This is a genomic window from Streptomyces sp. NPDC052109 (genome assembly GCF_040680195.1).
Classification (GTDB): Bacteria; Actinomycetota; Actinomycetes; order Streptomycetales; family Streptomycetaceae; genus Streptomyces.
In genome coordinates this window covers 505,968-620,397 of record NZ_JBFAWF010000001.1, presented here as the reverse complement: position 1 = coordinate 620,397, position 114,430 = coordinate 505,968, and the positions used below count along the sequence as shown (strand labels likewise).

Annotated in this window: 102 protein-coding genes, 2 tRNA genes and 1 pseudogene (1 of these 105 running past the window's edge); 24 read left to right on the top strand and 81 right to left on the bottom strand. The window is 71.7% G+C overall.

Translation table 11 applies throughout. The annotated features are described in order from the left end of the window. The 5 genes from AB0L59_RS02815 to leuA form a co-directional block, all read right to left on the bottom strand. On the bottom strand, window positions 1–382 hold the 5' portion of the coding sequence (locus AB0L59_RS02815; RefSeq protein ID WP_365578475.1) for a response regulator transcription factor. Its footprint begins 284 nt before the window's first position; 382 of the gene's 666 nt are visible here — the first part of the coding sequence; its start codon is at window positions 380–382; its stop codon lies off the left edge, out of view. Continuing rightward, window positions 379–1,614, bottom strand: coding sequence for a histidine kinase (locus tag AB0L59_RS02810; protein ID WP_365578473.1), 1,236 nt, complete (start codon window positions 1,612–1,614; stop codon window positions 379–381). Before AB0L59_RS02810 ends, AB0L59_RS02815 begins: the two co-directional genes overlap by 4 nt. A gap of 6 nt (window positions 1,615–1,620) precedes the next feature. After that, on the bottom strand, window positions 1,621–3,690 hold the full coding sequence (locus AB0L59_RS02805) for an MMPL family transporter (RefSeq protein ID WP_365578471.1): 2,070 nt from the start codon (window positions 3,688–3,690) through the stop codon (window positions 1,621–1,623). Window positions 3,691–4,081: 391 nt separating this feature from the next. Continuing rightward, window positions 4,082–4,768, bottom strand: a complete 687-nt coding sequence (locus AB0L59_RS02800) for a TerB family tellurite resistance protein (protein ID WP_365578469.1) — start codon at window positions 4,766–4,768, stop codon at window positions 4,082–4,084. A 184-nt stretch (window positions 4,769–4,952) separates the two neighbouring features. After that, complete coding sequence (gene leuA / locus AB0L59_RS02795; RefSeq protein WP_365578467.1) at window positions 4,953–6,674, bottom strand: 2-isopropylmalate synthase; 1,722 nt, start codon at window positions 6,672–6,674, stop codon at window positions 4,953–4,955. A 338-nt stretch (window positions 6,675–7,012) separates the two neighbouring features. Between leuA and AB0L59_RS02790 the strand changes: the two genes are divergently transcribed. Together AB0L59_RS02790 and AB0L59_RS02785 are read left to right on the top strand one after the other, a co-directional pair. Then, window positions 7,013–8,083, top strand: a complete 1,071-nt coding sequence (locus tag AB0L59_RS02790) for a M4 family metallopeptidase (RefSeq protein WP_365578465.1) — start codon at window positions 7,013–7,015, stop codon at window positions 8,081–8,083. A gap of 20 nt (window positions 8,084–8,103) precedes the next feature. Further along, complete coding sequence (locus AB0L59_RS02785; protein ID WP_365578463.1) at window positions 8,104–8,370, top strand: protealysin inhibitor emfourin; 267 nt, start codon at window positions 8,104–8,106, stop codon at window positions 8,368–8,370. Here AB0L59_RS02785 and AB0L59_RS02780 read toward each other — a convergent pair. From AB0L59_RS02780 to AB0L59_RS02765, 4 genes are all read right to left on the bottom strand, one after another. Continuing rightward, window positions 8,367–9,206, bottom strand: coding sequence for a hypothetical protein (locus AB0L59_RS02780; protein ID WP_365578461.1), 840 nt, complete (start codon window positions 9,204–9,206; stop codon window positions 8,367–8,369). The two genes, AB0L59_RS02785 and AB0L59_RS02780, sit on opposite strands and share 4 nt — an antisense overlap. Continuing rightward, on the bottom strand, window positions 9,203–11,320 hold the full coding sequence (locus AB0L59_RS02775; protein ID WP_365578459.1) for a polysaccharide deacetylase family protein: 2,118 nt from the start codon (window positions 11,318–11,320) through the stop codon (window positions 9,203–9,205). Before AB0L59_RS02775 ends, AB0L59_RS02780 begins: the two co-directional genes overlap by 4 nt. Window positions 11,321–11,423: 103 nt before the next feature. After that, the gene (locus AB0L59_RS02770; RefSeq protein ID WP_365578457.1) at window positions 11,424–13,262 is read right to left on the bottom strand and encodes a glycosyltransferase; all 1,839 of its coding nucleotides are present in this window, start codon (window positions 13,260–13,262) and stop codon (window positions 11,424–11,426) included. Then, on the bottom strand, window positions 13,259–14,578 hold the full coding sequence (locus tag AB0L59_RS02765) for a nucleotide sugar dehydrogenase (protein WP_365578455.1): 1,320 nt from the start codon (window positions 14,576–14,578) through the stop codon (window positions 13,259–13,261). Before AB0L59_RS02765 ends, AB0L59_RS02770 begins: the two co-directional genes overlap by 4 nt. A gap of 265 nt (window positions 14,579–14,843) precedes the next feature. On the opposite strand from AB0L59_RS02765, the gene AB0L59_RS02760 reads away from it, so the two are divergent. Further along, on the top strand, window positions 14,844–16,157 hold the full coding sequence (locus AB0L59_RS02760; RefSeq protein ID WP_365578453.1) for a GH1 family beta-glucosidase: 1,314 nt from the start codon (window positions 14,844–14,846) through the stop codon (window positions 16,155–16,157). A 9-nt stretch (window positions 16,158–16,166) separates the two neighbouring features. Next, complete coding sequence (locus AB0L59_RS02755; RefSeq protein WP_365578451.1) at window positions 16,167–17,447, top strand: MFS transporter; 1,281 nt, start codon at window positions 16,167–16,169, stop codon at window positions 17,445–17,447. A gap of 19 nt (window positions 17,448–17,466) precedes the next feature. Here the strand turns inward: AB0L59_RS02755 and AB0L59_RS02750 are convergent, their stop codons facing one another. Then, the gene (locus AB0L59_RS02750; RefSeq protein ID WP_365578449.1) at window positions 17,467–18,321 is read right to left on the bottom strand and encodes an NAD-dependent epimerase/dehydratase family protein; all 855 of its coding nucleotides are present in this window, start codon (window positions 18,319–18,321) and stop codon (window positions 17,467–17,469) included. Window positions 18,322–18,443: 122 nt separating this feature from the next. Between AB0L59_RS02750 and AB0L59_RS02745 the strand changes: the two genes are divergently transcribed. Further along, a complete protein-coding gene (locus tag AB0L59_RS02745; protein WP_365578447.1) occupies window positions 18,444–19,292 on the top strand; it encodes a helix-turn-helix transcriptional regulator in 849 nt (282 codons plus the stop codon). A gap of 91 nt (window positions 19,293–19,383) precedes the next feature. On the opposite strand, the gene era is transcribed toward AB0L59_RS02745, so the two are convergent. Continuing rightward, window positions 19,384–20,337 carry a GTPase Era gene (gene era, locus AB0L59_RS02740; RefSeq protein WP_365578445.1) on the bottom strand — a complete coding sequence of 318 codons (954 nt, stop codon included), beginning with the start codon at window positions 20,335–20,337 and terminating at the stop codon, window positions 19,384–19,386. 151 nt (window positions 20,338–20,488) lie between these two features. On the opposite strand from era, the gene AB0L59_RS02735 reads away from it, so the two are divergent. Together AB0L59_RS02735 and AB0L59_RS02730 are read left to right on the top strand one after the other, a co-directional pair. Next, window positions 20,489–21,805 (top strand): ammonium transporter, encoded by a 1,317-nt coding sequence (locus tag AB0L59_RS02735; protein WP_365578443.1) that lies wholly within the window; start codon window positions 20,489–20,491, stop codon window positions 21,803–21,805. Next, the gene (locus AB0L59_RS02730) at window positions 21,802–22,140 is read left to right on the top strand and encodes a P-II family nitrogen regulator (RefSeq protein ID WP_365578441.1); all 339 of its coding nucleotides are present in this window, start codon (window positions 21,802–21,804) and stop codon (window positions 22,138–22,140) included. The genes AB0L59_RS02735 and AB0L59_RS02730 overlap by 4 nt, the downstream gene beginning before the upstream one ends. Here AB0L59_RS02730 and AB0L59_RS02725 read toward each other — a convergent pair. The 5 genes from AB0L59_RS02725 to AB0L59_RS02705 form a co-directional block, all read right to left on the bottom strand. Next, complete coding sequence (locus tag AB0L59_RS02725) at window positions 22,034–23,044, bottom strand: DUF916 domain-containing protein (protein WP_365578439.1); 1,011 nt, start codon at window positions 23,042–23,044, stop codon at window positions 22,034–22,036. The two genes, AB0L59_RS02730 and AB0L59_RS02725, sit on opposite strands and share 107 nt — an antisense overlap. 90 nt (window positions 23,045–23,134) lie before the next feature. Beyond that, complete coding sequence (locus tag AB0L59_RS02720; protein WP_365578437.1) at window positions 23,135–24,472, bottom strand: beta-xylosidase; 1,338 nt, start codon at window positions 24,470–24,472, stop codon at window positions 23,135–23,137. Between the two features lie 173 nt (window positions 24,473–24,645). Next, complete coding sequence (locus tag AB0L59_RS02715; RefSeq protein ID WP_365578435.1) at window positions 24,646–25,122, bottom strand: hypothetical protein; 477 nt, start codon at window positions 25,120–25,122, stop codon at window positions 24,646–24,648. A gap of 205 nt (window positions 25,123–25,327) precedes the next feature. Then, the gene (locus AB0L59_RS02710; RefSeq protein ID WP_365578433.1) at window positions 25,328–25,681 is read right to left on the bottom strand and encodes a cytidine deaminase; all 354 of its coding nucleotides are present in this window, start codon (window positions 25,679–25,681) and stop codon (window positions 25,328–25,330) included. Window positions 25,682–25,709: 28 nt separating this feature from the next. Continuing rightward, window positions 25,710–26,531 (bottom strand): helix-turn-helix transcriptional regulator, encoded by an 822-nt coding sequence (locus AB0L59_RS02705; RefSeq protein ID WP_365579483.1) that lies wholly within the window; start codon window positions 26,529–26,531, stop codon window positions 25,710–25,712. A gap of 148 nt (window positions 26,532–26,679) precedes the next feature. On the opposite strand from AB0L59_RS02705, the gene AB0L59_RS02700 reads away from it, so the two are divergent. Next, entirely contained in the window at window positions 26,680–28,110 is a 1,431-nt protein-coding gene (locus tag AB0L59_RS02700) for an MFS transporter (RefSeq protein WP_365578431.1), read from the top strand. A gap of 96 nt (window positions 28,111–28,206) precedes the next feature. Here the strand turns inward: AB0L59_RS02700 and AB0L59_RS02695 are convergent, their stop codons facing one another. The 7 genes from AB0L59_RS02695 to AB0L59_RS02665 all read right to left on the bottom strand — a co-directional run bounded on the left by AB0L59_RS02695 (window position 28,207) and on the right by AB0L59_RS02665 (window position 35,145). Next, window positions 28,207–28,566, bottom strand: a complete 360-nt coding sequence (locus tag AB0L59_RS02695) for an MmcQ/YjbR family DNA-binding protein (RefSeq protein ID WP_365578429.1) — start codon at window positions 28,564–28,566, stop codon at window positions 28,207–28,209. Then, window positions 28,563–29,864, bottom strand: coding sequence for a hemolysin family protein (locus AB0L59_RS02690; protein ID WP_365578427.1), 1,302 nt, complete (start codon window positions 29,862–29,864; stop codon window positions 28,563–28,565). The genes AB0L59_RS02695 and AB0L59_RS02690 overlap by 4 nt, the downstream gene beginning before the upstream one ends. A gap of 9 nt (window positions 29,865–29,873) precedes the next feature. After that, on the bottom strand, window positions 29,874–30,371 hold the full coding sequence (ybeY, locus tag AB0L59_RS02685; protein WP_365578425.1) for an rRNA maturation RNase YbeY: 498 nt from the start codon (window positions 30,369–30,371) through the stop codon (window positions 29,874–29,876). 12 nt (window positions 30,372–30,383) lie between these two features. Beyond that, window positions 30,384–31,463, bottom strand: coding sequence for a PhoH family protein (locus AB0L59_RS02680; protein ID WP_365578423.1), 1,080 nt, complete (start codon window positions 31,461–31,463; stop codon window positions 30,384–30,386). A gap of 292 nt (window positions 31,464–31,755) precedes the next feature. Beyond that, entirely contained in the window at window positions 31,756–32,880 is a 1,125-nt protein-coding gene (locus AB0L59_RS02675) for a PfkB family carbohydrate kinase (protein ID WP_365579481.1), read from the bottom strand. A gap of 82 nt (window positions 32,881–32,962) precedes the next feature. Beyond that, on the bottom strand, window positions 32,963–34,252 hold the full coding sequence (locus AB0L59_RS02670; RefSeq protein ID WP_365578421.1) for a glucarate dehydratase family protein: 1,290 nt from the start codon (window positions 34,250–34,252) through the stop codon (window positions 32,963–32,965). Continuing rightward, window positions 34,249–35,145 carry a 5-dehydro-4-deoxyglucarate dehydratase gene (locus AB0L59_RS02665; RefSeq protein WP_365579479.1) on the bottom strand — a complete coding sequence of 299 codons (897 nt, stop codon included), beginning with the start codon at window positions 35,143–35,145 and terminating at the stop codon, window positions 34,249–34,251. The genes AB0L59_RS02670 and AB0L59_RS02665 overlap by 4 nt, the downstream gene beginning before the upstream one ends. 343 nt (window positions 35,146–35,488) lie before the next feature. On the opposite strand from AB0L59_RS02665, the gene AB0L59_RS02660 reads away from it, so the two are divergent. Next, the gene (locus tag AB0L59_RS02660) at window positions 35,489–36,715 is read left to right on the top strand and encodes an MFS transporter (RefSeq protein ID WP_365578419.1); all 1,227 of its coding nucleotides are present in this window, start codon (window positions 35,489–35,491) and stop codon (window positions 36,713–36,715) included. On the opposite strand, the gene AB0L59_RS02655 is transcribed toward AB0L59_RS02660, so the two are convergent. The 10 genes from AB0L59_RS02655 to hrcA all read right to left on the bottom strand — a co-directional run bounded on the left by AB0L59_RS02655 (window position 36,667) and on the right by hrcA (window position 47,450). Further along, on the bottom strand, window positions 36,667–37,671 hold the full coding sequence (locus AB0L59_RS02655; protein WP_365578417.1) for an adenosine deaminase: 1,005 nt from the start codon (window positions 37,669–37,671) through the stop codon (window positions 36,667–36,669). The genes AB0L59_RS02660 and AB0L59_RS02655 overlap by 49 nt on opposite strands. Before the next feature lie 20 nt (window positions 37,672–37,691). Further along, the gene (locus tag AB0L59_RS02650; protein WP_365578415.1) at window positions 37,692–38,597 is read right to left on the bottom strand and encodes a ribonuclease Z; all 906 of its coding nucleotides are present in this window, start codon (window positions 38,595–38,597) and stop codon (window positions 37,692–37,694) included. 6 nt (window positions 38,598–38,603) lie between these two features. Continuing rightward, the gene (locus AB0L59_RS02645; RefSeq protein ID WP_365578413.1) at window positions 38,604–38,957 is read right to left on the bottom strand and encodes a histidine triad nucleotide-binding protein; all 354 of its coding nucleotides are present in this window, start codon (window positions 38,955–38,957) and stop codon (window positions 38,604–38,606) included. A 49-nt stretch (window positions 38,958–39,006) separates the two neighbouring features. Further along, window positions 39,007–42,225 carry a PDZ domain-containing protein gene (locus tag AB0L59_RS02640; RefSeq protein ID WP_365578411.1) on the bottom strand — a complete coding sequence of 1,073 codons (3,219 nt, stop codon included), beginning with the start codon at window positions 42,223–42,225 and terminating at the stop codon, window positions 39,007–39,009. 46 nt (window positions 42,226–42,271) lie between these two features. Beyond that, complete coding sequence (locus tag AB0L59_RS02635) at window positions 42,272–42,820, bottom strand: hypothetical protein (protein ID WP_365578409.1); 549 nt, start codon at window positions 42,818–42,820, stop codon at window positions 42,272–42,274. Between the two features lie 133 nt (window positions 42,821–42,953). Next, on the bottom strand, window positions 42,954–43,346 hold the full coding sequence (locus tag AB0L59_RS02630) for a VOC family protein (protein WP_365578407.1): 393 nt from the start codon (window positions 43,344–43,346) through the stop codon (window positions 42,954–42,956). 15 nt (window positions 43,347–43,361) lie between these two features. After that, the gene (locus tag AB0L59_RS02625) at window positions 43,362–44,114 is read right to left on the bottom strand and encodes a 16S rRNA (uracil(1498)-N(3))-methyltransferase (RefSeq protein ID WP_365578405.1); all 753 of its coding nucleotides are present in this window, start codon (window positions 44,112–44,114) and stop codon (window positions 43,362–43,364) included. Next, window positions 44,111–45,196, bottom strand: a complete 1,086-nt coding sequence (locus AB0L59_RS02620; RefSeq protein WP_365578403.1) for a nitronate monooxygenase — start codon at window positions 45,194–45,196, stop codon at window positions 44,111–44,113. Before AB0L59_RS02620 ends, AB0L59_RS02625 begins: the two co-directional genes overlap by 4 nt. Before the next feature lie 100 nt (window positions 45,197–45,296). Then, window positions 45,297–46,433 (bottom strand): molecular chaperone DnaJ, encoded by a 1,137-nt coding sequence (dnaJ, locus tag AB0L59_RS02615; protein ID WP_365578401.1) that lies wholly within the window; start codon window positions 46,431–46,433, stop codon window positions 45,297–45,299. Beyond that, window positions 46,434–47,450 (bottom strand): heat-inducible transcriptional repressor HrcA, encoded by a 1,017-nt coding sequence (gene hrcA / locus AB0L59_RS02610; RefSeq protein ID WP_270083888.1) that lies wholly within the window; start codon window positions 47,448–47,450, stop codon window positions 46,434–46,436. It abuts the gene before it with no gap. 162 nt (window positions 47,451–47,612) lie between these two features. Between hrcA and AB0L59_RS02605 the strand changes: the two genes are divergently transcribed. Then, window positions 47,613–48,335, top strand: a complete 723-nt coding sequence (locus AB0L59_RS02605; protein WP_365578399.1) for an MBL fold metallo-hydrolase — start codon at window positions 47,613–47,615, stop codon at window positions 48,333–48,335. A gap of 34 nt (window positions 48,336–48,369) precedes the next feature. Next, window positions 48,370–49,185: a DUF3097 domain-containing protein gene (locus AB0L59_RS02600; RefSeq protein ID WP_365578397.1), complete on the top strand. Its 816-nt coding sequence runs from the start codon at window positions 48,370–48,372 to the stop codon at window positions 49,183–49,185. A 176-nt stretch (window positions 49,186–49,361) separates the two neighbouring features. Here AB0L59_RS02600 and hemW read toward each other — a convergent pair whose 3' ends face one another. From hemW to lepA, 4 genes are all read right to left on the bottom strand, one after another. Continuing rightward, on the bottom strand, window positions 49,362–50,594 hold the full coding sequence (gene hemW / locus AB0L59_RS02595; RefSeq protein WP_365578395.1) for a radical SAM family heme chaperone HemW: 1,233 nt from the start codon (window positions 50,592–50,594) through the stop codon (window positions 49,362–49,364). A 27-nt stretch (window positions 50,595–50,621) separates the two neighbouring features. Next, on the bottom strand, window positions 50,622–52,442 hold the full coding sequence (locus tag AB0L59_RS02590; protein ID WP_365579477.1) for a SpoIIE family protein phosphatase: 1,821 nt from the start codon (window positions 52,440–52,442) through the stop codon (window positions 50,622–50,624). 184 nt (window positions 52,443–52,626) lie between these two features. After that, window positions 52,627–54,501: an AMP-dependent synthetase/ligase gene (locus AB0L59_RS02585; RefSeq protein ID WP_365578393.1), complete on the bottom strand. Its 1,875-nt coding sequence runs from the start codon at window positions 54,499–54,501 to the stop codon at window positions 52,627–52,629. A gap of 261 nt (window positions 54,502–54,762) precedes the next feature. After that, window positions 54,763–56,637, bottom strand: coding sequence for a translation elongation factor 4 (lepA, locus tag AB0L59_RS02580; RefSeq protein WP_365578391.1), 1,875 nt, complete (start codon window positions 56,635–56,637; stop codon window positions 54,763–54,765). A 227-nt stretch (window positions 56,638–56,864) separates the two neighbouring features. On the opposite strand from lepA, the gene rpsT reads away from it, so the two are divergent. Further along, a complete protein-coding gene (gene rpsT / locus AB0L59_RS02575; RefSeq protein ID WP_365578389.1) occupies window positions 56,865–57,131 on the top strand; it encodes a 30S ribosomal protein S20 in 267 nt (88 codons plus the stop codon). 395 nt (window positions 57,132–57,526) lie between these two features. On the opposite strand, the gene holA is transcribed toward rpsT, so the two are convergent. From holA to leuS, 8 genes are all read right to left on the bottom strand, one after another. Continuing rightward, a complete protein-coding gene (holA, locus tag AB0L59_RS02570) occupies window positions 57,527–58,516 on the bottom strand; it encodes a DNA polymerase III subunit delta (protein ID WP_365578387.1) in 990 nt (329 codons plus the stop codon). Between the two features lie 87 nt (window positions 58,517–58,603). Beyond that, entirely contained in the window at window positions 58,604–58,849 is a 246-nt protein-coding gene (locus tag AB0L59_RS02565) for a hypothetical protein (protein ID WP_365578385.1), read from the bottom strand. 341 nt (window positions 58,850–59,190) lie between these two features. Continuing rightward, window positions 59,191–60,027, bottom strand: a complete 837-nt coding sequence (locus tag AB0L59_RS02560; protein WP_365578383.1) for an arylamine N-acetyltransferase — start codon at window positions 60,025–60,027, stop codon at window positions 59,191–59,193. A gap of 27 nt (window positions 60,028–60,054) precedes the next feature. Further along, window positions 60,055–62,616: a ComEC/Rec2 family competence protein gene (locus AB0L59_RS02555; protein WP_365578381.1), complete on the bottom strand. Its 2,562-nt coding sequence runs from the start codon at window positions 62,614–62,616 to the stop codon at window positions 60,055–60,057. 170 nt (window positions 62,617–62,786) lie between these two features. Continuing rightward, the gene (locus AB0L59_RS02550) at window positions 62,787–63,971 is read right to left on the bottom strand and encodes a ComEA family DNA-binding protein (protein ID WP_365578379.1); all 1,185 of its coding nucleotides are present in this window, start codon (window positions 63,969–63,971) and stop codon (window positions 62,787–62,789) included. 118 nt (window positions 63,972–64,089) lie between these two features. Then, on the bottom strand, window positions 64,090–64,935 hold the full coding sequence (locus AB0L59_RS02545; protein WP_365578377.1) for a DegV family protein: 846 nt from the start codon (window positions 64,933–64,935) through the stop codon (window positions 64,090–64,092). Between the two features lie 71 nt (window positions 64,936–65,006). Beyond that, on the bottom strand, window positions 65,007–65,690 hold the full coding sequence (locus AB0L59_RS02540; RefSeq protein ID WP_365578375.1) for a hypothetical protein: 684 nt from the start codon (window positions 65,688–65,690) through the stop codon (window positions 65,007–65,009). Between the two features lie 176 nt (window positions 65,691–65,866). Then, window positions 65,867–68,749, bottom strand: coding sequence for a leucine--tRNA ligase (gene leuS, locus AB0L59_RS02535; RefSeq protein WP_365578373.1), 2,883 nt, complete (start codon window positions 68,747–68,749; stop codon window positions 65,867–65,869). 424 nt (window positions 68,750–69,173) lie between these two features. Here leuS and AB0L59_RS02530 point away from each other — a divergent pair, with 424 nt between their 5' ends. Continuing rightward, window positions 69,174–70,451 carry a cytochrome b/b6 domain-containing protein gene (locus tag AB0L59_RS02530; RefSeq protein WP_365578371.1) on the top strand — a complete coding sequence of 426 codons (1,278 nt, stop codon included), beginning with the start codon at window positions 69,174–69,176 and terminating at the stop codon, window positions 70,449–70,451. Next, window positions 70,448–72,058, top strand: coding sequence for an NADH-ubiquinone oxidoreductase-F iron-sulfur binding region domain-containing protein (locus AB0L59_RS02525; protein ID WP_365578369.1), 1,611 nt, complete (start codon window positions 70,448–70,450; stop codon window positions 72,056–72,058). Before AB0L59_RS02530 ends, AB0L59_RS02525 begins: the two co-directional genes overlap by 4 nt. Window positions 72,059–72,176: 118 nt before the next feature. Here the strand turns inward: AB0L59_RS02525 and AB0L59_RS02520 are convergent. The 11 genes and pseudogenes from AB0L59_RS02520 to AB0L59_RS02470 all read right to left on the bottom strand — a co-directional run bounded on the left by AB0L59_RS02520 (window position 72,177) and on the right by AB0L59_RS02470 (window position 77,969). Beyond that, window positions 72,177–72,249, bottom strand: a tRNA-Ala gene (locus tag AB0L59_RS02520). Window positions 72,250–72,635: 386 nt separating this feature from the next. Continuing rightward, entirely contained in the window at window positions 72,636–72,869 is a 234-nt protein-coding gene (locus AB0L59_RS02515; protein ID WP_006136074.1) for a hypothetical protein, read from the bottom strand. A gap of 3 nt (window positions 72,870–72,872) precedes the next feature. Beyond that, a complete protein-coding gene (locus tag AB0L59_RS02510; protein ID WP_107121669.1) occupies window positions 72,873–73,046 on the bottom strand; it encodes a hypothetical protein in 174 nt (57 codons plus the stop codon). 69 nt (window positions 73,047–73,115) lie between these two features. Next, window positions 73,116–73,444, bottom strand: a pseudogene (locus AB0L59_RS02505) (MFS transporter); the annotation flags it as partial. A 184-nt stretch (window positions 73,445–73,628) separates the two neighbouring features. Beyond that, a tRNA-Ala gene (locus AB0L59_RS02500) sits at window positions 73,629–73,701 on the bottom strand. A 118-nt stretch (window positions 73,702–73,819) separates the two neighbouring features. Then, entirely contained in the window at window positions 73,820–74,488 is a 669-nt protein-coding gene (locus tag AB0L59_RS02495) for a histidine phosphatase family protein (protein WP_365578367.1), read from the bottom strand. Further along, complete coding sequence (gene rsfS, locus AB0L59_RS02490) at window positions 74,488–74,931, bottom strand: ribosome silencing factor (RefSeq protein ID WP_365578365.1); 444 nt, start codon at window positions 74,929–74,931, stop codon at window positions 74,488–74,490. The genes AB0L59_RS02495 and rsfS overlap by 1 nt, the downstream gene beginning before the upstream one ends. 101 nt (window positions 74,932–75,032) lie before the next feature. Further along, a complete protein-coding gene (locus AB0L59_RS02485) occupies window positions 75,033–76,760 on the bottom strand; it encodes an LCP family protein (protein WP_365578363.1) in 1,728 nt (575 codons plus the stop codon). Between the two features lie 16 nt (window positions 76,761–76,776). Next, window positions 76,777–77,472, bottom strand: coding sequence for a nicotinate-nucleotide adenylyltransferase (gene nadD / locus AB0L59_RS02480; RefSeq protein WP_365578361.1), 696 nt, complete (start codon window positions 77,470–77,472; stop codon window positions 76,777–76,779). 56 nt (window positions 77,473–77,528) lie between these two features. Beyond that, window positions 77,529–77,684, bottom strand: a complete 156-nt coding sequence (locus AB0L59_RS02475; RefSeq protein ID WP_365578359.1) for a hypothetical protein — start codon at window positions 77,682–77,684, stop codon at window positions 77,529–77,531. A 120-nt stretch (window positions 77,685–77,804) separates the two neighbouring features. Further along, window positions 77,805–77,969 (bottom strand): hypothetical protein, encoded by a 165-nt coding sequence (locus tag AB0L59_RS02470; protein ID WP_365578357.1) that lies wholly within the window; start codon window positions 77,967–77,969, stop codon window positions 77,805–77,807. Window positions 77,970–78,071: 102 nt separating this feature from the next. On the opposite strand from AB0L59_RS02470, the gene AB0L59_RS02465 reads away from it, so the two are divergent. Continuing rightward, the gene (locus tag AB0L59_RS02465) at window positions 78,072–79,163 is read left to right on the top strand and encodes a M48 family metallopeptidase (protein ID WP_365578355.1); all 1,092 of its coding nucleotides are present in this window, start codon (window positions 78,072–78,074) and stop codon (window positions 79,161–79,163) included. A 153-nt stretch (window positions 79,164–79,316) separates the two neighbouring features. Here AB0L59_RS02465 and AB0L59_RS02460 read toward each other — a convergent pair whose 3' ends face one another. The 5 genes from AB0L59_RS02460 to proB all read right to left on the bottom strand — a co-directional run bounded on the left by AB0L59_RS02460 (window position 79,317) and on the right by proB (window position 84,385). Beyond that, a complete protein-coding gene (locus AB0L59_RS02460; protein ID WP_365578353.1) occupies window positions 79,317–80,387 on the bottom strand; it encodes a hypothetical protein in 1,071 nt (356 codons plus the stop codon). A gap of 89 nt (window positions 80,388–80,476) precedes the next feature. Further along, window positions 80,477–81,073: a hypothetical protein gene (locus AB0L59_RS02455; RefSeq protein ID WP_365578352.1), complete on the bottom strand. Its 597-nt coding sequence runs from the start codon at window positions 81,071–81,073 to the stop codon at window positions 80,477–80,479. Between the two features lie 91 nt (window positions 81,074–81,164). Further along, on the bottom strand, window positions 81,165–82,451 hold the full coding sequence (locus AB0L59_RS02450) for a glutamate-5-semialdehyde dehydrogenase (protein WP_365578350.1): 1,287 nt from the start codon (window positions 82,449–82,451) through the stop codon (window positions 81,165–81,167). A gap of 234 nt (window positions 82,452–82,685) precedes the next feature. Beyond that, window positions 82,686–83,111, bottom strand: coding sequence for a hypothetical protein (locus AB0L59_RS02445; protein WP_365578348.1), 426 nt, complete (start codon window positions 83,109–83,111; stop codon window positions 82,686–82,688). A gap of 167 nt (window positions 83,112–83,278) precedes the next feature. Beyond that, window positions 83,279–84,385, bottom strand: a complete 1,107-nt coding sequence (gene proB, locus AB0L59_RS02440; RefSeq protein ID WP_365579475.1) for a glutamate 5-kinase — start codon at window positions 84,383–84,385, stop codon at window positions 83,279–83,281. A gap of 245 nt (window positions 84,386–84,630) precedes the next feature. On the opposite strand from proB, the gene AB0L59_RS02435 reads away from it, so the two are divergent. The 3 genes from AB0L59_RS02435 to AB0L59_RS02425 all read left to right on the top strand — a co-directional run bounded on the left by AB0L59_RS02435 (window position 84,631) and on the right by AB0L59_RS02425 (window position 85,929). Beyond that, window positions 84,631–85,287, top strand: coding sequence for a polysaccharide pyruvyl transferase family protein (locus AB0L59_RS02435; protein WP_365578346.1), 657 nt, complete (start codon window positions 84,631–84,633; stop codon window positions 85,285–85,287). Window positions 85,288–85,428: 141 nt separating this feature from the next. Beyond that, complete coding sequence (locus AB0L59_RS02430) at window positions 85,429–85,755, top strand: hypothetical protein (protein WP_365578344.1); 327 nt, start codon at window positions 85,429–85,431, stop codon at window positions 85,753–85,755. Between the two features lie 42 nt (window positions 85,756–85,797). Next, window positions 85,798–85,929 (top strand): hypothetical protein, encoded by a 132-nt coding sequence (locus tag AB0L59_RS02425; protein ID WP_365578342.1) that lies wholly within the window; start codon window positions 85,798–85,800, stop codon window positions 85,927–85,929. Window positions 85,930–85,989: 60 nt separating this feature from the next. Here the strand turns inward: AB0L59_RS02425 and AB0L59_RS02420 are convergent, their stop codons facing one another. The 10 genes from AB0L59_RS02420 to AB0L59_RS02375 all read right to left on the bottom strand — a co-directional run bounded on the left by AB0L59_RS02420 (window position 85,990) and on the right by AB0L59_RS02375 (window position 101,986). Next, window positions 85,990–87,201 (bottom strand): glycosyltransferase, encoded by a 1,212-nt coding sequence (locus AB0L59_RS02420; protein ID WP_365578340.1) that lies wholly within the window; start codon window positions 87,199–87,201, stop codon window positions 85,990–85,992. A gap of 286 nt (window positions 87,202–87,487) precedes the next feature. Then, window positions 87,488–89,611: a hypothetical protein gene (locus AB0L59_RS02415; RefSeq protein ID WP_365578338.1), complete on the bottom strand. Its 2,124-nt coding sequence runs from the start codon at window positions 89,609–89,611 to the stop codon at window positions 87,488–87,490. 135 nt (window positions 89,612–89,746) lie between these two features. Continuing rightward, window positions 89,747–91,243, bottom strand: coding sequence for a bifunctional cytidylyltransferase/SDR family oxidoreductase (locus AB0L59_RS02410; protein ID WP_365578336.1), 1,497 nt, complete (start codon window positions 91,241–91,243; stop codon window positions 89,747–89,749). Between the two features lie 220 nt (window positions 91,244–91,463). Then, window positions 91,464–92,621 carry a hypothetical protein gene (locus AB0L59_RS02405; protein ID WP_365578334.1) on the bottom strand — a complete coding sequence of 386 codons (1,158 nt, stop codon included), beginning with the start codon at window positions 92,619–92,621 and terminating at the stop codon, window positions 91,464–91,466. A gap of 308 nt (window positions 92,622–92,929) precedes the next feature. Further along, window positions 92,930–94,378 (bottom strand): GTPase ObgE, encoded by a 1,449-nt coding sequence (gene obgE, locus AB0L59_RS02400; RefSeq protein WP_365578332.1) that lies wholly within the window; start codon window positions 94,376–94,378, stop codon window positions 92,930–92,932. A gap of 118 nt (window positions 94,379–94,496) precedes the next feature. After that, on the bottom strand, window positions 94,497–94,751 hold the full coding sequence (rpmA, locus tag AB0L59_RS02395) for a 50S ribosomal protein L27 (protein WP_055703572.1): 255 nt from the start codon (window positions 94,749–94,751) through the stop codon (window positions 94,497–94,499). Between the two features lie 14 nt (window positions 94,752–94,765). Then, window positions 94,766–95,086: a 50S ribosomal protein L21 gene (gene rplU, locus AB0L59_RS02390; protein ID WP_030653874.1), complete on the bottom strand. Its 321-nt coding sequence runs from the start codon at window positions 95,084–95,086 to the stop codon at window positions 94,766–94,768. A gap of 232 nt (window positions 95,087–95,318) precedes the next feature. Next, window positions 95,319–99,788: an Rne/Rng family ribonuclease gene (locus tag AB0L59_RS02385; RefSeq protein ID WP_365578330.1), complete on the bottom strand. Its 4,470-nt coding sequence runs from the start codon at window positions 99,786–99,788 to the stop codon at window positions 95,319–95,321. Window positions 99,789–100,050: 262 nt separating this feature from the next. Then, on the bottom strand, window positions 100,051–100,827 hold the full coding sequence (locus AB0L59_RS02380; RefSeq protein ID WP_365578328.1) for a TIGR03936 family radical SAM-associated protein: 777 nt from the start codon (window positions 100,825–100,827) through the stop codon (window positions 100,051–100,053). 46 nt (window positions 100,828–100,873) lie between these two features. After that, a complete protein-coding gene (locus AB0L59_RS02375; RefSeq protein WP_365578326.1) occupies window positions 100,874–101,986 on the bottom strand; it encodes a hypothetical protein in 1,113 nt (370 codons plus the stop codon). Window positions 101,987–102,841: 855 nt separating this feature from the next. Between AB0L59_RS02375 and AB0L59_RS02370 the strand changes: the two genes are divergently transcribed. Then, window positions 102,842–103,078: a hypothetical protein gene (locus tag AB0L59_RS02370; RefSeq protein ID WP_365578324.1), complete on the top strand. Its 237-nt coding sequence runs from the start codon at window positions 102,842–102,844 to the stop codon at window positions 103,076–103,078. Window positions 103,079–103,149: 71 nt separating this feature from the next. On the opposite strand, the gene AB0L59_RS02365 is transcribed toward AB0L59_RS02370, so the two are convergent. Next, a complete protein-coding gene (locus tag AB0L59_RS02365) occupies window positions 103,150–103,425 on the bottom strand; it encodes a hypothetical protein (RefSeq protein WP_365578322.1) in 276 nt (91 codons plus the stop codon). Between the two features lie 71 nt (window positions 103,426–103,496). After that, window positions 103,497–104,243, bottom strand: a complete 747-nt coding sequence (locus tag AB0L59_RS02360; protein WP_365578321.1) for a hypothetical protein — start codon at window positions 104,241–104,243, stop codon at window positions 103,497–103,499. 469 nt (window positions 104,244–104,712) lie between these two features. On the opposite strand from AB0L59_RS02360, the gene AB0L59_RS02355 reads away from it, so the two are divergent. The 3 genes from AB0L59_RS02355 to AB0L59_RS02345 all read left to right on the top strand — a co-directional run bounded on the left by AB0L59_RS02355 (window position 104,713) and on the right by AB0L59_RS02345 (window position 106,189). Then, window positions 104,713–105,201 carry a hypothetical protein gene (locus AB0L59_RS02355; RefSeq protein WP_365578319.1) on the top strand — a complete coding sequence of 163 codons (489 nt, stop codon included), beginning with the start codon at window positions 104,713–104,715 and terminating at the stop codon, window positions 105,199–105,201. Window positions 105,202–105,404: 203 nt separating this feature from the next. Next, the gene (locus AB0L59_RS02350; protein WP_365578317.1) at window positions 105,405–105,683 is read left to right on the top strand and encodes a hypothetical protein; all 279 of its coding nucleotides are present in this window, start codon (window positions 105,405–105,407) and stop codon (window positions 105,681–105,683) included. A 221-nt stretch (window positions 105,684–105,904) separates the two neighbouring features. Further along, window positions 105,905–106,189: a hypothetical protein gene (locus AB0L59_RS02345; RefSeq protein ID WP_365578315.1), complete on the top strand. Its 285-nt coding sequence runs from the start codon at window positions 105,905–105,907 to the stop codon at window positions 106,187–106,189. 84 nt (window positions 106,190–106,273) lie between these two features. Here AB0L59_RS02345 and AB0L59_RS02340 read toward each other — a convergent pair whose 3' ends face one another. The 7 genes from AB0L59_RS02340 to AB0L59_RS02310 form a co-directional block, all read right to left on the bottom strand. Beyond that, window positions 106,274–106,618 carry a hypothetical protein gene (locus AB0L59_RS02340; protein ID WP_365578313.1) on the bottom strand — a complete coding sequence of 115 codons (345 nt, stop codon included), beginning with the start codon at window positions 106,616–106,618 and terminating at the stop codon, window positions 106,274–106,276. A gap of 324 nt (window positions 106,619–106,942) precedes the next feature. Beyond that, window positions 106,943–107,209 (bottom strand): hypothetical protein, encoded by a 267-nt coding sequence (locus AB0L59_RS02335; RefSeq protein ID WP_365578311.1) that lies wholly within the window; start codon window positions 107,207–107,209, stop codon window positions 106,943–106,945. 149 nt (window positions 107,210–107,358) lie between these two features. Next, complete coding sequence (locus AB0L59_RS02330) at window positions 107,359–107,700, bottom strand: hypothetical protein (protein WP_365578309.1); 342 nt, start codon at window positions 107,698–107,700, stop codon at window positions 107,359–107,361. A 142-nt stretch (window positions 107,701–107,842) separates the two neighbouring features. Next, window positions 107,843–108,112: a hypothetical protein gene (locus tag AB0L59_RS02325; protein ID WP_365578307.1), complete on the bottom strand. Its 270-nt coding sequence runs from the start codon at window positions 108,110–108,112 to the stop codon at window positions 107,843–107,845. 191 nt (window positions 108,113–108,303) lie between these two features. Continuing rightward, on the bottom strand, window positions 108,304–109,716 hold the full coding sequence (locus AB0L59_RS02320) for a condensation domain-containing protein (RefSeq protein ID WP_365578305.1): 1,413 nt from the start codon (window positions 109,714–109,716) through the stop codon (window positions 108,304–108,306). A gap of 173 nt (window positions 109,717–109,889) precedes the next feature. Then, window positions 109,890–110,114: a tyrosinase family protein gene (locus AB0L59_RS02315; RefSeq protein ID WP_365578303.1), complete on the bottom strand. Its 225-nt coding sequence runs from the start codon at window positions 110,112–110,114 to the stop codon at window positions 109,890–109,892. A 411-nt stretch (window positions 110,115–110,525) separates the two neighbouring features. Next, window positions 110,526–113,072 carry an amino acid permease gene (locus tag AB0L59_RS02310; RefSeq protein WP_365578301.1) on the bottom strand — a complete coding sequence of 849 codons (2,547 nt, stop codon included), beginning with the start codon at window positions 113,070–113,072 and terminating at the stop codon, window positions 110,526–110,528. Window positions 113,073–113,471: 399 nt separating this feature from the next. Between AB0L59_RS02310 and AB0L59_RS02305 the strand changes: the two genes are divergently transcribed. Both AB0L59_RS02305 and AB0L59_RS02300 read left to right on the top strand, forming a co-directional pair. Further along, a complete protein-coding gene (locus tag AB0L59_RS02305) occupies window positions 113,472–113,870 on the top strand; it encodes an STAS domain-containing protein (protein ID WP_365578299.1) in 399 nt (132 codons plus the stop codon). 79 nt (window positions 113,871–113,949) lie between these two features. Continuing rightward, window positions 113,950–114,228, top strand: a complete 279-nt coding sequence (locus AB0L59_RS02300) for a hypothetical protein (protein ID WP_365578297.1) — start codon at window positions 113,950–113,952, stop codon at window positions 114,226–114,228. Window positions 114,229–114,236: 8 nt separating this feature from the next. Here the strand turns inward: AB0L59_RS02300 and AB0L59_RS02295 are convergent, their stop codons facing one another. Next, the gene (locus AB0L59_RS02295) at window positions 114,237–114,425 is read right to left on the bottom strand and encodes a hypothetical protein (protein WP_365578295.1); all 189 of its coding nucleotides are present in this window, start codon (window positions 114,423–114,425) and stop codon (window positions 114,237–114,239) included. Window positions 114,426–114,430 lie beyond the last annotated feature (5 nt).

Here is a 114,430-nt window from a genome sequence, read left to right as displayed (position 1 = left end):
AGAGCAGTGCCTCACCCGCCGCCACCGTGCGGATCGCCTCGAGGAGGTCGGCCGGCCGGGTGTCCTTCACCAGGAATCCGGAGGCACCGGCCCGCAGCGCCTCCACCACGTGCTCGTCGGTGTCGTAGGTGGTGAGCACCAGGACCCTGACCCCGGCGAGATCCTCGTCCGCGGCGATCAGCCGGGTCGCCTCGATGCCGTCCAGGCCGGGCATGCGGATGTCCATCAGGACCACATCGGCGCGCTCGGCCCGGGCGAGGTCGACGGCCTCGCGTCCGGTGCCCGCCTGTCCGACGACCTCCATGTCCGGCGCCGAGTCCACGAGCATCGCGAACGCGGCCCGCACCAGGGTCTGGTCGTCTGCGAGCAGCACTCCGATCATGCCGTTTCCCCCAGCGTCCGCCCCGGCCCGGTGCCCCACTCGTCCCCCGCCCGGTCCCGCAGCGGCAGCATGGCGCTCACCTCGAAGCCCGGGCCGTCGGAGCGCGGCCCGGCGTCGACCCTGCCGCCGACGCTGCGGGCCCGCTCCCGCATCCCGACGAGCCCGAACCCGGGTGGGCCGTCACCGGCGCCGCCCGTGCCGTCGTCGACGACGTGGACGCGCAGGGCGCTCTCCTCCTCGTACACGCCCACGCGCACGGTCAGGTCGGCCCGGCCGCCGTGCCGTACCGCGTTGGTCAGCGCCTCCTGCACGATCCGGTAGGCGGCGGCGCCGACGGCCGGCGGCACCCCGTCGCCCCGCACGGTCAGCTCCACCCGGGCGCCCGCCGACTTCACCAGTTCGTCGAGGCCCGCGAGGCCGGGCAGCGGGTCGCGCCCGTCCGGGGCGCCGGGGTCGCGCAGCACCTCGAGGGTCGTACGGAGTTCACCGCGGGCCGTGCGGCAGGTCTCCGCGATGTCGTCGAGGGCCTTCGCGACGGCCGTACGGTCCAGGCGCTCGGGGTCGGCCTCCAGGACGTGCGCCGCGACCGAGGTCTGCACGCCGATGAGGGTGATGGTGTGGGCGAGCAGATCGTGCAGGTCGCGGGCGATGCGCAGGCGTTCCTCGGCGACCCGGCGCCGGGCCTCCTCCTCGCGGGTGCGTTCGGCGCGCTCGGCGCGTTCCACGGCCGCGGCGGCGTTCTCCCGGTGGACGCGGATATAGCCGCCGAGGACGAGCATGGAGACGATCCAGCCGGTGATCTGGAAGCTCACCTGGACCCCGGCCATGCCGTGACGGATCTTCAGGAGCAGCATCAGCGTGACGACCGCGGCTCCGATGAAGGCCGTGCGCCGGGCGCCGCCGGTCACCGCCACCGTGTAGAGGACGACCATGGAGGCGGCGGTCGGCGCCGAGTGGTTGAAGTCGAGCTGGTGGTAGGTCGCGATCAACGTGATCATGACCGCCAGCACGGTGAGCGGGGCGCGCCGGCGCCACACCAGCGGCACGTGCAGGCCGAGCAGCAGGGCCCAGCCGAGCGCGTCCGGGTGCCGGCCGCTGCCGACGGTGACGGCGATCGCCGAGGCGAGCACGGCGAGGCCGGCGGCCAGGAGCGCGTCCTGCCGCAGGGGATCCAGGGAGGCGAGGGACCGGGCTGGCCGGGACGCGGTGATGGGTGCCTGCACGGGATTCATCTTCCGCTACGCGCCCACGGGCTCCGGCGTGCGGTCCGTGCCCGGCACCGGACGCGACAGCCGCCCCGGCCACCACACCCTGCGCCCGATCGCCACGCTCGCGCTGGTCACCAGATAGGTGCGGACGAGGAACGTGTCGAGCAGCACACCGACGGCGATGACGAAGCCCAGCTCGACCAGCGGCACCAGGCCCATGTTCGTCAGTACCGCGAAGGTGGCCGCGAGCACCAGACCGGCGGAGGCGATGACCCCGCCGGTGGTGCGCAGGGCGGTGAGGGCGGCGGCGACGGGCTCTGCCCCGCGCTGCGCCTCCTCCCGCATGCGGTGCATCAGGAAGATGCCGTAATCGACGCCGAGGGCGACCAGGAAGACGAAGGACAGCAGGCCGAGGCCGGGATCGGTGCCGTGGAAGCCGAACAGCGGCCCGAAGGCGAGCCCGCCGAGGCCGAGGGCGGCGCCCCACACCGCGACCACGGCGGCCACCAGCAGCAGCGGGGCGACGAGGGAGCGCAGCAGGACGACGAGGATCAGCAGGACGGAGGCGAGGACGAGCGGGACGACCACCCGGCGGTCGCGGGCGCCGGCGTCCCTCAGGTCGAGCTGCTGGGCGCTGGGCCCGCCCACGTGGGAGCCGGGCAGCCGGTGCCGGAGCGCCTCGATGGTGGCGGTCTCGGCGGCGGACTGGGGCGGGGCGGAAGCGGTCACCGTGATCTCGGTCCAGCCCCCGCCGGTACGGCCCTCGCGGGCGTCCGCCACTCCCCTGGTGCCCTTGGCGGCGGCGAGGGTGGCGTCGGCCCGCCCGGCCGGGGTCATGATCTCGATGGGCTGCGCGGACCGCCCCGGGTAGGCCCGGGCCACGGTCTCCGTCGCCGTGACGGACTCGGGCCGGTCCACGAAGGTGTCCGTCTGCTTGATCGCACCGGGCAGGTTCAGGGAGCCCAGCGCGAGCGCGCCGAGCAGCGCGGCGCCGGAGGCGAGGACGGTCAGCGGGCGGCGCCCGGCCGAGGAGCCCATCGCCGCGAACAGCGAACGGCGGGTCTTGGGCGTGCTGCCGTAGGCGGGTACGAGCGGCCAGAAGACGCGGCGGCCGAGCAGGACGAGGAGGGCCGGGAGCAGGGTCAGCATCGCGGCGAGCGCGCACAGCACGCCGACCGTGCCGAGCGGGCCCATGCCCCGGCTGGAGTTGAGGTCGGCGGCGAGCAGGCAGAGCAGTCCGGCGGCGACCGTGCCGGAGGAGGCGAGGATCGCGGGCCCGCAGCCGCGCAGGGCGGCGCGCATCGCCTCGTACGGGCGTTCGTGGCGCCGCAGCTCCTCGCGGTAGCGGGAGACGAGGAGCAGGGCGTAGTCGGTGCCGGCGCCGAAGACCAGGATGGTCATGATGCCGGCGCTCTGGCCGGACACGGCGGTGCCGAAGGCCTGGTTGAGGCCGTAGGCGGCGGCGCGGGCGAGGAAGTCGGAGAGGCCCGCGACGACGAGCGGGACCAGCCACAGCAGGGGGCTGCGGTAGATGAGGACGAGCAGGATCGCGACCACGGCGACCGTCGTGAAGAGCAGGGGCCCGCCGAGCGAGGCGTAGACGCCGGAGGCGTCGGTGGCGAGGGCGGCCGGGCCGCCCACCCGGACGCTCAGCCCACCCTGATCCTGGGCGAGTTGGCGGACGTCGTGGACGAAGGCGTTCCGCTTCTTCTCGTCCGCGCCGGGCTCGTTGCTGGTCACGGGGTACATCAGGGTGGTGCCGTCGACGGACGGGATGCCGTGCGGGGTGCCGGCGGTGAGGCGGTGGCGGTCGGCGATCTCGGCGACCTGGGTGCGTGCCGTGGCCCGATCGGCGGCGGTGAGACCGGTCGCCCGGTGGTAGACGAGGACCAGCTCGGTGGTCTCGCCGCCGGGCAGCCGGTCCTGCAGCCTGGCGACCTGGGTGGAGTCGGCGGACGCCGGCAGATAGTCGGTGGCCCGGTCGTGCTGGACGCCGGCCAGCTGCGCGGCGAACGGCCCGGCGACGGCCAGCAGCACCGCCCACAGTCCGACCGCCAGCCAGGGCAGCGCCCGGCTCCTCCGTGTTGTCGCGGCCCCCATGGAATCGGGCCTCCCCTCCGCAGCGGATGTCTGGATACGGCTTCCAGACTTCCGGCGGGAAGGGCGGCGATCGTCGGGCGCGGGGGCGAGTTCGGGGGTACTGCCGGGGGTGACCGCGGGGTGCCGTTACTCCCCGGGGAGTAACGGGCCCGTCGTATCAGGGGATGCCGGGCCTGTGCCGACCCCGGCTCGGACGCTGCTCCGGGCCCGGAGCCGCAGGGACTCACGGCCTGCCGGTCGAGGCCCGAGGCGAGGCACGGGAACTCACGGGCGTGGCCCAAGGGCGGCGGGCACGCGACCGGGCAACGCCCCCGGGCCATGCCAGGCGCTCCCCGGCCACCCAGCCGTTTTCCCGCAACGCCAGTACATCCCGCGAAGGGGCCCCTGCGGATCAGGAGGGCGTCCGCGCCGCCGCCAGCAGCCGGGTCACGTCGTCTGCGCAGATGGTGAGGGCCGCGCCCACCGTGGTGAGGGCGTCACGTTCGGCCGGGGTGTAGGGGCCGTCGGCGAGCGCGATGCGGGCGGCCTGGAGCAGCAGGGACTCGCGGCCGGCCGGGGCGAGGTGCGGGGCCAGCGGGTCCAGGGCCTCGTGCAGCTCTATGGTCAGGCTCGTGCCGCACTCGGCGCCGAGGACCCGGCCGGTGTCGGCGGCGAGGGCGTCGACGAGGGCGGCCAGCTGTTCCTCGGTGCAGCCGTCGAAACCGGCCGCGCGCACGGCGCCGGCCGCGGTCTCCAGGGCCGCGCGGGAGGACGTGCCGCCCGCGGCGAGCACGGCGAGGGCGACGGTGTGCACGGCGTCGCGGAGCATCGCGGAGAAGCGCCGGGTGGTGGGATGGTCCAGGACGTCGGTGCCGTAGTGGTGGCGGCATGAGGCGCACTCCACGACCGGTCCGGCCGTCCCGCGCGGCAGCAGCGGCACCCCGAGCAGGGTCAGCCGGCGGCGCCCGGTGAGCCGCTGGTAGTTGCGGTCGCCTCCGCAGCCGGGACAGTAGAACTCCCCGTCCCCGACGGGTGTCCATGCGGTGCGCGCACCCAGGAAGCGCAGGGCCCGGCCGTCTCGTCCCCGTACTGGCAGCACGTCGCACCTCCGTAACCGCACGGCAACATCGCCGCGCTGGCGTGATGTTAGCCACATCACCAAGGCTGAGTCAGTACCTCGTAAGAGACCTTTCTGTGACCTCGGGCGGGCGATGGCCGAGAAACGACGCCGCCCCGACCGCCGTGTACAGCGGTCGGGGCGGCGAAAGGCCCGGTCAGAGCGGTCAGCGGGCGGCGCGGTTCACCGCGGAGACGACCGCCTTCAGCGACGCACGCGTCGTGTTCGCGTCGATGCCGATCCCCCACAGGACCTTGCCGTCGATCGCGCATTCGATGTAGGAGGCGGCCTGCGCGGAGGCGCCCTCGCTCATCGTGTGCTCCTGGTAGTCCAGCAGGCGTACGTCGACGCCGATGGACTGCAGGGCGTCGAAGAAGGCCGAGATCGGACCGTTGCCGGAGCCGGTCAGGACGGTGTCCTCGCCGTCCACCGTCGCCTCGACCGTGAGGGTGTCCACGCCGTCGGTGTCCGTGGTCGACTGGCCGGTCCTGACCTGGATGCGGCCCCACGGGTTGTCCGGGTTCGGCAGGTACTCGTCCTGGAAGACCGCCCAGATCTCCTTCGGCGTGATCTCGCCGCCCTCGGCGTCCGTCTTCGCCTGGATGAGCTTCGAGAACTCGATCTGCATCCGGCGCGGCAGGTCCAGCTTGTGGTCGTTCTTCAGGACGTAGGAGATACCGCCCTTGCCGGACTGCGAGTTGACGCGGATGACGGCCTCGTAGGAGCGGCCGACGTCCTTGGGGTCGATCGGCAGGTACGGCACCGCCCACTCGATGTCGTCGACGGTGACGCCCTTGGCCTTCGCGTCGGCCTCCATGGCGTCGAAGCCCTTCTTGATGGCGTCCTGGTGGGAGCCGGAGAAGGACGTGTAGACCAGGTCGCCCACGTACGGGTGGCGCGGGTGGACCTCCATCTGGTTGCAGTACTCCCACGTACGACGGATCTCGTCGATGTCGGAGAAGTCGATCTGCGGGTCGACGCCCTGCGAGAACAGGTTCATGCCCAGGGTGACCAGGTCGACGTTGCCGGTGCGCTCGCCCTGCCCGAACAGGCAGCCCTCGACGCGGTCGGCGCCGGCCATCAGCGCCAGCTCGGCCGCCGCCACGGCCGTGCCGCGGTCGTTGTGCGGGTGGACGGACAGGCAGACGTACTCGCGGCGGGAGAGGTTGCGGTGCATCCACTCGAAGCGGTCCGCGTGCGTGGACGGCGTCGAACGCTCCACGGTGGCGGGCAGGTTGAGGATGATCTCGCGGCCCGGGCCCGGCTGGTAGACGTCCATGACCGCCTCGCAGACCTCCAGCGCGAAGTCCAGCTCGGTGTCGGTGAAGATCTCGGGGCTGTACTGGTAGCCGAACTCGGTCTCGGGGCCGAGCAGTTTCTCGGCGTACTCCATCACCAGGCGGGTGCCGTCGACGGCGATCTGCTTGATGTCGTCCTTGGAGCCGCGGAAGACCACCCGGCGGAAGACCGGGGCGGTGGCGTTGTAGAGGTGGACGGTGGCCCGCTTGGCGCCCTTCAGGGACTCCACGGTCCGCTCGATCAGGTCCTCGCGGGCCTGGGTCAGCACGGAGATCGTGACGTCGTCGGGGATCGCGCCCTCTTCCTCGATGATCGAGCGCACGAAGTCGAAGTCGGTCTGGCCGGAGGCGGGGAAACCGACCTCGATCTCCTTGTAGCCCATCTTGACCAGCTGGTCGAACATCCGGCGCTTGCGCTCGGGCGACATGGGGTCGATCAGGGCCTGGTTGCCGTCGCGCAGGTCGGTGGAGAGCCAGCGGGGGGCGGCGGTGATGCGCTGTTCCGGCCAGGTGCGGTCCGGGATGTCCACCTGCTCGTAGCGGCCGTACTTGCGGATCGGCATGGAACTGGGCTGCTGGCGGTTGGCCATGATGGCGTGGGCTCCTTGGGGTGTCCGGAGATCCGGATGTCCGACTGGACGGCCGACGACACAACGCCAAAGCTCCGCGGGGAGGGAGTCGGCCTTGTGACTACAGGCCCTCGCCGCGGCAGCTAAGAAGAAGCAGCCCGAAACGCATGATGCGTCGCAGCCTAGCCGAGCCGCCCCGGGCGCGGGGACGCGTTCCAGTATGCGGGACCGGGGTGTAAAAGGGATAAAAAGTGCGCCGTACCACATCGTCACGGAGCGTGGCGTTCCCTGTCCCGGTATTTCACCAATCATGGTGGCAGCTAGTGACATCAGCATCACAGAGTGCAATGGTGCGACGCATGACGACCAACGGGGGCTTCCAGCCCGTCTTCTGCACGATCGTGCCGCCGCACGTCCTCGACAGGCTCGCCCGAGCCGAGGACCCCGCGCTCTCCGGCCCGGCCCGCCGGTCCCTGGAGCACGACGCCTACCAGCGCACCAAGCGCCGGCTGACCACGGTGATCGGTGCGCCCTCCGTCGCCGCGCCCGCGGGCACCGCCGCGGACCAGCCCCACCGCACGATCTACGACGCCCGCCACACCCAGGACCTGCCCGGCACGCAGGTCCGCGCGGAGGGCGCCGACCCGGTCTCGGACGCCACCGTGAACCGCGCCTACGCGGGCCTCGGCGCCACCTTCGAGCTGTATCTGAAGGCGTACGGCCGGCACTCCATCGACGACAACGGGCTGCCGCTGGACGCCACCGTCCACTACGACCAGAACTACGACAACGCCTTCTGGAACGGCGAGCAGATGGTGTTCGGGGACGGCGACGGCGAGACGTTCCTCGACTTCACCATCCCGGTCGACGTCATCGGCCACGAGCTCACCCACGGCGTCACCCAGCACACCGCGAACCTGGAGTACTTCGGGCAGTCCGGCGCGCTCAACGAGTCGGTGTCGGATGTCTTCGGCACGCTGATCAAGCAGTACACGCTCGGCCAGACCGCCGCCGAGGCCGACTGGCTGATCGGCGCGGGCCTGCTCGCCCCCCACGTCCACGGCACCGCGCTGCGCTCGATGAAGGCCCCGGGCACGGCGTACGACGACCCGAACCTGGGCAAGGACCCGCAGCCGGCGAGCATGGACCACTACGTCCGCACCGGCCGCGACAACGGCGGCGTGCACATCAACTCGGGCATCCCGAACCACGCCTTCTACCTGGTCGCGACGGCCATCGGCGGGCGCGCCTGGGAGAAGGCCGGGCAGATCTGGTACGACGTGCTGACCGGCGGCCGGCTGAAGTCCGACGCGCTGTTCGCCGACTTCGCCACGCTGACGGTGAAGGCGGCGCGGGAGCGCTACGGCGCCGGCGACGAACTCCAGGCCGTGCAGAAGGCGTGGGAACAGGTCGGGGTGCGGACGCTGTAGTTCCGTACTAGACAGTCCCCATGCGTATCCAAGTACGGCGCACGGGCGGTTTCGCGGGCATCGAGCGCCGGGCCGAGGTGGACACTTCGGGCCGGCCCGACGCCCCCACGTGGCACGCCCTGGCCGAACGCGTCCTCGCGTCCGGCCGGGGCACCCCGCCCGCCGGCGTCCCCGACGGCTTCCGGTACGAGATCACCGTGGACGGCCGCACCGTGTACGCGGCCGATCCCCGGCTCACCGAGGAACAGCGCGAGCTGGTGTCCCGGGTGCTGAAGGAGGGCGCCTAGGCCACGTCCCCCCGCGCCTGGAAGCCGCGGAAGAAGAGCTCCGAGTTGTCCGCCCGGATGCCCACCCCGCCCGGCGCCAGCAGGCCGCCGGGGGTGCGGTCGTCGGCGCTCAGCACGGTCGTGCCGTCGATCGCCAACTCCAGCCGGACACCGCCGGGATGGTTCACGGCCGACGCGGTGACCTGGTGCCAGCCGTCGTAGGGGAAGGCGTGGCGCGCCTCGGCCAGCGTCGCGTAGTCGCCGCCGTCGACGGCCGAGGCGTCGGCGGCGGGCACCTTCCGTTTGATCACCACAGCGCCGTCGCGGCGCCGGAAGCTGAGCGCGTACAGCTCCTGCGGGGAGTGGTAGCGCAGCCAGAGGTGTCCGCCGTCCCAGTCCTGGGCGGGGGTGCGGGGCGTGGTGATCGGCGGCCGCAGCCGGACCCGGGTGGTCACCGTCACCGCGTCGAAGTCGCGGCGCCTGGAGACCAGGCGGAAGACGGCGGAGTCGGTGACCTCGGCGGAGTCCGGGCCCGTGAAGCCGGTGTCCGGCGCCCCGGTCCAGCCCGCGCCCTGTGCGGCGAACAGCGAACCGCTGGTGACCACCCAGTCCTTCGAGCGGCGCGCGCCGGCGGCGTGTGGGTGCCGGTAGGCGTACTCGTTCGTCACCAGTCCCCCGTCGCTGAACACGGGCGCGAAGGGGGCCGCCGCGTGCCGCCCGGAGCCGTACACGACGGCGACCGCCCCCGCCGTGGCGGCCGTGGCACCGGCGGCGAGGGCACCGCCCAGCAGGACACGCCTGGAAACCCGGGGACCGCCGGTCGCCCAGGCGCGGCCGGGGTCCGGGACGTCGGTCACGAGCTCACCCGTGGGGTCACCTTGAGGTCGGCGACGGTGGGCCAGGAGTGCCGGGTCGTGTCCCGGTAGGCGGAGTAGGCCACGCCTCCGGTCTCCGACCTGGCCATGAGGGTCATGCGCGTGGAGCCGTCCACGCTGATGACCGTCGAGGCGCCGGTCACGGTCACCGACAGCCGGTGGGAGTCCGCCGCGGTGAGCGGTCGGGCGCCGACGAGCTGCTGGTTGTCCGCGTCGCCGGAGAAGACGTTCAGCTGGTCGCGGCCGACCTGGACGCTGATGGCCAGCGCGCTGCCCACCCGGACCCAGATCGCCCCGCTCACCCCGGGCCCGGACAGCCGCTGCACGGTGCCGGTGACGGTGTAGCCGGTCCAGCCCTGGGTCCGCTCCGGCTGGTAGGCGCCGTACGCGGACAGGGTGCGGCCGGTGGGCTCGATGGCGGTGCGGGAGATGCGGAACGGCGCCTTCACACCAGGGGCGCTGAGCCACTCGCCGGCGGGGTTCATCGGGTCGGCTCCGGCGACGCTCTGCTGCGCGCCGCCGGAGCCGGCGAAGGTGCCGGTGAGCTGCTTGACGGACAGGGCCGTGAACGTGGGCCAGGCGGCTCCCGCCCGGTTGATGCCGACCCGGATGCCGATGCCGCCGGTGATGTCGGCCGCGCCCAGGGCGGCGGTGTGGTGCAGGGTGACCGTGCCGTCGACCTGCACGGTGGTGGTCCGCCCCTTGACGGTCACGCGCATGTGGTGGGAGCTGGACGGGACGAGCCTGGCCTCGCCGACGTGCTTGCCGTCGGCGGAGAGCACGAGGGAGCCCTGGCTCACGCTCACGTCGACCGGCTCCAGGCTGCCGTGCCGTACCTGGACGCCGCCCTGGTTGGTGCCGTCGCCGAGGCCGGAGACCGTGGCGTCGACCTGGTAGCCGGTCCAGTCGACGCTGCTCATGTCCCGGTAGTCGGCCGAGACGTAGCGCGCAGAGCCGGAGGCCGCGGCGCCCTTGCCGGTGAACGCGTCGAGGTCGGTCAGGCTGGTGCCGTCGTTGCGGTCCCACAGCTCCGGGTGCGCGAGCGGCGCCGGATCGGAGGGGGCGACCTGGGTCCAGCGGGCGATGCCGGACATCAGGTGGTCCAGCCTGGTGCCGCTCAGTACCTCCAGGCGCTGGACCACCCGCGCCCCGGCCGCTCGTCGGCTGGCCGTCAGCGGCCGGGACGACTCGTTGGTCATCGTCGCCGCGAAGTAGCGGTTCATCAGGCCCTGGAGACTGGGTCCGGGCTTGGGCAGGTTGACCTTCTCGGTCGCCTCCGAGAACGGGAAGGCGAAGACCTGCGGCCTGGGCAGCCCGTGGCCGGAGAAGTCCGCGAAGGACCGCTTGATGTCGGCGGTGACCCGGTCCTCGTACTCCTGCGGCGTCTCCAGCCGGTTCTCGGTCTTCAGCCACAGCCGGTTCGCCAGCATGGAGGCGGTGTGCCCGGCGGCGTCCACGGCGCCGCGCCGGTGCAGGTCGTGGGTGTGGTCCTGGAAGTCCCAGCGGCCCGAGTCGGCCATGCGCTGGATCTCCTGCCAGGACAGGTAGTACGGCCGCTGGTCGACCCGGCCGGTGATCAGGAAGACCGTGCCGTGCATGTGGTGCCGGGCGAGGATCCGGTCGCCGTACACCCACAGGCCGTTGGGGCCGTCGTCGAAGGTGATGTACACCGAACGCGGCGGCGCCGGGCCGCCCTTGAGGTAGTCGACGAACTCGTCCGTGGTCAGGCTGCGGTAACCGGCCTGTTCCAGGGCGGCCATCTGGGCCTCGAAGGCCTTCGGGGTGACGGCGTAGTCGCTCTTGTTGTAGCCGATGTCGTGGTAGGCGAGCACGACCGGCGCCGAGGTCGCCGGAAGGTGCTTGACCTGCGCTGTCCAGCTGTCGGTGTCGGCGGAGGTCAGGTCCACCCGCGCGGTGTCCAGCTGGGTGCTCACGTACTTCTGGTACAGGTAGTACTGGGTCGCGGCGTAGAAGGGCAGGGCGAGCACCGCGAGGGCGAGCAGCACCAGGCCCGCGCGGGCGGCGTAGTGTCCCGGGCCGCGGTGCTGCTGGCGGCGTGTCGTGGCCGGCGCCGCGTAGAACTCGTCGCTGGTCACGGCAGGATGCTTCCTCTCGTCAGCACGATCAGGTAGACGCCGCACACCACGGCGGAGGTCAGCAGGGCTGCGAGCAGCCGCAGCACGAGGGGCGGGCGCTTCATCAGTTCGCCCCCCGGGCCCACACGCCGCGCCGGATGGTGGCGAAGGAGTACGGCAGCAGCCAGGCCAGGATCAGCGCGGACAGCAGGCTCATCAGCGGGCGGTACCGCCAGCGGCCGTCACCCGGATTGTCGATCTTGAAGGCGAGCCCCCAGACACAGCCCTTGAGGATCACTCCGCAGATGTACAGCAGGGTGAGGAAGGCGGCGCCGTGCAGCGGTGCCCACAAAAGGTGCCGGAAGGCCATGACCGGCGCGGCGACCACCCACAGGGCGTGTCCGTAGTAGAGGGCGGCCGGGCCGAAGCCGCGGCGCCACATGAAGGAGCCGGTGAAGAACAGGTTCCGGATGAAGCTCTTCTTCCAGCGGATCTGCTGCTTCATGAACGGCTTGAAACGGGCCGGCACGTTCGTCCACACCTTCGCCGACTGCACGTACCCGATCCGCCAGGCCCGCTCGGGGTAGTCCTGCGCGGTGACGAACGGGGAGTCGGCGTAGCGACGCTTGAGGGCCTTGCCGCGCCAGCGCTGGCCCAGCACATAGCCGGTGAGCTGGCGGTCGGTGGCGAACCGGAAGGGTGCGCCGAGGAAGCGGTCGCCGGCCCAGGCGGGCAGGTAGTTGTAGACGGCGTCACGCCGGAACACGGCCAGCGGTCCGGAGACACAGGTCACCGAGCCGAAGGTCGACTCGGCGGCCTTGGCGACCCGGAACTGGCCCTCGTACCAGACGTCCTGGGCCTTGGTGAAGAAGGTGTCGGCCGCGTTCAGGGCGCGGGCGTGACCGCTGACCGCGCCCAGCTCGGGGTGCGTGACGAGGGCGCGGACACAACGGGCGAGCGCGTCCGGGGCGAGGATGCAGTCGGAGTCGGTGAACGCGATGACGTCACCGTCGGCGATCTCGCAGGCCCGCACCAGGGCGTGCTTCTTGCCGAGGTTCTTCTCCAGGTAGATGACGGTGATGCCGAGTTCGGCCTCGAGCCGGCTCAGCACGTCCCTCGTGCCGTCCTCGGAGAGGTCGTCGACCACGACGATCTGCAGGTCCGGGTACGCGCTGCCGGCCATGGAGCGCACGCACTCCTCGATGCACTCCTCCTCGTCCTTCACCGCGAGCAGGAAGGAGACGCGGGGCACGGAGGGCAGGGCCGGGAAGGCGGCGAGGTCCTTGGCGCGGGGGCGGCGCCGCAGCTGCCGCTCCGAGGGGTCGTCGTAGCGGCTGTAGGCGATGTAGAGCATGGCGATGGTGCCGATCAGCACGGTGAAGCCGTAGCCGAGCACCAGCGGGCTCTGCGCCAGCCGGGGCGCCTCACGGGCGAGGATCAGCAGCAGCGGCAGCAGGCACAGCAGCGTCAGGACGCGCCGGGCCGCGTGCCGGATCGCCGGGTCCTGCCGGTCCAGCCAGCGGCGCAGGAACCCGGGCCGGTGGCGGCGCGCCGAGCGCAGCCGGGGCAGGGGGACGGGGGACGCGGTGGGGCGGGTGGGCGGTGCGGTGAAGGCGGCCGGGCCGACCGACGTCGCCTCGGCGTCAAGGGTGTTGACGCGGGCCGGGGCGGAGGCGGTGCTGTACGCGAACCCGGGTACGGGTTCGAACGGCGTCGGGGGTCCGGGCGGATCTCCGTACTGCGTCGCGGGTCCGGGGTCGTACGCCGCCCTGTCCCCGGAGCCGTACGGCGTGGCGCCGCCCGGACGGTACGGCGCGCTGTCCTGCGTGGTGGCGCCGTTCCAGCTCCCGAAGGCCTCGTCGACGTACGCCATGGCGTCTTCCCCACCCCGGCCGTGCTGTTCGCGGGGCATGTCCTCGTACCGCCACTCGCCGCCCGGCGAGCGGTGTGCTCCGTTGCTCACACGACCGCCTTGGCGGTGACGGAGTCGAGCCGGTAGGTGGCGTCGAGCACCAGCGGCTGTGCGGCGAGCCAGTCGAGGTCGACGCCGGGGTGCAGGGTGTGGACCAGGACGAGGTCCCAGTCCTGGCCGGCCGGGTCCGCCACGCTCGTGTGCACGGCGGCGCCCAGGCGCAGGGAGGCAACCAGCGGGTCGAAGAACTCGGTCTTGGCGCCGTCGGCCGCCAGCTCCTCCATGATCTCCAGCGCCGGGGACTCGCGCAGGTCGGCGACGCCGGGCTTGTAGGCGACGCCGACGACCAGGACGCGCGCGCCGGAGACGGGCCTGCCGTGCTCGGCGAGCAGCTCGCGGGCGCGCTGCACGACCCGGCGCGGGCGGCCGGCGATCGCGGTCATGGCGGCGTCGACGAGCGGCGAGGAGACCCGGCGGGCGCGCAACTGCCAGAGCAGGTAGTGCGGGTCGCAGGGGATGCAGTGCCCGCCGACGCCCGGGCCGGGGTAGAACGGCATGAAGCCGTACGGCTTGGTGGCCGCCGCCTCGATGATCGGCATGGGCTCCAGGCCCAGCTCCCGGCAGTCCTCGGCGAACTCGTTGGCGAGGGCGATGTTGACGGCGCGGAAGGTGTTCTCCCACAGCTTGGTCATCTCGGCCTGCTCGGCGGAGGGCAGCAGGTGCACGGCCGGGGCCGTGCGCTCGAGGACCGCCTCGGCCAGGCGGTTGGTGAGGTCGTTGGTGCCGCCGGCCACGCGGGGCGTCGCGTCCTGGGCGTGGTGGGCGTTGCCCGGGTCGATGCGCTCGGGCGAGAAGGCCACGAACACGTCGGTGCCCACCCGGAATCCGCGCGCGGTGAGCGGCTCGACGAGCAGTTCGCGGGTGGTGCCGACGTAGGTGGTGGAGGTCAGCATGATCAGCTGCCCGGGCACGGCGTGGGCCACGACCGCGGCGCAGGCGGCGGACAGGGCGTTCAGGTCGGGGACGAGGTGCCGGTCGACGGGGGTGGGCACGCAGACGACCACGGTGCGGGCCCGCTGGATGGCGGCGGGGTCCGCGGTCAGGGTGAAGCGCGGATCGTCCTGGTGGGCGGTGAGCCGGCCGTGGTCGCTCGGCAGCAGGTCGACGTCACCGCTGCGGATGGCGGCCAGCCGTGCCTCGCTGACGTCGATGCCGACCACCTCGTTGCCGCCCGCCAGCAGGGCGAGCGCGGTGGGCAGGCCGACGTACCCCAGGCCCACCACGGCCACGGGGGCGGCGGCGTGCTCGGCCGGGACGGGTGCGCCCTCGGGGGCGGGGCGCGCGGGCGAGAGCGAGAGAAGGTCCATGGCTCCCCCTGATCGACTAGTTGACGATGAAACAAGACCGGGAACGTACTTGCGTCCGCACCATTCGATCAATCGCCAGACACAGGGGAACTTGGGCGATTTACCCGGTATATACGCGCAACCGCCGTCACTATGAACCGATTTACCGCCACCCACCCCTTCCGGATATGGGGAGATCATTAATAAGCTGCGATGAACATGTGATGAGATGTGGATAAGTCGTGAATACTTACCAGCGGTAACGCCGGCTGGGAATGATCCGGCCATGGCGACTGACGCAGGCGACCCGATACCCCGCTTCCCGGACGGCTTCCTGTGGGGTGTCTCGACCTCCGCCCATCAGATCGAAGGGGCGGCCGGGGAACGAGAGCCGTCCGTGTGGGACGAGTTCACGGCCGAACCGGGGCGGGTGAAGGACGGTTCGACCGCGGCGGTGGCCTGCGACCACTACCACCGCCACCGGGAGGACGTCGCCCTCCTGGCCGGCCTCGGCGTGGACGCCTACCGCTTCTCGATCTCCTGGCCCCGCGTCAACTCCCCCGGCGGCCTGGACTTCTACGACCGCCTGGTGGACGAGCTGTGCGCGGCGGGAGTACGGCCCGTACCCACCCTCTTCCACTGGGACCTGCCGGCCTCGCTCGACTGGCTCCAGCGGGACACCGCGGCCCGGTTCGCCGACTACGTGTCCGTGGTGGCCGAGCGGCTCGGCGACCGCGTGACCACGTGGATCACCCTCAACGAGCCCGCCGAGCACACCCTCCTGGGCCACGCCCTCGGCGCCCACGCCCCCGGCAGACGGCTGCTCTTCGACGCGCTCCCGGTAGCCCACCACCAGCTCCTCGCCCACGGTCTCGCGGTACGGGCGCTGCGCGCGGCCGGAGCGACGGACATCGGCATCGCCAACTCCCACGGCCCCACCTGGCCCGCCTCCGCCGACCCCGCGGACGGGGAGGCGGCCGGCTTCTACGACGTCCTGCTCAACCGCCTGTTCGCCGAGCCGGTCATCCTCGGCGCGTACCCGGAGGGAATGGACGCGTTGATGCCCGGCGACGTGGCGGCCGACCTCGAGGTCATCGCCGAGCCCGTCGACTGGTACGGGATCAACTACTACGCGCCGACCCGGGTGGGCGCGCCCGGCGACGCCGACAGCGAGTACGGCGGCCTGGCGCTGCCCGCCGAACTCCCCTTCTCCGTAAAGGAGATCGAGGGCCGCCCGGTGACCGACTTCGGCTGGCCGGTCGTCCCGGAGGGCCTGACCGAGCTGCTGTGCGGCTTCCGCGACACGTACGGCGACAGGCTCCCGCCGATCGTCATCACCGAGAACGGCTGTTCCTACGAGGGCCTCGACGATCAGGACCGCATCACCTACCTGGACGCCCACGTCCGCGCCCTGCACACCGCGCTGGAGGCCGGCGTGGACGTGCGCGGCTACTTCGTGTGGTCCCTGATGGACAACTTCGAGTGGGCCGAGGGCTATGCCCGCCGCTTCGGCCTGGTACACGTGGACTACGCCTCGCTGGAGCGCACCCCGAAGGCCTCCTACCACTGGTTCCGGGACATGCTCCGGGCCCAGAGATGACGGCGCGGGATGACAGCGCGCGATGACGGTACGGAGACGCCCACGGGCCGCACGCCGGCCGCACTGGCCGAGCCCGTCGAACCGGTCGGCCGGGGCTGGACGGCGGCCCTCGCCCTGGCCAACGGAGCGATCTGGGTGGGCTGGTTCGGCCCATTGCAGATCCTGCTCGCCGCCCAGGCGGGGGACTTCGCGCCCGGCTCCGGGATGTCCAAGGAGACGATGCTGGCCTGGGTGACCGGTGCCGGCGCGGTGGTCTCCCTGCTCGCCAACCCGTTCTTCGGCGCCCTGTCCGACCGGACGACCGCCCCCTCCGGCCGCCGTACGCCGTGGATCTTGGCCGGGTCGGCGGGCGGGGCGCTGTCCCTGGTGCTGCTCGCGCGGGCGGACGGGGTGTGGTCCCTGGCGGCGGGCTGGTGCCTGGTTCAGCTCACCCTGAACGCGGCGTTCGCGGCCGTGACGGCGGCCGTGCCGGACCGGGTGCCCCGGGCCCAACGGGGCTCGGTGGGCGGCTGGTTGGGGGCCGCGCAGATCCTGGGCGTGGTCGGCGGCACCGGCCTCGCGACCGTGGCGGGCGGAACCGGGGCCGGGTATGCGGCGTGCGCCGTGTTCACGGCGGCCGGCGTGCTGCCGTACGTCCTGCGCCACGCGGATCTGCGCCTGCCGCGGCAGGACCGCCCGCCGTGGTCCTGGCGCGGCTTCCTGGCGGGCTTCTGGCTGAGCCCGCGCCGCCATCCCGACCTCGGCTGGGCCTGGCTGACCCGTTTCCTGATCAACCTCAGCAACTCCCTGGTCCTGCTGTACCTCCTCTACTACCTCCGCGACCGCCTGCACTACTCCGACCCCGACCAGGGCGTACTGATCCTGACGGCCGTCAACAGCCTGACGCTGACGGCGACCGTCGTGACGGGGGGCGTCTGGTCGGACCGGGTGGGCCGGCGCAAGCCGTTCGTCGTCTGGTCGGGCGTGCTGATGGCGGTGGCGACGGCGGGCCTGGCCGGCTGGCAGACCTGGCCCGGCGCGGTCGTGGCGGCGGCCGTCCTCGGCGTCGGCTTCGGCGTGTTCACCTCCGTCGACTTCGCCCTGATGACGGACGTCCTGCCGAAGGCGCTGGACCGGGGCAAGGACCTCGGCGTGATCAACGTGGCCAACGCGCTGCCCCAGGTGGCCGCCCCCGCACTGGCCGCGCCGATCGTGACCTATCTGGGCGGCTACCGGGTGCTGTACCTGGTCGCGGCGGTGATCGGGCTGGCCGGGGCGGTGCTGGTGGGGCGGATCCGGGGGGTGGACTGAGGACGGGCTACGCCCCGAATCACAGCGCCCCCGCGTCCCGGGCCGCCCACACGCTCGGGTGGACGGGGCGGTAGCCCAGGTCACGGCGGATCTTCTCGGTGGACATGATCACCAGCCACGGGTCCGGGTCGGTCCGGGCGTACATGTCGGCGGGCACCTCGACGCCGTTGAGCCGGTGCAGTTCGACCGCCGTGACGGGGGCGTCGTCGGCGATGTTGTGGACCGGGCCGCGCACCGCCGGTGCGTGCAGCAGGCGCAGCAACCCCTGGGCGACGTCGGCGTGGTGGCCCATGTGCAGTCGCTGGGTGGGCGCCCAGTGCGTGGCCCAGCGCAGGGACTGGGCGAGGTGCGGGTCGCCCTCGCCGTAGACGAAGGGCAGCCGGGCCACGCGCACCTCCAGGCCCTCAAGCGCGAGCAGTTCCTTCTCGGCCGCCGCCTTGGACTCGGGATAGGCGCCCCACATCGCGCCGCCGGGCCGGGTCTCGTCGTCCTCGGTCAGCGGACGGCCCCGCCCGACTCCGTACACCAGCCCCGTACTGACCTGCACGAACCGCCGCACGCCCGCGGCCAGCGCGGCCCGGCCCAGCGCCACGGCCGCGTCCCGGTTGACGGCCCACGCCTCCTCGTCGGGCACCCCGCGGAAGGACGCCGCGATGTTCACGACCGCGTCCGCCCCGGCCACCGCCTTGCCGAGCGCCTCCGCGTCCCGCAGGTCGCCGACCGCCACCTGGGCGCCGAGTTCCGCGAAGCGCTCGCCGTGCTCCGCGTCGCGCACCAGGACCCGTACCTCCTCGCCCGGCCGCCGCTGGGCCAGCAGCCTCGGCACGAAACGCCGTCCGACCTGCCCCGTCGTGCCCGTCACCAGTGTCAGCATCCTCTGCTCCTCTCGGCCTGTGCCACCACTGTCGAACGGCGCCGCGCCGGCCGGGAGAGACCTTCCGATCAGGGGACCGGCACTCCCTGGATAAGCCCTGCGGTCTGCTCCACCCTGAAGGGGTGAACCGAGACGAACTCGCCGACTTCCTGCGCCGCGGCCGGGCCCGCCTGGACCCGTCCGACGTGGGCCTCACGCCCGGCGCCCGGCGCCGTACCGCCGGGCTGCGGCGGGAGGAGGTGGCCTCGCTGGCGGGCATGTCGGTCGACTACTACACCCGGCTGGAACAGTGCCGGGGCCCGCGGCCGTCCCGCCAGATGCTCACGGCGCTGGCCCGGGCGCTGCGCCTGACCGACGACGAACGGGACCACCTCTTCCATCTGACGGGCGAGGAGCCGCCCCGCCGGGAGACCACGTCCTCGCACGTCCGCCCCGGACTGCTGCTGGTCCTGGACCGGCTGCACGACGCCCCGGCGCTCGTGGTGTCGGACTGCGGGGAGGTGCTCGCGCAGAACGCGATGTCCAGGGCCCTGTCGGGAGACGTGCTGAGCCGCCCGCCCCGCGAGCGCAACATGCTCCGCCGCTTCTTCCTGGATCCGGCGGGACGCGAGCTCTTCCCACCGGAGGACGTGCCGGAACACGCGCGCGTGCACGTGGCGAACCTGCGCGCCGTCGCCGCCGCCCGGCCCGGCGACCCCGAACCGGCCGCCCTGGTGGCCGAACTCCGCGGCGGCAGCGAGGAATTCGCCCGCCTCTGGAACCGGCACGAGGTGGCGGTACGGCGCAGCTCGACGAAGCGCTTCCGGCACCCGGTGGTGGGCCTGCTGGAACTGGACTGCGAGATCCTGCTGAGCGACGACCAGCGCCACCAGCTCGTCCTCCACACGGCCCGCCCGGGCACGGAGTCCCACGAGCGGCTCCAGCTGCTGCGGGTGGTGGGGTTGCAGGATCTCTCGCCCGGCAGGTCCTGACCGCGTGGCGTCTCACCTGCCGCAGGGGGTCCGGGGCGCAGCCCCGTGACAGGGTGTCTCGGCCGGGTGAGACGGGTGGGTGGGAAAGCGGCTAGAAGCCCAGCTTGCGGAGCTGCTTCGGGTCCCGTTGCCAGTCCTTGGCCACCTTGACGTGCAGGTCCAGGAAGACCGGCGTCCCGAGCAGCGCCTCGATCTGCTTGCGCGACTTGATCCCGACCTCCTTCAACCGCTTGCCCTTGGGCCCGATGATGATCCCCTTCTGGCTGGGGCGCTCGATGTAGACGTTGGCGTGGATGTCGAGGAGGGGCCGATCCGCCGGACGGTCCTCGCGCGGGAGCATCTCCTCCACGACCACGGCGATCGAGTGCGGCAGCTCGTCGCGCACGCCCTCCAGCGCGGCCTCACGGATGAGTTCCGCGATCATGACCTGCTCGGGCTCGTCCGTCAGATCACCCTCGGGGTAGAGCGCGGGCCCCTCCGGCAGCAGCGGGATCAAGAGGTCCGCCAGCAGGTCCACCTGCTTGGCGCCCACCGCCGACACCGGCACGATCTCGGCCCACTCGATGCCCAGGTCCCTGCCCAGCTGGTCGATGGCGATCAGCTGCTCGGCCAGGGCCTTGGAGTCGACCAGGTCGGTCTTGGTGACGATGGCGACCTTCGGGGTCTTCCTGATCCCGGCCAGCTCCTTGGCGATGAAGCGGTCACCGGGACCGATCTTCTCGTTCGCCGGCAGACAGAAGCCGATCACGTCGACCTCGGCCCACGTCGTGCGTACGACGTCGTTGAGCCGCTCGCCGAGCAGCGTGCGCGGCTTGTGCAGCCCGGGGGTGTCCACCAGGATCAGCTGGGCGTCGGGCCGGTGCACGATCCCCCGTACCGTGTGCCGCGTCGTCTGCGGCTGGTTGGCGGTGATCGCCACCTTCTGCCCCACCAGAGCGTTCGTGAGGGTGGACTTGCCCGCGTTGGGGCGGCCCACGAAGCAGGCGAAGCCGGCGCGGTGGACGGTCTCGCCGGACCGCTCGGATGACTGGGTACGAACGCTCATGGCGACCATTCTCCCTGATCCACGAGCCCCGGCCGCACCGTGAGGTTTCGGTAACCCTCAGGCAATGAAACGTCACGGAAACACACTCGTACACGGCCGGAAACGCGCACCGGTGACCCTCTGACGAGCCCCCACACCGTTGGAGACGCCCGTGACCCTCGCCGCCGCGCACGTGAACACCGGCGACACCGCCTGGCTGCTCGCCGCCACCGCCCTCGTCCTGCTGATGACCCCGGGCCTGGCCCTGTTCTACGGCGGCATGGTCCGCGCGAAGAGCGTCCTCAACATGCTGATGATGAGCTTCGTGTCGATCGCCCTGGTCACGGTGGTGTGGCTCGTGGCCGGCTACTCCCTCGCCTTCGGCGACGACGCCTTCGGGGGACTCATCGGCGGACTCCGGCACGCCGGAATGGCCCACCTCGGGCCCGGCAGCGTGCACGGCACCGTCCCCACCCTCCTCTTCGCCACCTTCCAGCTGACCTTCGCGATCATCACGGCCGCACTGATCAGCGGCGCGGTCGCCGACCGCACCAAATTCTCCGCCTGGCTGGTCTTCGTACCGCTGTGGGCACTGCTCGTATACGTTCCGGTGACGCACTGGGTGTGGGGTCCGGGTGGCTGGATCGCGGACAAGCTCGGCGCGCTCGACTTCGCGGGCGGTCTGCCCGTCGAGATCACCTCCGGTGCGTCCGGGCTCGCCCTGTGCCTGGTCCTCGGGCCGCGCCTGGGCTTCAAGAAGGACGCCATGCGCCCGCACAACCTGCCCATGGTGATCCTGGGCGCCGGCCTGCTCTGGTTCGGCTGGTTCGGCTTCAACGCGGGCAGCGCGCTCGGCGCGAACGGTCTCGCCGCCGCGGCCTTCCTCAACACCCTCGCCGCCGGCTGCACCGGCCTGCTGGGCTGGCTCTTCGTCGAGCAGAAGCGGGACGGGCACCCCACCACCCTGGGCGCCGCCTCCGGCGCGGTGGCCGGCCTGGTCGCGATCACCCCGTCCTGCGGCACGGTCTCCCTGCTCGGCGCCCTCGTCGTCGGCCTCGCCGCCGGTGTCGTCTGCTCCTACGCGGTGAGCTGGAAGTTCAGGCTGGACTACGACGACTCCCTGGACGTCGTCGGCGTCCACCTGGTCGGCGGCATCATCGGCACGCTGCTGATCGGCCTGTTCGCCGAGAAGGCGATGACCGGTGGCACGCAGGGCCTCTTCTACGGCGGCGGGCTCGCCCCGCTCGGCAGGCAGCTGCTGGCCGTGGTGGTCGTCGCGGTGTACGCCTTCGGGGTGACGTTCGGCCTCGGCAAGCTGCTCGACAAGGCCATGGGCCTGCGCGCGAGCGAGGAGCAGGAGCACACCGGGCTGGACCTTACGGTGCACGCCGAGACGGCATACGATCACGGCGTCCTGGGCCACGGCGCCCCGGTCTCCCACTCCGTCCTCACCGGCACCAGCACGCAGAAGGTCGACACCCAGGCATGAAGCTCATCACCGCGATCGTCAAGCCGTACCGTCTGGACGCGGTCAAGACCGCCCTGCAGGAGCTGGGGGTGCACGGTCTGACCGTGACCGAGGCGAGCGGCTACGGCCGGCAGCGCGGTCACACCGAGGTGTACCGGGGGGCCGAGTACCGCGTCGACCTGGTGCCGAAGGTGCGGATCGAGGTCGTGGTGGAGGACGCCGACGCCGACGCCGTGATCGACGCGATCGTCAGGGCCGCGCAGACGGGGAAGATCGGGGACGGGAAGGTGTGGGCCGTGCCCGTGGAGACGGTCGTACGCGTGCGGACCGGCGAACGCGGCCCCGACGCGCTCTGACCAGCAGCACCCCGGTCACCACGCCCGCGGCGAACCCCAGCGCCGCGACCAGCCAGGGCAGGGCGAGGAAGGAGGCGCTCGCCGACTGCCGGGTGCCGGGCGCGCTCGCGGTCAACGTGACGGTGCCCCGGTCGAGTTGGGGCGCCCCGCGCCAGGTCTCGGTGAGCCGGACCCGCTGTCCCGGCAGCAGCTCGGACGGCACCCGGCTCAGCTCGCGGTCGAGCAGCGTACGGCCGAACAGCCCATGCGCCGTCAGCTCCACCTTGGGGTCCAGGGTGACGTTTCCGGTGTTGCGCAGGGTGTAGGTGACGGTCGCCGTGCTGGTGCCGAGCCCCGGGATCAGGGGCTGGTGGTGGCTGATGTGCACCTGTCCCACGGAGAGGGCGGGCAGCGTCGGCCCGCCGACCCGCAGATAGACCCGGGCACCGACGGCCTGCCGCACACCGAGCGCGAGCCGCCCGCTGCCGGGTGCGACCCGCTCGTCCAGGGCGACGATGGCACCCGGGTGGTCACCGGGCTCGGCCCCGTCCGGAACGTGCAGCGTGAAAGGCACCGTGACGGTCCCGTGCCCGGGCACAGTGACCCGGGACGTCTCGAGCCGGGCCCAGGCACCCACCCCGAGCATCCGCTCCTGCAGGGTTCGTACGGCGAACCCGCCGTCCCGCGCGGTGTTGTAGGCGTCGGCCGCGTAGAGCCGGAAGGTGAGCGGCCTGCCGGTCTTGTTCTGGACGGCGACCTTGTCGGTGAGGGTCTGGCCGGGGCCGGCGGAGAGGTAGAAGTAGGGCCGCGCGGCGATCTTCGAGGCGACGGGGTAGACGGACCAGCTGCCGTTGTCGGCGGCGTGGGCGGGCGCGGCCTGCCAGGTCAGCAGCAGGCCCAGGAGGAGGACGTACAGCTTGCGCATGGGTGCGGACCCCCACGGACTGGCACGGACGAGCACGGGCGAATGCGGTGTACGGCAAGGGGGAACGGGCGGGTGCGGGCGCCCGTACGCTCAGGTGAGCGTCAGCGTCAGCACCCCGGAGTACGAGCCCGGAGGCGTGAACGCCGGTACGTCCAGGGAGAGCCCGGCGTCGACGGTGAACTCACCGCCGGTGAGTGTGCCGTCGGAGGCCGACGCCAGCGTCGCTCCCGAGGCACCCACGGTGCCCGCCGACCCGGCCTTGCAAGTGCTGGGGCTGCCCGCCTTGGTCGCGCACGCGGGGGTCCAGCCCAGCTTCCCGGCGTCGATCTTGCCGCCGGGACCGGTGAAGTCGGTGACCTTGCCGGTCAGGGACCAGCCCGCGGGCCCGCCGCGGAAGTCCTGGACGGTCACCGTCTGCAGCTTGCCCGTCGAGGCCCCGCCCTTGCCGAAGTCGACCGACGACAGCGCGACGGAGTCCCCGGCCTGGGACATGGACAGCGTGCCCGCCTTGACGGTGGTCGTCAGCTTCTGACTGCCGGGAGGGACGGGCGTGTTGTCGTTGACGACGTAGGCCGCGGGCCCGGCCCCCTTGTCCGCGGTCCAGGAGCCGCCCTCGTAGGCAACGATCCCGGTCGTCGTCTTGTCGTTGACGACCAGCGAACCGCTGAAGGAGCCCTGCGCGTTCGTGGTCACCGTGGCGGTGTCCGCCGTCTGCCGGTCCCCGGACCGGCCGGCCAGGGTGACGGTGGCGCCCGGCGTGAAGTTCGTGCCGTTGACCGTGACACCGGCGCCGGGGTCACCGGAGGCCGAACTCAGCGCGATGGCACGGGTGTTGGCCGGGGGGCCATCGGCCGCCGTCACCGTCTCCGACACCGGGGCGGGCGGGTTGGTGACCGTGCACGGGGTGTCCAGCTCCAGGATGTAGCTGGTGTGGATGTTGTAGTCGCCGGGCGAGAGGGTGATCCGCCCGGCCTTGGTGACGGTGAACGTGCCGGTCATCGAGAAGGACGGGAACGCGGCCTTCCCCGCGACCGGCGGATTCTTCTTCGGCCCGGCGACGGTGACGTCCCCCGTCTGCGCGCCCCCGAGGGTGACCTTCCCGGTCGGGGTCATGATGTCGGCCGGCAGGGCCAGGTCCGTGGGGTTGGACGCGGCGGCGGTGACCACGGTGTACGTCACGGTGACCGTGTCGCCGACCTTCGGGCTGGTGTTGTCCACCGAGACACTGGCGGTCGTGGTGCCGTCGATCGGCGGCAGTCCCGCCACCGCGGGCGGGATGCAGTGCGTGGCGAAGTCCACGTTGGCACCGGCGGCGCCGGCCGGACAGGCCAGCGCGCCGCCCGCGGTGACCGCGAGCGCGGTCGCCCCGAACAGTGACGCCCAGCGCCATCGACGGGATCTTCGTGGTCTTGGGGGTGTCGAACCCATGGGGCCCCCTCCTGAGGGTTGCGGGCGCAGCGGCTCGTCTGCGCCGACAGGGGGCATTGATGTGGAGCGGGAGTGAGAAGTCAATGGAGATGCCGCAGAAACCTGACGGATCATCAGTTTCTGCGGCATCCACGGGGCTTCCGGCCGGAACCGGAACAGATCGCTCGGGCCGGTCAGTCGAAGACGAAGGGGCCGGGCGACTGCGGACCGTTCGCCGTGCACGTCACGGTGACTCCGAAGATCACCATCTTCAGCGAGCCGCCGTAGGCGTCCAGGCTGTCACCGGAGGCGACGGTGCCCGGGAGCGGGCCGACACTGACCGGGTCACCGGTGTTCATGGCGGGGTTCTTCGTCCCGCTGAACACGACCGAGCCGCCGCCGGCCTTGGCCAGGGTCAGGGTGGAGGAGATGGAGTCCTGCGCCACCGCGACCGGCGCGGTGATCGCGGAGGAGGTGAGGGTGACGGTGGCCGAGGTGCCGCTCTGGGTGGCGGTGAGCGTGGCCGTACCGCCGCCGAAGATGCCGCAGCTCGCCGTGATGGTCGCCGACTGTGGGGTGACGGCGGCCGCCGAGGGTGCGAAGGCGAGTCCGGTGACCGCGAGGGCCCCGGCGGCCAGTGCCGCACCCATTGCCGTGCGCTTGCCTCTCATGGGGATCCGCTTCCCTTTCGTGTGGGGAGTGCCGTGTGGGGGGACACCGGCGGGCGGGGAGGCCTGAGCAGGCGGGTGCGGACACACTGCGTCGGCGGTGCGGATCTGACGGCCCGTCGGAACGTACGGCTTCATTGATGCGCAAGGGCAAGAACACAACAAGGTTGAATTCCAGCCGACCTTTCGTTCGGCCGGGTGGGCGGGTTCAGCCCGCCGAGACGGTGAGCCTGACGACGCCGTCGGCACCGGCCAGCAGTACCGGCGTCCCCGCACCCCCGAGGTCGGCAACGGCGGCCAAGTCCTCGTCGGCCACGGACTCCACGTCACTCACGACCGCCGCCGCCTCCAGGGACGCCGCCCCCGATGCCACCGCCATGGCAACGGCCGTGCGGAGCGCGCTCAGCTTCAGCGAGGGCAGCGACACCGACCCGGCGACATACGTACGCCCGGTGTCGTCCCGTACGGCCGCCCCCTCCGGCACGGCGTTGCGGGCCCGCGCGGAACGGGCCAGGGTCACGATCTTGCGGTCCTCGGGGTCAAGCGCGTTGCTCTCGGTCATGCCCAGAGCATACGAAGCCCGGGCCCGCTCACCCCGCCACGGGGTACATCGCGCCCCGCCGTCCCTCCGGAGACGCCAGCCACTCCAGCTTCGCAGCGGTGTTGGCCTCATCCAGCGGAGTGTGCAGCACGATCATCAGATCGGGCCGGGCCGGCACCTTCATCACCGTGGACTCCACGACCAGCAGCCCGACCAGCGGATGCTCCAGCTCCTTGCGGATCTGCCCCTGGTCCTCGATGTCCCGCTCCGCCCACATGCCCCGGAACTCGGCGCTGGCCTCGCTCACCTCGGCGAGCACCGTCCGGAAACCCTCGTCGTCCGGCCGTGCCGCACACGCCGCCCGGAACTGCGCCACGACCGTACGCGCGTTCCGCTCCCAGCTGTGGCTGCGCGACCGGTACAGCGGATCGGTGAAGAAGTCCACGAGGCAGTTCTGCGTGATGTCCGGCCGCATGCCGAGCACGATCGCGGCCGCGTCGTTGTACATCACGCAGTTGTAGTACAGGTCCATGATGTGCGCCGGATACGGCATCCAGGTGTCGATCAGCCGCCGCAGCCCGTCGCACATGTTCCGCTGGTTCTGCGGGATCACGGGCGCCGGCGGATTCATCCCGGCCAGCAGGTACAGATGCCGGCGCTCGGCGTCGCTCAGCCGCAGCACCCGAGCCACCGCGTCGAGCACCGACGGCGAGACGGAGATCTCCCGCCCCTGCTCGAGCCACTGGTACCAGGAAGCGCCCACCCCGGCGAGCACCGCGACCTCCTCCCTGCGCAGTCCGGGCGTACGGCGCCGGCCGCCGCCCACGGGCAGCCCGGCCTCCTCGGGGCTGACCCGGGCCCGCCGGCTCATCAGGAACTCGCGCAGCTCTTCACGCCGTTGACTTCTCGTCGCCTCAGCAGCGGGCACGTACCGCTCCTCCCCCGTCGTGTCTGGTGGTGCCACCACCACCATAAGTTGCGACTCCCCACCGGTATTCCGGACGCCCGATGCTCGAGACATGGCGATCGACACCACCACCCAACCCACCCCCACCACGGGCACACCGCTCGACACCCCCCGGCCGCCCCGGTTGTCGACGCGTGACAAGCTCGTCCTGTTCGTGCTGTGCGCGGCCCAGTTCATGGTCGCGCTGGACTTCTCGGTCCTGAACGTGGCCCTGCCCGAGCTCGGCACCGACCTCGGCATGAGCCGCTCGGCCCTGCAGTGGGCGGTCACCGCGTTCGCGCTGCCCTCCGGCGGTTTCCTGCTGCTCTTCGGCCGCATCGGCGACCTGTACGGCCGCCGGAAGGTGTTCCTGGCCGGCCTGACCCTGTTCGGCGCGGCCTCGCTGCTGGCGACCCTGGCCTGGGACCCCGCGTCCCTCCTGGCCGGGCGAGCGCTGCAGGGCCTCGGCGCGGCGGCGATCGTCCCGACGGGTATGTCCCTGCTGACCACCACCTTCCCGGAGGGCCCGGCCCGCGACCGCGCCCTGGGCATCTCCGGCACCCTCCTGTCGCTGGGCTTCACCGTCGGCATGGTCGCGGGCGGCATGCTGACGGACGCGCTCGGCTGGCGCTCCACGATGGCGCTGCTGTCGGTGTTCGCGCTGATCGTGCTGCCGCTGGCGCCGGGCCTGCTGCCGGAGTCGCGCACCCCGGAGCGTCCCCGCCTGGACGTGCCCGGCGCGGTCACCGTCACCGCCGGTCTGCTGTCCCTGATCTACGCCCTGTCCACGGCGGCCGACCACGGCTTCGGACGCGCCGACGTCCTCGTCACCCTGGCCGCCGGTCTGCTGCTGCTGACCGTGTTCACGGTCGTCGAGTCCCGTACGACCGCTCCGCTGGTCTCGCTGCCGATGCTGCGCCGCCGCACGGTGGCCTGGGGGAACGTGGGTGGCCTGGTCACCTTCTCGATGATGTCCACCGTCATCTTCGTCCTGACCCTGTACCTGCAGGAGATCCTGCGCCTGTCGGCCTTCGAGACGGGCCTGGTCTTCGGTGTCCAGGGCGTCCTGTCGGCCATCGCGGGCTCGCTCGCCCCGAAGGTGATCGGCCGCTTCGGCGACCGCCGCACCCTGGTCGGCTCGCTGACCGGCCAGGGCGCGCTGATCGCGACGCTGCTCCTGCTGAACTCCCACGTCCGGTCGGTCTGGCTCGCCGCGGCCGCCGTGTCCCTGGCGAGCATGTGCCACCTGGGCGCGATCATCTCCTACGGCCTGACCGTCACCTCGGGGGTCCCGGACGAGGAGCAGGGCCTGGCCACCGGCCTGGTGACCTCCACCCAGCAGGTCGGCATCACGGTCGGCATCCCGCTGCTGGGTGTGCTGGCCACCACCTCGCACGACCTGCTGACCGGCCTCCACACGGTACTCGCCCTGGACGCGGGCGTGGTCCTGGCCGCCGCCGTGCTGGTCGGACTGGGTCTGCGCCGGGGTCGGTCCGAGGACTGAACGATCACGCTCCGCGCGGCCGTGTGCACCACACACGGCCGCGCGTGTCTCCGCTCGACGACGGGAAGGGCGCCACGCCGCCCCGGGCCATCGGGTCTACGGCCGGTCCAGCCGCAGTCGCTCCGCCCTCGGCAGACCCGCGACGACGAGGTCGTAGGAGTCCTCGATCAGCTCGCGGACCAGCCGCTTCGGCAGTTCCCCGTCGACGGTCACGGTGTTCCAGTGCCGCTTGTTCATGTGCCAGCCGGGGATGATCAGGCCCTGGTGCTCCCCGCGCAGCCGGACCGCGTCCTCCGGGTCGCACTTGAGGTTGACCGTCAGAGGCCGCGCGCCCAGGTTCGTCAGGGCGAACATCTTGCCCAGCACCTTGAAGACCGACGTCTCCGGGTTGAACGGGAAGTCCTCCACGACCGCGTCGAAGGACAGGCAGAAGGCGCGCAGCTCCTCCGGGGTCACTCGGGTCTCGCCTCCTCGGCGGCCGGTACGGGGACCGGTTCGACCAGGACCGTCACGATCTTGTTCCGGCGTCCGGCCGCGGCCTCCGCGGTCAGCTTCAGCCGGCGCTCGTCGGGCAGTTCGACCTCGGCGGAGGCGCCCGCGATGGGTACGCGGCCGAGGGCCTTGGCGAGCAGTCCGCCGACGGTCTCCACGTCCTCGTCGTCGTACTCCTCCAGGCCGTACAGCTCGCCGAGGTCCGTGATGTCGAGGCGGGCGGTGACCCGGAAGCGGTCGCCGCCCAGCTGGACGACGGGCGGGAGTTCGCGGTCGTACTCGTCGGTGATCTCGCCGACGATCTCCTCGAGGATGTCCTCGATCGTGACGATCCCGGCCGTGCCGCCGTACTCGTCGATGACGACGGCGACGTGATTGCGTTCCTTCTGCATCTCGCGCAGCAGGTCACCGGCGTTCTTGGTGTCGGGCACGAAGACGGCGGGGCGCATCGCGGTGGAGACCAGGTCGCCCTCCGCCTCCCGGTTGATGTGCGTCTTGCGGACCAGGTCCTTCAGATACACGATCCCGACGATGTCGTCCTCGCTCTCGCCGGTGACCGGGATCCGCGAGAACCCGGAGCGCAGGGCGAGGGTGAGGGCCTGCCGAATGGTCTTGAAGCGCTCGATGGTGATCAGGTCGGTGCGCGGCACCATGACCTCGCGCACCAGCGTGTCGCCCAGCTCGAAGACCGAGTGCACCATACGGCGCTCCTCGTCCTCGATCAGCGACTCCTTCTCGGCGAGGTCGACCAGGGCGCGCAGCTCGGCCTCGGAGGCGAACGGCCCGCGCCGAAAGCCCTTGCCGGGCGTGAGGGCGTTGCCGAGAAGGATCAGCAGCGAGGGGATCGGCCCCATGATCCGGGCCAGCGGCAGCAGGACGTACGCCGCCGCGGTCGCGGTGTTGAGCGGGTGCTGCCGGCCGATGGTGCGCGGCGACACGCCCACGGCGACGTACGACACCAGGACCATGACCCCGATGGCGACCAGCAGGGCCTGCCAGGTGGAGGTGAACGCCTCCAGGCAGGCGTACGTCACCAGGGCCGCGGCCGCCATCTCGCAGGCGACGCGGACCAGCAGGGCCACGTTCAGATAGCGGGTGGGGTCGGCGGCGACCTGCGCGAGCCCGGCACTGCCGCGCCGCCCGGACTTGACGGCCTCCTCGGCGCGGAAACTGGAGACCCGGGCGAGGCCCGCCTCCGCGCAGGCGGCGAGCCAGGCGACGACGACCAGCGCGATCGCGCCGACCACGATCTGCGGAGACATGCCGGCCGCTTACGAGACGGTCGGCGCCGGCGACGGCCCGGTCAGCCCGCGGTCGGCCCGCCACCCGTCCACGATGGCGGCCTGGAGCCCGAACATCTCGGCCTTCTCGTCGGGCTCCTCGTGGTCGTAGCCGAGCAGGTGCAGCACGCCGTGGACGGTGAGCAGCTGCAGCTCCTCGTCCATGGAGTGCTGCGTCGGGGATTCCGCCCCCTGCTTGGCGGCGACCTCCGGGCACAGCACGATGTCGCCGAGCAGCCCCTGCGGCGGCTCGTCGTCGTCCTTGGACGGCGGCCGCAGCTCGTCCATCGGGAACGACATGACATCGGTCGGCCCGGGCAGGTCCATCCACTGGATGTGCAGCTGCTCCATGGCATCGGCGTCCACGACGATCACCGAGAGCTCGGAGAGCGGGTGGATGCGCATCCTCGCGAGTGCGTAGCGGGCGATGTCGAGGATCGCCTGCTCGTCGACCTCGGTACCGGACTCGTTGTTGACGTCGATCGACATGGTCGTGCTGGTCTACTTCCCCTTGGTGACCTTGGCGCCGGTCTTGCCCCGGCCGCCCTTGTGGGTGCCGTTCTCGGTGCCGTACTTGCTGTCGTATTGCTCGTACGCGTCGACGATACGGCCCACCAGCTTGTGCCGTACGACATCGTGGGACGACAGCCGGGAGAAGTGGACGTCCTCGACCCCTTCGAGGATCTCCTGCACCTGCCGCAGACCGCTCTTGGTGCCGTTCGGCAGGTCGACCTGCGTCACGTCACCGGTGATCACGATCTTCGAGTCGAAGCCGAGGCGGGTGAGGAACATCTTCATCTGCTCGGGGCTCGTGTTCTGGGCCTCGTCCAGGATGATGAAGGCGTCGTTGAGCGTGCGGCCACGCATGTAGGCGAGCGGCGCTACCTCGATCGTCCCGGCGGCCATCAGCCGCGGAATGGAGTCCGGGTCGATCATGTCGTGCAGCGCGTCGTACAGCGGGCGCAGGTAGGGGTCGATCTTCTCGTAGAGCGTGCCGGGCAGGAAGCCCAGCCGCTCCCCGGCCTCGACCGCGGGGCGGGTCAGGATGATCCGGTTGACCTGCTTGGACTGCAGGGCCTGGACGGCCTTGGCCATGGCCAGGTAGGTCTTTCCGGTACCGGCCGGGCCGATGCCGAACACGATGGTGTGCTTGTCGATCGCGTCGACGTACCGCTTCTGGTTGAGGGTCTTGGGGCGGATGGTGCGGCCCCGCGAGGACAGGATGTTCTGCGTCAGCACCTGCGCCGGGGTCTCCGGGCCGTCGCTCGTCCCGTTCTCGCTCGCCTTGAGCATGGCGATCGAGCGTTCCACTGCGTCCTCCGTCATCGGCTGCCCGGTGCGGAGCACCAGCATCATCTCGTCGAACACGCGCGAAATGAGGGCGACGTCGCTGGGGTCGCCGACCGCGCTGATCTCATTGCCCCGGACGTGGATGTCGGCCGCCGGGAAGGCCTTCTCGATCACACGCAGGAGGGAGTCGCCGGAACCCAGCACGGTCACCATGGGGTGCTGGGCGGGGACGGTGAACTGCGCTCTCGCCTGCTCCTGCGCGGGGGTGTGAGCTGTGGGTGTCTGTGTCATGGGCCGGCGCTGAAGGCCTGCGCTTCCTCCTCGTCACGGCCGCGTAGCTGAGGGCGGCCTCGCGATTCCAGGGTACGACGGTGCACCGACAAGCCCGTAGGCCTTTTCGGCGCCCACCTCTCCGACTGATCACACCCCGCGGGCCCGGCCGGTGCCACTGGAGAGGGCCACCTCCCGGCTGTCCGCCGACAAGACCCGCGCCCCACCCGACCGAGCCGAACCCCTCCGAGACCCGGGACACGGACGAGTGGGTGGGAGACGGGGGTCCAGAGGGGTGGAGACCCCCGGTCGGTCAGCTGGACCGGCGGAACCCGATGGTGGGCACGGCACGACGCAACGGCCACGGCCGGTCCAGCTCCTCCGGAACAAGCCCGTCCAGAAAGCCGTACCGGCGAAGCGCCGCCGGCTCCTGCCCCGGCACCGACTGCACCCGCCGCCACCACGCCCCGATCTCCGACCACCCCGGCGCCGACAGCGACCCCCCGAACTCCTGCACCGACAGGGCCGCCGTGAGCCCGGCGAAGGCCAGGCGGTCCGCCAGCGGCCACCCCGCCAGCGATCCCGTCACGAACCCGGCGACGAACACGTCCCCCGCCCCCGTGGGATCCAGCGCCTCCACGGCGATCGCCGGCACCTCCGCCGCCTCCCCCGTCCGCCGGTCCACCGCGTACGCCCCCTCCGACCCCAGGGTCACCACAGCCACCGGCACGTACTCGGTCAGCGCGTGCGCGGCCAGCCGCGGGCAGTCGGCCCCCGTGTACCGCTTCGCCTCCTCCGCGTTCGGCAGAAACGCCTCGCAGTGCTCCAGATCGGCGAGTCCGGCCAGATCCCACGCCCCGGTGTCGTCCCAGCCGACGTCCGCGAAGATCCGCGCCCCCTCCCGCGCGGCCTGCGCGATCCACGACGCACGCGTACCCGGCGTCAGCGAGGCCACGGCCGCACGCGCGCGGGGCGGGCAGTCCGGGGCCGGTTCCTCCGGCGGCGGCTCGTGCCCGTGGGACACCATCGTCCGCTCGCCCTCGTACGCCATGGACACGGTCACCGGGGAGTGCCAGCCGGGCACGGTCCGCGACGCCGTCAGATCGATGCCCTCGCCCTGGGAGAGCGCGTCCCAGCAGTACTCGCCGTAGTGGTCGTCCCCGAAGGCCGCCGCGAGGGAGGTCCTCAGGCCGAGCCGGGCGAGGGCCGTGGCCATGTTGGCTACCCCGCCGGGGCTCGAGCCCATGCCCCGGGCCCAGGACTCGGTGCCGCGCACGGGCGCCGAGTCCAGACCGGTGAAGACGATGTCGAGGAAGACCGTGCCCGTCAGATAGACGTCCCAGGGCGGGTCGCCGGGCCGGCGCAGCGCGGCGAGGGGGTCGACCTGGGCCTGACGGCGCGCGGCCTGGGTGAGGTGTTCCGGTTCCTCTCCGGTCATCGTGTGCGACGGGGTCACGGTGCGCTCCCTGGCGTGGTGCGGATCTGGCCAGTGTGCACCAATCACCCCGTCGTGCAGGGGGTTACCAGCGGGGCATCACCGGTTGCCGCCAGCCCGGGTCGCCGGCCCGCATCGCCGCCGCGTCGTCGCGGTCGCGCAGGGAGCCGTCGTCCTCGGCCCACCGCCGGTGCAGCCGGGCCAGTTCGTCCCGGTCGAGCTCGACCCCGAGGCCGGGTGCGTCGGAGACCGCGACCCTCCCGTCACGGAACTCGAGCCGCTCGGTGAGGACATCCTCGGACTGCCAGGGGTAATGCGAGTCGCACGCGTGGTGCAGGCCGGGGACGGTGGCCGCGACCTGGGTCATCGCGGCGAGGCTGATCCCCAGATGGGTGTTGGAGTGCATCGAGACGCCGACCCCGAACGTCTCGCAGACCGCGGCGAGTTGACGGGTGTTGCGCAGTCCGCCCCAGTAGTGGTGGTCGGAGAGCACGACCTGCACGGCGTCCCGCGTGAAGGCCTCCTTGATCTCCCCGAAGGTGGTCACGCACATGTTCGTGGCGAGCGGCACGTCGGTCCTCGCCGACACCTCGGCCATGGCGGGCGTGCCCAGCGTCGGGTCCTCCAGGTACTCCAGGACGTCCCCGAGTTCCTTCGCCACCTTCAGCGAGGTCTCGACGGACCAGGCGCCGTTGGGGTCGAGGCGCAGCGGGTGTCCGGGGAAGGCCTCGGCGAGGGCCCGTACGGCCGCGATCTCCTCGTCGGGCGGGAAGACCCCGCCCTTGAGCTTGAACGACCCGAAGCCGTACCGCTCCTTGAAGGTCCGCGCCTGTGCCACGATCCCGGCCGGGTCGAGCGCGTCACCCCAGTCGTCCGGCTCGGCCGGGACCCCCGCCGGGTGCCCGGCCCACTTGTAGAACAGGTAGGCGCTGTACTCGACGGTGTCCCGCAGCTTGCCGCCGAGCAGCGCGTGCACGGGCAGTCCGAGTGCCTTGCCCTGGGCGTCGAGGCACGCGACCTCGAAGGCGGACAGCACCGACAGCCGCAGTTTGTCGGCGCTCTGCACGCCGCGCAGGCCACCGGCGTCCACCTCCCCCTGGACCCGCGACGCGTCCACGCCGAGGTCGATCGCGAACAGCCTGTTCACATCCATGACCGACCGTCCGATGAGCTGCTCCGCCGGCCGGCGGGCCAGTTCCAGGTACTTCGTGTCGCCGTAGGTCTCGCCGAGCCCGGTGATCCCGCCGGCGGTGACGATCTCCACGATCAGCCGCGGGGTGTACGGCTGGTGCACGCCCTGGGTGTTCAGCAGCGGCTGGTCGGCGACCAGGATCGGCGTCAGCCGCACCTCGGCGATGGTCAGGTCACGGGTCACAGGGAGGCTCCTACGAGGTCTAGTCCGGCGGTGAGCAGGGCCTTGAGGTCGGCGAGGTCGGCGGGCGCGGGGTCGGTGAGCGGGGCGCGCACGGGTCCGACGCGCTGTCCGCGCAGCCGGGCCGCCGCCTTCACCAGGGACACGGCGTATCCGGGCGCGCGGTCCCGGAGCTCGACGAACGGGACGTAGAAGTCCCGGAGCAGTTTGTCGACCGTCCCGTCCTCCCCGCTCCGGAGCGCGGCGAAGAAGGCGCCGGCGATCTCGGGGGCGAAGGCGTGCACGGCGGAGGAGTAGGCGGGGACGCCGACGGCGGCGTAGGCCCGGGCCTGGATCTCGGCGGTGGCGGCGCCGTTGAAGAAGAGGAAGCCGTCGGGGGCGGCGAGGGTGAGGCGCTGGAGCCGGTCGAGGTCACTGTGGCCGTCCTTGAGGCCGACGACGTTCGGGATGCGCGCGATGCGCCGCAACGCGTCCACGGTATAGGCCACTTGGCCGCGCTGGTAGGCGATCAGCGGCAGCCGGGTGCGCTCGGCGAGCCGCTTCAGCTGGGCGGCGAGGCCGGCTTGCGGGGCGTCGACCAGGTAGTGCGGCAGCACGAGCAGGGCGTCGGCGCCGGCCTCCTCGGCGATCCCCGCGAACCGGGCGGCCTGCGCCCAGCCGTAGCCGGTCCCGGCCACGACCGGCACCCTGCCTGCGGCCTCCTCGACGGCGATCCGGACGACGGCGCGGTACTCCTCCTCGTCCAGCGAGAAGAACTCCCCGGTGCCGCAGGCGGGGAAGACGGCGCCGGGCCCGGCGGCCAGCCGGTCGGCGACATGGGAGCGGAAGCCGTCGGGGTCGAGGGAGCCGTCGTCCCGGAAGGCGGTGAGCGGGAAGGACAGCACCCCGCGCGCCATGCCCTCCCGCAGCCGCCGCACCACGCCCTCGGGACTCGGATCGCCGCCCACGCTGACCATCTCCCCTTATGAATCTCGTCCATGTATGAGAACAGAGGTTAGATACGTGCATACGAGGCCGTCAATGAGCGGCAGACGAAAGAGCCGTTCACTCCCCTGAAAGGGCCCCCGCCTACCCACACTCCCCCGGCACAAACTCAACAGTGATCCAGATCACCCCACCCGGCCTTCTTCCCGAACCGCTTGCTTGATACAACTTGCTCGCGCGTTCCTGTCCCTCGACGGTCGTCGCCCCTCTCCCTCCTTTCCCCACCCCTTCCTCACGCCTGCCCTGGGAACGCCCGTGTCCGCCCCCCGCACCCTGCCCTGGCCCCTCGTCGCCCTTTTCACGGCCGGGTATCTCGCCCCGTACCTCCTGCCCACCACCGTCGGCAGACTCGACGGCGGACTGCCCCTGAGCGCCACGCAGGCCGGGGCCATCGGCAGTGCCCTGCTGCTGAGTTCGGCGACGGCGGGCTTCCTGCTGGCCTCCCGGGTCGACCGCCTCGGCCCCCGCACCCTGGCCCGGATCGGTCTCGCCCTCGCCGTCCTCGGCTACGGCGGTGCCGCCCTCACCGGTGTCGTGCCGGCCGTCGTCGTGGGTGCCGTCGTCGGCGGGTTCGGGTCCGGCACGATCACGGCGGTCGCCGCGAGCGGCATCGCCGCGCAACCCGACCCGCACCGGGTCACCACGCTCGGCCTGCTCGGCGTCTCCGCCCTCGCCGGCGCCCTCTACCTGACGATCCCGCACCTCGGCCCCGGCCACGGCCTGCCCCTGGCGGCCATCGCGCTCACGGCGCTCGCGGTCCTCCCGCTCACCGGCCGCCTGTCCGGTCGTACCAAACCGGCCCGTACGGCCGTCCCGTACGGCCGCCTCCCGCACCTGCGCGCCGGACTGCTGCTGGCCGCCGCCATGCCCTGCTGGTCCCTGGTCCAGAACTCCCTCTGGGGCGTCAGCGGCCGGATCGGACTCGACCAGGCCCACCTCAGCGAGGTCACCGTCGGCGCGGTGTTCGCGGTCGCGCTCGGCGCCGGACTCGTCGGAGTCCTCGGCGCGGGCGCGCTCGGCCCCCGGCTGGGCCTGGCCCTGCCCGTCGGCGCCGGTACGGCCCTGATCGCGGGCTGTGTCGCGCTCAGCGCGTCCGCGACCGGCCCGCGCGCCTTCGCGGCGGGCGAGATCTCCTGGAACCTGCTCTACCCGGTCGTCCTGTCGTACGTCATCGGCCTCGCCGCCTCCCTCGACCCGCGCGGCCGCTGGGCGGTCCTGGTCGGCTCGGCTTCCTCGCTGGGAACGGCGGCGGGACCGCTCACGGGAAGCGTGCTGGCGGGGTGGGTGGGCTTTCCCACGATGGGGACGCTCCTCGGCGCCGGGCTGCTGCTGATCGCCGTACCGATGACGGCGGTGGCCCTGCGGGCCGGCAGGCGGCCCCTGCCGGTGGTGGAACTCCCGGTGCAGACGCCCGCCGTAACCGCGCGGAGCGCCTACGACACCGCGTCGCCGAACTCGTACGCGTCGACCTCGGCGAGGTAGCGGGCCCGGCGCTCCTCGTCGTCCTCCAGGAAGGAGGCGAGGAAGGAATTGCGGGCCAGCTCGCGCAGCCGGTCCTCGGTCAGGCCCAGGATCCGGTGCACGGCCGCGAAGTTGTCGCCCGCGTACCCGCCGAAGTACGCCGGGTCGTCGGAGTTGACCGTGCACAGCAGGCCGGCGTCGAGCATGGCCGGCAGCGGGTGGTCGGCCAGCGTGTCGACGGTGCGCAGGCGGACGTTGGACAACGGGCACAGGGTGAGCGGGACCCGCTCCCGGACCAGCCGCTCGACCAGCGCCGGATCCTCCATGCAGCGCAGCCCGTGGTCCACGCGCTCGACGCCGAGCACGTCCAGCGCCTCGCTGATGTACTCCGGCGGCCCCTCCTCACCGGCGTGCGCGACGCGGCGCAGCCCGAGCGCGGCCGCCGCCTCGTACACCTCCCGGAACTTCACCGGCGGATGCCCGACCTCGGCGGAGTCCAGACCGACGCCGGTGATCCGGTCGAGGTACGGCCTCGCGGCCTCCAGGGTTTCCAGGGCCGACTCGGCGGACTCGTCCCGCAGGAAGCAGAGGATGAGCCTGGTGGAGATCCCGTGGCTGCGCTCGCTGCCGCCGAGGGCCCGCCACAGCCCCTCCACGACGGTGCCCATGGACACGCCCCGCGCGAGGTGGGCCTGCGGGTCGAAGAAGATCTCCGCGTGCCGGACGCCCTGCGCGGCGGCCCGGGCCAGGTAGGCGTTCGCCAGGTCGGCGAAGTCCTGCTCGGTGCGCAGGACGGCCATGAGTTCGTAGTACAGGTTCAGGAAGGACTGGAGGTCCTCGAAGTCGTACGCCTTGCGGAGCTCTTCCGTGTCCGCGTACGGAAGGGTCACGCCGTTGCGGGCGGCCAGCTCGAACGCCAGCTCCGGCTCCAGGGTGCCTTCGATGTGGAGGTGCAGTTCTGCTTTCGGGAGGGGCATCGAAGCATCGTACGGGTGGTTTACCGCCGTTTCGGAATCGGCACTCGCTGCAGGTCGTGCGCCACGGTCAGCTCGCCCGCGAACCCGGCCGCCCGCGCCTGCCGCTCGAACTCCTCCGGTTCCGAGTAGCGCTGGCTGAAGTGGGTGAGGACGAGATGGCGTACGCCCGCGTCCCGGGCGACGGCGGCGGCCTGCCCCGCGGTCAGGTGACCGTGCTCCACCGCCAGTTCGGCGTCCTCGTCCAGGAAGGTCGACTCGATGACCAGCAGGTCGCAGCCCTCGGCGAGCGCGTGCACGCCGTCGCAGAGCCGGGTGTCCATGACGAACGCGAACCGCTGCCCGCGCCGCACCTCGCTGACGTCCTCCAGCGTGACGTCCCCCAGCCGGCCCTCGCGCTGCAGCCGGCCGACGTCCGGGCCCTTGATCCCGTGCGCGGCGAGCCGGTCGGGCAGCATCCGGCGGCCGTCGGGTTCGATCAGGCGGTAGCCGTAGGACTCGACCGGGTGCGACAGCCGACGGGCCTCCAGGGTGTACGACGGCGTCACGGCGAGGATGCCGTCGGCGGCGACCGGCGCCTCGGTGATGCCGACGGTCTCCCGGTAGGCGGTGGCGTACCGCAGCCGGTCGAAGAAGCGCTGCCCGGAGCGTGGGTAGTGCGCGGTGACCTCGTGCGGCACCTGGTCCAGGTTGATCCGCTGGATGACTCCGGCCAGGCCGAGGGAGTGGTCGCCGTGGAAGTGCGTGACGCAGATCCGGTTCAGGTCGTGGGCGGCGGCCCCGGCGCGCACCATCTGCCGCTGCGTGCCCTCGCCGGGGTCGAACAGCATGCCCTCGCCGTCCCACCGCAGCAGATAGCCGTTGTGGTTGCGGTGCCGGGTGGGAACCTGGCTGGCGGTGCCGAGGACCACCAGTTCACGTACGGACACGGTGACTTACCCGGGCGGCCACTGCATGCCACGGCCGCCGAGGACGTGCGCGTGGGCATGCCAGACGGTCTGCCCGGCGCCGCTGCCCGTGTTGAAGACGATGCGGTAGCTCTCGAGCTTCTCCTCGTCGGCCACGGCCTGGGTCTCGGCCAGGACGTCGGCGGCGAGTTGCGGTGCGCCGGCGCCGAGTGCGGCGGCGTTCTCGTAGTGGGCCTTGGGGATCACCAGGATGTGGGTGGGGGCCTGGGGGTTTATGTCCCGGAAGGCGACGGTGGTGTCTGTCTCGCGGACGATCGTCGCCGGGATGTGTCCCGCGACGATCTTGCAGAACAGGCAGTCGTCCTGGGGTTCTCCGGCCATGCGTGTGCCTCCTCACGCTGGTGATCGATACGGGGGCATCGTAGTCGTATCAGGTGGGCATGCCTGGCGGAGTTTTCGCGGGCCGTTCCTCCAGTGCCTCCAGCGCGAGCCTGATCGCCTCGTCCAACTGGGCGTCGCGGCCCTGCGCCCAGTCCTGCGGGCGCTGCACCACCTCCACGTCGGGATCCACGCCATGGTTCTCGACGTCCCACCCCACCCCCTCCAGCCACATCGCGTACTTCGGCTGGGTGACCAGGGTGCCGTCGACCAGGTGGTAGCGGCTGTCGATGCCGATGACGCCGCCCCAGGTGCGGGTGCCGACGACCGGGCCGATACCGAGGGCCTTGATCGCCGCGTTCACGATGTCGCCGTCGGAACCGGAGAACTCGTTGGCGACGGCGACGACCGGGCCGCGCGGGGCGTCGAGGGGGTAACTGGTGGGCCGCATGCCGCGCGGGAGGTCCCAGCCGATGACGCGGCGGGCCAGTTTCTCGACGACCAGCTGGGAGGTGTGGCCGCCGCGGTTCTCCCGGACGTCGACCACGAGTCCCTCGCGGGCCACCTCGACGCGCAGGTCCCGGTGGATCTGCGCCCAGCCGGGAGCCTGCATGTCGGGTACGTGCAGGTAGCCGAGCCGGCCGTCGGAGGCGGCGTGGACGTGGGCGCGGCGGTCGGCCACCCAGGCGTGGTAGCGCAGGGGTTCCTCGTCGGCGATCGGGATGACGACCGTGTGCCGGGGTTCGCCGCCGCCCGCCGGGGAGACGGTCAGTTCCACCGGGTGGCCGGCCGTGCCGACGAGCAACGGGCCCGGACCCCTCACCGGGTCGACCGGATGGCCGGCCACGGCGATGATCGCGTCGCCGGGGCGGACGGCGACCCCGGGGGCGGCCAGCGGGGAGCGGGCGTCCGGGTCGGAGGTCTCCGAGGGCAGGATGCGGTCGATGCGCCAACTTCCGTCCGGATGGCGGGAGATGTCGGCGCCCAGCAGTCCGTGCCGGGGGCCGCCGCCGCGACCGCCGCCGGGCATGACGTAGGCGTGCGAGGTGCCGAGTTCACCGTGCACCTCCCACAGCAGGTCGACGAGGTCGCTGTGGGTGGCGAGGCGGGCCAGCAGGGGGCGGTAGCGGCCGAGGATGCCCGGCCAGTCCGCGCCGCCGAGGTCGGGGCGCCAGAAGTGGTCGCGCATGAGGCGGCCGGTCTCGTCGTACATCTGCCGCCACTCGGCGGCCGGGTCGAGGGTCTGCCGGATGCGGGCGAGGTCGACGGAGACGCTGGTGTCGCCGTCGTCGTCGGTGCCGGTACGGCGGTCGCTGGGAACGACCCGGAGTCGGCCGTCGGACCACAGCAGCACGCGTTTGCCGTCGCCGCTGACCTCGAAGTGGTCGGCGTCGGAGGCGAGGTGCTCCAGGCGCCTCTGGGCGAGGTCGTAGCGCTCCAGCTCGGTGTGCGGGTCGGGGTCCTCGGGGTGGGCGCGGGCCGTGCCGAGGACGCCGTGCACGGGGTGGCGCAGCCAGAGCACGCCGTCCTTGGCGGCGCGGAGCGTGGAGTAGCGGCCGGCCTCCACCGGGAAGGGGACGATGCGGTCGGCGAGGCCTTCGAGGTCGACGCGGGTGGCGGGGGTCCCCTCGCTGTCCGGGGTCTCGTCCTTGTCCGGGGTCTCGAAGGGGCGGCCGTGCAGCTGCGGGCCGAAGGGGGACGGCGTGGTGGCGGCCAGGGTGATCAGGTGCGGGCGGGCGCCGACCACGAAGGCGAGGTCGAAGACGTGCTCGTCGTAGACCGGGTCGAAGGCGCGGTTGGAGAGGAAGGCGAGGTGTTTGCCGTCGAGGGTGAAGGCGGGGGCGTAGTCCTGGAAGCGGAGCGGGGTCGCCTCGGTGACCGAGAGGTCCGTGGTGTGCGCGATGCGCAGTTGGGAGAGCGGGCGGGGGCCGGGATGGGCCCAGGCGAGCCAGGCGGAGTCGGGGGAGAAGGCGAGGCCGGAGACCTCGCCGTCGTCACTGCGGTCGACCTCGCGGACCTCGCCGGTCTCCCGTTCGACCAGCAGCAGGCGTCCGTCGTGCGCGGCGACGGCGGCCCGGCCGCCGTCGGGGGCCACGGCCAGTTCCAGGACCCGGCCGAGCTGTCCGGCGGCGAGCCGGCGCGGGGGCGCGCCGGGCACGGTGCCGGTGGCCGGGGCGAACTCCAGGGCGTCCTCGCCCTCCGCGTCCGTCACCCACACCACCCACTCCTCGCCCTCGGCGCGGAAGGCACGCGGCATCCGGGCGCGGACGCCCGGGGTGGCGGCGAGGGCGCGGGCCGGCCCGGAGCGGTGGGTGACCCAGTGGATTCCGCCGCGCACACACACGGCGCTGCCCCGTGCGGCGTGGTCGGGGGACGCCTCGCCGAACCAGCGGGCGGCGTTCACCGGACGGGGGCGCAGATCGGCCCGTGGCCCGCCTAGGCGCACGTCCAGCCGGCGCGGCTCGGCGCCCTCCAGGTCGTCCAGCAGCCAGAGTTCACCGCCGGAGCTGTGGACGACGCGGGTGCCGTCACCGGAGGCGTGCCGGGCGTAGAAACCGTCGAGGGGGGTGTGCCGGCGCAGGTCGGAGCCGTCGGCGAGGGAGGAGTAGAGCGCGCCGGTGCCCTCGTGGTCGGAGAGAAAGGCGATCCGGTCCCCCACCCACACCGGACACTCGATGTTTCCGTCGACGTCCTCGTGCAGCCGGACGAACTCCCCCGTTCCCTCCGGGTCGATCCACAGCTTGCCCGCCGTGCCGCCGCGGTAGCGCTTCCAGTGGGCGGCCTCGCGGCCCATCGGCGCGGACAGCAGCACGGTGGCCGGGCCAAGGGCCACATCGCCGACCGGGCCGTACGGCAGGGTCTCGGCGGGGCCGCCGTCCAGCGGGACGGCGTGCGCCCAGGTGTGCCGGAAGCTGGCCTGGCCGTGCGCGCCGAGCGCCAGCACCCGCCCGTCGGCGGTCCAACCGCGGACCTCGGTACGGCGGTTGCCCCAGTAGGTCAAGCGGTCGGCGGGGCCGCCGTCGACGGGGGCGACATGCACCTCGGGCGCGCCGTCACGGGTGGAGGTCCAGGCGAGGAACCGTCCGTCGGGGGATATCCGGGGCGTGGTCACCGGCATGTTGTCGGCGCTGACCCGCCAGGCCCGGCCGCCGTCGAGCGGCGCGAGCCACACGTCGTCCTCGGCGACGAACGTCACCAGCTCGCCGTGAACATGGGGGAATCGGAGATAGGCGGAGGACGTCGTGGTTCGCGTCGAAGCACCCTGAGTCACCCCGTCACTGTACGCAGCGACCGGTGTGCCCCGCCCCCGGTTCCGATCACTTGCCCTGGACGGGCCAGCAGGTGGGATCCCCCTTGCACCACAGAGTGCGGGTGACGGTGACGGTCACGGTCGGCTGCCCTCCGCCGGGACGATGGGTGGGCGGCCTGTACGTGGGCCCGGGCGTGGCCTCGCAGTCGCCGAGCCCGTCGACGTGGAACACCTGTCTGCCGCCGACCTTCGCCGTCAGATCGCCGCGTACACACGCACCGACGACGGCCTTGGTGACCTTGCCGGTGACGGTGATCTTCCGTCTGTCCTTGGTCTCGCCCCGGCAGTCGACAGAGACGACGGTGGTCTCGCTCGCCGAGGGAGCCCCACCCGCCGCCTTGCCGCCGTCGCCGTAGTCACCGGTGCAGGTGAGCCAACCGACGTCGACGTGCTGCTGCTCGAGCCTGGCCGTCGCCGTGGTGTCGGTGGTGTAGGCGGCACCGGCGGTGCTCAGATCACCGGGTTGGCACGCGACCACGGCCGCACCGCCACCGACGACCAGCCCCACCACGGCCACGAGCCGCGTCCCCCGCCGATTCCGTCGTAGAACCCCCATGCAGGGCAGAGTGCCACCGCCGCGGGGGGCACGGAAGGCCGCTTACGGCCACTCACCCGTTCGGGAGGAATACGGCGGCTGGAGCCGGCCACAGGTGGACGGGACGGGTGGACGTTGCTGCCCGCGGTCGCCGTCAGCCCCGCAGCAGCAGCCACTGCTGGAGTTCGACCACGTTGTCCTCCGGGTCCTTGAGGTGGGCCACCCGCATGCGGTCGGTCAGGGGGGCAGGGCCGTGCAGCAGGGTCGCGCCGCGGGAGGTGATCTCCGTGCAGTAGGCGTCCAGGTCGTCGACACGCAGGACGACCAGGGAGCGGTGCCCCGTGGCCGTCTCGCCCAGCTCGTCCAGGATCTCGGCCATCATCGCCCGGTCCTGCAGCGCGATCCCTGCGGAGCCGGTGTGCGGGCTGAACTTCTCGTACGGCCCCTCGGTCGCCCCGGACTGCGGCTTGAGGCCGAGCACGTGGGCGTAGAAGCGGTAGCAGGCGGCGAAGTCGGTCACCAGCAGCCGTACTTGGGCGAGTTCCACGGTGTCCCCCAGGTGTCAGGACCAGCGGCCGGTACGGCCCAGCAGCAGGGCCGCGGCGGCGGTGCCGGCGGTCGATGTCCGCAGCACGGTGGGGCCGAGCACGTACGCCTTGGCACCCGCCTCCTCGAAGAGCGCGAGCTCGTCCCGGGCGACGCCGCCTTCGGGACCGACGACCAGCACGATCTCGCCCTCTGCGGGCAGTTCGGCGGTCGCCAGCGGCCGGCTCCCGTGCTCGAAGTCGGAGTGGAGCACGGCGGCGAAGTCGGCCGTGGCGAGACGTGCGGCAACCTGCTTGGTGGTCGCGGCGTCCGCGACCTCCGGGAAGCGCAGCCGGCGGGACTGTTTGCCCGCCTCGCGCGCGGTGGCCCGCCACTTGGCGAGCGCCTTCAGGCCCCGGTCGCCCTTCCACTGGGTGATGCAGCGGGCGGCCTGCCAGGGCACGATCGCGTCGACGCCGGTCTCCGTCATCGTCTCCACGGCCAGCTCGCCACGGTCGCCCTTGGGCAGGCCCTGGACGACGGTGATCCGGGGGCTCGGCTCGGGTTCCACCGGAAACTCGAACGGCTCGACCACCAGGTGGTCCTTGCCCGACACACTGACGACGACACCGGCGGCGCCCCGCCCCTGGCCGTCCGTCAGCACCACGTTCTCCCCGGGCTGCAACCTCCGTACGGAGACCGCGTGCCGCCCCTCGGGGCCGCGCACGTCGACGAGCGAGCCGGGGCCCACGCCCTGGAGCGAGTCGACGACGAACACCGGCGCGGTCATCGCGGGCCGCCCAGGCCGTCCTCGGCCGACAACGCTGTCCGGGCGGCGTCGAGTTCGGCGGCCAGTACCTCCACCAGCCGCCCGGCCGGCAACTCCCGGGACAGCCGGTGGCCCTGGCCGGCCCACAGCGCCATGCCCTGCGCGTCCCCGGCCTTGGCGGCCGCCTTGCGCAGCGGCGAGGTGAGGTGGTGGACCTCCGGGTAGGCGGCGGGGGCGTACGGCCCGTGCTCGCGCATGAACCGGTTGACCAGACCGCGCGCCGGCCGCCCGGAGAACGCGCGCGTCAGCTCGGTGCGCGCGAACAGGGGGTCGGTCAGCGCCCGCTTGTGCAGGGCGTCGGCGCCGGACTCGGGGGTGGCGAGGAAGGCGGTGCCCAGCTGGGCCGCGCTCGCGCCGGCCGCGAGGACGGCGGCGATCTGGCTGCCGCGCATGATGCCACCGGCGGCGACGACCGGAATGCCCACGGCCTCGCGGATCTGCGCGACCAGCGACAGCAGTCCGATGCCGGAACCGTCGTTCTCGGCCAGGTCCCGATGGGTGCCCTGATGACCGCCGGCCTCCACGCCCTGCGCGATCACCGCGTCCGCGCCGGCCTGCTCGACCGCGCGGGCCTCCTCGGCGGTGGTGGCGGTGACCAGCGTGAGGGTGCCGGCCCGGCGCAGCTTGTCGAACACCTCCCGGCTCGGCACACCGAAGTGGAAGGAGACCACCGGCACCGGGTTGTCGAGGAGTACCGCGAGCTTGGCGTCGTAGCCGTCGTCGCGGCCGCTGTCCGGATCGCCCAGCTCGGTCTCGTACCAGGCGGCCTCGCCGGCCAGCTGGTGGGCGTAGACCTCGACGGCACCCGACTCGGCATACTCGGGCTGCGGCATGAACACGTTCACGCCGAACGGGCGGCTCGTGAGCCCCCGCAGCTGCTTGATCTCCTGGTACATGCCGTCGGCGGTCTTGTATCCGGCGGCGAGGAACCCGAGACCACCGGCCTCGGAGACGGCGGCGGCGAGCTGCGGGACGGAGACACCGCCCGCCATGGGGGCCTGCACGATCGGGTGGGGGAAGAGATCGGTCAGCGCGGAGGACATGACCGCATGTTGTCACGTCCCTCGAACGAGTCCGAATCCGGGCGTCCGATGGCATAAACCGCTGGCATACGGGGTGCCGGGGCACCCCGTGGCCAGTGGCTCAGCGCCCGTTGAACGCGTCCTTCAACCGCGAGAACAACCCCTGCTGCCCGGGCTGGAACTGCCCCTGCGGTCGCTCCTCGCCGCGCAGCTTGGCCAGCTCGCGCAGCAGCCGCTCCTGCTCGGGGTCCAGCTTGGTCGGCGTCTGCACCTCGACGTGTACGACCAGGTCACCCCGGCCGCCGCCGCGCAGATGTGTGACACCCCGGCTGTGCAGCGGGATCGACTGGCCGGACTGGGTGCCGGGCCGGATGTCGACCTCCTCCATGCCGTCCAGCGTCTCCAGCGGCACCTTGGTGCCGAGGGAGGCCGCGGTCATCGGGATGGTGACCGTGCAGTGCAGGTCGTCGCCGCGCCGCTGGAAGGTGGCGTGCGGCAGCTCGTGGATCTCGACGTACAGGTCACCGGCGGGACCCCCGCCCGGACCGACCTCGCCCTCACCGGCGAGCTGGATCCGGGTGCCGTTGTCGACACCGGCCGGGATCTTCACGGTCAGGGTCCGGCGGGAGCGGACGCGGCCGTCGCCGGCGCACTCCGGGCACGGGGTCGGCACGACCGTGCCGAAGCCCTGGCACTGGGGGCAGGGACGCGAGGTCATGACCTGGCCCAGGAAGGACCGGGTGACCTGGGAGACCTCTCCGCGGCCACGGCACATGTCACACGTCTGGGCGGTGGTGCCCGGAGCCGCGCCCTCGCCGTTGCAGGTGTTGCAGACGACCGCGGTGTCGACCTGGATGTCCTTGGTGGTCCCGAAGGCCGCCTCGTCCAGCTCGACCTCGATCCGGATCATCGCGTCCTGGCCGCGGCGGGTGCGCGAGCGGGGCCCGCGCTGCGACGCCGTGCCGAAGAACGCGTCCATGATGTCGGAGAAGTTGCCGAAGCCGCCGGCCCCGAAGCCGCCCGCGCCGGCGCCGCCGGACTGGGAGAGCGGATCGCCGCCGAGGTCGTAGACCTGCTTCTTCTGCGGGTCCGACAGCACCTCGTAAGCGGCGTTGATCTCCTTGAACCGCTCCTGGGTCTTCGGGTCGGGGTTGACGTCCGGGTGCAGCTCGCGGGCGAGCCGGCGGAACGCCTTCTTGATCTCATCCTGCGACGCGTCGCGGCGCACGCCGAGAACGGCGTAGTAGTCCGTGGCCACTTACGACTCCGCCAGGATCTGTCCGACGTACCGTGCCACTGCGCGTACCGCTCCCATCGTTCCCGGGTAGTCCATGCGGGTCGGTCCGACCACGCCGAGCTTGGCAACCGCCTCGCCGCCCGAACCGTAGCCGACCGACACGACGGAGGTGGAGTTGAGTCCCTCGTGGGCGTTCTCGTGCCCGATGCGCACCATCACGCCCGGATCCTTGGCCTCGCCGAGGAGCTTGAGGAGCACCACGTGCTCCTCAAGGGCCTCCAGGACGGGCCGGATCGTGAGGGGGAAGTCATGTCCGAAGCGGGTGAGATTGGCGGTCCCGCCGATCATCAGCCGCTCCTCGTTCTCCTCGACGAGTGTCTCCAGGAGGGTGGAGAGCACCGTGGAGACCGTACCGCGGTCCTCCGGCTCGAAGGCGTCCGGGAGGTCCTCGACCAGCTTCGGCACGTCCGTGAACCGGCGCCCCGCGACCCGGCTGTTCAGCCGGGCGCGAAGATCCGCGAGCGACGCCTCCCCGAACGGCGCCGGGCAGTCCACCATCCGCTGCTCGACCCGGCCGGTGTCCGTGATCAGCACGAGCATCACGCGCGCGGGGGCGAGCGAGAGCAGCTCCACGTGCCGGACGGTGGACCGGGTCAGGGACGGGTACTGCACGACGGCGACCTGCCGCGTGAGCTGCGCGAGCAGCCGCACGGTCCGCGCCACCACGTCGTCGAGGTCGACGGCACCCTCCAGGAAGTTCTGGATCGCCCGCCGCTCGGGCGCGGTCATCGGCTTGACGCCCGCCAGCTTGTCCACGAACAGCCGGTAGCCCTTGTCCGTGGGGATGCGCCCCGCACTCGTGTGCGGCTGGGCGATGAACCCCTCGTCCTCCAGGGCCGCCATGTCGTTGCGGACCGTCGCCGGGGACACGCCGAGGTTGTGCCGCTCGGTCAGGGCCTTCGACCCGACCGGCTCCTCGGTGCCGACGTAGTCCTGGACGATGGCGCGCAGCACCTGAAGCCTGCGTTCACTCAGCATCCGCGCGCACCTCCAGCACGTCGTCCCCTCTGTCCCGCGGTTCCGTCCGCCTGGCACTCTTCGCACGCGAGTGCCAGCGTTCCCGGCCCAGTGTACGGCTGTCGGGTACACCCAGGGCAAGGTCGGTGCGGTCGCGGCGGCTCCTGGGGCTAGCGTCGCGGTATGACGGTGACTTGGGAAGAGCTGGGGTGGGAGCGGCTGGCCGCCGGGGCCGGCCGCTGCCGGCTGCCCGGCTGGGACTGCACGGCCGGGCTGGTCCTCGGGGAGGGTACGGCGCTGATGGTGGACGCCGGCGCCAGCCTGGCCGAGGGGGCGCGGCTGCGGGCGCAGGCCGAGGAACTGGCCGGCGGCCGTGTGACCCATCTCGCGCTGACCCATCCCCACTTCGATCATGTCTTCGGGGCGCCCGTCTTCGCGGGGGCCGAGGTGTACGCGGCGGTGGGGGTCGACGCGGTGTTCGCCCACGAACGCACGGAACTGCGCCGGGACGCCGTGCGGAACGGGCTCTCCGTGACCGACGCCGACGAGGCGGTGGACGCGCTGGTGTCCCCGCGCCACCTGGTCTGCGGCGAGTGGACGCTGGACCTCGGCGCCGGCCGCCAGGCGCTGCTGGCGAACGTGGGCCCTGGGCACACGGCGAACGACCTCGCGATCCTGGTCCCCGGCGCGCCGGAGGTGGTCTTCTGCGGCGACCTGGTCGAGGAGTCGGGCGAGCCCCAGGCCGGCCCCGACGCACTTCCGTCCCGCTGGCCGGACGCCCTGGACCGGCTGCTCTCCCTGGGCGGCGAGGACGCGTTGTACGTACCCGGTCACGGAGCGGTGGTGGACGCGGGATTCGTACGACGGCAACGCGACGCGCTGGCGGCGCGTTTCGGCGTGTCGTAGGCACGGGCCGACCGGTTCTCCTATCGTCATCCGAATGCGCCAGTACTCCGCCGACCTGACCCCGCCGTGGAAGAAGCCCAAGGCCGTGCCGGAGGTACCGGCGGAGCCGGGACTGGTGGTGGAGGAGTCCGGCACCGGGTTCTGCGGGGCGGTGATCCGCTGCGAGGCGGGCACGGTGACCCTGGAGGACCGCTTCGGCAAGCACCGGGTGTTCCCGCTGGAGCCGCGGGGCTTCCTGCTGGAGGGGCGGGTGGTGACGCTCGTGCGGCCGTCGTCCTCGGCTCCGCCACGCCCCACCCGTACGGCCTCCGGTTCGGTCGCCGTCCCCGGCGCACGCGCGCGCGTGGCCCGCGCCGGCCGCATCTACGTCGAGGGCCGGCACGACGCCGAGCTGGTCGAGAAGGTGTGGGGCGACGACCTGCGCATCGAGGGCGTGGTCGTGGAGTACCTGGAGGGCGTGGACGACCTGCCGGCGATCGTGGCCGACTTCGCTCCCGGCCCGGACGCGCGCCTGGGCGTCCTGGTGGACCACCTGGTGCCGGGCACGAAGGAGTGGCGGATCGCGGAGTCGGTGACCAGCGAGCACGCACTGGTGGTGGGCCACCCGTACATCGACATCTGGGAGGCGGTGAAGCCGGCCGCGGTGGGCATCGAGGCGTGGCCGCGCGTACCGCACGGGCAGGACTGGAAGACGGGGGTGTGCCGGGCGCTGGGCTGGCCGTCGGAGAACACCGGGGCGGTGTGGCAGGCGATCCTGAAGCGGGTGGGGTCCTACAGGGACCTGGAGCCGCAGCTGCTGGGGAGAGTGGAGGAGCTGATCGACTTCGTCACGGGCAGTGGTGGGGCCTGACGTCGGGGAACGTTCCGAACTCGGTGGTCTTCACCATGCCGGTGGTCATCGGTCCATCGCCCGCAGCGGTCATCTCCGCAGCCCTCCGGTCTCTGCCACCGCGCAATGCAGTGGCAGCCTGCGAACCAGGTCAGGGACCGAACCGGCGTTCCGGGGGGGGCCACCCGCCGAAGTGATCAGTCCACCAGGTCCCGCACCACCGCATCCGCCAGCAACCGCCCGCGCAGGGTCAGCACGGCCCGCCCCTCCGCGTACGGGCCGTCCTGGAGGAGCCCCTCCCCCAGCGCCTTCCGGGAAGCAGCGAGCCCCTCCTGCTTCAGCAGCGACAGCGGCACCCCCTCCCGCAGCCTCAGTTCCAGCAGGATGCGCTCCACGCGCCGGTCCTCGTCCGAGAGCAGTTCCCGCCCCGCCCCCGGCGACCGGCCGGAGGCGAGGGCCGCCGCGTACGCCCCCGGGTGCTTGACGTTCCACCAGCGCACCCCGCCCACGTGCGAGTGCGCTCCCGGGCCCGCGCCCCACCAGTCGGCGCCGCGCCAGTACAGCTCGTTGTGCAGGCAGCGGCCCGCCTCGGAGGTGGCCCAGTTGGACACCTCGTACCAGTCGAAGCCCGCCGCGGACAGCGTCTCCTCGGCGATCAAGTAGCGATCGGCGTGGACGTCGTCGTCGGTCATCGGGACCTCGCCCCGGCGGATGCGGCGCGCCAGCTGCGTGCCCTCCTCGACGATGAGCGCGTAGGCGCTGATGTGGTCCGGGCCCGCGCGCAGAGCGGCCTCCAGGGACGCCCGCCAGTCGTCGTCGCTCTCCCCCGGGGTGCCGTAGATCAGGTCGAGGTTCACGTGCTCGAAGCCCGCTGCCTTCGCCTCCGCGACGCAGGCCTCGGGGCGGCCGGGAGTGTGGGTGCGGTCGAGGATCCTCAGCACATGCTGCCTCGCGCTCTGCATGCCGAAGGAGATCCGGTTGAAGCCGCCCTCCCGGAGCGTGGCGAGGTACGCCGGGTCCACCGACTCCGGGTTCGCCTCCGTCGTGATCTCCGCGTCCGGGGCCAGACCGAACTCGTCGCGGACGGCCGCCAGCATCCGTACGAGATCGTCGGCGGCCAGCAGCGTGGGCGTGCCGCCGCCGACGAACACCGTGCGGACCTCGCGCGGGTCGTCGCCGAGCACCTTGCGGGCGAGCCGGATCTCGTCGGTCAGCGTGTCCGCGTAGTTGTCGCGGGACGCCAGCACGCCGCCCGTGCCGCGCAGCTCGGTCGCGGTGTAGGTGTTGAAGTCGCAGTAGCCGCAGCGGGTCGCGCAGTACGGGACGTGCAGGTAGAAGCCGAGCGGGCGGTCGGCCGCCCCGGCGAGCGCGGGCGCGGGCAGGGCGCCGTCGGCGGGGACGGGCTCGCCGTCGGGGAGTGCGGAGGGCATGTACTCCATTGTCCCGTACGCCGGCGGTCACCCGGCCTGGAGCACCAGCAGGGCGAGATCGTCCTCGAGCGGGCCCTCGCCGAAGTCGTCCACCAGGCGGCGGATCCTTTCCGCGATCATCTCGGCGCCGAGCCCGGCGCAGCCGGACAGGGCGAGCGCGAGCCCGTCGCCGTCGTCGAACTGGCGGGAGCCGGAGCGCCGCTCGGTCACCCCGTCCGTGACGCACAGCAGGCTGTCGCCGGGCCGGAGATCGAGGGTCTCGCTGGTGTAGGTCTCGTCCTCGACCACGCCGAGCAGGGTCTGCGGGCCGGCGGCGGTGCGCACGGTGCCGTCGGGGCTCAGGACGAGCGGGAGCGGGTGGCCGGCGGAGGCCAGGGTGCAGCGGACCCCGCCGTCGTAGGGGGTCAGCTCGCCGTAGAGGAGGGACAGGAAGCGGGTCTGCGGGCCGTCCCCGCCGGCCACGGGCCGCCCGCCCGCGGCGACGAGTGCGCGGGCGGCGGCGTCGGCGGCCTCGGTGGCGTCGTCCAGGAGGAGCTGGTTGAGGCGGTCGAGGACGTCGGCGACGCGGTAGCCCTCGCGGGCGAGAAGACGCAGCCAGGGACGGGCCAGGCCGATCACGACCGCCGCCTCCGGGCCCTTGCCCTGGACATCACCCACCGCGAAGCACCAGCGGCCGTCGCCCGCCGGGAACAGGTCGTAGAAGTCGCCGCTGGGGCCGCCCTTGTCACAGGGTTCGTAGACGAGCGCGCTGCTCACACCCGGGATCTCGGCGACCGCGCCGGGCAGCAGACCGCGCTGGAGCACGGCGCTGATGGTGACCTGGCGGGCGTACTGGCGGGCCGCACCGATGGCGAGGGCCACCCGGCGTCCAAGGTCCTCCACGAGCCCGGTGACCTCGTCGGGGAAGCCGTGCAGCCCGCAGCGGCCGATGACCAGCGTGCCGAGCGGCCGGCCGCCCGCGATCAGCCGGTACGCCAGCGCCGTGCCCTCGGCGCCGTGCGGGCCGAGGGCGTGGCCGGGCCACGGGTACGGCTCGGGGCCGGAGCGCAGCCCCTCGCCGGGGCAGGGCGGCTCCTTCTCCAGGGCGCAGCGCAGTTCCTCGATGCGGTTCTCGCTGGAGTGCCAGACCCGGTCGGGGCCGTCGGCGGCGCCGCCGCGCAGGCTGGCCTCGTCCTCCAGCCACACCGCGCACCAGTCGGCGAGCCGGGGCACGAGGAGCTGGCCGGTCAGGGCGGTGACCAGGTTCTCGTCCAGCTGGCCGGCGAGCAGGTCGGAGGCCTCGGCGAGGAAGGACAGCGCCCCCCGGCCGAGCCAGTCCGGGTCGCCGTCGCCGCGGTGCGGCTGCGGCGCCAGATCCTCGGCGACCTCCAGGGCCGCCTCCGGTGCGGGGGTGTCCGGGTCCTCGACGCCGCCCGGGGGAAGCCGCGCCCAGACCGTCTTGGCGCCCGCGCGGTAGGTGACGCCCCAGGACTCCGCGAGCGTGGTGACCAGACGCAGGCCACGCCCGTACTCGGGGGTGTCGTACGGCCCCTCGCCGCCGAGGGGATCGCGCGGGGCGCGCGAGGGGTGCCGGTCGCCCACCTCCACGACGAACGCGCCGCTCTCCTCCAGCCGCCAGTCGACCTGCACATCCGTACCGGCGTGCACGACGGCGTTGGTGACCAGCTCGCTGACGACGGCCAGGGCGTCTTCGACGAGCCGGGCCGTCACCTCCGTGGCCTCGGCCAGCACGGCCCGCACCAGCGCACGGGCCGAGCCGGGCGCGAGAGGGCTTCCGGGCAGCGTGGCCCGCCCCCGCACCTCCCTGGCCCGGGGCTCACTCTCCCGCTGCGTCGGTATGGCCGCCATGTCCATGCGGCCCAGGGTGACAGACCGAGGGCGTACATAAGCGCTGAGTCATCGAAATGGACAGAAGAGGGCGCCTTTTGAGCGCAGGCGAGCGCAAACTCCGTCAAGGGGCGCGGGGAACTGCGCGAGCAACCACGTACCAGCCGCAGTCGCCGTCAGCCCCCGGCCGCCCCTCCGAGCGGCGCTACGCCTCCCGCGTCCCGGCGTACATCTCGTCGATGAGGTGCTTGTACTCCCGCTCCACCACAGGCCGCTTCAGCTTCAGGCTCGGCGTGATCTCCCCGTGCTCCACGTCGAGGTCCCGCGGCAGCAGCCGGAACTTTTTGATGGTCTGCCACTTCTGGAGCCCGGTGTTGAGCTGCTGGACGTACCCGTCGACCATCTCGACCGTCTGCGGCGCGGCGACGATCTCCGCGTACGACCTGCCCTCCAGCCCGTTCTCCTTCGCCCAGTCCAGGAGCGTGATCTCGTCGAGGGCGATGAGGGCGGTGCAGTAGTTCCGGTCGGCGCCGTGCACGAGGATGTTGGAGACGTACGGGCACACCGCCTTGAACTGGCCCTCGACCTCGGCCGGGGCGACGTACTTGCCGCCGGAGGTCTTGATCAGGTCCTTCTTGCGGTCGGTGATGCGCAGATAGCCGTCGGGCGACAGCTCGCCGATGTCGCCGGTGTGGAACCAGCCGTCGGACTCCAGCACCTCGGCGGTCTTCTCGGGCAGCCCGTGGTAGCCCTCCATGATGCCGGGGCCGCGCAGCAGGATCTCGCCGTCGTCGGCGATGCGCACCTCCGTGCCGGGCAGCGGCTTGCCGACCGTGCCGGTGCGGTAGGCCTCGCCGGGGTTGACGAAGGAGGCCGCGGAGGACTCGGTGAGGCCGTAGCCCTCCAGGATGTGGATGCCGGCGCCGGCGAAGAAGTAGCCGATCTCGGGCGCGAGCGCGGAGGCGCCGGAGACGCAGGCCCGCAGCCGGCCGCCGAAGGCCTCGCGGAGCTTGCCGTAGACGAGGGTGTCGGCGACCTTGTGCTTGGCGGCGAGCCCGAACGGCACCGAGGCGGTGCCGGTGCGGCGGAAGTTGTCCTGGGTGACCTTGGCGTACTCGCGGGCGACCTCGGCGGCCCACTGGAAGATCTTGTACTTGGCCGGGCCGCCCTCGCGGGCCTTGGCGGCGACGCCGTTGTAGACCTTCTCGAAGATGCGCGGCACGGCCGCCATGTACGTCGGCTGCACCACCGGAAGGTTCTCGATGATCTTGTCGACGCGGCCGTCGACGGCGGTGACGTGCCCGACCTCGATCTGGCCGGAGGTGAGCACCTTGCCGAAGACGTGCGCGAGCGGCAGCCACAGGTACTGCACGTCGTCCATGGTGACCAGGCCGGTCGAGGCGATCGCCTTCGCCATGTACGACCAGTTGTCGTGCGGCAGCCGCACGCCCTTGGGACGGCCGGTGGTGCCCGAGGTGTAGATGAGGGTGGCGAGCTGCTCCCGGGTGATCGCGCCGACCCGCTCCTTGATCAGCTCGGGTTGCTTCTCCAGGAAGGCGGCGCCGCGCAGCTCCAGCTCGGCGAGGGTGGTCACCCAGTCGTTCGTCTCCACGCCGGCCGGGTCGATGACGACGACCTTGGTCAGGTCGGGAAGTTCGGCACGCTTCTCGACCGCCTTGGCGACCTGCGCCGCGTCCTCGGCGATCAGCACCCGGCTCTCGGAGTCGGAGAGGATGAAGGCCGACTCGTCCGCGTTGGTCTGCGGGTAGATGGTGGTCGTCGCGCCGCCGGCGCACATGATGCCCAGGTCGGCGAGGAGCCATTCGACGCGGGTCGAGGAGGCGAGCGCCACCCGCTGCTCGGGCTGCACGCCCAGCTCGACGAGGCCGGCCGCGATCGCGTACACCCGCTCCGCCGCCTGCGCCCAGCTGAGCGACTTCCAGTCGTCGGGGCCCTGGCCGGACGCGGGCGCGACCGGATAGCGGTAGGCCTCGGCGTCCGGTGTGGCCGCCACGCGCTCCAGGAAGAGGGCCGCCACGGACGGCGGACGGTTCTCGATCAGGGTCTGTGTGTCGCTCACGACATCCTCCGGGGGCCCGCGACGGTGCGGCTGACTCGGTGCGGCTGGGTTAACTCACGGTGGGGGTTCGTGCTGTTGTTTAACTCGCGAGTAACTATCGAGCAGGGATCAGAGTAAGCCGCGACCGGCCGCTGCGTAAGGGGCATCGGCCTGTCACTTTCCACGCAGAGCGACGTTACGCACGCGTAGGGGCCCACCACGCTTTCGCATGACAGGCCCCCGTGTGTCCGGTTTACGGACGTAACCCTTTGTTACCGCTGGTTACTTCTTGCCCTTGGCCGACCCCGCGCTGTCATCACTGGACAGGACGGCGATGAAGGCTTCCTGCGGAACCTCCACGGAACCCACCATCTTCATCCGCTTCTTGCCTTCCTTCTGCTTCTCCAGCAGTTTGCGCTTACGGGAGATGTCACCGCCGTAGCACTTGGCGAGGACGTCCTTGCGGATGGCGCGGATGGTCTCGCGGGCGATGACCCGGGAGCCGATGGCGGCCTGCACCGGCACCTCGAAGTTCTGCCGCGGGATCAGCTCCTTGAGCTTGGCGACGAGCCGCACGCCGTAGGCGTACGCCTGGTCCTTGTGGGTGATCGCCGAGAAGGCGTCGACCTTGTCGCCGTGCAGCAGGATGTCGACCTTGACGAGGGAGCTGCTCTGCTCGCCCGTGGGCTCGTAGTCCAGGGAGGCGTAACCGCGGGTCTTGGACTTCAGCTGGTCGAAGAAGTCGAAGACGATCTCCGCGAGCGGCAGCGTGTAGCGGATCTCGACCCGGTCCTCGGAGAGGTAGTCCATGCCGAGCAGGGTGCCGCGCCGGGTCTGGCACAGCTCCATGATCGCGCCGATGAACTCGGTGGGCGCGAGGATCGTCGCCCGCACAACCGGCTCGAAGACCTCGTCGATCTTCCCCTCGGGGAACTCGCTCGGGTTGGTGACCGTGGCCTCGCTGCCGTCCTCCATGATCACGCGGTAGACCACGTTGGGGGCGGTGGCGATCAGGTCGAGGCCGAACTCGCGTTCCAGCCGCTCCCGGATCACGTCCAGGTGCAGCAGGCCGAGGAAGCCGACTCGGAAGCCGAAGCCGAGGGCGGCGGAGGTCTCCGGCTCGTAGACCAGCGCGGCGTCGTTGAGCTGCAGCTTGTCCAGGGCCTCGCGCAGCTCCGGGTAGTCCGAGCCGTCCAGCGGATACAGACCCGAGAAGACCATCGGCTTCGGGTCCTTGTAGCCGCCGAGGGCCTCGGTGGCGCCCTTGCTCTGGCTGGTGACGGTGTCACCGACCTTGGACTGCCGGACGTCCTTCACACCGGTGATCAGGTAACCCACCTCGCCGACGCCGAGGCCGTCGGCCGGCAGCATCTCGGGCGAGTTGACGCCGATCTCCAGCAGCTCGTGCGTGGCGCCGGTGGACATCATCCTGATGCGCTCGCGCTTGTTGAGCTGGCCGTCGATGACACGGACGTACGTCACGACACCGCGGTAGGAGTCGTAGACCGAGTCGAAGATCATCGCGCGGGCGGGCGCGTCGGCGACACCGACCGGGGCCGGGATCTCCTTGACGACCTTGTTCAGGAGCGCGTCCACGCCCAGACCGGTCTTGGCGGAGACCTTGAGGACGTCGTCCGGGTCGCAGCCGACCAGGTTCGCCAGCTCCTCGGCGAACTTCTCCGGCTGGGCGGCCGGCAGGTCGATCTTGTTCAGCACGGGGATGATCGTGAGGTCGTTCTCCATCGCCAGGTAGAGATTGGCGAGGGTCTGCGCCTCGATGCCCTGGGCGGCGTCGACGAGGAGGATGGTCCCCTCACAGGCGGCGAGCGACCGCGAGACCTCGTAGGTGAAGTCGACGTGCCCCGGGGTGTCGATCATGTTGAGGATGTGGGTCGTGCCCTGGTCGGGGCCCTCGGTGGGGGCCCAGGGCAGACGCACCGCCTGGGACTTGATCGTGATGCCGCGCTCGCGCTCGATGTCCATCCGGTCGAGGTACTGAGCACGCATCTGCCGCTGCTCGACCACACCGGTCAGCTGGAGCATCCGGTCGGCGAGCGTGGACTTGCCGTGGTCGATGTGCGCGATGATGCAGAAATTGCGGATCAGAGCCGGGGCGGTACGGCTCGGCTCGGGCACATGGTTAGGGGTCGCGGGCACGCAGGGTCCTGTCTCTTGAGGCGCCTTATGCCTCGGGTCGGATCGATACGTAGTCTCCATGGTCCCACGCGGAGGGACCGGGGACCGTTTTGGGCCGCTCGCAGGGCCACTGGTACTGTAGATGGCTGTGCCTCATGCCCTCTCAGCGCGAGGCGCGTCAGAGAAATTTTGGATCACCGGTACGGGACCTTTCCCGGGCCGGCACCTGAACCTGAAAAGGCTCCTTCGTGGCGAACATCAAGTCCCAGATCAAGCGGATCAAGACCAACGAGAAGGCCCGGCTGCGCAACAAGGCCGTCAAGTCCTCCCTGAAGACCGCGATCCGCAAGGCCCGTGAGGCCGCTGCCGCGGGTGACGTCGAGAAGGCCACCGAGCTGCAGCGCGCTGCCGCGCGTGCGCTCGACAAGGCCGTCTCCAAGGGCGTCATCCACAAGAACCAGGCCGCCAACAAGAAGTCGGCGCTTGCTTCCAAGGTCGCGACCCTCAAGGACTGAACCCCCTTTGTGATCTGACCGCCGGAAGGACCCAGAGCGGGCCCTCTCTCATCCGCTCCCGACCGGCAGCCCGGATTCGCACGCGGCCTGCGTTCGCCACGCGGGTGCGAATCCATCAGCTTGATCCGAAGGCCCCGGCATCCTCCCTTCCCCAGGGCGGACTACGGGGCCTTCGGCATGCCCCGGGCCCCAAGCCCGGCCGAGACCGCCGAGGCCCAGCCCTGGCGTTTCACTGTGACGTGGTGCAGGGCCACGGCATGACCGCTGTCCGCCGCCTGCAACCAGGTCGGCGCTGTCGGCTGGCACTGACACCTGAGGTTCTCCGAGACCTCAGCTTCTCCGCGCCTGCCTGCTCCCGGGCGGCCGGAGGTGCCCCGGGCCGCGCCGGCGGTGGGTCAGCCCCGGCCTCTCGACCGCGCCGCCCTGGCGATCGTCACGACGGCCTTCTCCAAGGCGTACTCGGGGTCGTCCCCGCCCCCCTTCACTCCGGCGTCGGCCTCGGCGACCGCCCTCATCGCCGCCGCGACCCCGTCCGGCGTCCATCCCCGCATCTGCTGCCGCACCCGGTCGATCTTCCACGGCGGCATCCCCAGCTCCCGCGCCAGATCCGCCGGCCGCCCGCCGCGCGCGGAGGACAGCTTCCCGATGGCCCGCACACCCTGAGCCAGCGCGCTGGTGATCATCACGGGCGCCACTCCCGTCGCCAGCGACCATCTCAGCGCCTCCAGCGCCTCCGCCGTACGCCCCTCCACGGCCCGGTCGGCGACCGTGAAGCTGGAGGCCTCGGCCCGGCCGGTGTAGTACCGCCCGACGACCGCCTCGTCGATCGTCCCCTCCACGTCGGCGACCAGCTGGGAGACGGCCGAGGCCAGCTCCCGCAGATCGCTGCCGATGGCGTCGCAGAGCGCCTGGCACGCCTCGGGCGTGCCCGACCGCCCGAACGAGCGGAACTCGCCCCGCACGAAGGCCAGCCGGTCCGCCGGCTTGGTCATCTTCGGGCAGGCCACCTCCCGCGCTCCCGCCTTGCGGGCGGCATCCAGCAGGCCCTTGCCCTTGGCCCCGCCCGCGTGCAGCAGCACGAGCGTGATCTCCTCGGCCGGCGCCCCGAGATACGCCTTCACGTCCTTGACCGTGTCGGCGGACAGGTCCTGCGCGTTGCGTACGACCACGACCTTCCGCTCGGCGAAGAGTGAGGGACTGGTGAGCTCGGCGAGCGTGCCGGGCTGCAACTGGTCCGGGGTGAGGTCGCGTACGTCCGTGTCGGCGTCGGCAGCCCTGGCGGCGGCCACCACCTCCCGCACGGCGCGGTCGAGCAGGAGGTCCTCCTGGCCCACGGCGAGCGTCACCGGGGCGAGAGGGTCGTCATTCGCAGTCTTCCTGGCCATCGCCTCAAGCATCCCACGCGGCACCGACAACGAGTGGCCCCGCGCACCCTGAGCGGTCCCCGAACGGCCCCGGAGTCCGCCTCGGGGTCACGGCTCCTCGCGCCAGCCGTCCCACTGTGCGGCGAACTCGTCCAGCTGCGCCGGGTCCAGCCGCTCGTCCTCGTCCCGCAGGACCACGAGCCACTGGGCGTCCTCGGCGTCGTCCTCGCCGGCCAGCGCGTCCCGGACGAGCCGCGGCTCCTCGTCCAGCCCGAACCGCTCCCCGAGTGCCTCGGCCGCCTCCTCGGCGGCATCCCGGTCGGGCAGCACCAGCACATGTCTCACGTCACTCACGGCCTCATTCTCCGGCACCGCGAGAGCACCGAACCGCCGGGCCGGCCCGCCCGGCACGCACAGGCCGGGCCTGGGCCCGGGCAGCCGGGCGTGGGGGGCGACGGGCCCGGAGCCGAACGCCGAGCGCGCCAGGCAGTGGGCGCGAGCGGGCGGGTCGGGCCCCGGATACCGAAGAGCCGGCCGGTCCTTGAGCACGAGCCAGGCAGGCCCTGAGCGGGAGCCGTTCGGACCGTGGGCACCAGAGCCGGTCAGCCCCTGGGCACGACCTGTACGTCGAGGTCGACCCGACCCGGATGCTCGGCCCGACGACTGAATCCAGCAATCGCGGGAACCGGCCGGAGTTACTCGCCGCGGTTCCGGATTCGCACCGACGGCACACAGCCCAGCTCGACCCCGAACCGCTCCCGGTACGCCGTCAGCACCGCCTCGTCCGTCTCCAACTCCCGTGTCGTGTGCCTCCCTTCACCGTCCGTGATCTTCAGTACCCGTCCACTGAGCGTGACCCGCCCGCCGTCCTCGGTGATCCGTGAGCAGACCAGCGACCGGGTGAAGTGCGACAGCGGCGAGGTGCTGTGCCACCAGGCGCCGGCCGCGAAGTCCCCGAGCACTCGGGACCGTGTCTCCAGCCGGTACTGCGGTTCGCCGTCCCTCAGGACGTCCAGGTCCCCGGCGTCGGCCGGCCCGCCGCCGCTCGCCCCGGCCGCGTCACGCCCGGCGTCCACCACCCGGAACGCTCCGCCGGGATCGGCCTGCTGACCGCGCTCCCCGTACCTCAGCGGGTAGTGACTGTGCGCACCGAACCCGACGTCCGCAAGCCAGGTGTCCCCCTCCACCGTCCGCACCCGCAGGGCGAGATGGTCGTAGGGAATGCCTGGCCGCCCCTCATCGCCGTACACGCGTGCCGCGAGCAGCTCGACCTCATAGCCGAGAGCGGCGAGCAACGCGCCGAACGCGCCGTTCAGTTCGTAGCAGAAGCCGCCCCGCCCGCGTCCGATCACCTTGTCCAGCAGCCGCTCCTCCTCCAGCACGATCTCCTCGCCGAGGTGGATCGACAGATTCTCGAAGGGAACGGCCCGCAGATGGCGCAGATGCAGTTCGCCGAGCGCCCGGCCGGTGGGCCGTTGCGGGCGCTCGGCCCCGATCCGGCGGAGATAGGCGTCGACCAGGCTTGAGTTCATGCACCCAGTCTGAGCGAAACTTGGGCCTCAGTCTCTTGCCACCCGCACCTTGCCTCCCGGCCCTCCCGCGCCGTCGACCGCAAGATCTCCGTCCCGATCGGTGCGCAGCACCAGTGCCCCGCCCGCCCGCAGCGCGGCCACGGTGGCCGGTGCCGGGTGGCCGTACGGGTTGTCGGCCCCGCACGAGATGAGCGCCACCCGGGGAGCCGCGAGCCGTATCAGGTCCGGGTCCTGATAGGCCGATCCGTGATGGGCCACCTTCAGCACGTCCACACCGGCCAGCTCCGCGGCGGCCGGCGACCGGACCAGCGCCTGCTGGGCCGGCGGTTCGAGGTCGCCCAGCAGCAGCAACCGCAGCCCCGCCGAGTGCACCAGCATCGCGATGCTGGCGTCGTTCGGACCGTCCGGCTCCGGCACCGGGCCCGGCCATGCCGGGGACCGCGTGTCCCAGGGCGGCCGGGTGCTCGGCGGGGGCCACAGGACGCGCCAGGAGAGCGGTCCGGTGCGCCGTTCCTCTCCAGCCACGGCCCGCGTGACCGGGATGTGCCGTGCTGCCGCCGCCCGTCTGACGAACTCGGCCTGGTCGGCGGGCTCCTCGAAGCCCGTGGTCTCGATCGCGGCCACCGAACGGCCCCGCAGCACACCGGGCAGTCCCGCCACATGGTCGGCGTGGAAGTGGGTCAGAACGAGCAGTGGGACACGTGTGATGCCCAGTTGTCGCAGGCAGTGATCGACCAGTGCCGGATCGGGGCCGGCATCGATGACCACCCCCGCGCCCGCGCCCGCCGCCAGTACGGTCGCGTCACCCTGCCCGACATTGCACATCGCGTACCGCCAGCCCGGCGGCGGCCAGCCCGTGATCACCCGGGTCAGCGGCGCCGGCCGCACCACCGCCAGCAGGACGAGCACCCCGAGCAGCCCGGCCCACCACGGATGCCGGGACACCCGCCGGCCCACCACGACGACGACCGCGGTGACCGCGGCGAGCAACAGCGCCCCGGCCCAGCTCCCCGGCCAGTCCACTCCCGCGCCCGGCAGTGCCGCCCCCGTCCGGGCCACCGCGGCGATCCATCCGGCCGGCCAACTCGCGCACCAGGACAGCGCCTTGGCCGGAGCCATCGCCACCGGCGCCGTCAGGAGCGCGGCGAACCCCAGCACCGTGGCCGGCGCCACCGCGGCCTCGGCCAGCAGGTTGCACGGCACCGCCACCAGGCTCACCCGCGCCGACAGCACTGCCGTGACCGGGGCGCACACGGCCTGGGCCGCGGCGGCCGCCGCCAGCGCCTCCGCGAGCCTCGGAGGCACCCGGCGCCGCCGCAGCGCCTCACTCCAGCCGGGTGCCAGGACCAGCAGAGCGCCGGTCGCCAGCACGGAGAGCAGGAAGCCGTAACTGCGGGCCAGCCAAGGGTCGTAGAGCACCAGCAGCAGGACGGCCGCGGCCAGGGCCGGGACCAGGGATCTGCGGCGCCCGGTGGCCAGGGCGAGCAGCGCGACCGCACCGCAGGCGGCCGCCCGCAGGACACTGGGGTCGGGCCGGCACACGACCACGAATCCGAGCGTGAGCACTCCGGCGAGCAGTGCGCTCGCCCGCAGTGAGAGCCCCAGGCGCGGGGCCAGGCCACGGCGCTCGGCCCGCTGGGCGAGTCCGGGTGGCCCGATGAGGAGCGCGAGCAGAACGGTGAGGTTGCTGCCGGACACGGCCAGCGTGTGCGCCAGGTCCGTGTCCTTGAACGCCTCGTCCAGTTCGGGCGTGATCCGTGCGGTGTCCCCGACGACCAGCCCGGGCAGGAGCGCCCGCGCGTCCGCCGGCAGACCGTCGGTCGCCTCCCGCAGCCCGGTCCTGAGCCGTCCAGCGAGCCGTTGGGGGCCGGTGGGCCCGGCCACGATCCGCGGCTCCGGCCGGCCGCGCACCCGCAGCACGGCCGCGGTCCGGTCCCCACCCGTCAGCGCGGGTGCCAGTCGCCCCCTCACGCGCAGCCGCGTCGACGGCAACAGGCCGAGCCAGGCGTCCCGCGCTTCCCGCGTGTCCCGGGCGACGGGCCCCGGCCCCGCCGCACTCCTGTCTTCCGGACTGCCGATCCGCGCGGTGCCCCGTTGCGGTGCCGGAACGTCCCCGTCGATGACGAGCAGCACCGGGCTGCGCGTCCGCACGCTCGTCCCGTCGCCTTCTTCGACGCGCCGAACCTCCGCGCGGGCCAGTACCGCCACCGGCGCCGCGTGATCGCCGCGCACTCTCGGCCGGCTCAGCCACGGGTCGCCTCTCACCTCGACCTCGGCGGTCACGCTCGCGTACCTCCGGGCCAGCTCGGGCACCGGCCCGCGCCGTACGTCCGCCCCGTGCAGTCCGGCAGAGGCGGCCGCCGCGGCAACGCAGAGCAGCACCGCGGCGATCGGCGCACAGGTCCACGCGGACCGCACGAACACCCGCCCGGCCCGCACCCCCTGCCTGCTCCGTCCCGGCCGTGCGAACCTCGGTGCCACCAGCACGACCCCGCCCACCAGGCAGGCGACGACGATCCCGGCCGTCCAGCCCGCCGGCGTGTCCAGCGTCAGGGCCGCCGTGGCCCAGGCCCCGAGCGCGGGCGGCACCAGGCGCAGGTCCAGGGGGCCGTCCCGCTCACCGCGCGCGGTCCCGGTCGCCTCGGGCGCGCGGTCTGCCGCCGTTCCGGAACCCGGTCCGACCGACGGGCGGTCTGCGCGTCCGGAAGGCCCGCGCTCTCCGGTTGCTGCCTGTCGCGGCCCACCGTCGATCAGGCGGCTCACGGCTGTACCAGCTTCCGCAGATCGTTGAAGCGGCGGTCGCCGATGCCGTTGACCTCGCGCAGTTCGTCCACCGAGCGGAAACCCCCGTGCTGGGTCCGGTAGTCGATGATGTGCTGGGCGAGCACCGGGCCGACTCCGGGCAGCGTGTCGAGCTGGTCCGCCGTGGCCGTGTTGAGGGAGACGGGCGCCGTGGGGCCCGGGCCGGCCGGAGCTCCGGCCGGCCCGCCCGCCGGAGCGGGTGGGGGCGGCGCCCCGGCCGGCGCGCCGACGACCACCTGTTCGCCGTCGACCAGGAAGCGGGCCCTGTTGAGCCCCTCGGTGCTCACGCCCGGACGGACTCCGCCGGCCGCTCGCAGCGCGTCGGCCACCCGGGAGCCCGCCGGCAGCCGCCGGATTCCTGGCTCGCGGACCTTGCCGCTGACGTCCACGACGATCTGTCCGCCCGGCGTCGGCAAGGCCCCCGCGCTCGCGCCGACCTTCGTGTCCTCCTCCTTCCTGGCGTAGGGCGTCTGCGCGCGCACCACTTGAGGGGCGCTCACGGACTCGGTCCGTCCGGCCCAGAAGTGCTGTACGGCGAACACGGCGGCGGCCACCAGCACCACGGCCAGCGCCACCACTCCCCGCCTCTCCACACCACAGCGCGTCTGCAGCCAGACCGGCATGCGCTCGCGAAGTGCCGGTCCGACCCGCTCCCTCCACTCGCGGCCGACGGGTTCGGGCAGCTCCAAGGGGGCTACGGCACCGGCTGGTTGTGGATCACGGGCCGTGCCCTCTGGCGGTGTGGAAAGCGCCGTCGGCGTCGGCGTGCAGGCCGGGACGGCCGTCGAGGGTGTGATCGGGCCAGGCGTGGTCGTGGGCGCCGCCGTCCCCGCCCGGACCAGCCAGGGTGCCCGGCCCGTGACCGACGCCGTTGCCGTTTCGTTCTGCGCCGCCGGTGCGGTCGGCGGGCCGGCTGGTGCCTCTCCCTCCGGCGGTCCGTTCCCCGACTCCCGCCACCGTGCGGCTCGGTCACCGAAGAGGAATGCCGCTCGGCGGCGCAGTTCCTCCGCCGGTGCCGGCGGGCCGTGGCGGGCGCGGCGGTGGTCGAGGCCGCGGCGGTGCCGGGTGCGGCCGTCGGAGGTGGGACCACGGCCGGGACCGCTGGTCGCATTGGCTGTGCGGGAACGTGATCGAAGTGCCATGCGACGAGGATGGGACATCCCGCCGTTCCGCGATGATCTTGGTCAATTCCCGGGGAAGACCCACCGGTTGTGGATAACTCCACCACCCGCACGAGTGACGGGGCAGCCGAGTGACGGGTCAGCGGGGTGAGACCACGGCTCCGAGCAGTCCGGGACCGGTGTGTGCTCCGATCACCGCGCCGACCTCGCTGACATGGAGGTCGGCCAGGCCCGGCACACGTTTCCGCAGCCGGTCGGCGAGCGCGGCGGCACGGTCCGGGGCGGCGAGGTGGTGCACGGCGATGTCGACCTCCGCGCCGCCCGCCCGCTCGGCGGCGATCTCCTCCAGGCGCGCGATCGCCTTGGACGCCGTACGGACCTTCTCGAGCAGCTCGATGCGGCCGCCGTCCAGCTGCAACAGGGGTTTGACGGCGAGCGCGGAGCCGAGCAGGGCCTGCGCGGCGCCGATGCGGCCGCCCCGGCGCAGGTAGTCGAGCGTGTCGACGTAGAAATAGGCGGACGTGCCCGCGGCCCGCTTCTCGGCCGCCGTGACGGCCTCGTCCACCGTGCCGCCCGCCTCTGCGGCCCCGGCCGCGGCGAGCGCGCAGAAGCCGAGGGCCATCGCGACCATCCCGGTGTCCACCACCCGTACCGGCACCGGTGCCTCGCGCGCCGCGAGGACGGCCGCGTCGTAGGTGCCGGACAACTCGGCGGACAGATGCAGGGAAACGATGCCGCTCGCGCCGGACTCCGCGACCCGACGGTAGGTTTCCGCGAACACCTCGGGGCTCGGGCGCGAGGTCGTGACGGCACGCCTCTTCTGCAGGGCCTGGGCCAGCGAGCGGGTGGAGATCTCGGTGCCCTCTTCGAGTGCCTGGTCTCCGAGGACCACGGTCAGGGGTACCGCGGTGATGCCGTGACGCTCCATCGTCCGTGGCGGCAGGTAGGCCGTTGAATCGGTGACGATCGCGACATGGCGGGACATGAGCTGGAGGTTACCTGCCGTAGTGCTCGCGCGGCAGCCCGGCCCCCAGGGTGCGGGCGGGTGCGGCCGGCTCAGGTGGTGTTCTCGGGGCGGGGTTTCTTCTGCCAGGGGTGGGTGAGGCGCGGCGACGGCGGGGTGATCGCCTGTGGCGCCTGCTCCTCGGTGGGGTGGGACGCCCGGGGCCGGGATTGCTGCCCCGGCGTCGGTCCGGCCGGGGTCCAGTGGCGCAGGGCGCCGGCCTCGATGTCTATCTGCTCGCTGAGCGCGCCCAGATCGTCTTCCACGAAGCGGCGCGCACGGTCGCGGACGGCCCAGCGCAGCGAATCCGCGGACTTGGTGATGCGCTCGGTGCGACTGCGCAGCTCGGGCAGCCGTGCGCCGAGCCCGGCCCGGTCGGGCTCCGACTCCAGGCGCCTGAGGTCGGCGTCCAGCTCCTGCCCGTGCACGCTGAGCCGCTCGAAGAGGCCGAGGGATTCCTTCAGCGACTCGTCCTCGGCCACGCCCGCGCACAGCGCGTCCTGGGTGGCGCGCATGGAGGTGCGCAACGCGAGGCGCAGCTGTGCGATCTCGGCCGGCGGGCCGATCTGGACGAAGGACTTGGCGCGCAGGGTGTGGTCCTCGACCGTGCGGCGGGCCTGCTCGATCGTCCGGTCCACTCCGCGCTTGGCGGCGCCGACCGCCTTGACCGTGGCGTACGCGCCCAGGCCGATGAAGACCAGGAAGAGCAGGGCGAACACGGCGATCACTGCTTCCACGACGCTCCTCCTCCGGCGGGTGCGGCACACGCCGCTGCGCTTTCCACGGTAAACGCAGCGGGCAGGCCCGGGGTTCCGGAAAAACCCCGAACCTGCCCGTAGGGGACTACCCCGATACCGGTCGCGGCCGACGCCCGGTCACGCCGCACCGCCCAGTCGTCCCGGGGTCCCGCTCATCACGCCGGAACGATGTTCACCAGCTTCGGTGCCCGCACGATCACCTTGCGGATGCCGGCGCCGCCCAGCGCGGCGACGACCTTGTCGTCGGCCAGCGCCACCTTCTCCAGCTCCTCCTCGGAGATGGTCGGCGGCACCTCCAGGCGGGCCTTGACCTTGCCCTTGATCTGCACGACGCAGGTCACGGCCTCGTCCACGACGTAGTCCGGGTCGGCGACCGGGAAGTCCTGGTGGACCACCGAGTCGGTGCGGCCCAGCTTGCGCCACAGCTCCTCGGCGATGTGCGGGGCCAGCGGGGCGACCATCAGCACCAGCGGCTCGGCCACGGAACGCGGCACCGCGGTTCCGGCCTTGGTCAGGTGGTTGTTCAGCTCGGTGACCTTGGCGATGGCCGTGTTGAAGCGCAGGCCCTCCAGGTCCTGGCGGACGCCGTCGATCGCCTTGTGCAGGGCGCGCAGGGTCTCCTCGCCGGGAGCGGCGTCGGTGACGGTGACCTCGCCGGTGTTCTCGTCGACGATGTTGCGCCACAGCCGCTGCAGCAGCCGGAACTGGCCGACCACCGCGCGCGTGTCCCACGGACGGGACACGTCCAGCGGGCCCATGGCCATCTCGTACAGGCGCAGGGTGTCGGCGCCGTACTCGGCGCAGATCTCGTCCGGGGTGACCGCGTTCTTCAGGGACTTGCCCATCTTGCCCAGCAGACGGGTGACCTTCTCGCCCTGGTAGTAGTAGGCGCCGTCGCGCTCCTCCACCTCGGCGGCGGGCACCGCGATGCCACGGCTGTCGCGGTAGACGTAGGCCTGGATCATGCCCTGGTTGAACAGCTTGTGGAACGGCTCGGCGGAGGACACGTGGCCCAGGTCGTACAGGACCTTGGACCAGAAGCGCGCGTACAGCAGGTGCAGCACGGCGTGCTCGGCGCCGCCGACGTACAGGTCGACACCGCCGTGCGGCCGGCCCTCACGCGGGCCCATCCAGTACTGCTCGATCTCGGGGTCGACCAGCTGCCGCTCGTTGTGCGGGTCCAGGTAGCGGAACTCGTACCAGCACGAACCCGCCCAGTTGGGCATGGTGTTGGTCTCGCGGCGGTACTTCTTCGGCCCGTCGCCCAGGTCCAGGGTGACGTTGACCCACTCCGCGTTGCGCGACAGCGGGGTCTCGGGCTGGGTGTTCGCGTCGTCCGCGTCGAAGGTGCGCGGGCTGTAGTCCTCGACCTCGGGCAGCTCCAGCGGCAGCATCGACTCGGGCAGCGGGTGGGCGACGCCGTCCTCGTCGTACACGATCGGGAAGGGCTCGCCCCAGTAGCGCTGGCGGCTGAACAGCCAGTCACGCAGGCGGAAGTTGACGGTGCCCTCGCCGATGCCCTTGTCCTGCAGCCACGCCGTGATGCGGGCCTTGGCCTCGACGACGCCCAGGCCGTCCAGGGAGACCTCGTCGCTCGCCGAGTTGACCAGCTTCGCCTCGTACGCCACGAACGCGTCGTCCCACGCCGAGGTGTCGGTACCGCGGTCGTCGGTCGGCTCGACCACGCAGCGGATCGGCAGCTCGAAGGCGCGCGCGAAGGCGAAGTCCCGGGTGTCGTGCGCCGGGACGGCCATGATCGCGCCGGTACCGTAGCCCATCAGTACGTAGTCGGCGATGAAGACGGGGATCTGCTCACCGTTGACCGGGTTGGTCGCGAACGCTCCGGTGAAGACGCCGGTCTTGTCCTTCGCCTCGGCCTGGCGCTCCACGTCGGACTTCGAGGCGGCCTGCGCGCGGTAGGCGGCGACGGCGTCGCCCGGGGTGGCGTGTCCGCCGGTCCACACCTCGTGCGTGCCCTCGGGCCAGGCCTCGGGGGTGAACTTCTCGACCAGCGGGTGCTCGGGTGCCAGCACCATGTAGGTCGCGCCGAACAGGGTGTCCTGGCGGGTGGTGAAGATCGTGATGTGCTCGCCGGCGATCGGGAAGTCGACGCGGGCGCCCTCGCTGCGGCCGATCCAGTTGCGCTGCTGCAGCTTGATGGCCTCGGGCCAGTCCAGCTCCTCCAGGTCCTCCAGCAGCCGGTCGGCGTAGGCGGTGATGCGCATGTTCCACTGGCGCAGCTTGGCCTTGAAGACCGGGAAGTTGCCGCGCTCGGAGCGGCCCTCGGCGGTGACCTCCTCGTTGGCCAGCACGGTGCCCAGGCCGGGGCACCAGTTGACCGGCGCGTCGGAGGCGTAGGCCAGGCGGTACTCCCCCAGGACGTCGGCGCGCTCGCCGGCGCTCAGCTCGCCCCACGCGCGCGTGGTGCCCGGAACGGCGCGCTCACCGCTCTCGAACTGGGCGATCAGCTCGGAGATCGGGCGGGCCTTCCGCGCCTCGGTGTCGTACCAGGAGTTGAAGATCTGCAGGAAGATCCACTGCGTCCACTTGTAGTAGTCCGGGTCGATCGTGGCGAAGGACCGGCGCTTGTCGTGGCCCAGGCCCAGCCGGCGCAGCTGGGCCTTCATGTTCTCGATGTTGGCCTCGGTGGACACGCGCGGGTGCGTGCCGGTCTGGACGGCGTACTGCTCGGCGGGCAGGCCGAAGGCGTCGAAGCCCAGGGTGTGCAGGACGTTGTGGCCGGTCATGCGCTGGAACCGGGCGAAGACGTCGGTGGCGATGTAGCCCAGCGGGTGGCCGACGTGCAGGCCCGCACCGGAGGGGTACGGGAACATGTCCATGATGAACTTCTTGGGCCTGGCCACCAGCTCGGGGGCGCCCGCCAGATCGCCCTTGGGGTTCGGCGCCGCGTAGGTGCCGTCGGCGTCCCAGAAGTCCTGCCAGCGTGCCTCGATCTCGGCTGCCATGGCGGCCGTGTAGCGGTGCGGCGCGGCCTCCGCCGACGTGGCGGCGGCGGCAGCGGGGTTCGTCTCGCTCATGATCCTCAAAGCTCCATCGATCGTCTCTGCCTGCGGAAACGAAAAATCCCCTCGCACAGGAGGGGACGCCGCGCCGATGCCGACCTCACGGATTCGGACCGGGGTCGGTACTGATCAGCGCGGCCCGCTAAGCAGAAGGCGTACGGCACGCATGGCGTTAGGGTACCGCAGGCCTCGAGCGAGCGGCGACGGCCTTGAGCAAGCCGCGACGCGCTTCCGTATCCCTTGTGGACATGCCAGGAACCGCCAAGGGAGCTGAACCAAGGTCAACCATTACTTCGCGTACCGTCCACTAAGGGACATCAGCCCAGTCGCATTGTCCGTTGATAACAACGCAATAACTCAAACCCCGTACTGATCGGTATGGCTCCACTTAGAGTTCGGCAGCGGGACCGCTTTCCCGAAACTGCTCGGAGTTGCCCCCATGAACCCTCGTCGTAGTACCAGCTCCCTCCCCAAACCCGGCCGCTCGGCCTATGGGGTGGCGTCGGCTGTCGTCCTGCTGCTCATACCCGTGGTCGTGCTGGTCGGCGGCAACCAGTTCCGCGACTTCCTGAACTTCGGCGCGGGCGTGTTGTCCCTCGTCTCGCTCAGCTGCTCGGTGATCTGGGGCCTGTTCGCGCAGGACCGGATCTTCCTGAACATCCGGCAGCGGATCGTCGGCCAGGCGGTGCACCGCACGCTGGGGGTCGCGTCGATCGCGTTCCTGCTGCTGCACATCACCACGAAGGTCGCGCTCGGCCACACGAAGGCGATCGCCGCGATCATCCCGTTCTCGCTCGGCATCACCGGGATCGGCGGCCTGATCGGACTGGGCTCGATGGCGGGCCTGTTGATGATCTTCGTGGGCGTCACGGGCGCCCTGCGCAGCAATTTCGCCACCCCGGCCCCGGTCGCCGCCCGCTGGCGGGCGATGCACATGCTGGCCTACCCGGCCTGGTGTGCGGCGCTGATCCACGGCCTGTACGCGGGGCGCGCGGCGAAGCCGTTCTTCGTGATCTCCTACGGCCTTTCGCTCCTGGGCGTGATGGCCGCCCTCGCTCTCCGCGCCGCCCCGCGCCCGGTCAAGCGCAAGGTCGCCGACCGACTGGTGGCGCTGTTCGGCAGTTCGGAGCGGCCGGGGCTGGAGGAGCTGGACGCGAGCCGTTCCCGGGTGGCCGAAGCAGGGCCGGCGGGCTTCGAGGGCCGGCGCGAGTTCAGGGCGGCAGCCGCCCCGTCCGCGCCGCTCTACCAGTCCCCCGCCACGCCCGCCCCCGAACCCGCGTCGGGCTTCGCGGCCGCCTACCGCGCCGTCTCCACTCCGGGCCGCTCCCAGCCGGCGTACGCGGCCGGACAGACCGCGCGCATGGACCTGCCGCTGGACATGCAGGCCACGGAGGCCATCCCGCGTGTGGACGGCGCCTCCAGCACCTCGGGCAGCTGGCCCATCCCCTCCCCGCCGCCGGTCGGCGAGGCCCCGCCGTCCGCGTACGACCCGCTCCAGGACACCGGACAGGCCATCCCCGTCTACGGCAATCCGGGCACTGCGGCATACGGCGGAAGTGACATGTACGACACCGGTGAGACAAACGGCCTCTATGGCGCGTACAACGCCAGTGACACGTACACCAGCGGTCCCGCCGCCGAACCGCTGCCCGGCGCGTCCTTCGACACACCGGGTTCGGGCGAACCCTGGAACATGCCGTCCGGAGGCTTTAAGTGAACGAGGCCCTGCCCGACGTCCCCGAAGTCCGCGTGGTCGGCCTTCCGCAACTCACGTCGGGTTTCGACCTTGTGGAGCGGCTCGACCTGCCCATGCACCTGAAGGTGCACGGGCCGCTCGACCCGCTCGGCGGCGAGCAGCTCGCACAGCTCGCCGAACGCATCAACCTCAAGGGCCGCGGCGGCGCGGGCTTCCCCTTCCACAAGAAGCTGCGTTCGGTCGCCGAGTCGGCGATCAAGCGCGGAGTGCGGCCGGTCGTGGTGGTCAACGGCAGCGAGGACGAACCGGCCTGCCGCAAGGACACGGTGCTCATCAACCGCGCTCCGCACCTGATCCTGGACGGCGCGCTGCTGTGCGCCGAGGCGCTCGGCGCGCGGACGCTCGTGATCGGTGTCACACGCGAGTCCACGCAGCGTTCCATGGAGGCCGCGCTCGCCGAACGCGGGCTGAGCAACAGCCGTAGATCCGCGCTACGCGCGTGGGTGCAGCGCAACCCTGTGCGCATGGTCACCGGCGCCGCCGCCTCGCTGATCCGCTCGGTCGACGGTGGACCCGCGATCCCGCCCGGCCGCAAGATCAGCGCCTCGCAGAGCGGTGTCGGCGGCGCGCCCACGCTGCTGTCGAACGCGGAGACGTTCGCGCAGCTGGCCATCGCCGCCCGCATCGGCCCCGAGCGCTACGGCAACACCGGCCTTTACGACGAACCCGGCACCGTCATGCTCACCGTGTCCGGCGCGGTCGCCCGCCCGATGGTGATCGAGGTCCCCACGGGCGTCCCGTTGCGCTACGTGCTGCAGCTGGCGGGCGCTCCGCCGGTGCCGCAGGGCGTGCTGACCGGCGGCTACCACGGCAAGTGGATCGACGCGGCGACCGTCAACGAGGCGATCGTCTCCCGCAACTCACTGGACGCGGTGGGCGGTTCGCTGGGCGCGGGCGCGATCCTTCCGATCACCCAGGAGACCTGCCCGCTGGGCGAGTCGCTGCGGGTGGCGCAGTGGCTGGCCGAGGAGAGCGCGGGCCAGTGCGGCCCCTGCTACCTCGGACTGCCGGCCGCCGCACGCGGCATGGAGGACATCCTCAACGGCGGCGGCCCGGCGGCCCTGGAGGCCCTGAAGCAGGTCGCGAAGAACGTCAAGCGCCGGGGCGCGTGTTCGCACCCGGACGGTTCGGCGATGTTCCTGGAGTCGACCATCAAGGCGTTCACCGACGACCTGGCCGCCCATGTCCTCGGGAACGGCTGCGGACGGCCCGTGGAGGGCGTTCTGCCGCTCTTCGAGGGCGGCAAGGTCCCCACGGGCATCCCGGGCGGCGGAGAGCCCGAGGAGACCGGCGCGAGCCGCCAGAAGATCTACGTCGACTGGACGCTGTGCCGGGGTCACGGCCTGTGCGCCGACATCCTCCCCGAGGTGTTCGAACTCGGCGCCGACGGTTTCCCGACCGTCGCCCAGGCGCAGGTGCCGCGTTACGCGGAGGCCAAGGCGCTGCGGGCGGTGCGCCGCTGCCCCGCGCTGGCCCTGCGCATCGAGGAGGACACACGCGGGCAGGCACCGTCCCGCAACCTGCCGGTGGTCTCCCAGGGCCGCGGCCGGCGCGCTCTCGGCCGCTGAGCAGAGGAAGGGGGTGGGTCATCCGAGCCGGGTGACCCACCCCCTTCGTGCGGTTGGGCCCTTGCCGCAACACGCCGAAGGCGGACCATCCATCGGGATGGTCCGCCTTCGACTTCTGTGGAGCTAAGGAGAATTGAACTCCTGACCTCCTGCATGCCATGCAGGCGCTCTACCAACTGAGCTATAGCCCCTTGTTTTGTTGTTTCGCCCGGTCCCCCGGCGACGACGTAAACATTACAGGGCCGGGGACGCAGCACCAAATCGGTTTCAGCTTCGCACTGATACGTTCCCTTATGTCGGCTTTTGTGGTCGTGGGCGTGTCGCCATGGCCCGTCGGCTACGCGCGCGTGGATGCCGTCTGGCGGGCCGCGGCGCAGGCCAGGTGGTGCGAGGCGGGGGGCGGCCCTGCGCTGCTTGTGCGGGCGGCGGGAGCGTGCGGTGCGCGCCGGCGCGTGATCCCCCCGCAGCCCCGAGCCGTGGACACGCGGTCACCGAACCGCGGCCCGTGGCACGAACCACACCAAGGAGTCCTGGCATTGACATCGTTGCCGGGGCACGGCAACGACGTGGCCGGGCGTCAGGCCGTCACGAAGGAGTAGAACCGCTTGAGTGTGCAGTGCTCTTCGAGAAGGCGGCCGTAGATCGGCTCACCCTCCAGTTCCCGGTACGTCTCGATCGGGTCGCCTTTTATGATCAGCGCCCGCGCGCATTCCTCGCACCAGTACTGGTAGTCGGGATTGATCGGCTCCATGTCACGGACGATCGGTGTACCGCTCCCACACCAGTCGCACTTTCGCCTGTGTGCACCCATCGATCAGCTCCAGCTGTGGCCGCAGGCCGTGCACACGTAGGAGATCCCGCCGTTGTCGCCCAGGACTTGGGCGACATGCGCGGAACCACAGGAAGGGCAGCTCAGTCGGGTGGTCGTGTCCCGTATCAACGCCGCACCGAGGAGGTGGCCGACCTCCCCAAGGATGCTCGCAGGCATCGCTACTCCCTCCCGTCGGGCCGCGCCCCCTTCCGGCCGTTTGATTCTGCCACGGCCGGAGCAATACGGTCAGCGACGCCTCAGTACCAGTCCGGACACGGCACCCGTCGCGGCCGCTGGGGCCGACGCCCAGACACACACCGAGAACGCCTCCGCGGAGGTGTACGGGCGCCGGGCCCCGATTGACTCAAGCCGGTTCAGGAACAGTGTGCCGAAGGACGCCCCGCCGATCAGCCGCCGAGCCGGGTGACCGCCGCAGGCAGACCGCCGGCGTCCGCGACGTCCTCCGGCCGCACGGTGGCGAGCGCGCCGGTGAGCGTGGGACCGAAGGCGAGCGCGAGTCCGGCTCCTCAGCCCGCGCAACCGGCGCACAGGACCGCTCCCCCGTGGCAGCCACCGGCCTGCGGAGGGGTCCCTCCGCACCGGACCCCCTACGCGCTGCTGCGGGGCGACGGGAGCGGGTGTGGTCCGGCACACGGGGACGTGGGGCACGTCCGTCGCCGGAACGCAGAAGGTCCCGCCCCCTGACAGGGACGGGACCTTCGTCACCGATCTTCGACAACTCAACAGAGTGCCGATCAGTGGAGCTAAGGAGAATTGAACTCCTGACCTCCTGCATGCCATGCAGGCGCTCTACCAACTGAGCTATAGCCCCTTGCGCCACGCGGCGGAGCCGCATGTCCTGCTCGCCCCGCTCGGCGGGGCGAACAAGAAGAACTTTAGCCTGTGACCTGCCAGAAAGTGAAATCCGGGGTCCGGGAGTCTCCGGAGGCTCAGTCGTCGTCGCCGAGGACGGGCTCCGGGAGGGTGCCCGCGTTGTGTTCCAGCAGACGCCAGCCGCGGGCGCCTTCGCCGAGCACGGACCAGCAGCAGTTGGAGAGCCCGCCGAGGCTCTCCCAGTGCCGGGCCTCCAGACCGAGGAGCCGGCCGATGGTGGTGCGGATGGTGCCGCCGTGGCTGACGACGACGAGGGTGCCGTCCTCGGGCAGCTTCTCGGCGTGCCGCAGGACGACGGGTGCGGCGCGGTCGGCGACCTCGGTCTCCAGTTCGCCGCCGCCGCGGCGGACGGCCTCGCCGCGCTTCCAGGCGGCGTACTCCTCGCCGTGACGGACGATGATCTCCTCGTGTGTCAGCCCCTGCCAGACGCCCGCGTAGGTCTCGCGCAGGCCTTCCTCGCGGGTGACGTCGAGGCCGGTGAGGGTGGCCAGCTCGGCGGCCGTGTTCGCCGCCCGCTGCAGGTCCGATGAGATGATCGCGTCGGGGCCCAGGGAGGCCAGCAACCGGGCGGCGCGGCGGGCCTGGCCGACGCCGGTCTCGGTCAGCGCGACGTCCGTGCTGCCCTGGAAGCGGCGCTCGACGTTCCAGGCGGTCTGGCCGTGCCGCCACAGGATGATGCGGCGGCCGCGGTTCTTGCGGTCGGTCACCTCGCCGGTGGAGCTCATCACCAGTCCCCGCCCGGCTCGTGCTCGGCCTCGGCGGCCTGCAGCCTGGCGTGCTCCTCCGCCTTGCCGCGGGTGGCCTTGGCGTCGGCGGGCAGCTCCAGCTCGGGGCAGTCCTTCCACAGCCGCTCCAGGGCGTAGAAGACCCGCTCCTCGCTGTGCTGGACGTGGACGACGATGTCGACGTAGTCGAGCAGGATCCAGCGGGACTCGCGGTCGCCCTCGCGGCGCACCGGCTTGGCGCCGAGTTCCTTCAGCAGGCGCTCCTCGATCTCGTCGACGATGGCCTTGACCTGGCGGTCGTTCGGCGCGGAGGCCAGCAGGAAGGCGTCCGTGATCGACAGCACGTCGCTGACGTCGTAGGCGATGACGTCGTGGGCGAGCTTGTCGGCCGCTGCCTGGGCGGCGGTGTGGATGAGCTCAAGAGAACGGTCGGTGGCGGTCACTACGAAGCTTTCGGTCGGCGGTCACTGGACCTCAAGGGTCTCACGGCCCGACCGGCGCACCCCACGTGATCACACCGGCACGAGGGGTGCGCGGGCCCCGGTCACGAGGTGCCGGGCTTGTAGTCCTGACCGAGGACGACCGAGACGTCGGCGCCGGAGGTGACGGTTCCCTTGGCCACGGCACCGGCCGGGAGGCCGAGGGTCTTGGCCACCTCGCCGGCGTCCGACTTGTGGGCGGGGTCCGAATAGACCACCTTCGAGGTGGCCTGGGTGCCGGAGACGGTACCGCCCTCCAGGAAGGTGAAGCCGCCGTTGAGCAGCACCACGCGGGCCTTCTCGGTGTCGTCCCTCACTCCGGTGGCGTTCTGCACCGAGACCCGGACCGCGGAGCCGGCGTCGGGGCTCTTGGCGGTGCCGCCGAGGATGTCCTTCACCACGCTGTCGCTGGTCCTCGCGCTCAAGGTGCCGTCGGCCTGCACGGGCAGCAGGGCCGTCTTGTAGGCGCCGCTCTTGGCGAGGTCGGCGAGCTTGGCGAGGAAGGTGCCCAGGTCCTTGTCGGTGAGCGGCGGATCGAGGATCTGCGCGAGGGTCTGCACGGTGGTCGTGGCCGCAGACGGGTCCGAGGACAGCTTGCGCAGCACGCCCTGCATGACCTGGCCGAACCGCTCCAGCTGGGCGTTCTGGTCCTCGCCGGCGGCGCGGTACGTGGCGTAGGCGACGGCCATTTTGCCGCTGAGGGTCTGGGCGCTGCCCTTGTGGACGATCGGCTCGCTGCCCTTCTTCTTGGCGTCCGGGTCGGGCACGTCGGTGTTGGTGTCGATGTCGATGTTGCCGACCAGGTCGACCAGGTTCTGCAGGTAGGGGGTGTCGAGCCGCCAGGTGCCCTGGATGTCGGTGCCGAGGACGGTGCCGAGCTGGTCGCGGGTGCCGGAGGCGCCGTCGTCGTCCACCGACTTGGCGAGGGTCGTGGTGGAGCCGTCGTCGTCGCTGAGGGCGAGGGAGTTGGGCAGCAGCACGGTGCTGCCCTGCTTGGTGGTGGTGTTGTCGACCAGCAGCGCGGTGGAGGTGCCGCCCTTGCCGGTGTTGTGCAGGTGCACGACGATCACGTCGCGCTTCTGGGCGCTGACCGGCGTGGCGGCGCCGGGCTTGGAGCCGGAGGAGGACAGGCCGGGCAGCTTGCCCGCGTACCAGAGGTAGCCGACGCCACCGACGGCGACGAGGGCGAGGACGACGAGGAGGGCGATGATCCGGCTGCGGGCGCGGCGGCGCGCCTCCTCGCGGCGCTCGGTGCGGTTCTCGGTGAACTTCAGCCAGTCGATGACGTCCTCGGAGTCGCCGTCCGGCTCCTCGACGAACGCGAACTGCTCGGTGTGGTAGTCCCGTTCGCCCCCGTCCCGCGGCTCCTCGGGCCGGGCCGGGGCGTGGGGGTCCTCCGCGGGTCCGGCCTGCTGCGGGATGTAGGCGGTCTGCTCGGTGACCCGGGGCTGCTGCCCGCTGGTCGCGGCCTGCCCGTAGGGGTCGTGGCCGGCGGATTGGTGCGTGCCGGTGCCGTAGGGGTCGTACGGGGTCCGGGCCCCGTAGGGGTCGTACGCGGGCGGCCGGCGGCCGGTGTCGTAGGAGGAAGGCACCGGCGGCTGCTGGCCGGTGGCGTAGGGGTCGTAGCCGTAGCCCTGCTGCTGGGCGTACGGGTCGTAGGTCGTCTGCTGTGCCTGCGGTGCCTGTTGTGCCGGGACCTGCCGGTACATGGGCTGGCCGTACTCGTCGTAGCCGACGAGTTCGTACGGGCCTGCGCCGTAGCCGGCCTCACCCGCGTCGTATCGGTCGTTCACCGGTGCCCCTCTCGGCTCACTCGCCGCGGTACAGCTCGCGCTTGTCGATGTAGCGCACGACTCCGTCCGGCACCATGTACCAGATGGGGTCCCCCTTGGCGACTCTCGCACGGCAGTCTGTGGAGGAGATGGCGAGCGCGGGAACTTCGACGAGCGAGACGCCGCCTTCCGGCAGGCCCGGGTCGGTCAGGTGGTGGCCGGGCCGGGTGACACCGATGAAGTGGGAGAGGGAGAACAGCTCCTCGCTGTCCCGCCAGGTCAGCAGCTGGGCGAGGGCGTCGGCTCCCGTGATGAAGAACAGGTCGGTGTCGGGGTTGAGGGCGCGCAGGTCGCGCAGGGTGTCCACGGTGTAGGTGGGGCCGCCGCGGTCGATGTCGATGCGGCTGACGGAGAACTGCGGGTTCTCGGCGGTCGCGATGACCGTCATCAGGTAGCGGTCCTCGGCCGGGGAGACCTTGCGGTGGGACTTCTGCCACGGCTGGCCGGTGGGCACGAAGACCACCTCGTCCAGCTGGAACTGTGCGGCGACCTCGCTGGCCGCCACGAGGTGCCCGTGGTGGATCGGGTCGAAGGTCCCGCCCATGACGCCGAGGCGTCGCTTGCCCGTGCGGGCGGGGCCGTGGCCCGGCCGGTACTGCCGGTACTGCGGGCGCTTCACCGTGTCGTCGGCGGTCTCGCGTGCCGGACCGGTAGGCATGTCCTGCTCTCCCATGCGTGCAGACCCTACCGGCCCGGTCTCTGAGGTCCGGCCGGGGACGGGGTCCCGGGTCAGCGGTCGCGGTTGAAGCGGGTGGTGATCCACAGCAGGAGCAGCAGGATGACCAGGGCGCTGCCCCCGGTGACGGCCGGGTTGAGGCTGTTGTGGTGGCCGCCCTCGGCTTCGGCGAGGGTGACCAACGGGGCTGCGGCGCTGTGAAGGCTCATCTTCGGCAGGACCTAACGCGTGTGGGCGGGATAAAGATGTCGGCTCATCGTATGCGGGCGGCCTCGAGACGATCACGCCGACTCCGCCGTTGGGGACGCCGGGGGAACTTTCGCCGGCTGTCAGTCGTCTTTCCGCTTGTAGCCGCTCAGCAGGAACCAGGCGGTCAGTGCACAGCCCAGGAACATCACGACCAGGACGATGCGGAGCAGATTGCCCGACCCGTGCTGTTGGACGGCGCTCGTGGCGGCCTCGGTCAGCCAGGCGGCTGCGGGGTGATGCTCCATGACTGGACTCCTTAGGCTGTACTGCCCGTCGAGGGTATCTCCGCCTAGGCTGGGCTCCGCCTCGGGGGCACAGTGGGCACTCACACGCACATGGGGGAAGACATGTCCGACGACGGCCAGCGGGAGACGGGGCACGAGCGCGTGCCGAGCAGGCAGCGCAGGCGCTTCCCCGGGATCTCCTCGCGTGCCTACGAGCATCCCGCCGACCGCTCGGCCCTGGTCGCGCTGCGCAAGCTGAGCGGATTCGACACCGTCTTCAAGGCGCTCAGCGGGCTGCTGCCCGAGCGGAGCCTGAGGCTGCTGTTCCTGTCCGACTCGGTGCGCGTCTCCGAGCGGCAGTTCCAGCACCTGCACGACATGCTGCTGGACGCCTGTTACATCCTGGACCTGGAGAAGGTCCCGCCGATGTACGTCAATCAGGATCCGCAGCCGAACGCGATGTGCATCGGCCTGGACGAGCCGATCATCGTGGTCACCACGGGACTCGTGGAACTCCTCGACGAGGAGGAGATGCGGGCGGTCGTCGGACACGAGGTGGGACACGCGCTGTCCGGGCACTCCGTGTACCGCACGATCCTGCTGTTCCTGACCAGCCTCGCCCTGAAGGTCGCCTGGATCCCGCTGGGCAACTTCGCGATCATGGCGATCATCACGGCGCTCAGGGAGTGGTTCCGCAAGTCGGAGCTGTCGGCGGACCGGGCGGGGCTGCTGGTGGGGCAGGACGTGCAAGCCTCGATGCGCGGCCTGATGAAGATCGCGGGCGGTAACCATCTGCACGAGATGAACGTGGACGCGTTCCTGGAGCAGGCGGAGGAGTACGAATCCGGGGGCGATCTGCGCGACTCGGTGCTGAAGATCCTGAACGTGCTGCCGCGCTCGCACCCCTTCGCCACGATCCGTGCGGCCGAGCTGAAGAAGTGGGCGGAGTCGCGGGACTTCCAGCGGATCATGGACGGCCACTACGCGCGGCGCGACGAGGACAAGGACACCTCGGTCGGCGACTCCTTCCGCGAGACGGCGGCCAGCTACGCGAGCGATGTGAAGGCCTCCAAGGATCCGCTGATGAAGCTGGTCACGGACCTCGCGGGCGGCGCGGGCGACCTGGGCGGCCGGGTCCGCCGCGGCTTCGACGGTTTCCGCAGCCCGCCCCCGGCGCAGGAGGGCCCGACGGACGCACCTCCTCAGGAGGGGTGACTTCATCCCGCCGCGACGGCGCTCAGCCACGACGGCGGGGACCGGCGGTGCCGGACTCTCCTCAGCCCGGGAGAGCGGTCCCGGGTGCCGGGGAAACACCGCACCGGAGGACCTGCACCGCCTCTCAACGCGGCCTGCCGCGGAAAAGCCCGCTCACACCTTCGGCTCGGCCCCGGCGGCCAGCGTCCCGCACAGGGCCGCGGGGCTGTCCGTCTCGTAGGGGTCGGTGCCTGCGGGGCCACCGGTGTGGGCCGTCTGGCCGGCCAGGAGGGGGCGGAGGTAGGCGGAGGAGTCCTCGGCGCAGGCGAGGGGGCCGGCCTGGACGTAGGACGTGACCAGCTGGAGCTGGCGGGTGCGCAGGTCGTCCCGGGTGAAGCGGAAGGTCAGCTCGCGGCGCACGGTGAACAGGGACACGGGCGCGTTCGCCGCGGCACCGGTGGGGCGCAGGGCGTAGACGAAGGTGTGGTCGGCGGTGACCTCCAGCGTGCCCGAGTCGGCCTCGCTGGCCCTGAGGTCGCCCTGGACGCGGATCCGGTCGTCGGCGAGCTGGGCGCGGGAGGGGTCCAGGCGGACCAGCCAGCCGGTGGGGGCGTGCCGTCCGTCCGCCGCCGGGTGGTCGAAGCTCTGGTCGAACTGGTCGAACTGGTCGGCGTCGAGGAGGGACCGGGCGGGACGGACCTGGCGGCCGGTGACGACCTCGGGGTAGAGCGAGGAGCTGACGATGTAGTCCTTGGCGGTGGTGAGCGCGGTCACCACCTGGCTGTCGGAGAAGTGGGCGGTGGCGCGGGAGGCCGGCAGCGGTATGCCCTCGGCGCCGACCTCGAACTGGGCGGCGGGGCTGTGCGCGTACAGGTATTCGGCGTCGGCGGTGCCGGGCACCTTGCCCGTGGGCGCGAGCGGGATCACCGTCATCCGCAGGGGCTCGACGGGGCTCCGGGTCTGCGGGGAGCCGTAGGGATGCCGGACGCCCATGTAGATGGCGGTGGCGAAGGCGACGGCGATCAGCAGGACGAGGATCAGGGCCTGCCGGGTCAGCCCGCGATGCAGGGGCGGACGGCGGCGCACGGCGGGCGCGTGATCGGCCATCCGCTCCTCGGCGGAGTACTCCTGGAGGCGGGCAGCACGGACGAACGACTCGTCGAACACGACGGATCGGTACTCGTCCTCGCCACCTCCGGGGCCGCCCTCGGGTGTGCCCTCCGGTGGGTCGCCTGGCCCGCCCATACCTTCAGAGTAGGTCTCGGGAGCCTCAGGTAAACGCCCTGCTACGCGACAACTTCTGACAGGTGCTCACCAAGAGTGGCGCCGGGAGTTCACGGGGTGCGCGGGGTGGCCGAGGCCGCCGGCTGGGAGAACTCGGCGGAGGCGGAGGGCGCGGCGGCGCTGCCCTGTTCCAGGCCGGTCGGGGCGGGCGCGGGAACCCCGTCGCGGGTGCCGGCCGAGCCGCCCCGGTAGACGGCGGCGAAGGCCAGGGCGACCATGCCGATGCCCATCACGACGGCGAGCACCCAGGCGACGGGCCGGCGCCAGCGGACCTGTCTGCCGTAGGCGCCGAAGAGTCCGTGCCGGTCGTCGAGGACGTAGGTGTCCTCCAGCTCGTCGTCCCGATCTTGGCCGAGATCGGTGCCCTCGGAGGCGTACTTGTCGTCGTACCGCTCGCCTCGGGCGTGAGCGCGGCGGGCCTCCGCCTCGGAGGCCTCGGCTCTGGCCTGCGCGGCGGCCAGGAGGCGTTCGACGGCGGTCGGCTCATGGACCGTGGCCGCCTGTACGAAGGCCTCGTCGAAGACCACGGAGGCGAACTCTTCGTCCGACACCCCGTGGTCATGGTCGTCGTCGGGCTCCCAGCCGTCAGGGAACGGCGTGCCCCCCACGTCCTCCGGCACGCCTCCAGAGTAGTCCCGGGGGGTCAATTTGGGCAGACGGTATGGAAATTCGTCTGACTGGTGAGACACCGTTCCGGCCGCCCGCCGTCTGCGGGACGTACGGCCGGGCGGGTGATCCTCAGGGGCGCACGTGACCGTCGCCGGTGACGATGTACTTCGTGCTGGTCAGCTCCGGCAGACCCATCGGCCCGCGGGCGTGCAGCTTCTGGGTGGAGATGCCGATCTCGGCGCCGAAGCCGAACTGGCCGCCGTCGGTGAAGCGGGTCGAGGCGTTCACGGCGACGGTCGTGGAGTCGACCAGCTGGGTGAAGCGGCGGGCGGCCTGCTGGGAGGTGGTGACGATCGCCTCGGTGTGGCCGGAGGTCCACAGCCGGATGTGTTCGACCGCCCTGTCGAGGGAGTCGACGACGGCGGCGGCGATGTCGTACGAGAGGTACTCGGTCTCCCAGTCCTCGGCCACGGCCTCCACGACGGTCGCCTTGGAGTCCTTGGCGTAGGCCAGCACGCGCTCGTCGGCGTGCACGGTGACGCCGGCCTCGGCGAGGGCGTCGAGGGCGCGCGGCAGGAACGCGGGGGCGATGTCCTGGTGGACGAGCAGGGTCTCGGCGGCGTTGCAGACGCTGACCCGCTGTGCCTTGGAGTTGATCAGGATGTCGATCGCCATGTCGATGTCGGCGGCCGCGTCGACGTAGACGTGGCAGTTGCCGGTGCCGGTCTCGATCACCGGGACGGTGGACTCGTTGACCACGGTCTGGATCAGGGAGGCGCCGCCGCGCGGGATGAGGACGTCGACCAGTCCCCTGGCCCGCATCAGCTCGCGCACGGACTCGCGGCTCTCGCCGGGCACCAGCTGGACGGCGTCGGCGGGCAGCCCGGAGCCGCCGACGGCGTCCCGGATGACGCGGACGAGAGCGGTGTTGGACTCGTACGCGGAGGCGGAGCCGCGCAGCAGGACGGCGTTGCCGGACTTCAGGCAGAGGGCGGCGGCGTCCACGGTGACGTTCGGCCGGGCCTCGTAGATGATGCCGACGACGCCCAGCGGGACGCGGACCTGGCGCAGGTCGATGCCGTTGGGGAGGGTGGAGCCGCGGACGATCTCGCCGACCGGGTCGGGCAGCTTGGCCACGTCGCGGACGTCCGCGGCGATGGCGCGGACCCGCTCGGGGGTGAGGGTGAGCCGGTCGACGATGGCCTCGCTGGTGCCGTTCTCCCGGGCGGTGGCGACGTCCTGGGCGTTGGCCTCGACGATCTCGCTGGTCCGGACCTCCAGGGCGTCGGCGATGGCGAGCAGCGCGTCGTCCTTCTCGGCGCGCGGGAGCGGCGCCAGGTCGGCGGCAGCGGCCTTGGCCCGGTAGGCGGCCTGGGTGACCGGGGACATGGCGTCGTACGGCGAGAGCGTGGTCATGAGGGAAGGGTAGTGCGCCAGGCGGGAGCGTTCAGCCGTCGTCCCATACCGCGAGACACCCCAAAAGGGGGTGAACCGCTCTCCCGGCACACACCCGGGCCGGTCCGCCCGCCCGTGGGGCGCCACCTGTACCACGCGCCGCGCCCGCCCGCCCGTCCCGCGCACTCCGGCGCGCGCCCGCTCACCGCGCCCCCCGGCCGCACCCATGCGCATGCCCCGAGCCCCGGGCCCTGGTCAGAACGGATGTACCCCCACCGGTGTGGCCGGTGCCGGGCCGTAGCCCTCGGCGATGCGGTGGTGGTAGGTCTCGCGGTCGATGACCTCCAGGCCGACGATCTCCCAGGGCGGGAGGCCGGCGCTCTGCCGGTGTTCGCCCCACAGACGCAGGGCGACGGCGGCGGCGTCGTGCAGGTCGCGGGCCTCTTCCCAGTACCGGATCTCGGCGTGGTCGGGGGCGTATCTGCTGGTCAGCAGGAAGGGGTGGTCATGGGCCAGTTGTTCCAGGGCCCGCCGCAGGTCCGGCAGGGGGACCTGCTTCCCGGAGACGCTGAGGGTGACGTGCCAGAGCCGGGGCAGATCCCTGGGCTCCTCGTAGGCGTCCCCGGCCGCGACGCTCGTCAGAGCACCGCGCGACGTCGCCCCAGGGCGCGCTCGTCCCACGACGGCCTCCTTCACGCTTGGCTCGCTCGGCCCTTTGACGGAACGTGTTCCTGCAACAGTCCCCAACACAAAGTTGAGCAGGCCGCCGGGCTCCGCGTGGTGGTTTTACGGAACGTCCCCCACCGGGGGCGCTCCATACGCCCCGTTTACGAGCGGTTCTGCGAGTGTTACGCGTTCAGGAGCACCAGGTCGTCCCTGTGTACGACCTCGCGTTCGTACGCCGGACCGAGCTCCCGGGCCAGCTCGCGGGTCGAACGCCCGATCAGCAGGGGGATCTCCTTGGCGTCGAAGCTGACGAGCCCCCGGGCCACCGCGCGCCCCGACGTGTCGCGCAGTTCTACGGGGTCGCCGGCGCTGAAATCGCCCTCCACGGCGGCGATTCCGGCGGGCAGCAGCGACTTGCGCCGCTTGACGACGGCGTCCACCGCCCCGTCGTCCAGGGTCAGCGCGCCCTGCGGAGTGGAGGCGTGCTGGAGCCACAGGAGCCGGTCGGCGGACCGCTTGCCGGCGGGGTGGAAGTAGGTGCCGGTGTCGCCGCCGCTCAGGGCCTCCGCCGCGTGCACGGCGCTGGTGAGGACCACGGGGATGCCGGCGGCGGCCGCGATCCTGGCGGCCTCGACCTTGGTGACCATGCCACCGGTGCCGACGCCGGCCTTGCCCGCGCTGCCGATCTCGACGCCCGCGAGGTCCTCCGGGCCCTTCACTTCCGCTATCCGGGAGGTGCCGGGCCTGCTGGGGTCACCGTCGTAGACGCCGTCCACGTCGGAGAGGAGGACGAGGAGGTCGGCGTGGACCAGGTGGGCGACCAGGGCGGCGAGGCGATCGTTGTCACCGAAGCGGATCTCGTCGGTGGCGACGGTGTCGTTCTCGTTCACGATCGGGAAGGCGCCCATCGCGAGGAGCTTGTCGAGGGTGCGGGAGGCGTTGCGGTGGTGGGCGCGGCGGCTCATGTCGTCGCTGGTGAGCAGGACTTGGCCGACCCGGACGCCGTAGCGGGCGAAGGAGGCGGTGTAGCGGGCGACGAGCAGACCCTGGCCGACGCTGGCGGCGGCCTGCTGGCGGGCGAGGTCCCGCGGGCGGCGGCGCAGTCCGAGGGGGGCGAGCCCGGCGGCGATGGCTCCGGAGGAGACGAGGACGACCTCCCGCTCTCCACCGCTGCGGCTCTTGGCCAGCACGTCGACCAGCGCGTCGACGCGGTCGGCGTCCAGTCCGCCGGCCGCGGTGGTCAGCGAGGAGGAGCCCACCTTGACGACGATCCTGCGGGCCTCGCCCACGGCCTGCCTCAGCCTTGCCACCTTGCCCTCTGTTCCCCTCGTGCACCCGCGCGGGATTCCGGCTGCCCGTAACGGCAATCTACGCGAAGTGGATCGTTCCGCGCCCACCGGTCCAGGCTCCGGACAGCCACTGCGCAGTCGTTCGCTCACGATGGGCGTACGGCAAAAAGGCTGTACTGGTTGCGTATAGAAATTAAAGCTGACGCAAACATAAGTTGAAGTTTGTGTCACACACCGTTCGCCCTGTGAAGTCCGTCAAGCGCGTTCTGCTGAGGTCGGGCAAGAGCCCGTATGACGTCCTGTCCGCCGAGGACGCCCTGCACCGGGACGTCATCGCCACCAACGCGGGCAACCTGATCTTCAGCGACGCGGCGCACAAGATCCTCGAGACGCCGGACACCGAGGTCGTCTCCAACGGCATCGGCACGGACCTGGCCGCGGCCGCCCGCGTCAACGAGGAGTACGACGCCTTCGTCATCCCGCCGGCCAACGCCTTCCGGACGTCCTTCGAACGGCAACTGAACCGGCTGAAGCGGCTGATCGGCAAGCTCAGGATCCCCGTCGTGGTGCTGGGCGTCGGCGCGCAGACCGGGGCGAGCTACAACCCGGCCCGGCTCAAGCCGATGGAACAGTCGGTGCGCGAGTTCTGCGCGGCGGTGCTGGAGCGCAGCGCGTCGATCGGCGTGCGTGGCGAGTTCACCGAGCGGTATCTGCGCGACATGGGCTTCCGTGACGCGGAGGTCATCGGCTGCCCGTCGATGTTCCTGTACGGCTCCGCACTCGACGTCCGCAAGCGGGTGCCGGCGCTGACCGCCGAGTCGCGGATCGCGGTCAACGGTTCGCACAGCGCGGTGCAGAAGCAGGGCCTGGACCGGATCGTCGGCCGTACTCACGCGCGCTAACCGCGTCTGCGGTTCATCGGCCAGAACCTCAGCGACGCCCGGCATCTGCATTGGCGGGACCATCTGCGCGGCTTCGACTTCTCCTTCGGGTCCCGCATCCACGGCAACATCGCCGCGCTGCCGGCGGGGACGCCGGCGACCGTGCTGTGCGGGGACTCGCGCACGCTGGAGCTGTGCCGGTACTTCGAGATCCCGCACCAGCGGCTGGACAGGGCCGTCAAGGACCCGGAGGCGGCGGACCCGGCGCGGCTGTACGAGGAGGCGGACCTCGGCGGTCTCGTCGGCAATCACCGGGAGCGCTTCGACCGGTTCGCCGGCTTCCTGGACAAGAACGGGCTGCGGAACACCTTCACGCACGGCGACGGCGGTGCCGCCTTCGAGGAGCGGATGCGGTCACTGTCGTTCCCGCCGGGCATCCGGCCGTGGAACGACACCGACCTCGCCTCGCTGACCAGCCGGTTCGGGTGACTGCACGCCCGGGTCAGCGAACTGACCGACGACAACGCGAAGTTGCGCAAGGAGCTCGCCCGGTCGCGCACGGCGCAGGGCGCTGCCGCCGCGCCCACCGCCTCCGTCTACCGGCGCGCCCGCCGGGTGGTGGGCCGACCGCTGCGGCGGGCGCTGCAGTCGGGCAAGCAGTAGCGAGCCGGGGACCTGCACGGCCGCGTCGAGGCCGCGCGGGCCCGCCCGCCCCGGCGTGGCTCAGGCCGCCGCCTTGAAGTCCTTCGCCGACAGCATCCGCCGGACCTTGCGCAGGGCCCGGCGCAGGAAGGAGGTGGCGGCGGCCTCGCGATAGCCGTGGACGGCTCGGGCCTCGCGGGGCTCGGCGAGGTAGATGTCGTCGGCGATGCCGGCCGTGCTGGAACGGAAGTGCGGGTAGGCGAAGTAGACCCGGGTGCCGCGCTTCTCCAGGATCGCGTCGGGCTGCCTCTTCGCCCTGACGAACTCCACGACGTCCACCAGCAGATCGGGGCGCTGCAGGGCGACCAGGTGCAGCCGCAGTCGCTCGTGCACCTTCAGACGCCGGGCCACACCGGGCGTCCAGTAGGCGTCCATCAGGGGCTTGGCCAGCTCCAGCTTGTGCCGGCGGACCTTCTCGCCGTCCTTGAGGAACTTCGGCCCGAACTGCGGCAGCAGGGTGATCAGGAAGGGCCGGACCATGAGCCGGTCGCGCCTGTCGCCGGCCGGGACCATGTCGGCGATGAGCGTCATCAGGGCGCGCGCGGAGTCGAAGCGCAGGGTGTAGCTGCCGCTCTTGGTCACGTGCTTGCCGTCGTCGCGGCCGACCAGGTAGTAGCAGGGGTAGTCGGCGAGGACGGAGACGCCGTTGGCGCGCAGGTACGCCTCCATGGTGAACAGGGCGTCCTCGCCGGTGAACAGCGACTCGTCGAAGCGCATGCCGTGCTTGTCCAGCAGTTCGCGGCGGAACAGCTTCTGCGCGCTCAGCGTGAACTTGATGTTGGAGGAGAAGACGTCGGTACGGCCGAGGGTCTTGCCCCACATGGACTTCGGCGGGATGCGGTTGACGCCCTCGACCTTGCCGAGCACCACGTCGGTGCCGTTCTCGTCGGCCATGGCGACCATGCGCTGAAGGGCCTCGGGGCCGAGCCGGTCGTCGGCGTCGAGGAAGAAGACGTACCGCCCGGCCGCCTTGCCGAGGCCGACGTTGCGGGGGCCGCTGGGGCCGCCGGAGTTCTCCTGGCGGATCACGGTGACGTGCATGGGGGCCCGGGCGGCGAACTCCTCCAGGTACTCCCCGGTGCCGTCCGTCGAGCCGTCGTCGACCGCGATGACCTCGAGACGTTCCGGGTCGACGGTCTGCGCCTCGACGGACGCCAGGCACTCGACCAGGTACGGCATCGCTTCGTACGCCCCGATGATCACGCTCACATCAGGCTGCGGCACGACGGTCACCCTTCCCCCTTACTTACCAAAAGGATATTTCCCCCGTATCGCCTTAATGGCACTTGTTAGACGGACTGGAGGTGGGAGCGGTTGCCCTGCACTCCGCAATGAGTGGCGCACGTCACACAGGGTGCGGTTGTCCACCCGACAGTACGTAGGGTCGGTAAGAGTCACTCACCTTCGGCCGGGGGCCCGGGTAAAAGCGCCGGGTAAGAAACCTGAACAACGGATCCGGACAACTCAAGGGGCCGGTCCCGGGATCGCTCCCGCGGCCGGCCCCTTGTGACGGCGCGTGTCAGCCCGCGTTCACACCGTCCGGGTCAGCGGCGGACACGGTGCGCTGTCCGGGCACCGCGTTGCTCAGCTCGGCCGCCTCGGCGGGGTCCGCGCTCGCGGCACCCGGCCGGGCCTGCTGGCCGACGTTACGGGCCTCGGACTTGAGGGCCAGGTCGGCCACCGCGCCGTTGAACCGGTCGATGGACCTCGGCTCGTCCGGGCCCAGCAGATACTGCTTGAGCTCCGTGCGGGCGTCCATCAGCGGGTCGGCGGACGGATCGCGCACGGCGTCCAGCAGGCCGCCCAGCTCGCGCGCGCCGTTGGACAGGATCACAGCGGCGCGCACGGCCGTGTTCTGCCGCTTGAACTCCTCGTGACCGAGCTCGCCGGAGTCGGTGACCGCGTACGGCTTGCCGCTCGCGATGAAGTCGGAGACCACGGAGGAGATGTCGGAGACCATCGCGTCGGAGACGTTGAAGCAGTCGTACAGGCGCGGCTCGGCGCCCGTGATGACGCGGTGCTCGTACGACGGGAAGGAGCGCCAGTAGGCGGTGTTCCACTCGGCGCGCAACCGGGCGATCTCCTCGTGCCTGGCCACGTCGACGACGCCGTCGCGGGTGGCCTCGGCCTCGTCGCCCTTGTCGTCACCGGCCGCGGCCAGCTGGGACAGGCGGCCCTCGATCCGGGCCAGCTCGGCCTTGGCCTGTTCCATCGCCGTGCCGTCGGCGGTGAAGCGGGAGTCGGTGGCGCGCCCGGCGGCGGCCTTCTCGACCAGCGCGGTGATCCGCCGGTGCGCGGCGCCGGCCTCCTTGCTGACGGTGCCGGTGAACGGGTGCGGCTTGTACAGGACGCGGACCGGCGGGTCGGCCGTGACCAGCCTCTTCACGATGTTCTCGCCGGCGAGCACGATCGAGGTGTTCCCCGGGTTGCCGTCCCAGCCCTCCCAGGTGGGCGCGTAGAGAACCGTCGGCATGCGGTCCTCCGGCACGCCCTGCCAGGTCTGGATGGGCGCGAGCTGCGGGCGGCCGACCTCCACGATGTCGTCGTCGCGGATGCCGACGTCGGCGAGGGCGTAGCGGTCACGGCCGGCGCGGCCGGCGGTCCACACCTCGTCGTAGACCTTGCTGTACGGGTTGACGCTGGCGAGCTTGTCGCTGTCGCCGTGACCGATGAAGACGTGCTTCATGGTGGGCACGCGCAGCAGGTGGATGTTCTTGCCGACGTTGGCCGCGTACAGGGCCACGCGCACCGTCGACAGGTCCAGGTTCATCAGGTGCACCCCTCCGGGCACGCAGATGACGGGGACCGTGGTGGGCGCGAGGTTGCTCAGGATGGCGCGCTCGCGGAGGATGATCAGCGGCCGGGACTCCAGCTGCTCCATCGTCTCCAGCCACATGTTGACCTGGTAGGCGGAGTCCTTGGAGCCGGAGAAGTACAGGACCGTCTCGGGCCTGTAGGAGGCCAGCCAGTCGTCGACGGCGGCGAGGACCACGTCGGCCTTCGGCGGGACCTTCCGGCCGCGCACGTACGGCAGCAGCACGGCGACGTACAGAACGCCGAGGGCGACGGTCAGGCCGATGCCGATGAAGCCCGGCGCGGCCGGGGAGTCCTGCCCGGCGGACACCAGGATGCCGATCACCGCGAACAGGTCGAGGTGGAGCATCTTCTCCGCGCTGCGGTGCAGCAGCCGGCGCGGCGGGGCGTCCGGGATACGGAGGCGGGACTTCAGGTCGATGTTGCGGGTGGCGACCGGCATCCGGCGGCGGTTGCGGATGAGAGTGACCAGCGCGCCGTGCGGGGCCTGGAGGCCGTAGAAGGCGATGAAGCAGGCGACGGCGCCGTAGAAGATCAGGTCGTCCGCGTGCGACAGGCGGGCCAGCAGCAGGATCAGCAGCAGCTGCCGGATCAGGAAGCGGATCGACAGACCCGCCCGGATCTTGCTGAGGCGGTTGATCAGGTAGCTGCCCTTGCGGTGCAGATAGTGGTCCGCCAGATACGTCACGGCGGCCAGGGCCGCGAAGGCGGGCACGCTCGGGACGAGCGCGGCCAGCATGAGCGCCGGGAAGCCCAGGATCATGAGGGCCGCCGCGGCCAGCTCGGCCGCGCTGCCCACCCGGGCGACGCGAATAGCGGTGGATATCACGGAGAAACCTGCTCTGGGAGGGGAGTGCCGGTTTTGTTCATTAATGCCGGGGGTGTACGGATTCAGGCCTCTGCTAACGCCCGGTAAATGAGCGGCGGCAGAGGCCTGAATTCCCATAAAGTTATTGACGAATTATTACATGCCGTCCTGTCGGTCCAGAACAGTGGCCAGTGCCTGCTCGAAGCCGGAGGCCTGGGCCGCACCCGCCGTCGGGTCCTGCTGACGGACGTCGATGACATGCCCCGTCAGCTCCGAAAGCAGCACGTCCAGGGACGTACGGGCCACGGCCTCGGAGGAGAGCAGCGAGCCCGCGGGCTCCTGACCGAAGGCCTTGGTGCGCATCGGGGTGGCGGTGCGCTCGGGGTTGATGCAGTTGACGCGGATGCCGTCGCCGGCCCACTCGTCGGACAGCGCCTGGGTGAGGTTCACCATGGCGGCCTTGGTGGAGGAGTACAGGGAGTACTCGGCGCGGCCGCGGGTGTAGCTGCTGGAGGTGTAGAGCAGCAGCTGGCCCTTGGTCTCGGCGAGGTACTTGTAGCTGGACCGGGCGATCTGCACCGGGGCCAGGTAGTTGACCTTCAGCGCCTCCTCGATGGTGGCGTTGTCGGTCTCGGCGAGCTTGCCGATGCGCAGCACGCCCGCGGTGTTCACGACGTAGTCGATCCGGCCGGTCTCCGCATACGCCTTGGACAGCGCGTCGTCGACCTCCTCCGGGTTCTCCACGTGGGTGCCGGTGGTGGAGCGGCCCAGCGCGTAGACGTTCGCGCCGTAGGACTCGGCGAGTTCGGCGATGTCCTTGCCGATGCCGTAGGAGCCGCCGAAGATCACGGCGGTCTTGCCGGTGAGCAGGTCGCGGTAGGCGTCCTCGCCCTGCTGCTCGGGCGCGGCGGTGGAGGCCAGCTGGAACAGCTTGTCGGCGATGAAGACGTCGACCGGCTGCGTCACCTTCATGTTGTACTCGTCGCCCGCGACGACGTGGATCGGCACGTCCGGCAGGTACTTGAGCACGACGGAACAGTCGTCCGTGGCCTGGAAGTTGGGGTCGCCCGCGGCGACCTCGTAGGCGCGGCGGATCGTGGACAGCTTGAAGGCCTGCGGGGTCTGGCCGCGGCGCAGCCGGGAGCGGTCCGGGATCTCGGTGATGAACTCGCCGTCCTCGCCGTGGGTGCGCGTGACGATGATGGTGTCCGCGGAGGGGATGGCCACGTCCACGGCCTGGTAACGCTCCAGCGCGGCCACGCAGTCGTCGATGACGCGCCGCGAGAGCAAGGGGCGTACGGCGTCGTGGAAGAGGACGTTGAGGTCCTCGCCCTCGGCCAGGCCCTCGCGCAGCGCGGAGATGGCGCGCTCGGTGGTCTCGTTCCGCGTCGAGCCGCCCTCGATGATCTTCTTCACCTTGGTGAAGCCGGCCTTGGCGACGATCTTCTCGACGTCCGGCACGTAGCCCGGCGCCATCAGCACGATGACGTCGTCGATCGAGTCCGCCTGCTCGAAGGTGGTCAGGGTGTGCTCGATGACTGCCTTGCCGGCGATCTTCAGCAGCTGCTTGGGGATCGACAGACCCACCCGCTGACCGGTGCCACCGGCCAGGATCACTGCGGTGGTTCGGGGCTTGGCTATGTGCTGGGACACAGATGACCTACCTTGGGGCGTCAGGGAACCGTGAAATGGTCCCACTTTTGGTAAGCGCAGTGCAAGGTGAGTGACATCCCATGCATATGTGAGCGCAACCTGTCATTCACCTTGCACTCCTGGTGATTGCGGCCGGGGCGTCGCGAACCCCCGTGAATTTGCTGTGAGTAAGTCCACAGGTCGGTCCACAGTTCGGTCACAGGGGAAGGCGCAGGCCCGTTCAGCGCCGTCCGAGACGCTTCAGACAGCGGTGCCCGAGTACTCGCAGAAGGTCCTTCGACGACGTCTGGTGCACGGTTCGCGCGGGGGCCCCGCCACCCGGTGCCGAGGCCACGGCGGCAAGGGCTCCGTACAGCGCCCGGGCCGCGACCTCCGGGGCGATCCGGGGCTCGGCCGGCCGGGGTTCCGGCTGTTCGGGGACGGCGGACAGCAGCGCCGGATCACCGAGGACGCGCACGCCCAGCGCGGCGATCCGCGCGGCCGATTCGGCGGCGATCTCCGCCGCCGCCCGCACCGCCCAGCGCGGGGTCACGATCTTCACGTCTCCGGGCTCCGGAGCGCACGCGTTCTTCATATGGAGTACGGCGCCGCCCCGGACAAGACGTGAATACAGCTCGTCCGGCAGTCCATTGGCGCGGAATTCGACATTAAGATTCCGCAGCATTTCGGTCTCGGCGAGGGTAAGGGAACGATTCGCCGTGTCCGGAACCGGCTGGAGCAGATTCTCGGGCAGGCCGAGCAGCGCCTCGAAGGCGCGCGGCAGGCCGGCACGGTCACGGTCGTCCACCACGACCACGGTGAGCCGCTCCGCACCGACGGCCCGCGCCCACCGCTCCACCAGCCGGTCGTGCCGGTGCCGGTGCCAGAAACTGGGATTGGGCCTCTCGTACGGCGGCTTGCGGAGCATGTGCTCCAGCCAGTCCGCGTAGCCCATGCGCAGCCCGTTCTGCACGTACTGCTGCCACTGCGAGGGCATGATCTTCACCAGGGGACGCAGCGTGACCAGCACGTGCACCCGGTCGCCGCCCAGCTGGTCCACGATCCGGGCGATCGTCCCGTCACCCTCGGCGTCGGCGAAGAACTCGCTGCTGATCACCGAGGTCCGCCCGACCGTGGCCGCCACCTGCTGCAGCAGCCTTCCCCAGTGCCGGTCGGTGGGCACCGGGTCGCCCATCATGGCGGGCCGGGCGCAGGCGGCGAGGGCGGCTTCCATCGGATGCCGGGTGTGGGCCGGGAACGCGACACCGTACTCCCCCATCCGGTGCTTCGCGGCGAACAGCGCGCCCTGGATGGCGGTGGTCCCGGTTTTGTGCGGGCCGATGTGCAGCAGACGGGTGCCGGGCGGCAGGGGCGCGGGACGCGTACAGTCCGTCTCCATGTCCGATTCCATGTCCGATTCCATGGTCAACGGACGGTAAGAGCCTTACCTGAGAGTGCCGTGGGACTCCGGTGAGTCCCACGGTGTCACCCGGCCCTAGACCGCGGCGCCGGGCGCGCCCGGGGTGTGCCGGCCGAGGACACGTCGGCTCCGGGGAGTCATGGGGAAAGAGCGGTGCGACGCGGTGAGGTGCAAGATCCTCTCCGCGTCGCACGGTACGACTCGCCGGGCCGGGGCCGGGTCGTCCCAGCCATCCGCCGGCGCCTGCCCCACGTTCGGCCAACGGGCCGCCGACCGGGGACCCGTTCCTACTCGAACGGGTCGAACTCGTCGTACTCCCGCAGCGCCTCGTCCCGCTCGGCCTGCTTGTCCCGCCGGCGCTGCGCCGCGGGCCGCTGCGCGTCGAAGCGGTGGTCCTCGCCGCGGCGGCCCAGCATCTCCGCACCGGCCATGACCGTCGGCTCCCAGTCGAAGACGACCGCGTTCTCCTCGGGACCGATCGCGACACCGTCGCCGGCCCGGGCGCCCGCCTTCATCAACTCCTGCTCGACGCCGAGGCGGTTGAGCCGGTCGGCGAGGTAGCCCACGGCCTCGTCGTTGTTGAAGTCGGTCTGGCGGACCCAGCGCTCGGGCTTCTCGCCGCGCACCCGGAACAGCGCCTCGCCGCCGATCTCCTCGCGGGTGACGGTGAAGCCGGCGTCGTCCACGGCCTTGGGCCGGATGACGATCCGGGTCGCCTCCTCCTTCGGCTTCGCGGCGCGCGCCTTGGCGACCAGCTCACCGAGCACGAAGGACAGCTCGCGCAGCCCGATGTGGGCGACGGCCGACACCTCGAGGACGCGGTAGCCGCGGGCCTCCAGGTCGGGGCGGACCATCTCGGCGAGGTCCTTGCCGTCCGGCACGTCCACCTTGTTCAGGACGACGATCCGGGGCCGGTTGTCCAGGCCGCCGTACTGCCGCAGTTCCTCCTCGATCACGTCGAGGTCGGAGACCGGGTCGCGCTCGGACTCCAGGGTCGCGGTGTCCAGCACGTGCACCAGCACGCTGCACCGCTCCACATGCCGCAGGAACTCCAGGCCCAGGCCCCTGCCCTGGCTGGCGCCCGGGATCAGACCCGGCACGTCGGCGATGGTGTAGACGGTCGAACCGGCCGTGACGACACCGAGGTTCGGCACGAGCGTCGTGAAGGGATAGTCGGCGATCTTCGGCTTGGCCGCGCTGAGCACGGAGATCAGCGAGGACTTGCCGGCGCTCGGGTAGCCGACGAGCGCCACGTCCGCGACGGTCTTCAGCTCCAGGACGACGTCGTGCAGGTCCCCGGGCTCGCCGAGCAGCGCGAAGCCGGGCGCCTTGCGGCGGGCGGAGGCCAGTGCCGCGTTGCCGAGGCCGCCGCGGCCGCCCTGCGCCGCGATGTACGAGGTGCCGTGGCCGACGAGGTCGGCGAGCACATTGCCGGCCTTGTCCAGCACGACCGTGCCGTCCGGCACGGGCAGGACCAGGTCCTGGCCGTCCTTGCCGGAGCGGTGGCCGCCCTCGCCGGGCTTGCCGTTGGTGGCCTTGCGGTGCGGGGAGTGGTGGTAGTCGAGCAGCGTCGTGATCGACTGGTCCACGGTGAGGATGACGTCACCGCCGCGGCCGCCGTTGCCGCCGTCCGGGCCGCCGAGCGGCTTGAACTTCTCGCGGTGTACGGAGGCACAGCCGTGACCTCCGTTACCCGCGGCGACATGCAGTTCGACGCGGTCCACGAAGGTGGTCATGGTTCAGTGCCTCCAGAAATACATACGGAATGTCTCTTGCGTAACACGCGAAAGGCGGACCCGCCTTCCCGACCGGGAAGTGAGGTCCGCCTCGCGAAACGTTCGGTCTACGCCCTGATCAGGCAACCGGAACGACGTTCACGACCTTGCGGCCGCGGTGGGTACCGAACTCCACCGCACCGGCCTGCAGGGCGAACAGCGTGTCGTCGCCGCCACGGCCGACGCCGGCGCCGGGGTGGAAGTGGGTGCCGCGCTGGCGGACCAGGATCTCACCCGCGTTCACGACCTGACCGCCGAAGCGCTTCACGCCGAGCCGCTGGGCGTTGGAGTCGCGACCGTTCCGGGTGGACGATGCGCCCTTCTTGTGTGCCATTTCTCCTCAGTCCCTTACTTCGCAGCCGCGGGGATCGACGTGACCTTGATCGCCGTGTACTGCTGGCGGTGGCCCTGCCGACGACGGTAGCCGGTCTTGTTCTTGTAGCGCAGAATGTCGATCTTCTGGCCCTTGTGGTGGTCCACGACCTCGGCCTGGACCTTGATGCCGGCCAGCACCCACGGGTCGCTGGTCACGGAGTCGCCGTCGACAACGAGCAGGGTCGAGAGCTCGACCGTGTCGCCAACCTTGGCGGTGGAAATCTTGTCAACCTCAACGATGTCGCCGACAGCAACCTTGTGCTGGCGACCACCGCTGCGCACGATGGCGTACACGCGGATCTCTCTTTCGCTCGAAGAAACGGCACCCCCGCAGGCCAGCCGCCCAGAAACACCACGGACGACCTCTCCCGGCCAACCTGGTGCCCGGGAGGAAGAGGTTTACGGGGATGTGGCGTGTTCAGTGGACACGCCGACGGTCAAGGTTACGGGTCCATGACCTGGAGGGTCAAACCGGGCCCCGGTGGGTGTGGGGCCGGTCACGCGGACCGGCCCCACACCCCGGGCGTCAGCCCTCGTTCGCGGCGTCGGCGGCGACCGTGGTGGTCTTCTTCGCCGTCGACTTCGCGGCGGCCGTCTTGGCCGCCTTCTTGGCCGTGGTCTTCTTGGCGGCCGTCTTCTTGGCCGCGGTCTTCTTCACCGCGGTCTTCTTGGCGGCGGCCTTCTTCGCCGTGGCCTTCTTGGCGGTCTTGCGGGCCGCCTTCTTGGCCGGGGCGGTCACCTCGGCGACCTCCTCGGCCGTGACGTCACCGGCCGGGGCCTCCTCCGCCGCGGCCGACGGGACGACCACGACGGCCGCCTCCTCGGACGCGGTCGGCGCGGTGGCCTTGCGCACGGCACGACGGCGCGGGCGGGCCGGGGCGGCGCTCTCGGCGGACGCCTCCTCCGCCGGGGCGGCCTGAGCCGCCGGTGCCTCGGTCTCGGCCTCGGGCCGGGCCACCGGCTCCTCGGCCACGGGGGCGGTCTCGGGCGCCGTCACCACGGTCGCCTCGGCGCCCGCCGGGGAACCGGCCGGTGCCGACACCCTACGGGTCGCACGACGGCGCGTACGGCCCTTGGGCGCGGCCTCCTCGGCGGCCTCGGCCTGCGGCGCCGCGACCACCTGGTCCTCGACGGCCGCGGGCTCGGCCAGCACCTCGGCGGCCGGCTCCGGACGCACCGGAAGCGCCGCCGTCTCCTCGGCGGTGACGTCCTGCGCGGTCGGCGCGGCGGCGGCCACGGCGGCCTCGGTCTTCGGGGCCTCCTTCGCGCCCTCCTCGCGAGGAGCACGGGCCTTCGGAGCACCCGCCGGAGCCGAGGACCGGCGGCTCGCGCGACGGCGCGTACGGCCACGGGTGGCCGCCGCCTCCGCTTCGGCGACGCTGCTGTACAGCTCCTCGTCCGGCGCGAAGTCGGGGGCGGGGAGGGCGACCGGCTCGGCGACCTCGGCGGCCACCTCGACGGCGGTCTCCACCTCGGGCTCGACGGCCTCGCCGGTCTCCACGGCCACCGCCGCCGTCTCGTGCACGTGCTCGTCACCGCCCCGGCCGCGCTTCTTGCGCTTGCCGCCACCGCCGCCGACGGCCGCGCTCGGCTGCTCCATGTGCACGATGACACCGCGGCCGTTGCAGTGGACGCAGGTCTCGGAGAAGGACTCCAGCAGGCCCTGGCCGACCCGCTTGCGGGTCATCTGCACCAGGCCCAGCGAGGTCACCTCGGCCACCTGGTGCTTCGTACGGTCGCGGCCCAGGCACTCCAGCAGGCGGCGCAGCACCAGGTCGCGGTTGGACTCCAGGACCATGTCGATGAAGTCGATGACGACGATGCCACCGAGGTCACGCAGCCGCAGCTGGCGCACGATCTCCTCGGCCGCCTCCAGGTTGTTCCTGGTGACCGTCTCCTCGAGGTTGCCGCCCTGGCCGGTGAACTTGCCGGTGTTGACGTCGATGACGACCATCGCCTCGGTCTTGTCGATCACCAGCGAACCGCCGCTGGGCAGCCAGACCTTGCGGTCCAGCGCCTTGGCGAGCTGCTCGTCGATCCGGTACGTGGCGAAGACGTCGACCTCGGACGTCCACTTCTGCAGCCGGCCGGCGAGGTCGGGGGCCACGTGGGAGACGTACCCGTGGACGGTCTCCCAGGCGTCGGCGCCGCTGACGATGACCTTGGAGAAGTCCTCGTTGAAGATGTCGCGCACGACCCGGACGGTCATGTCCGGCTCGCCGTACAGCAGCGTCGGGGCGTTGCCGTTCTTCGACTTCTTCTGGATGTCCTCCCACTGCGCCTGCAGCCGCTCGACGTCCCGGCGCAGCTCCTCCTCGCTCGCGCCCTCGGCGGCGGTGCGCACGATGACGCCCGCGTCCTCGGGGACGATCTTCTTGAGGATGGTCTTCAGCCGGGCCCGCTCGGTGTCGGGCAGCTTGCGGCTGATGCCGGTCATCGAGCCCTCGGGGACGTACACGAGGTAGCGGCCCGGGAGGGAGACCTGGCTGGTCAGACGGGCACCCTTGTGACCGATCGGATCCTTGGTCACCTGCACGAGGACCGACTGGCCGGACTTGAGGGCGGACTCGATGCGCCGCGGGCCGTTGGCCATGCCCAGCGCCTCGAAGTTGACCTCACCGGCGTACAGGACGGCGTTGCGGCCCTTGCCGATGTCGATGAAGGCGGCCTCCATCGACGGCAGCACGTTCTGGACCTTGCCAAGGTAGACGTTGCCGACGTACGAGGTCGACTGCTCCTTGTTGACGTAGTGCTCGACGAGCACGCCGTCCTCGAGGACGCCGATCTGCGTGCGCTCGCCGTGCTGGCGCACGACCATCACGCGCTCGACGGCCTCACGGCGGGCCAGGAACTCGGCCTCCGTGATGATCGGAACGCGGCGGCGGCCCTGCTCGCGGCCCTCCCGGCGGCGCTGCTTCTTGGCCTCCAGGCGGGTCGAGCCCTTGATGGACTGCACCTCGTCGGACGGCTCGCTGGGCTTGCGCGGCTCGCGGACCTTGACGACCGTGCGCTCGGGGTCGCCCTCATCGGGCTCGGCGTCGACGGCGGCGTCACCGGCCCGGCGACGACGGCGACGACGGCGACGGCTGCCGGCGCTGGAGGCGCCGGCCTCGTCGCGGGCCTCCTCGGCGTCCTCTTCCTCCTGCTCGGCGGTGTCCTCGACGTCCTGCGCGGCCTGCTCGGCGGCCAGCTCCTCGGCGTCCTCGTCGGCCTCGCCCTCGGCGGCCTCACCCCGACGACGGCGGCGGCCGCCACGACGGCGACGGCGACGCGAGCCGGACTCCTCGAAGCCCTCGGCGCCCTCCGTGTCATCGGCCTCCTCGGTCTCCTCGCCCTCGGCGAGGTCCTCGGCGGACTCCGGGGCCTCCTCGGCCTCCTCCTCCGTCTCTGCGGCCTCGGCGGCCCGGGTCTCCTCGGCGGCGCCCCGGCGGCGACGGCGGCGCGATCCGGTCTCGGCGCGCTCCTCCGCGTACTCCTCGGGCTCCTCCGCCTCGGCGGCCTCCGCGGCGGCCTCGGCCGCGGCGCGCTCCGGGGTCTGGAACCTCGGCTCGGTGAACACCGGTGCCTGGAAGACGGCGACGGCGGGGCGGGCCGGCCGGCGCGCGGTCTCGGCCTCGGGGCCCTCGGTCTCGGCGGCAGCCGGCGCGGACTGCGTGGGCTGCGCCGGCTCGGAGAACCCGAACACGGGACGCACGGCACGGCGACGGGTGCGGCGCGGGGCCGCCTCCTCGGCGGGGGGCTGCGGCGCCGGGGCGGCGGGGACGGGCTCGGCGGTCGCCGGGGCCTCGGCGGCAGCGGGCTCGGCCTCGGCGGACTCGGTGCCGTCCTCGGCGGTGGGCGCGGACACCCGGCGGGTGGCCCGGCGACGGGTGCGGCGCGGGGCCGCCTCCTCGGCGGCAGGCGTCTCGACGGCCTCCGCAGTCTCCTCCGGCTCCTGGGCGGCCGGGGCGGCGGCCTCGGCGGCCTGAGTCTCCTCGGCGGCCTTCGGGGCGCCGGCGGGCGCGGACGCGCGACGCGCGACCCGGCGGCGCGGACGGGCGGCGGAAGCGGCCTGCTCGTCGGCAATCGCCTGGACAGCCGCCTCTTCCTTCTCTTCCTGAGTCCTCTCGGCCTCGGCGGCACCGGCGGGAACCACCGTCTCGGCAGCCTCGTCGGCCGCCGGGGCACCGGCGGGCGCGGACGCACGGCGGGTCGCGCGACGGCGCGGACGGGCGGCCGGCGCGGTCTCCTCCACGGCGGCGGGCGTCTCGACGGCGGGCTGCTCCCGGTCCTTCCCGGCCTCGGCGGCGGCCGTACCCGACGCGGCGGCGGCCGGAACCACGGTCTCGGCGGCCTCGGCGGAGGCCGGCGACCCGGTGGGCGCGGACGCGCGGCGGGTGGCCCGGCGACGCGGACGCGCGGCAGGCGCGGCCTCTTCGGCGGGGGCTGCGGTCCCGGCGGGGGCGGGGGCCTCGGCGGCCTCCTGCGTCGCAGGGGTCTCGTCGGCACCGGCAACGGCGCCGGCCGGGGCCGTGACGCTGCGCGTGGCACGGCGGCGGGCGCGGCGCGGCGCGGCCTCCTCACCGACGACGACCTCGCCGCCCTCGGCGACGGCAGCGGGCTGCTCGGACTCGGCGGCGGATGCTGCGGCCGGCACGACGGCCTCGGCGGTCGACGGCGCCCCCGCGGGGGCGGACGTGCGGCGAGTGGCACGGCGGCGCGGACGGCCGGCGGAGGCGGCCTCCTCGGCGGCAGCCCCAGAGGCCCCTGCTGTCTCCGTACCTTCTGCGGCTTCGGTGGCCGCAGCGGCCTCTTCAGCCTCTTCGGCCGCGACGACCTCGGCCACCTCGTCGGGCTCCGCGGCCGGTATGGCCGGCACGGTCACCTCGGCGGAGCCCTCGGCCGTGGCCGGCGGGCCCGCCGGGCGGGAGGCAGCACGGCGACGCCTGCGCGGCGGCAGGGTGTCGCTGGGAGTGTTCAGTTCGGAACCCTCGTTGGGTTCGGTCGGCTCGAGCATGCGGGCGTTTCTCCCGTCAGGCCCCCGGGCGCCGCGCCTGGTCCGACGGCGGTCTCGATGGACCGTCCGCCGTTGACGTCCACGGCCCGCGCGATCCGCGATGGCCGCCGTCCGGGGCGCGGGCGCCGCACGGGAGCACTCTGTGTCCTGTCTCGCCGGTTCCGTACGCCTTGTCGGTACGGCCTGGCGAAAGTCTTCTGGTCGGTGCGCTGCCCGACCCAGGTGGCTCCCGAGTACGAGGGCGGCGCTACGACGTCCGTCCCTACGCGGGACCTTCCGGCGTCGGCGCCGTCGCGACGGCGGCCGGTACGGCCGTCAGGGCCTCGGCTGCCTCGCGGTCGGGCGCGAGCGGGTCGGTCACCGTGCCGGTCTCTTCATCGAGCAGCCCCTGCGCCAGCCTGGTCACCGCTGCGGGGACCGGCGGCGCCAGGTCGGCCACGGCGCGGAGACCGGACAGGACGTCGTCGGGTCGTACGGCAGGCGTCACGTGCCGAACAACCAGCCGCAGTATCGCACAGGGCTGGTCGGTCGGCCTATCAGCCGGTGAACCGTGCGTTTCCAGGCTCACCACGGCCGGGCGGGCGTCGAAGGTGCGGACGCCGTTCTTGGTCATCCGCTGGACCTCGACGGTCCCGGCCCGGTTGAAGCTCTCGACCGCGCGCTCGGCGTCGGCCGGGTCGACGCCGTCCAGCCGCAGCTCCCAGACGGAGGCCGTCAGCCGGTCGGCGAGACCCGAGGTCCGAGCCTCGACCGCCTCGACGACGTCGAGCCCGGCGGGCAGCGACTCGTCGAGGAGGACACGCAGGGTCTCCGGGTCGCGCGGTGCGGTGAGCGCGATCTCCAGATACTCCGCCTCACTGCCCGTGCCGGTGGGTGCGGCATTGGCGTACGACACCTTCGGGTGCGGCGTGAACCCCGCCGAGTACGCCATGGGCACCTCGGCGCGGCGCAGCGCCCGCTCGAAGGCGCGCTGGAAGTCTCGGTGGCTGGTGAACCTCAGGCGGCCGCGCTTGGTGTAGCGCAGTCTGATGCGCTGCACCGCGGGTGCGGGCGGCGGGCCTTCGGGCTGTCGCTTGCCCAGTGTCCTAGTCCTTCGTGAGTGCGGTCGTACTGCTACCAAGAGTACGTGCCACGGGCCGCTGAGGTTCCCGCCGGTCCACCGCGGCCGGCTGCCGCGGCTCGCCGAACAGCATCCGCCGGAAGTCGGCTCGGGCCTGCCGCACGGTGTCGCGCGCGCTGGTCAGGGCCTCGCGGACGGCCCGGCCCAGCACGCGCGCGCCCTCGGCGGCGGGCCGCAGTACGGCGTCCCGTACGAGGTGGCCGACCGGGATGAGGACGGTCCGGTACACCCAGCGCACCGGCTCCACGAAGATCCACCGGAAGAGGGTCCCAAGGGTCCGGCCGACAGCCCGCGAGATGCGTCCGGCGATCCGCCAGGCGTGCCCGAGGGCGGCGCCCACCTCGCCTGCCACGACGGCCAGGAACCGGCCGACGGGGGCGAGGATCCAGCGCCACAGCGCGAGGGCGGGCAGGACGAACAGGATGCGGAGGGTCCGGTGCAGGGCGGCTCCGATGCCGGCGGCGATCACGCCCAGCAGCCACGCCGCTCCGCGACCGCACCGGGCGACGGCACGTCCGACGGGCGCGAGGACCCGGTCGTACAGCCATCGCGCCGGCACGACGAGCAGATACCGGACCAGCCGGGCGACGCCCGTGCACAGGCCGGTGCCCGCGGCGGCGAGCACGGCGCCGACACCCCGCAGCGGCCACGCGACCGCGTGCCCGATCGGGCGGAGCACGCGCGCGTACAGCCACGCGAGCCCGTCGCCCGCCGCGCCCGCGAGCCGGGCGACGGCGTGGCCGACCGGGGTCAGCACGTGCCGGTACAGCCACACGGCCGGTACGACGACGAGGACGGTGCCGAGCCGGCCGAGCGCCCTGCCGCCGGGGACGAGGACATGGCGCCACAGGCCCGCGAACGGCCGGACGAACAGGGCTTTTCCGGCCCACAGCAGCGCCCGGCCGGCCGGCCTGAGCACGGTGTCCCGCAGCACCCTTCCGGCGACGACGAGCGCGTCCCACGCCATCCGCACCGGCACCACCAGTACCAGGACGACGATGCGCAGGGGGACGCGGATCGCGACGGTCAGGCACCCTTCCGGCCGCCGGGGCTGAGGAGGTGGCTTGTGCGGTTCCATACCGGAGTAGACGCCGGGGACGCCCGCCGGGATCCGGCGATCCTGCTTTCCCGGGCGTAGTACGGGGACCACACCGTGCGGTGGACCGACCTCAACTTCCCCAACACGACCACCACCGGCCTCGCCTGCGGAGACTCCGTCAACGCGCACGCCCAGGGCCAGTGGCAAGCGGGTCTACGAGAACGCCTGCTCCGAGAACGACAACGACCACCCTGCCACCATCACCTGCGACGGCTGGACACTGCTGGACCATCAGCCCTGGCGCCACGGGCCTGTCGTCCACTGGCGGCCGACGCTGGTGTCGACCCGGCTGCCCCGGCGCTACGTCGGCGTGCTGCACGAGTATCTGGAGTGCGGCACCCCCTTCAGCGGGGCGGCCTTCGCGGGCGCACGCATGGTCGTCATGGGCGGCGGCGGACGCCACCAGGGCGGTCAGCGGCAGAAGTACCTCCGCGACGCCACGATCCTCGAGGACGGACTCGTCAAGGAGCCGGACAACGCCCGTTGTGTCTTCTACCTCGCCCAGAGCCGACGCGACGCCGGCGAACCGGCGAAGGCGCTCGCCGCGTACGACCGACGCGCCGATATGGGCGGCTTCGCCGAGGAGGCGTTCTGCGCCCGCCTCCACGCGGCCCGGCTCGCGGTGCACCTCAAACGCCGGCCGCCGGAGATCACGCCCGCTTCCTCGGCGCGGAGTCCCGGCCCAACCGGGCCGCGCTCGGCGAGCTCGCGCGGCTGTGCCGGGTCGACGGGGAGCGGTGGCCGCTCACCTCCATGTTCGCGCGGCGCGCCACCGACATCCCGCAACCCGAGGACATCCTGTTCGTCGAGCACGCCTGGTAGGACGAGTTGGCGGTGTCCTCGTACTGGATGGGCGAGTACCGGGAATCACTGGAGTGCCGCGAGAAGCTGCTGGACGGCGGCAAGCTGCCCGACGCCCATCGCGAACACGTGACCGCCGACAGGGGCTTCGCCCGGTCCAGGCTGCGCCCGACCGCGAGCACGACCACCCGGTCACTCGTCGACGTCCGACCCGCCCGGAGCGGCGGGGGCGCCGCGCTGACGGCGTCCCGGAGCGGAGACACGCGGTGACGGCCGCTGCGGCGCCTCCTGCTCGCTCACCCCCGCCGGTTCGGGGGTGGAGCGAGTCGCGGCGAGGTCCGTCAGAACGCCCGGCTGTTGCAGCCCACGTCCGAACCGAGGTGGTTCTGCTGCGCGCCCGGGTTCCCTTCGCCGTTGAACAGGTTGCCTGCCAGGCCGTTGAAGGCGCCGACGCTGCCGAGCACCTCGATGTTCATGTCGTGCGAACGGCACTCGTTGCCCTGTGTGATGTCCACGTCGTGGCCGAGCCCCTCGTGGGCGAAGGCAGCGGTGCTGCCGAAGGAGCAGACACTGCCGAGCACGGCACCCACGAGGACTGCCCTCTGGAACTTGCGCATTGGTTCTCCGTTGGTCGAGCGGATGGGATCTGCAACAGATCGCATGGGGACTGCGGACGATTACGGGGCCGTCAGCCGAGTCGGGGAAGCCCCAGCTGGCCGATGGGAGGTGCCGCCAGCTGTCCAAGGCCGACGGGAGCCAGCGCCGGAACGCTCGGTGACCCGACCAGCGGGTTGATGAGCGGGTTCACCTGCGGGTTCACCTGCGGATTCACCTGCGGTCCGACATGCATCGGGGCCTCCGGGGTGAAGCCCTGCGGTACGGCCACCTGCGGGGCGACCTGCGGCATGACCTGCGGCACGACCTGCGGCGTGACCTGTGCCGGCGGCGGCGGAGCGGCTTGCGGCTGGGGGTACTGCTGGGGGTACGCGGGGGCGTACTGCTGCTGGGGGTACGCCGGGGCGGCCTGCTGCTGCGGGTACGGCGTGGTGGAGGCCTGTGCCGATCCCTGGGACGAGGCCATGGCGGAGGCGTAGCCGGTCTGCTGCGGCGGCGGGGCGTACTGCTGCTGCGGGTACGCGGGGGCGTACTGCTGCTGGGGGTACGCGGGGGCGGCCTGCTGCTGGGGGTACGGCGGCGTGACGGTGGCCCGCGCCGTTCCCTGCGTAGAGCCCGCGGCGTAACCGGTCTGCTGTGGCGGCGGAGCCTGCGGAGCAGGTGCCGGGGGTGCGGCCTGGGGAGCCGGCTGGTCCGGCGCCGGTGCCGGAGCGGGACCGCCATATCCGACGGGAGAGTCGGCATAGCTGACGCCCGCGCCGATGGCGGACAGACCGCCGGCCGCTGCTAGAACGAGCGCGGCCTTGTGAAGCTTGCGCATGAAAAACCCTCGGCCCTTCGATACCTGAAAAGGGAAACCCACTGAATTCAGTGCGGTCACGCGTACATTTGGTGCGTTCATCACACCGCACCGTCAGCAGCGGTAACTCCTGAGTGGCACGCGGACGCCGCATCGGATCCGGCAGCGAAAGCCTCCACTTCTCTTTGAGTTCGCGGTCGCTGCCCTCCTCTCGTCGGAACGACGATTCCCCCACCGTGGTCACGGCACCCGACAGCCCGTCACCCATTTGCCATCCACCGGAAATGACATCGCGGGTCACACGCCGTTGCGTCAAATGGGTGACCACGGCCCGGAGCCCGTGTCCGAGCCCGCGCGCATTTCGTTCCCCTCGGGGCGAGAACGATGGTCCATCGCAGCCGTCCAGGGCAGCGAAAACAGCGACAACAACGCCGCCCCGTCAGCATTTCACCAGGTTCAGTGCACAGGTCAATGAAGGGCCGAGGATTCCATGCGCAAGCTTCAGCAAGTCGCGCTCATCGTCGCAGCAGCCGGCGGCCTGTCCGCCGTCGGCGCCGGCCCAAGCTCCGCCGCCCCCGCCTACAACGGGGCTGCGCCGACTCCCGTTTCACAGCCCGACACCCAGGCCGCCTCGGCCACCTCCGCTCAGGCGACCGCGCAGTCCTACGGCACGCCGCAGCAGGCGTACCCGCAGCGGGGCACCGAGGTCACCCCGCAGATCAACCCCCAGCTCAACCCGCAGATCAGCCCGCAGATCTCCCCTCAGGCCGCGCAGGCCCCTCAGGCCCCGCAGACGGCACAGGGCGGCTCGGTGGGCCAGACCAACCTGTTCCGCCCGTACCAGGAGTGCAGCCCGCAGACCCTTCTCGACGCGAACATCCCGGTCGCCCTGCTCGCGGCCTCCGAGACCCGAGGCGTCGCCTGCACCCAGGCCAACAGCCAGTCCAACTCCCTCGCCAGCGCGCAGCATCAGGGCTGACGGCCAGAAGCCGCCGCTCGGCACGGGCCTTTCGACGCGCTCGATGGGCCCGTTCGCATGCGGTACGGCTTCCGGGTGTTTCTGACGGTAGATCAGGAAAACGGCGCGTCGTTGCCGGTTTACGCGTATTTCGTACTAATCTCCTGTAATTGTAAAAAGTCGATCTGTCACAGATCGCAACCACTCACTCCAACGGAGATGACATGCGCAAGCTTCGCAACGTTGCCGTCCTGGTCGCGGCACTCAGCAGCATCGGCCTCATGAGCGGCACGGCCTATGCCGGCGGCAAGGGCGGGGACCACGGCGGCGACAGGTTCGACATCACGCAGGGCAACCACTGCAAGTCGCACGACCTGAACGTCGACGTCCTCGGCAACGTCGGGCTCCTCAACGGCGTGCTGGACCTCAACCCCGAGGGCAACCCGGGCGCCCAGAACAACAACACCGGCTCGACGCTGAGCTGCAGCAACAGCGCCTTCTGAGTTGTGTCCGGCGCCTAGGCGCGCGGTGAAATGGTCCCGGCACCGGGCCCCAGGCCGGGTGCCGGGACCATTCGCGTGCGCCGACAGGCCTCCAAGGTAGCGAAAAGGCACTCGAGTTCGGCGCGTCGCTCTCTTTATTCGGGTATTTCGTATCAGCATTCATGTCAGCACGTACGGCGATTTCTCACACATCGCCTCCATCTCATTCCAACGGAGATCACATGCACAAGCTCCGCACGGCTGCCGTTATCCTCGCTGCGTTCGGGAGCGTCGGACTCCTGGGTGCCGGCACCGCCCACGCCGACCAGGACTGGGGCAAGAAGGACGGCGACGAGTTCAACATCCAGCAGAGCAACCACTGCAGGACGCACGACCTGAACGTCAACGTCCTCGGCAACCTCGGACTCCTCAACGGCCTGCTGGGCCTCAACGACGAGGGCAACGCGGGCGCCCAGAACAACACCGTCGGCTCGAAGCTGAGCTGCAGCAACGCGGTCGGCAAGTAACGCACAACAGCAATCCCCGGTACCCGACCACTGGTTGGGTACCGGGGATTGCTGTTTCTCCGGGCCGGCATGTGCCGGCAGCGCTCAGAACCAGAAGTGCGGCTTCTTGAGGCCCTTGGGCAGCTTTTCCGTGTTGGAGCAGTCCACGGTCTGCCCGACGCCGGAGGATTCGCTGTCCAGCATCTGGCGCTCCGGAAACACCACGCGCGGGCGGTCGGACGTCGAGCAGTCAAGCGTCTGCTTGAGGACGTGCGCCCCGTCCTTGTCGGTGCGGGTCTCGTTCTTGTGAACGCAGACGGTGCCGCCCTGCTCGGTGTTCTTGCAGCCGTCCGAGGGCCCGTCCGCGTACGCGTGTCCGGCGCCGACGCAGAACGCGGCGAGGCTTCCGACGAGCCCCGAGACGGTGGCGATCTTCCGCGCAGTGAACATGTGTTGCCTTCCTTTACGACAGGGGCCCGGGCGCATGCGCCTGACTGGCGTGCGCCCGGGCCCGAGAAGGTCGAAACAGATCATTCCGCGCCTGGATGCATTACCAAGCGCGCCGATGGCGAACATGCCGCAGCCCGGACGCGTACCTCGACGGGACCGTCGTGCGTCCGGGCCGCCTTCGCCACGGGTGTCACTCAGCAGACCGGAGAACCGACCGAAACGGTGCCGAGCCCGGGATGCCGAGTGCGTGCGGTGCGCATCAGATCTCCGAAGAAGGCCGATGCGCCCGCGCCGATTCCGAGAGGATGAGCCCTCGGTACGTCCTTACTCGTCGCCCTGGTGCTCGTCGTCGCCCTGCTCCGGCCCAGGCTGCCCCTGCTCGTGCTCGTCCTGGGGACCGGCCTTCGGCTCGCCCTTCTCCTCCTGGGTGTTGTTGCCGCCGATGGCAACGGCGTTGGCCGTCGAGTTGGCCACGGCGGTGATCTGCGGAGGCGCGTCCTCGCCGCCGGCGGCGAAGCTGACGCCCGCACCGAGGGCGGACAGCCCCGCAATGGCCGCGGCTACGACTGCAACGCGCTGAAACTTACGCATGGTTGACCCTTCCTAACCCAGGCGGAAACGCCCGGCTTGACTACTTAATGTGAGCATATACACACAGTCCGTAGTTATTGAGGATCTACACCCCGGCACGTCGCGCCGGAACCATGAGCTGTCCGCCGGAAGGGTCCGGCCGCCGGGACTCAACGCGGCATGTCGGGCGACTCCCGCTCGTCACGGACCGGCGCGGACGTGCCCACGCCGGTGGGGGAACAGCTCACCTCGGACTCGAGCTGCTGCGTCCCGGCACTCAGGAAGGAGGGCACTGTCGTCGGCTGCACCGATTGGCACATCTCCTGGTGCGGAATGGCACCGCCTGCGGGGACCTGGCCCCTGATCCGCTGGACGCAGGAGACGTCCCCCAGGATGTCGCGCGTGCACTTTCCCGGGCCCACCGCGGCATGCGCCGGGGTGACGCCGACACACGCCGCAGCGATGCCCCCGACGAGCCCCGAGACGACCGCGATCCTCTTCCTGCCGAACATGTGATGCGCCTCCTCTGTAAGGGTGCCCGTCGCGCCGGGCTCCGTCTTCGACACTCGGACAACCGGCAGGAACGGCGGGACCCTTCGAGACCGACCCCGAAGAGTCCCGCGCCGGACGTCGCGTACGACGACGCCGCCGGACTCAACCGGTGAAAGCGTTGTTGTACTGACCGCAGGTGGTGTCGAGGGTGCCGGCGAGGCCGAGCACACCGATCGGGACGTCGTTCTCGGCCACCGTCTGCGGACTGCACTCCTGATAGGGGCGGTAGACGTCGGTCAACTGCAGCTCACCGCCGTTGGTGTCGGCGATGGCGGAGCCGGCGCCGACGGCGGTCAGACCGCCGGCCGCCGCCACCGCTGCGATCACGACCTGCTGAAGCTTGCGCATGGAACCCTCGGTTCTTTTGCTCATACAGTGAAGCCTGTTGCCTAGCGTGACGACTCAAACACTAGCAGTAGCGGGACGGGAGGTTCCACACCGGACATCCATCCCGAGGGGGACATGTCCCGGCAGAATCACCCGATGGGTGCCAACTGGCGGTACTCGGACAGGGATTGCGGCACGAGACCCGCCGAACACGGATGAAGCGGACGAGAGTTGCGTCAGGTGAGTGCCGGCTCCGCGACCCGCGAACGCTCGCGTGCGGGCACGGAGAGGATCAGGTTCCGCAGCCCCTCGGCGTACCGCCGCACGGTCTTGTACGCGATGTCGGTGTCCGGGTACCGGCAGGCGAACCACAGCCCCTCGTGCAGCCGGTTGACCCAGGCGCACACCTGGTCCCCGTACGACACCCGGATCAGCCCGTACGCCTTCTGCTGGTCCCAGTGGGCCGCGCCGGGAATGAGGCGGGTGTCCACATATGAAATGATCGAGTACATATCAGGCGAGGTCGGACGGAAGTCGGCGCCGAGCAGGCGCAGTACGCGGGCCAGCGGAATGCGCGCCAGCGACCGGTTGGCCCGCAGCTCGGCACGGACCATGTCGAGCGCGCCGTCGAAGTCCCGTGCCGCGGGCACCTCGATGGGCGCGCCGCCGACGTACCAGCCGACGGAGTCCGACCACTCGGACTTCAGCCGGGTGTGGAACGGCACGACCGTGCGGTAGACCGGCTGCCCGCCGAGTTCGTGGACGATCAGACTGGTCGCGGCCAGAATGCCCACCAGGCTGCCGCCGTAGGGCCGGCAGTGCGCTTCGAACGCGGCGGCGGCGTCCGCGTCGACGAGTGGCTCGCACACCAGCTTCTGAGCGGGCAGCACCCCACCGGGTTGCAGACCGAGATCGACCGGGAACTCCGGAAGCCGCCCGTCGCACCGGCTGATGAACTCCCGCCAGCGCGCGACGATCGCGTGCGTGTCGTCGATGCCGTCCGCGTTCGCCCGCTCCTGCTCGCAGAAGTCGACGTAACTCCCCACGGACGGGCCGCTGACGGGCTGGCCCGTGACGTCCGCCGCGTACAGTTCGTGGATCTCGTCCGGGATGCGGTGGATGGAGTAGGCGTCGACGTTGGTGTGGTCGAACGCCATGTACACACTGGTCGAATCCTCGCGCACGACTGCCGCGTAGATGAGGTTCGGCCAGCCGAGCGCGTCCGCCGCGGCGTCGAATCGGTCCTGCAGGTAACGGATCAGCGCGGCCGCGTCGGCGAAGTCGCCGACCACCTCGCGGTGCAGCGACACCTCGTTCTCGTCGAGCGTGAACCGGTGCATGTCGTCGCCGGCCCATCTGAAGCCGCTGCGCAGCGTCTCGTGACGCAGCGTCCAGCCGCGCAACGCCCGTTCCAGCGCGTCGAGGTCGGTCCGGCCCGGCAGGTCGAACGCCGTGCCGAGCCAGGTCGGTACGAACAGTCCGTCTTCCCGTACCGACCGGGCCGTCCTGATGTGCGACTCCTGGATGTACGCCGGCGGCCGCGGATCGGGCGGCAGCGCTGCCGCGGCCGCGATGGTCGCCGGGCTGAACGTCCACTCGACGAGCTGTCCGGGCCGGACCTCGCAGCGCTGAATGTCAGAAATTCGCACGGTGGCGTCTCCTTCGCAGAAGACACCAGCTTGATCAAGGGGGAGCCGTACGCGAGCGGCGGTCGCTGTGTCGCCGACTTTTCAGCGGAACGTGTGACGCCTCGAACGGAGAAGCGGCCTCTCAATGGTGATCGCGTGCCCGCTGAACGGCCGCCGACCGGGACGACTTCAGCTTATTCATACCGGTAGATCCTGCTCATGTCCTCCAGTTCGGCCGGTGTCACGTCCCACGGCGGCAGCCTCTCGTGCCGGACAACTATCCGGGGTCCAACCCGCCGCAGCGCCCGCTCCGGCTCCAGCAGGAGTTTGCGATGCCAGGGCAGGAAGGAGGGCGCCATGTGGCGCGTGCGCAAACGGCGTTCGCCGTCAGGGGCGTGGTGCGTGATGTACAGATGCACGAACTCCTCGACCTCCGCCCGCCGTTCAGGCTGTGCCGTCGCGCGGTGGGTCCCCGGACTCCGGCTCGACGGCCACCCCGAGTTGGGCGTCCACCGGGACACCGCCGGCGCGTGGCAGCATTGGGCCCGGTGCGCAGGTGTCGCCCTTGCACCGGTCACACGCCGGCGCATGGAACGCGGCGATCCCGACGCGGGGGTCGGCATCGCCGGCCATGGTGATCCGCCCCTCGAGTCGGTGTCGACCACGTGGTCGAGAAGACGGCAGCGGCCCTCACGGACGGCTGGGTTCGTAGCACGCAGGCCGGCGCGCTGAGGGTCGCCCGAGCACGAGACGAGAGCCTCGTCGTCGGTTCTGGTGAATCCGAGCGTGGCCTCGGTCTCGGCTCCCGCGGCGAACGACGGCAAAGGGGATTACAGGGCGTCCGGTGCCGGCAGGTCCTGCTCCGCCCAGATGGTCTTGCCGGCGCGGGTGTAGCGCGTACCCCAGTGGTGGGTCATCTGGGCGATGATGAACAGCCCCCGTCCTCCCTCCTCGTCATTCGCGGCGTGCCGCAGATTGGGCGCGGTGTGGCCGGTGTCGGAGACCTCGCAGATCAGGCTCCGGTCGCGGATCAGGCGTACCTGGATCGGACCGCCGACGTAACGGATGGCGTTGGTGACCAGTTCGCTGACGATGAGCTCGGTGGAGAACGCCAGGTCGTCGAGGTCCCAGGCGCGCAGCTGCTTGCTGACGGCGGTGCGGATGGTGGCCACCGCCGCCGGGTCCGGGAGCACCGACCACTCGGCGAGCCGGTTCCGGTCGAGTAGACGCGTGCGGACCAGGAGCAGCGTCGCGTCCACGTCCACCGCCCCGGGCAGCAGCGTGGTCACCGCCCTGTCGCACAGCGTCTCCAGCGATGTCCGGTCGCCGGCCAGGACGCGGGACAGCTGCGCGAGCCCGGCGTCACGGTCGTCGGCCGTCTGGAGGAGACCGCCGGTGAAGAGGGCGACGAGACTGCCCGCGGCGAGGTCCAGTTCCGTGCTCTGGTAGGGCGGGCCCCCGATGCCCAGCGGCGGCCCGATCGGCAGCTCCGGATAGTCGACGACGCCCGTACGCGGGTCGACGACCGCCAGTACCGGCTCCCCGGCCCGCGCGAGGGCGCACTTCCCCGAGACCGGGTCGTACACCGCGTACAGGCAGCTCACGCCCAGGGCCGCGTCGACGTGTGGTGTCAGGTGGCCCGGGACTCGGCCGGTCCCGCCCTCCAGCGCGGTCTGCTCGACCAGGTCGTCCAGCCGGGACAGGAGCTCGTCCGGGCTCAGGTCCAGCCGGGCCAGCACGCGCACACCCGTCCGCAGACGGCCCATGGTGGCCGCGGCCCGCAGGCCGTGACCCAGTACGTCCCCGACGACCAGGCCGACCCGGGTTCCCGACAGGGGAATGACGTCGTACCAGTCGCCCCCCACCCCGGACCCGCTGTCGGCGGGCTGGTAGCGGCTCGCCGAGTCGACGGCGGCGTGCCGCGGCAGACGGCGGGGAAGCAGGCTCCGCTGGAGTTTGAGGGCCACGGTGTGGCCCCGGGTGACCAACGGCATCAGCAGGAGACCGATCAGCAGGGCGCCCAGGCCCAGGACGGTGACCCCGCCCGTCCGTCCGATCAGCGGCAGATCGACGGCGGTCGTGCCGTACTCCGGATCCGCGTAGACGACGAAGGCGGCGTAGAGGAACAGCGAGATCATCATCAGGCCGCCGAGCGCCGGCAGCGCCCCCTTGAAGACCAGGTCCCTGGTGCTGCGAGTGAGGACCTTGCGGTGGTACCAGAGGCAGGCGAAGCCGGTCACTCCGTACTGGAAGGCGATCGCGAGACCGACCGATTCCACCGAGTCGGCCAGGATGTTCTGGCTGTACGACGCCAGCATGACGAACACGAGGATCGCGGCCGCTCCCATGCCGACCGTGCTCCAGGTCGGGGTGAGGTACCTGCGGTGGATCCGGGCGAACCGGGAGGGGAGCGCCCTGTGGACCGCCATGGAGAAGACGGTCCTGGCCAGGGGCAGGATGGTGGTCTCGGCGGAGGCCAGCGCGGAGGTCAGCACCATCAGGATCAGCAGTCTCGACAGGAACAGCCCGGTGTCACCGCTCCCGAACACGGCCGAGCCCAACCCGGAGAGCACGTCGTCCGAGTTGCGCGTGTTGCCGAGCCCGATGCCCGAGGTGCCGACTCCCGCGAACGCCTGTGCCGAGGTGGACACCAGCCCGTACATGATCAGGAGCACCATGGTGGTCGTGACCGCGGCGCGCCCGGGGACGCGCGCACTGTCGACGGTTTCCTCGTTGACCGAGAACGCGGTGTCCCAGCCCCAGTAGATGAAGACCCCCGCGAGGATGCCCGAGGTCAGGTCCTTCACCGAGCGCACCGCGAAGGGGTTGAACCAGGAGGCGGAGACGTGGATCGCCGTCGGCGGCGGGTGGGTGTAGACCCTGACCAGCGCCGCCACGGCGAAGAAGATCAGCATCGCCACTTCCAGGCACAGCAGCCAGCGCTGGACGGCCGCCGAGAACTCGATGCCGACATAGCAGACCGCGGTCAGCGCCGCGATCCAGGCGACGCCCGCCACAGTCGTCCACAGCCGGTTCTCGGCCAGTCCGTCCAGGCCCACCAGCCGGAAGCAGTAGGCAGCGGCGATCTGGGCGAGGTTCGCCATGACGAGGACGTCGGCGACGATGAGGCCCCAGCCGCCCATCCACCCGGTGCGCGGACCGAAGGTCCGTGTCGCCCAGGTGTACGTGGTCCCGCAGTCGGCGTTGCTCGCGTTGAGCTCCCGGAAGGCGTACGCGACCAGCAGCATCGGGATGAACGCCAGCATCGTGACGATCGGGGCCTGCAGTCCGGCCCCGACCACGATGATGCCCAGCGTGGCCGCCAGGCTGTACGCCGGGCCGGTCGAGGCGAGGCCCATGGCCACCGAGGAGAACATGCCAAGGGCGTCGCTCTTGAGTCCCTTCCGGCCGGCCGCCGTCCCGGGAGCCGGGCGGTCGGCCGGCACGGCGCCGCCGAAGTGCCTCACACTTGATTGCAACGCCGGGCCCCTCGCCTCCGCAACAGCGCGGCGGCGACTGCGGGAACGCCGCCGGTCACCCCACCGGGCGGTGCTGGTCCTGCCCACCGGCCGCCCCTGCCGCTGCCACCAGGCACGACGGCGATCCGGGGTGCCGTGGTGCCGCTCCCCGCACAGCCGTCCAGCCCTGCCCGCGGTATTGAGCCGACCGGCCTACGCAGCGAAGGACCTTCGGCACTACACAGGGGGCTGTCAGCCTCTGTCGACACCTCGCCGCACGGCTGAACCTGCAGTAAGGGGCGTCAGCGGAGGTGCGCCATGGACAGGAAAGACCGGCGGGCGGATGGACAGGCGGAACTGTGGGTGTCCGTGAACCGCCTCGACGGCTGGACGGTGGCCAGCCTGGCGGGGCAGATCGACATCTTCACGGTGCCGGGACTGCGCGCGCACCTGAAAGAGCTCGTGGCCGACCACGGCGAGCGCCCCCAGGTGATCGTCGACCTCGGTGCCGTCACCTTCTGCGACGCGCACGGACTGGGTGCGCTCATCGGCGCCCACAAGTCGGCCGCCCGGCGCGGCGGCGCGGTGCGCGTGGTGGTCCCCAAGGGGCGCGTGCGCAGGCTTCTGCACATCACGGAGCCGACCCACGACCTCGAGGTGCACGAGACGCTGAGCGACGCGGTCGCAGTCGACCCGCTGGGACACAGCCATGCCTGAGCGGACTTGCGAGGGCACCGTCCCGCTCTGTCGCCTCGAGCCGAGCCGCGGCAGGAGCGGATCGCGAAGGGAGGCCGCCGTGCGGGACCGGGACGTCCGGGCGCATGCCCTCATCGACGAATTCTTCGACCACGGGATGTCCCTGCGCGAGGAGGCCGACGCCCGTTGGCGCGACAGCCGGGAGCTCGACCAGGTCACGGTCACCCAGATCCGCCTGTGGGCGGCCAACCGCACCCTCGCGGCCTTCGCACCGGGCTGGTCCGCCGCGGTGCGGTCCCGCATCGTCGCGGAGCGCGACGCGCTGGAGCAGTGGCTGGCCGACCACAGCCGGTGCGACGAGTGCGACTCGTCCGCCTGACCGCCTGCTCAGCCGACGGCGGGGTGCGGCCGGAGTCGGGTCATCACGTCGTCGAGCGGCTCTCCGCGACGCTCGATGAGACCGTCGGTGAAGAAGAGCAAGGCCGCGTGGGGCGGCAGCAGGTCGCAGGCGGACGGGCGGGGCAGGTCGGGATCGATCGACGGGCCCGCGGCCGGCCTCCGGACAGCGCGTCTCACCCTCC

Coding starts and splice junctions, on each gene's coding strand:
- AB0L59_RS02810 (WP_365578473.1), bottom strand. CDS start 1,614: ATGAATCCCGTGCAGGCACCCATCACCGCGTCCCGGCCAGCCCGGTCC.
- AB0L59_RS02805 (WP_365578471.1), bottom strand. CDS start 3,690: ATGGGGGCCGCGACAACACGGAGGAGCCGGGCGCTGCCCTGGCTGGCG.
- leuA (WP_365578467.1), bottom strand. CDS start 6,674: ATGGCCAACCGCCAGCAGCCCAGTTCCATGCCGATCCGCAAGTACGGC.
- AB0L59_RS02790 (WP_365578465.1), top strand. CDS start 7,013: ATGACGACCAACGGGGGCTTCCAGCCCGTCTTCTGCACGATCGTGCCG.
- AB0L59_RS02785 (WP_365578463.1), top strand. CDS start 8,104: ATGCGTATCCAAGTACGGCGCACGGGCGGTTTCGCGGGCATCGAGCGC.
- AB0L59_RS02765 (WP_365578455.1), bottom strand. CDS start 14,578: ATGGACCTTCTCTCGCTCTCGCCCGCGCGCCCCGCCCCCGAGGGCGCA.
- AB0L59_RS02760 (WP_365578453.1), top strand. CDS start 14,844: ATGGCGACTGACGCAGGCGACCCGATACCCCGCTTCCCGGACGGCTTC.
- AB0L59_RS02755 (WP_365578451.1), top strand. CDS start 16,167: ATGACAGCGCGCGATGACGGTACGGAGACGCCCACGGGCCGCACGCCG.
- AB0L59_RS02750 (WP_365578449.1), bottom strand. CDS start 18,321: ATGCTGACACTGGTGACGGGCACGACGGGGCAGGTCGGACGGCGTTTC.
- era (WP_365578445.1), bottom strand. CDS start 20,337: ATGAGCGTTCGTACCCAGTCATCCGAGCGGTCCGGCGAGACCGTCCAC.
- AB0L59_RS02730 (WP_365578441.1), top strand. CDS start 21,802: ATGAAGCTCATCACCGCGATCGTCAAGCCGTACCGTCTGGACGCGGTC.
- AB0L59_RS02725 (WP_365578439.1), bottom strand. CDS start 23,044: ATGCGCAAGCTGTACGTCCTCCTCCTGGGCCTGCTGCTGACCTGGCAG.
- AB0L59_RS02720 (WP_365578437.1), bottom strand. CDS start 24,472: ATGGGTTCGACACCCCCAAGACCACGAAGATCCCGTCGATGGCGCTGG.
- AB0L59_RS02715 (WP_365578435.1), bottom strand. CDS start 25,122: ATGAGAGGCAAGCGCACGGCAATGGGTGCGGCACTGGCCGCCGGGGCC.
- AB0L59_RS02710 (WP_365578433.1), bottom strand. CDS start 25,681: ATGACCGAGAGCAACGCGCTTGACCCCGAGGACCGCAAGATCGTGACC.
- AB0L59_RS02705 (WP_365579483.1), bottom strand. CDS start 26,531: ATGAGCCGGCGGGCCCGGGTCAGCCCCGAGGAGGCCGGGCTGCCCGTG.
- AB0L59_RS02700 (WP_365578431.1), top strand. CDS start 26,680: ATGGCGATCGACACCACCACCCAACCCACCCCCACCACGGGCACACCG.
- AB0L59_RS02690 (WP_365578427.1), bottom strand. CDS start 29,864: ATGTCTCCGCAGATCGTGGTCGGCGCGATCGCGCTGGTCGTCGTCGCC.
- ybeY (WP_365578425.1), bottom strand. CDS start 30,371: ATGTCGATCGACGTCAACAACGAGTCCGGTACCGAGGTCGACGAGCAG.
- AB0L59_RS02680 (WP_365578423.1), bottom strand. CDS start 31,463: ATGACACAGACACCCACAGCTCACACCCCCGCGCAGGAGCAGGCGAGA.
- AB0L59_RS02675 (WP_365579481.1), bottom strand. CDS start 32,880: ATGACCGGAGAGGAACCGGAACACCTCACCCAGGCCGCGCGCCGTCAG.
- AB0L59_RS02665 (WP_365579479.1), bottom strand. CDS start 35,145: ATGGCGCGCGGGGTGCTGTCCTTCCCGCTCACCGCCTTCCGGGACGAC.
- AB0L59_RS02655 (WP_365578417.1), bottom strand. CDS start 37,671: ATGCCCCTCCCGAAAGCAGAACTGCACCTCCACATCGAAGGCACCCTG.
- AB0L59_RS02645 (WP_365578413.1), bottom strand. CDS start 38,957: ATGGCCGGAGAACCCCAGGACGACTGCCTGTTCTGCAAGATCGTCGCG.
- AB0L59_RS02635 (WP_365578409.1), bottom strand. CDS start 42,820: ATGGGGGTTCTACGACGGAATCGGCGGGGGACGCGGCTCGTGGCCGTG.
- AB0L59_RS02625 (WP_365578405.1), bottom strand. CDS start 44,114: ATGACCGCGCCGGTGTTCGTCGTCGACTCGCTCCAGGGCGTGGGCCCC.
- AB0L59_RS02620 (WP_365578403.1), bottom strand. CDS start 45,196: ATGTCCTCCGCGCTGACCGATCTCTTCCCCCACCCGATCGTGCAGGCC.
- hrcA (WP_270083888.1), bottom strand. CDS start 47,450: ATGCTGAGTGAACGCAGGCTTCAGGTGCTGCGCGCCATCGTCCAGGAC.
- AB0L59_RS02605 (WP_365578399.1), top strand. CDS start 47,613: ATGACGGTGACTTGGGAAGAGCTGGGGTGGGAGCGGCTGGCCGCCGGG.
- AB0L59_RS02600 (WP_365578397.1), top strand. CDS start 48,370: ATGCGCCAGTACTCCGCCGACCTGACCCCGCCGTGGAAGAAGCCCAAG.
- hemW (WP_365578395.1), bottom strand. CDS start 50,594: ATGCCCTCCGCACTCCCCGACGGCGAGCCCGTCCCCGCCGACGGCGCC.
- AB0L59_RS02590 (WP_365579477.1), bottom strand. CDS start 52,442: ATGGCGGCCATACCGACGCAGCGGGAGAGTGAGCCCCGGGCCAGGGAG.
- holA (WP_365578387.1), bottom strand. CDS start 58,516: ATGGCCAGGAAGACTGCGAATGACGACCCTCTCGCCCCGGTGACGCTC.
- AB0L59_RS02560 (WP_365578383.1), bottom strand. CDS start 60,027: ATGAACTCAAGCCTGGTCGACGCCTATCTCCGCCGGATCGGGGCCGAG.
- AB0L59_RS02550 (WP_365578379.1), bottom strand. CDS start 63,971: ATGGCACTTCGATCACGTTCCCGCACAGCCAATGCGACCAGCGGTCCC.
- AB0L59_RS02545 (WP_365578377.1), bottom strand. CDS start 64,935: ATGTCCCGCCATGTCGCGATCGTCACCGATTCAACGGCCTACCTGCCG.
- leuS (WP_365578373.1), bottom strand. CDS start 68,749: ATGAGCGAGACGAACCCCGCTGCCGCCGCCGCCACGTCGGCGGAGGCC.
- AB0L59_RS02530 (WP_365578371.1), top strand. CDS start 69,174: ATGAACCCTCGTCGTAGTACCAGCTCCCTCCCCAAACCCGGCCGCTCG.
- AB0L59_RS02515 (WP_006136074.1), bottom strand. CDS start 72,869: ATGGGTGCACACAGGCGAAAGTGCGACTGGTGTGGGAGCGGTACACCG.
- AB0L59_RS02510 (WP_107121669.1), bottom strand. CDS start 73,046: ATGCCTGCGAGCATCCTTGGGGAGGTCGGCCACCTCCTCGGTGCGGCG.
- AB0L59_RS02495 (WP_365578367.1), bottom strand. CDS start 74,488: ATGAGCTCCACCGGCGAGGTGACCGACCGCAAGAACCGCGGCCGCCGC.
- nadD (WP_365578361.1), bottom strand. CDS start 77,472: ATGGGAGAGCAGGACATGCCTACCGGTCCGGCACGCGAGACCGCCGAC.
- AB0L59_RS02475 (WP_365578359.1), bottom strand. CDS start 77,684: ATGAGCCTTCACAGCGCCGCAGCCCCGTTGGTCACCCTCGCCGAAGCC.
- AB0L59_RS02470 (WP_365578357.1), bottom strand. CDS start 77,969: ATGGAGCATCACCCCGCAGCCGCCTGGCTGACCGAGGCCGCCACGAGC.
- AB0L59_RS02465 (WP_365578355.1), top strand. CDS start 78,072: ATGTCCGACGACGGCCAGCGGGAGACGGGGCACGAGCGCGTGCCGAGC.
- AB0L59_RS02460 (WP_365578353.1), bottom strand. CDS start 80,387: ATGGGCGGGCCAGGCGACCCACCGGAGGGCACACCCGAGGGCGGCCCC.
- AB0L59_RS02450 (WP_365578350.1), bottom strand. CDS start 82,451: ATGACCACGCTCTCGCCGTACGACGCCATGTCCCCGGTCACCCAGGCC.
- AB0L59_RS02405 (WP_365578334.1), bottom strand. CDS start 92,621: ATGGAGACGGACTGTACGCGTCCCGCGCCCCTGCCGCCCGGCACCCGT.
- obgE (WP_365578332.1), bottom strand. CDS start 94,378: ATGACCACCTTCGTGGACCGCGTCGAACTGCATGTCGCCGCGGGTAAC.
- rpmA (WP_055703572.1), bottom strand. CDS start 94,751: ATGGCACACAAGAAGGGCGCATCGTCCACCCGGAACGGTCGCGACTCC.
- AB0L59_RS02385 (WP_365578330.1), bottom strand. CDS start 99,788: ATGCTCGAGCCGACCGAACCCAACGAGGGTTCCGAACTGAACACTCCC.
- AB0L59_RS02375 (WP_365578326.1), bottom strand. CDS start 101,986: ATGGAACCGCACAAGCCACCTCCTCAGCCCCGGCGGCCGGAAGGGTGC.
- AB0L59_RS02365 (WP_365578322.1), bottom strand. CDS start 103,425: ATGCGCAAGTTCCAGAGGGCAGTCCTCGTGGGTGCCGTGCTCGGCAGT.
- AB0L59_RS02360 (WP_365578321.1), bottom strand. CDS start 104,243: ATGCGCAAGCTTCACAAGGCCGCGCTCGTTCTAGCAGCGGCCGGCGGT.
- AB0L59_RS02355 (WP_365578319.1), top strand. CDS start 104,713: ATGCGCAAGCTTCAGCAAGTCGCGCTCATCGTCGCAGCAGCCGGCGGC.
- AB0L59_RS02350 (WP_365578317.1), top strand. CDS start 105,405: ATGCGCAAGCTTCGCAACGTTGCCGTCCTGGTCGCGGCACTCAGCAGC.
- AB0L59_RS02345 (WP_365578315.1), top strand. CDS start 105,905: ATGCACAAGCTCCGCACGGCTGCCGTTATCCTCGCTGCGTTCGGGAGC.
- AB0L59_RS02340 (WP_365578313.1), bottom strand. CDS start 106,618: ATGTTCACTGCGCGGAAGATCGCCACCGTCTCGGGGCTCGTCGGAAGC.
- AB0L59_RS02335 (WP_365578311.1), bottom strand. CDS start 107,209: ATGCGTAAGTTTCAGCGCGTTGCAGTCGTAGCCGCGGCCATTGCGGGG.
- AB0L59_RS02330 (WP_365578309.1), bottom strand. CDS start 107,700: ATGTTCGGCAGGAAGAGGATCGCGGTCGTCTCGGGGCTCGTCGGGGGC.
- AB0L59_RS02325 (WP_365578307.1), bottom strand. CDS start 108,112: ATGAGCAAAAGAACCGAGGGTTCCATGCGCAAGCTTCAGCAGGTCGTG.
- AB0L59_RS02310 (WP_365578301.1), bottom strand. CDS start 113,072: ATGTTCTCCTCGGTGGCCATGGGCCTCGCCTCGACCGGCCCGGCGTAC.
- AB0L59_RS02305 (WP_365578299.1), top strand. CDS start 113,472: ATGGACAGGAAAGACCGGCGGGCGGATGGACAGGCGGAACTGTGGGTG.